This is a genomic window from Streptomyces sp. NPDC001714 (assembly GCF_042892755.1).
Classification (GTDB): domain Bacteria; phylum Actinomycetota; class Actinomycetes; order Streptomycetales; family Streptomycetaceae; genus Streptomyces.
Genome location: NZ_JBIAUL010000001.1, coordinates 55509 through 166458 on the forward strand (window position 1 = coordinate 55509; position 110950 = coordinate 166458).

Genomic DNA, 110950 nt, shown 5'->3' on the forward strand with positions numbered 1-110950 from the left:
CAGACCACGTCGGCACAGTACGACGAGCGCAACCGCCTCACCCGCACCGCCGTCTCCGGTGGCGACACCACCACCTACGACTGGACGACGCGCGGAACTCTGGCCAAGACCACCACGGCCACGGCGAGCGGCTCGACGTCGAGCGCGGCATCGGTCTTCGACTCCTTCGACCGCCTGGTCGGCGACGGACAGCACACCTACTCCTACGACAGCCTGGACCGCCTCCTGTCGGTCTCCGACGGCACGACCACCCGTCAACTCGGCTACGGCGGACTGTCGAAGGAGCCGGACGGCGACGGCAGCTGGACCTACGCCCGCACCGCGGACGGCACCCTGCTGTCCGGCAAGCCGGCCGGCGGCATCGCCATGCCCCTGGTCCAGGACGTGCACGGCAACGTCGTGGCCTCGCTGGACACGACCTTCGGCGACGTGTTCGCCTCCCGCGCCTACGACCCCTTCGGCAAGGTCACCGCCCAGTCCAACGCGGCGACCATGACCGCCGGCTTCCAGGGCAGCTGGACCGACTCGACCACGGGCCGGGTCTCCGCCGAGTCCCGCTGGTACGACCCGGGCAGCGGCACCTTCGCCTCGGCGGACACCGCCTCGGTCCCGGTCACCGGCGCCACCTCCACCAACGACTACCTGTACGCGAACGCCAACCCCACCAGCCGGCTCGACCCCGACGGCCACATGTCGCTCTTGGGCCTCGCCAACCGCGCGCTGGACTGGAGCCAGTCCGCGATCGACGAGGAGTTCGCGAACATCACCCGGGGCCTCGGTTCCGCGGCCGCCGAGACCACGGGCGCCCTGGCCGAGGGAGCGGGCGCCGTCGTGGAGGGCGCGGAGGTGGTGGCCGGGGCCGCCGCGGCCGTGGGCGCCGGCGAGGTGCTGCTCGTGGTCGGCGGTGTCGTGGTGGTCGTCGCCGCGTCCGCCGTCCTCTACGACGCCGCCACCGGGACCGCGACCTTCGACGCGTCCGCCATCCGCACGCCCGCGGTGCCACCGCCCCCGACCGCCACGGTGCAGCCGCAGCCGTCGCATCCGACGAAGCCTGTCGTCATCGGCACCAGGCAGCACACCAGCACCACCAGCTGGCAGACCACCAGCAAGTGGCTCGACGACACCTACCTCTACACACGCACCGACTACTACAGCTACACCACCACCCAGCAGTGGACGTACTACGACAACGGCACCACCTCCTACCACTGGTGGCGCAGCCCGACGAGCCACCGCTGGACCATCGACCGCCGACCGCTGATCGACCTCAACAACCCGATCAAGATCCCCACCACTGCCCCCGGCAAACCCACCGCCCCGACCATCACGGCCGCCGCCGACGACAACGCCACCTGCGGCACCCAGGGCTCCAGCACCAACAGCTGCATCGCGGCCACCCGCGACGGCGGTCTGCCACCGGGTACCGGGGACGGTGGCGGCGGGTTCTGCGTCGGCGGTCTGCTCGGCTTCAGCTGCTCGGCCGGCGGCAACCTCCTCGACATGGTCACCGGCGCCGTGGCCTGCGGTCTCGGCGACGCGGTCCTGGGATCGGTGTGCCAGGGCGGCACGGGCACGGACGGCCAGACGGCGGGCCAGTGCAGCTTCCGCGCCGATACGCCGGTCTTGATGGCGGACGGCAAGACCAAGCCGATCGGTGAGGTGAAGCCGGGCGACGAGGTGGAGGCCGCCGACCCGGGCACCGGCAAGCACCGCGGCACCCGCGAGGTCACGGCCCTCCACCGCAACCTCGACAACGACCTGGTCGACGTGACCGTCCACACCCCGGACGGCCACACCGAGACCCTCCACACCACGTCGAAACACCCGTTCTGGGACGAGACCGACCACACCTGGGTCCCGGCGGCCGACCTCAAGCCCCACGACGCCCTCGCCACCGCGGACGGCCAGAAGGCCTACGTCGTCACCGTCCACACCACCCCCGGTGCCGGTGAAAGGTACAACCTCAGCGTCGCTCAACTGCACACGTTCTACGTGCTGGCCGGCAGGACGCCTGTCCTGGTACACAATTCCGGACCTGGGCCTGAAAGTTGTTTCCGGGGTGCCAGGGAAGGTGAGTCACCGAGCTTTGTTCCTCGTCCGAACGACTTCAAGGTCGACCCCACCACGGGGTTCGTGAAAGAAACACACGGCCTTTCTGTCTTCGACAATCCGGAAAGCGTTGAAGGAAAGGGATTCGTTCCGCATGGCATAGACATGGGAAGCGTGCCCGAATCTCTTCGCGTCATTCAGCGAGGGAAAGACCCCAGGCACTTCGAGATCGTGCCGGCGCCAGGTGCTAATCTGACTCCTGGGCAGTATGCTGACGCGCTGTCTCAGATAAGAACATCGGGTAACTGAGAGGCGGCCAGTTGATTCCATACGACCTGAGGTTCCCCGAATACTTGGATGGCTATGAGGTCGAGACCGAAGCCAAAGGTTACCTGGTCGGTCTGACGGTTTCGACAAAGGGCGCGAGATTTGATCTGACTGTCTATGACCCCGCTCGACTGGCTCAAGAAATTTTGGACGAGGTGTCCACGGCCGGATTTTTCGCAATGGCGAATGTTCTCGTGGTTTCGGCGGTCACCAGGGCCGAGATCTTGCGAGCGGTCGAACATCTTGCCAGGGCCGGCTTTCACGGGCTGGATCCTCGGCCCGTCGAATAGGTGATTGATGGCTCTTTCAAGGTGAAATGGCCCCTCCGGGAAAGAACTCTCCGAGGGGCCCTTCGTCGCATCCGTGGTCACTGCAGGCGCACTGTATGGCTCGTGCGGGGTGGATTGAGTCAGCTCCCCCAGGGAACCGTGAGAAACCCCTCCGCCCGTGCGCTCGCCAACCCGATCCTCGGGATGTCGCTGCTTCTCGCGAAGAGCAGGTAGCGGGGCTCCCACACCGGGCGGTACTTCGCGTTCGCGCGGTACAGGGACTCGATCTGCCACCAGCGGGAGAAGAACGTGAGGGTGGTGTGCCACAGGCGCAGGACCGGGCCCGCGCCAAGGCGGGAGCCGCGTTCGAAGACCGAGCGGAACATGGCGAAGTTGAGGGAGACACGGTCGACCTTCAACTCGGAGGCGCGGAGGAGGAGTTCGACGACCATGAACTCCATCAGGCCGTTCTCGCAGCCGCGGTCGCGGCGCATCAGGTCCAGGGAGAGGCCCCGCTCGCCCCAGGGGACGAAGCTGAGGAGGGCGCGGGGGGTGTCGTTCGCGTCCCGGCATTCCAGCATCACGCAGCGGCCGTCCGCCGGGTCGCCGAGGCGGCCGAGGGCCATGGAGAAGCCGCGTTCGGTGGCGCCGTCGCGCCAGCTGTCGGCCCGTTCGATCAGGGTCGCCATCTCGTCGGCCGGGATGTCCTCGTGGCGGCGGATGCGGACCGTGTAACCGGCGCGGCGGACCCGGTTGTGGGCCTGGCGGACGACGCGCATGGGGCGGCCCTCCAGGGTGAAGTCGGCGATGTCGACGATCGCCTCGTCGCCCAGTTCCAGGGCGTCCAGACCGTGCCGGGCGTAGACGGTGCCCGCCTCCTCGCTCGCGCCCATGACGGCCGGCGTCCACGCGTGGCGCCGCGCCTCCGTCAGCCACGCGTCGATCGCGCCGGGCCAGGCCTCCGGGTCACCGATCGGGTCGCCCGAGGCGAGGCTGACGCCGCCGACGACGCGGTAGGTGACCGCCGACTTGCCGGTGGGGGAGAAGATCGCCATCTTGTCGCGGCGCAGCGCGAAGTAGCCGAGGGAGTCGCGGGCGCCGTGCCTGTCCAGCAGGCCGCGCAGCCGTGACTCGTCCTCGGGGCTGAGCAGACGGCGGCCGCGCGGGGAGCGGAAGCCCGCGTAGAGGACCAGGCAGAACGCGGCGGCGAGGAGAATGTTGATGAGGATGTCGGCCCAGCGGGGGGCGTGGACCGCGGTGACGTGGTCGGCGAGCGGGCCGACGCTGACGCCCCTCAGGAGGGTGTAGGCGATCTCGTCGGGCAGGGTGGCGCCGGGGAGCTTGTTCGTCGCGTGCACGAGGAGGGTGCCCAGGCCGCCGGTGACCAGCACGCCGGCGGCCCCCACCGCCAGCGCCGTCTTCGGGTTCGACGGGTCGCCGACCGCGCTGAACTCCCGGCGGCTGATCAGCAGTGCGGCCACGAAGAGGCCGGTGAGAGCGGCCGAGACCCAGTTGAAGGCGTGGGCGCGGTACTCGTGCTGGGTGAGGGCGAGGACGTAGAGGGCGAAGAGCGGGGCGGACAGGAGTAGGTTGACCACCCAGGCCGCGCGCTTGCGGCGGCGCATCACCAGGACGAAGAAGATGGCGAGGGCGGCCGAGACCAGGCCCGCCGTGGCCAGGTACGGGGTGAAGAACTGGCCGGAGTGGTGCGCGTGCTGCCGGTGGAGGTGCAGAGTGAGACGGCCGTTGTTGTGCTCGTCGACCTCCTGGCGGAAGGGGAGCGACATCACCGCCACTATGTTCAGTACGGCGATCACGCGCAGGTACCAGACGGTGAAATCGGCGGCCCGCCTGCGCAGGGTGCCGCCGGACGCGCCGGTGGGGGCGCGGAGAGCGGCGGAGACGCGGGGCGGGATCAGGGTCGACAGCTGTGCGGGCATGGGACCGGTCACCTTGGGGACGGGGAGCGGGTTGACGGAGGGCTGACCCTACAGTCTGTAGGGTAACGGTGGGAGGCGGGGGAGTGATCCGCCGTCGTACGGAATACGGTGTGAAAGGCCCTTCTGCCTCTTACGGACGAGCCGGAGCCTGTGCCCGTTCCCGCTCCGCCCGCCGCCGGGCCGCCAGCATCCACGCCAGGTTCCCGATCGCCGCCCCCGCCAGCACCGCCGCGACGATCACCCCGCCGGTCGCCAGCCCGTCGCTGAACAGGTGCGGGCGCCGGTCGAGACTGTGCAGGCCGAAGCCGGACAGCTCGTACACACCCACCGCCGCGACCAGCAGGCTGGCCACCAGCACCGCCACCGTGGGGGCGAGGCTGCGCCGCGCCTCCTGTGTGTCCGTGCCCTGCATGAGGTACCCCCGTGAGCTGACGAGCCGCCGTGGCCGATGGGGAACCTACAATACGTAGGGTCCGGATAGCCTCAGGACGTGCGTATTTTCATCAGCGTGGACATGGAAGGCATCACCGGGCTGGTCGACCGGGACGATGTGCAGCCGGGCGGGCGGGACTACGAGCGCGGCCGGTCGATGATGGCCGAGGACGTGAACGCGGCGATCCGCGGGGCGGTGGCCACAGGCGCGACCGAGGTGCTGGTCAACGACGCCCACGGGCCGATGCGGAACCTGCTCCCCGAACACCTGCATCCCGCCGCCCGCCTGGTGCGCGGCAAGCCGAAGAAGATGCTCATGCTGGAGGGGCTCACGGCGGAGTACGACGCGGCGATATGTGTCGGTTACCACTCCCGGGCCGGCGCCCTCGGTGTGCTGAGTCACAGCTTCATGGGCCACGAGATCGAGGACATCTGGCTGGACGGGAGGCCCGCCGGGGAGATCGGGCTCGCGCACGCCACCGCCGCGGCCTTCGGCGTGCCGGTCGTGGCCCTCACGGGTGACGACGCGGCGTGCGCCGAGATGACGGCCTGGGACGAGTCGGTGGTCACCGTGCCCGTGAAGTACGCCCGGGACCGGTTCGCCGCCGAGCTGCGCCCGGCGGAGGAGGCCCGCCGGGCGATCGAGGAGGCGGTCGTGGCGGCCCTGACGCCCGTGCCGAAGCGGCCCGCCGCGCCCGAGGGCGAGTCGGCCCTCGCCGTGCGCTGGCAGTCCGCCTCCGTCCCCGCCGTCCTCCTCGGCATCCCCGGGGTGACGGCCCTGGACAGCCGTACCGTCCAGGCCCGGGGTCCGCTGCCCGCCCTCTACCGCCAGTTCGGCGTCTGGATGCGGGTCGCCTCCTCGCTCACCAACCAGCCGCCGTACTGCTGACCCCCTGTAGCGGGCTCAGCCGAACCGGCCGGCCACGTAGTCGGCCGTGCGCTGGTCCTGCGGGGAGTTGAAGACGGCCTCCGTGTCGCCGTGCTCCACGATGCCGCCCGGGGTGCCCTGCTCCGCCAGGAAGAACGCGCACTGCTGGGAGACGCGCGCCGCCTGCTGCATGTTGTGGGTGACGATCACGATCGTCACCTGGCCGGCCAGGTCCTGGATGGTCTCCTCGACGCGGCGCGTGGAGGTGGGGTCCAGGGCCGAGCACGGCTCGTCCATGAGGAGGACCCGGGGACGGACCGCGAGGGCCCGCGCGATGCACAGGCGCTGCTGCTGGCCGCCGGACAGGGCGCCGCCGGGCTGACGGAGCCGGTCGCGGACCTCCTTCCACAGGCCGGCGCGGGTCAGGGACTCCTCGACCAGCACGTCCTTCTCCCGGCGGTTCGCCTTCGTGCCGGTCAGCTTCAGGCCCGCCACCACGTTGTCGTAGATCGACATCGCCGGGAACGGGTTCGGCTTCTGGAAGACCATGCCGATCCTGCGGCGGGCGTCGGTCAGCCGCCAGGACGGGTCGTAGATGTCCTCGCCCTCGAAGAGCACCTCGCCGCCGAACTGCGCCGACGGGATCAGCTCGTGCATCCGGTTGAGGGTGCGCAGGAACGTCGACTTGCCGCAGCCGGACGGGCCGATCAGCGCGGTCACCTCGCCCGCGGGCATGGTCAGCGACACCTGGCTGAGCACCTGGTGGGAGCCGAACCAGGCGGATACGGCACGGGCTTCGAGCGTGGCGGGTGCGGGGCCGTCCACCACGGCGGTGGCGGTGGCGGTGGGAAGTACGGCGGTGTCGGTCATCTCGGCGGTCACGGCTGTCTCGGCTGTCTCGGTCGTTTCAAACGCTTGGGTTGCTTGGGTCACTTCGGTTGCTTCAGACACTTCACTCACCTCGGTCACAGCAGGTTCGGCAGCAGTTCGGTGGTCCGCGTCGCGACCTGGAGGCCGAGCACCGCGACGACCGGGGCGAAGACGATCCACGTCTGGTGGCGGCCCCAGCGGTGCCAGGTCCAGACGGCGGCCACGGCGGTGAGGAGCAGCGCCTGCAGCCACATCACCAGCGGCCACGGCACCCCGGAGGGGCGGGCCAGCGGCTCCTCGGAGCTCGGCAGGGTGCCGGCCCGGATCACGGCCGACGGGGTCTGGAACGGCGCGGAGACCAGGTCGGCGTCGACGCGCAGGACCCCGGAGGGCATGTACCTGGCACCGGTGGCGGTGATGAGGACGATCCGGCTCTTGCCCGGGGCCAGCGCCGTCGGCGCCGGGTCGCCGGCCCGTCGCACGTCGATGACCTGGAACTTCGCCTTGCCCTGGCCGGTGGTGACGGTGAAGGTGTCACCGGTGGCGAGCTGGGAGAGCTTGCCGAACGGGCCGCCGTACGCCGCCGCCCGGCCCATCAGCACGCTGGTGCCGGCCTGGCCGGGCATCGGGGTGTCCCGGCGGTGACCGGGGCCGTCGGTCATGACGGAGGAGTCGGTGCCCTCCAGGACGACCTGGCTCAGGCCCAGCTTGGGTATGTCGACGAGCGCGACCGGCGTGCCGGGCGCCAGCAGCTTGCCGTCCTGCCCGGTCTGCGCCACCGGAGCGGTGCCGAGGGCGAGTTGCTCGCGCAGCTGGTCGAAGTCGGCGTGCTGGGCGGAGTGTTCCTGGGCGCCGCTGAACACCAGCAGCTGGGCGGTGATGCCGAGCAGCAGGGCGGCGAGGCTGAGCAGTCCGCCGCGCGAGAGGTGGCGGACGAAGGTGAGGCTGCGGACGGGCCTGCGGGGCACGGCCGGAGCCAGGGTTTTCGGTGTCGGTACGGCGACGGTCATGGCGGCCCGCCTCCTTCGAGGAATCGGTGAGGGGCCGCCGGAAGCCGTAGGAGGCTTCCGGCGGGCCCGTCAGACGGTCACTTGCTGGTGATGGTGAAGTTGGCGCCGGCCTTCGAGTTCACGGTCGAGGAACCGACGTAGAAGGCGTGCAGGGTGTGCCTGCCCTTGGCCAGCTTCGGCAGGGTGACGACGACCTTGCCGCTGCTCAGGGTGCCGGTCGCGATGACCTTGGAGCCCTGGTAGATGCGGACGGTGCCGGTCGGGGTGGTGCCGGACGTGGTGACCTTGACGGTGACCTTGGCCCTGGCGGTGTGGCTCACCGAGGTCGGGGCGGAGGTGGAGACCGACGCCGAGGCCTTGGTGATCTTCAGGGAGACGGTCGTCGAGGACGCGTTCAGGCTGGAGCTGCCCGCGTAGGAGACCGACAGGGAGTGCGTGGCGACCTTGAGGTGGTTCGACAGGCCGATGGTGACCTTGCCGGACGCGTCGAGGGTGCCGGTGCCGACGACGGTGGTGCCGTCCTTGACGGTGACCTTGCCGGTCGGCGTGACACCGTGCGAGTCGGTGACGGTGACGGCGACCTTGGGGGTCTTGCCGTAGGCGGTGGTGGCGGCGGTGGCGGCCGTCTTGCTGGTGTACTTGACCGCGCCGGTCGAGGTGGCCTCGGCGCCGGTGCCGCTGAGGTTGTTGGCGGTGACGGTGGCGGTGTAGGTGCCGTTGGCCAGGCCGGTGAAGGAGTACGACGTGGTGGAGGCCGCGAGGTCCTTGGAGGCGACGACGGCGCCGTCCGCGTCCTTCAGCGTGACGCGGTAGTCGGTGACCGGCAGGGCCGGGACGATGGTGCTCGGGGTCCAGCTCAGCTTCAGGCTCGCGTCACCCGCGGTGGTCTTCAGGGTGGGCGCGGCGGGCACGCTCGTGTCGATGCCCGACCCTTCCAGGCCACCCTGCTTGACGTGCTTGTTGGCGAGGCTGATGAAGCCGTTGTAGGGCTCGTTGACGAAGCCGAAGGAGGCGATGACCTTCTCGGCGTCGTCGGAGGCCAGCGCGGCGGTGTGGCTGCCGCTGGTGACGAAGATGTCGTACAGGTCCTGGTCGAAGAAGATGCTGGTGGTGTCCAGCTCGCGGGTCGGGACGACGTTGTAGACGTCGCGGCCGAAGGTGGCGTTCTCGTAGTAGTCGGTGACGGGCTTGAGCTTGCCGTTGACCGTCGTCACCGGGCTGGTGCCGCCGGTGTCGCCGTCGAACTGGATCGCGGCCAGGTGACCGCCGTTGGTCACGGAGGCCTTGGTGTAGTCGGGGGCGACGCCGTTGTTCTGGGCGATCCAGCTGCCGACCGAGAACGGGGCGAGGGCGCCGTCCTCGGTGAGCGCGGCGTTGCCCTGGTTCTCCTGGACGACCTGGACGCTCGAGGTGAGCTGGTCGTCCGTCAGGCCGATCGCGTTGAGGAAGAAGTTGCGGGTGCCCGAGTTCTTCTGCGGGATCTTCGGGTGCACGGTCTGGCCGTTCACCGTGGTGAGCGTGCCGTTGTAGATGTCGTGCAGCTGCTTCACCGTCAGCGTGTCCAGCCCCGAGCCGCGCACCGCCACGCCGATGGCGTCCCGCGCCATGGGGATGAAGGTGAGCGCGGTGCCCGAGACGGAGGGGGCGCCGGAGGAGCGGCCGAAGTCGATCTGGTTCGTGATGGCGACACCGGTGCTGTCCGGCCACGACTCGCCGGTCAGCGACTTGGTCAGGGCCTTGCGGCCGGCGCCGGAGCCGTTCGGGCGCGCGAAGGAGGGGCCACCCGTGCGGGTGGTGATCTTCGACGTCGTGGAGCCGGTGCCGGGCTCGATCGCGTCGTAGGAGGCGATGCGGGCACCGGAGGTCGCCTGTACGGCGGTGGTGGCGTAGCTGATGCCGTTGACGGTGTCGCCGGCGAGGGCGTTGAGGACGTCCTGGGTGGTGTCCGAGCCGACGCCGACCAGCTGGCGGAAGGCACCGGCGTCCGGGTCGGCGACCGCCGGGGTGGCGAGGGCGAGGCCGCCGGCCACCACGGCCGCGGCGACGAACGCCGCCGAAGAGCGCAGATTGCGCATCGAGAGTCTCCTGACGAGAGCTAGCTAGCTGGGTGTTGCCAGAGGATCTGGCAGGGTGGTGCTGGCCGTCCGCCCCGACTGCCTTTCGGGGCGGGCGGCCGTCTGTGGGAGCACCGGGTGGTGCTCCGGTCTGTGGGGAGCGCCGGGGCGCCCGGGGATTACGGGAGCAGTCGCCGCAGTCGGCGCGACAGCTCCGGCAGTTCGGGTACGACGGTCACGCTCCGCCCGCCGGGCAGCGGGAGGCGCAGCGGCAGCCGCAGCCGGTTGCCGCCCGCGAAGGGCGCACCCACCCCGGCGACCGCCCCGAGCGCGGCCCCGACCGGAACGGCGTACCGCAGCGGATTCGCCGGGTCGGCCGGGGTGTTGCCGGCCGCGGTGGTCTGCAGGGCCTTGCCGCCGTCGAACGACGCCGACGCGCTGGGCGAGGCGCTCGCGCCGGCGCCTCCGGCGCCCGTACCGGCGCCGCCACTCGTGCCGCCGTCGGCCCCGGTGGCGCCGGAGGGGCCGCCGCCCGAGGTGTCGGTGCCGCCGCCGTCGGCCGAGCCACCGGAGGCGTCGGCGGTCGGCCCGGTGTAGTGGAGCAGCGCCTGGACCGCCTTGAGGGTCTGGGTACGGAGCTTCTTGGACAGCGGCGCGTAACCGGCCGGCAGGCGGCCCGGGTCGGCGCCGCTGACCTGCCCGGTGCCGGCCGCGTACTGCAGCAGGGCCGCGTAGTCCTTGCGGGCGGCGGACTTGATCTTGGCCGGCCGGACGGCCGCGTAGACCAGCTGGGCCAGCGGGTAGGCGTCCTTCGCCGTGGCGCCGGACGGGCTGATCTCGGCGACGTTCTTGCCGGCGGCGCTGTTCGCGGCGGCGGTCAGGGAGGCGGTGGTCGGCGCCACGAACTTGCCCGCGGCGTTGCGGAGACTGGCCGTCTGCAGGCCGTAGCGGGCCGCCGAGGCCGCGTCCGCGATCGTGATGACGAAGCGGGAACCGACCGTCTGCGGGCCGGTGCTCTTGTAGGCCGGCGGGCTGGCGAGCGAGTCCCAGCTCGACTTCCACAGGGTGTCGGCACGCCGGGCGTGCAGGGCGCCGGCGTGCATGTCCTCGACGTACGGGTGGAAGTCGGTCATGCACTGCTTCTGCGTGGCGCCGCTGCCGGGCGGGATCGTGCACCACGGGTCGCTCTTCGGGTACTCGTCGAGGTTCGACGGGTCGAAGGCGAAGCCCGTCGGGTTCAGGTCGGCGTTGGTGCTGTAGTACGGGTTGACCCGCATCCCGTCGTCGTCGGGGACGCCGGCGAGGAACTGCCGGGCGTCCTTGTCGGCGAAGATCCACTGCCAGACGGCGCGGGCGGTGTCGGAGTGGCCGAGCGCGGTCATCAGATCCGTGTCGGTGGACGGCGTCTCGGAGACCGAGAAGTACGCGAACTCGGGGTTGAGCGCGACGAACTCGGGGTCGCTCGCCAGACCCGCCGGGTTGTTCCTCGCCCAGCCGTAGCCCTTGGCGGCGGTGCCGCCGATCACGGCTCCCCAGGGTGAGCTGCGGTACGACTCGGTGAGCAGCTTGGCGACCAGGCGGGGTGTCAGCCTGATCGACCCGACCTTGGTGCCGGCGAGTCTGTCGACCGACTCCGGTGCGCCGGCCTTCGGTCTGCGCTCGATGGTGAAGCCGATCACGGCACCGGAGAGGGCGACCGGCGCGTACGTCGTGGTGTCCGAGGGGGCGGCCGAGCTCGCGTCGGCCCCCAGCGCGCGGGTGGTGAAGGCGAGTCCGGAGGAGCCGTCGTTGCTGAGCCGGGACCGGGCGTCGGGCTCGCCGAGCTCGGTGTAGCCGAAGACCTTGCCGGACGAGCACAGCCGGGCCTGCCAGCTGGTCATCGCGTCGGCGACCAGCTCGCTGCCGGTGGTGGGACGTTCGTCGGCACCGAGGGCGCAGTTGGTGCCCACGCTGTTGAAGTCCAGCTTGATCGCGACCCGGTTCGCCCAGTTGGTGGAGGAGACCGGGGAGCCCGCGTTGACCTGGCTCTGGTCCGCGTACGGCTTGCCGTCCAGGTCCAGGTGGCCCTGCGGGACGATCACCAGCCAGCATGAGCGGGGCTTGGTGACGCCGCCGGTGGTGACGGGCTCGCCGCAGCCGAGGTGGGGTGCCTCGTTGGCGGTCTGCACCTCGAAGTACTCCTGGCCCGTGCCGTTGGCGCTGGTGCGGGCGAAATCGATCTCGTTGGTGGTGTTGTAGTTGAAGAACTGGTTGTTCTGGGTGTGGGTGGTGACGGTGGTGCCGTCGACCGACTTGAAGGGGACCTCGCCCGGCGCGTTCGGGTTGGCCGCGCCGTACCGGTTGTCCTGGCCGTAGTTGGTGGGGTCGGCGCTGTAGAAGACCTGGCGGGTGTCGTCGTAGGCGTTGCCGGGCCAGCTCGTGCGGTCGGTGGTCGGGGAGCCGCCGTACTGGCACTGGGTGCGCGCCGGGCCCGGGTTGGACGGGACCGTGCCGTCGTCGTCGCCCCAGCACTGCATGATCTGCACGAAGTCGGTGTTGAACTGGGTGCCCGCGAACCTGGTCGGGGTGCCGCCGGTCCAGCTGACCGTGACGGCCTGGCTGGTGAGGTCCCTGGTCTGCGAGACCGTGAACTTCATGTCCTTGAACTCACCGCGCCCGGAGACGGTCACGGCGGAGTCGGTGGCCGCCGCGGCCGTGGGAGCGGTCTGGGCGACCGCGAGTCCGGCGAGGGCCCCGACCGTGGCGCCCGCGAGCAGGCGTATCAGCGCGTTGCGTACACGGGTGCGTCTCATCGCGAACTCCCGTCCTCGGAGCGGCCGTTGCCGTTGCTGTTTCCGTTGCCGTCGGCCCTGCTGCCGACCAGGCGGGAGATCACCGAGGGCAGCAGGAGCAGGCCGAAGACCAGGACCGCGGCCAGCAGCATCAGCGTCTGGGTGCCGGTCCAGCCGTGTGCGGTGGCCACGGCGACGGGCTGGGCCAGGGCCACCGTGCCGTCGGCGCCCGCGCTGGTGCCGCCGGAGGCCGAACCGCTGGTGCCGCCGGGGGAGATGGTCTGACCGGTGTCGGGATCGACGGAGGGCTGGCCGCTGTTGCCGCCGGCCGGGCCGGAGCCGCCGCCGGTGGAGCCGCCGGCGGTGCCGGTGCCGGTGGCGCCGGTCGATCCGCCGGAGGAACCGCCGCTGCCGTTGCCGGAGCCGGTGGTCGCGCCGCCGGTGCCGGTGGTGCAGGGGGCCGCACCCTTCTTGTCACAGGCGGCCGGATAGGGCGCGGTCTGCGCGAGTCTGTTCTGGCCGGTGGTGGTGAAGGTCGGGTTGTTGCAGTTCTTGATGTTGATGTTCTGCGCATGCACGCCCGGGATCCGGCGGATCTGGTCGAAGCCGGCCTGGACGAGGTTGATCGGGAGCGGCGAGTAGCCGAGGCCCGGCGCCTGTTGCTGGCCCTGGCACATGAAGTAGTAAGAGAACGCGCCGAGCGTCTTGCCCTTGGCCTCGGTGAAGGTGCCCTGCACCTTCAGCGGCAGGATCATGTACGAGTAGCTGGACAGCGGGTAGTTGCGCTTGTCGGAGTCGTTGTAGACGCCGTCGAGCTGTTGGGTGAGGTAGTCAGCCGAGTTCTTGTCGGTGTTGATCCTCGCCTTGAGAAGGGAGACCGCCACGTTCTGCGGGGTCGGCTCGGTGTAGTAGCCCGCGTGGTTCAGGACCTTGGCGACCGGGTAGTGCGCGTTGCGCGCGTACGAGTAGTTGACGTACCCGATCGCGCCCTCGCCGTAGTTCTGGGCGACGTAGCCGGCGACACCGAGGTCACCGGACTGGGCGATCATGCCGGAGACGGTGGGGTAGTACGACGTCTGCCCGCAGGATCCCGCACGGCCGACCTTGGCGCAGTAGGCGTTCCACAGGGCCCGGTGCTGGTTCACCATCCACATCGTGAACTGGGCGGTGGAGCCGGAGCCGTCGGAGCGGACGACGGGGACGATGGTGCGGTGGGGGAGCTGCAACCCCGGGTTGTCGGCCTTGATGACCGGGTCGTCCCAGGTCTTGACGACCCCGGTGAAGATCTTGGTGACCACGTCGCCGGAGAGGCGGAGGTTGGTGACCCTCTTGCCGTTGACCGTCAGGTGGTACATGAACACCGTGCCGCCGGCCACGATCGGCATGTAGGCGTACGAGCCCTTCGCGGGGCGTTCGGCCGCGCTGCCGTCCGTGGGGTGCGTCTGGAACGGGATGTCGGAGACGGCGAAGTCGACGGTGCCGGAGAGGAACTGGCGACGGCCGTCCGACGAACCGCCACCGGCGTAGCTGATGCGCATGCCGTTCTTGTTGACGTCGCGCCGCCACTGGTCGATGGCGTTCTCGGCCCAGGTGGAGCCGGCGCCGGCGATGGGGGTGTAGCTGTCGGCGACGGCGGGGGTACCGGCGAGGGTGCCGAGGATGCCTGTCAGTGCGGCCAGGATGCCCAGCCGTCTCAGGGCGTTGATGACAAGGCTGGACATCAGTGTGCGTCTCCTGTAGCAGGGTCTGAGTTCCCACCCGCACCACCCGTGCGAGTTTCGTTGTCAGGTGCGGGTGGCCCCTGTGGGGCGGGATCGCCGTCGGCGGCCGCGGGTGCGTTGTCTTCGGGGGACCGCTCGCCGTTGCCGGCTGCCGGTGCGTCGTGGCTGGGCGCGCTCCGCGGCGGAGCCGCTGATTGATGCAGCCCCGCGCCCCTTTCGGGGCGCTCGGTGTGGCCGTTGCCTTCAGAAGAACCGGTCTCGAACAACTCCAGTCCCGGCGTGTGGAGTTCCGCGAACCGCGTCACGTCCCGGCGGGAGGCGCGGGCCGCCCGCCTCGCCTGGCGCTTGTTCTGGTGGCCGGGGCCGCGGCCGCCGATCACGCGGGCGATCACGAAGAGGATCAGGACCAGCGCCATCAGGACGGCCGCCGCGCCGAAGCCGCGGGCGATCATCGTGGGCTCGGGGGACTTGACGAAGTTGAAGACGGCCAGCGGAAGGGAGATCATCGGGTCGTTCGTCGGGTCGGTGTTGAGCGCTGCCGTGAAGCCCGCCGTGAGCAGGACCGGGGAGGTCTCGCCGATGCCGCGGGCGGTGCCGAGGATGACGGCGGTGGCGAGGCCCGAGCGGGCGGTGGGCAGGACCACGTGCCAGACCGTCCGCCAGCGCGGGGCGCCGAGCGCCTCGGACGCCTCCGTGAGGGTGCCGGGGACCAGGCGCAGTACGACGTCCGCGGCGCGGATCACGATCGGCAGCATCATCACGCTGATCGCGAAGCCCGCCGCCAGACCCGACTTCTGCATCCCGAGGTTGAGGATCCAGACGGCGTAGACCATCAGGCCGGCCACGATGGACGGCAGCGCCGTCATCGCCTCGACGATCGTGCGGACGAACCGCGAGAAGCTGCCGGGAATCTGGTTGAGGTACACCGCGCAGGCCAGGCCCAGCGGCACCGTGATCGCCAGGGCGATGGTGATCATCTCGAGCGTGCCGAGCATGGCGTGCGCGATGCCGCCGTCGGTCAGCGGGTCGAGCGGGCCGGCCGCCTGCATGTCCTGGGTGAAGAAGTTGGCGTGCGGCAGGGCCTCCCGGCCGCGCCACGCGGTGAAGCCCACGACCATGGTGAGCGCGGCGAACATCAGGCCGCCCGCCGACCACAGGACGACGGTCATCACCCGGTCCCGTACCGCCTGCCCGTTCTCCTCAAGCCCTGTCAACACCGCGTAGATACCGAGGAAAGAAAGGTACGCGGTGACGAAGAACCCCAGTGCGCCGGAGAACGGCGCGAGCTCGCCGAAGAGGAGGACGGCGACGCACAGCCCGGAGGCGGCGGCGCCGAACACCGACAGCACACCGGAGCGGGTGACCCCGCCGATCCGGCGCGGCACGTCGGGAAGCACGGCGACCGCGGTGTCCGGGGCGGTGACCGCGCCGGTGCCCTCGGCGGCCTTCCCGGGGGCGTCCTGCGGGGCGTCCTGGGGAGCGCCCTTCTCAAGGTCTACGACGGTCATCGTCAGGCCTCGCTCTGTGCGCCGGACCGTGACCGCGCCACGATCGAGGAAGCGGTGAAGTTGACCGCCAGGGTGAGCAGGAACAGCGCCAGGCCCGCCGCCATCAGCGCCGACATGCCGAAGGTCGAGGCATCGCCGTAGTGCAGGGCGATGAGGGAGGAGACGGAGTTCGAGCCCGTCTGCAGGATGTGCGGCTGGATGGTGAAGACCGGGGAGATGATCAGGTAGACCGCGATGGTCTCGCCGAGCGCCCGGCCCAGGCCCAGCATGGTGCCGCCGATGATCCCGCCCATGCCGTAGGGCAGCACGACCGCGCGGATCATGCCCCAGCGGGTGGCGCCGAGCGCGTAGGCACCCTCCCGTTCACCCGCCGGCGCCTGCGCGAACACCTCGCGCATCACCGAGCACTGGATCGGCGCGACCATCAGGGCCACGACGATGCCGGCCACGAAGGTGGAGGCGGTGTAGACGCTCTGGGTGGCCAGCGGTTCGCCCGGCTGGGTTCCGTCGACGTGCAGGAACGGGATCCACCCGAACCAGTCCGACAGCCACCGGGACAGCCCGATCACATGCTGCTGGAGGAAGAACAGTCCCCACAGGCCGTAGACCACGGACGGCACGGCGGCCATCAGGTCGACCATGGAGACGAGCGTGCGGCGCAGCGGGCGGGGCGCGATGTACGAGATGAACAGAGCGGTCCCGAGGGCCAGCGGCACGCTGATCGTGACGGCCACGGCGGCGATGAGCAGCGTGCCGGTGAGCACGGCCGCGATGCCGAAGCGGTGGACGTCCGGCTGCCATTCGGCGGTGGTGAGGAAGTCCCAGACCCCTCTGGTTCGCAGCGCCTGTCCGGCCCGGAGCAGCAGGAACAGCCCTACGGCAGCCATGATGGCGAGGACGATGACGCCGGAGGCCGTCAACTGGACCCGGAAGATCCGGTCCCCGAGCCCCCGGGCGGCCGACAGCTGCCTGGGCACGGGTCTTTCGGATTCCGCCCCTGCGGAACCCTTGAGCGCGGACACCACTGTGCCCCCCCTATACGGAAACGAATGGCCCCCTACACGGCTCCACCGGGTCGCCGCGCGGGTCGAGTCAATGGCCGGTTCCTTGCGCACCAACGCGTCGAAGATGGAGAGCAGGTGAACTGTTCATGCCATTTCGGTGGGGGAGATGTGGGTACCTGTGTACTGGAGGGTCAGGCGGTACGAGTTCCGCGCGACACCCGCCCCGCTCAGGAGGCGGGCGGGCAGGGCGAGTTCGGCCAGGTCGCGGTCGGGGGACGGGGTTCAGCCGCGGGCCGCGCGGTCCAGGGCGCTCTTGACGGCCTGCTCGTCCTGTCCCAGCAGCGCCTTCTCCAGGCTGTGGTCCTTGCGCCGGGAGAAGCGCTCGCCCTCGGCGATGTCCTCCTTGCTCAGCACGCGTCCGCACCACTCGCCCTGGTCGCCGGTGTGGTCGTCGAAGGGCACGGCCCCGCCCTCGCCGAGGACCGCCCAGCCGCCCTCGTGCCAGCGCAGGGCGAGCAGATAGGTGTGGCCGACCTGGAGGCGGGGCGCGTCGGTGGCCATAACGGCGACGCGGGTGCCGCTGGACCGGTAGACCTCCCAGCCGGGGGCGACCATGTCGAAGGCGGACCCGAGGCCGTGCCGGGGCGAGGTGCGCGACCACGGCGTGCTGTCGGTCCGGAAGCTCACCAGCCGGTCCATCGCGTACGCCACGGCCCCCTTGGCGTACGTCCGCCGGTTCGTCTCCCGCTCCCCGGTCGGGCTGGCGACCACGACGTGATCGGCGTACGACACCCAGTCCTTCGCGGTCTGCGACGGATACAGGTCCCCCGAGGTCCCGCACCCCGCCACCGTCTCCAGCCCCGACCGGCCGACCAGCACCCCGGCGACGACGCCGACGGCCGCCAGGAACGCGGCGACGGGCCGCGTGGGCACGCGCCGAGGCATGGCGAATCGTTCCCGCATGATGACAAGGCCCCCCGTGTCTCCGTCTCCCCTGCGCGGCGGCGGAGTTGGTCAAGATCCGCAAGCCGCGTTGATCACTTTAAGCACGGCCGAACGAAACTGAACACGGAGCACCGTGGCCCGGCACAGAACTGTGACGCAGGGCGGTGGCAGGGCCGTGGGCGGGCGGCTCAGCAGCCCTCGCGGGTCGGGACGAACTCCAGCCGGGCGCGGTCGCCCGCGGTCCGGGCGTCGTCGTAGACCGAGCTGCCGACCTGGTACCAGACGTCGTCCCGCCGCTTGTCGCCGTTCACGTCGTCCAGCTCCACGCACCACTTCTCGGTGCGGACGGTCCTCCGGTAGGACTCGGTACCGCGGCGGACCTCGGTGCAGGACCGGGACCGCTCGGTCGTGTACCAGGTACGGGTCGTCCGCCTGCCGCCCGTCCCGCTGCTGGAGGTGTGCCGGACCCGGTGCGTCGTGGTGGAGCACTTCTTGACCAGGCGGGGCCGGGTGGCCCGGGTGGTCTTCGCGGTGACGTGCCGGACGGAGTCCTTCAGGCCGTGGACGGTGCCGGGCTGGGCGGACGCGGTGCCGCCGGAGCCGGAGCCGGAGCCGGTCCCGGTGCTCGTGTCGTCCTGTCCGTAGCTGACGCCGTTGTCGACCCCGCTCCCGTTCCCGGAGCACGCTCCGAGCGTGCCGATCAGAATCGCAATGGCTGCGCTCACTATGAGCTGCTTTCCGAACATGAATCCCCCATCTTGAGAACCGTGCCGACCACCGCCCGGTGATCGCGCCGATTCTGCACGAGCCCCGATGCCGGGGCGGGGCAGGCCGGGTATAGCGTCGCGCAGTGGACCTGACCTGACCCGTTTCGTCCCCGACCGAAGGAGGGTGAGCCGGATGGCCGAGCTGACCGTGGGCCGGCTGCTGACGTCGTGGCAGCTGGACGTGCCGGCGCTGCTGCTGGTCGTGGCCCTGGGCGGGCTGTACGGCTGGGGCGTGCGGCGCCTGCGCGGCAGGGGCGGGACGTGGCCGCGGGCCCGGTCCGCCGCCTTCGCGGTGCTGGGCCTGGGTGCCCTGGTCGTCGCGACGATGTCGGGCCTCGCCGTCTACGACCACGTGCTGTTCTGGCCCGCGGCCGTGCAGAACATCCTGCTCGACCTGGTGGCCCCGCTCGGCCTGGCCCTGGGCGACCCGCTGCGGCTGGCGGTGGAGGCGCTGCCGCAGGGCGCGGCGGCGCGGGTCCGCCGCGCGATGACCGGCCGCGTGGTCCGCCTGCTGACCTTCCCGCTGGTCAGCACGGCCCTCGTCCTCGCCACCGAGCTGACGGTCTACTTCACCCCGTACTTCGCCACCGCGCTGCGCGTGGGCTGGCTGCACGAGCTGATGTACCTGCACCTGCTGGTGGCGGGCTGCCTGTTCGTCGTACCGGTCCTGACCCGCGAGGAGACCCTGCCGGCCTGGTGCACCCATCCGGTGCGGGCGGCCCTGGTGTTCCTGGACGGTGTGATCGACGCGGTTCCCGGGGTCGTCGTGATGACGCACGGCACGCTGATCGCCGGCGCGTGGTACCTGCACCACCACCCGTCCTGGGCCCCCGACGTCCGGCACGACCAGCAGATCGGCGGCGGCGCGATGCTGAGCATCGCCGAGCTGGTCGCCCTGCCGTTCCTGCTGGCGCTCCTGTTCCAGTGGGCGCGGGCGGAGCGGGTCCAGACGGCGGCCCTCGACCGCCACCTGGACGAGCAACTCGCCGTGGTCCCCGCGGCCTCCCCCGCACCAACGGCTGTCACGGCCGCCCCCGCCGCCGACCGGGTCCGCCCCTGGTGGGAGACGGAGGAGAACGAGGTGGCCGCGAGGATCCGCAGGCAGCACGGCGAGAAGTGACCGGCGGCGCAGCAGCCGCCTGGGGGCGCTGGGGGTGCCCCGGCCGAAGAGTGGGGGAGGAACCGCGCGACCGGCCCCGACGGCGCCGCGGACGGCCGACGGCGCATCGCGGCCGTTCCAGCGGAGCGCCTAGCGCTGGTCGGCGCGGAAGGCGCCTGGAGTGCGGCCCGTCTCGCGGGTGAAGAACTTGCCGAAGTTGGTGGGTTCGGTGAAGCCGAGCCGGTGGCTGACGGCGGCGACGGGCAGGTCGGTGTGGGCCAGCAGCCGCTTGGCCTCCAGGGTGACCCGGGCGTCGATGAGCTGCTTGGCGGTGTGACCGGTGGCGCGTTGGCAGGCGCGGTTGAGGGTCTTGAGGGAGTAGCCGAGCCGGGCGGCGTAGTCGTGGGCCTGGCGCAGGGTGGTGAAGGAACGCTCCAGTTCGTGCTGGAAGAGACGGTACGGCTCCTGCGCGGCCGGCGGCGCCTGGGCGGAGCCGTCGGGGCCGTAGGTGCTGCCGGGCAGGCGGGCCATGCGCAGCAGCACGCCGGCGAGGAGCTGGCGGAGCAGCTCTCGGGTGATCTCGGAGTATTCGTCGTCCGCCGGGTACGCGCCGTACTCCTGGGCCAGTTCGGCGAACGCACGGCCGAGCCGGTCCTGGTCGGCGGGGCGGAGCTGCCAGGCGGCCGGGCCGAACGGGTCGTCGGTGACGCGGGCGGTCGCCGGGAGCCGGGGCGGGAAGTCGGGGGTGAACAGGACGAGGGTGGCGTCGAGGTCGGCGGGGGTGCCGTCGGCCGCCGTGGGCAGGCGCTGCACCTGGCCGGGGCGGATGTGCAGCAGGGTGCCCGGCCGGCAGGGGCGGTCGACGAAGTCGACCATGGCGGTGCCGTGGCCGCGGCGGACCAGGGTGAGGTGGTGGAAGTCGGGCCGGTGGACCCGCCGGTACTCGTCACCGGGCAGCCGGCGGTGCAGGTCGGCGAAGGGCAGCAGCTCCAGACCGAGACCGGGCCTGGTGGGGTTGCGATATCCCCGTTCGAGTACCAGCGGCCCCGAAGGTTGTCCCGTTTCGACCATGGCCATGCCTGACTCTACCGTGCGCGGAGCCCGGCCCGCCGGGACAGTGGAGGACGTGCCGACGGACCGGCACCGACGAGAGTTACCAGATCGGAGACATGGTCATGAGCAGCAAGGACATCGTCCTCAAGGCGGCCGGCGAGTTGTTCGGGGACCGCGACCCGAGTGCGGTGGACCGCTGGGTGGCCGCTGACTACCGTCAGCACAGCAGCCTGGCGGCGGACGGCCCGGAGGCGCTGCGCGCTCTGGTGGCCGGCCTGCCCGGGGACTTCCGCTACGAGGGGGCGCGGGTGATCGCCGACGGTGACCTGGTGGCGCTGCACGGCACGTACCACGGCTTCGGCCCCGCACCGCTGGTCGCGTTCGACCTGTTCCGGGTCGACGCGGACGGCCGGCTGGCCGAGCACTGGGACGCGCTGACGCCGGTGGTCGCGGACACCGCCTCGGGCCGCTCCCAGACGGACGGCCCGAGCGCGCCGTCCGACCCGGACCGCACGGAGGCCAACCGGGCGCTGGTGGCCGAGTTCGCGCAGAAGGTGCTCGTCGGCGCCGACTACTCGGTCCTGACCGACTACATCTCCACCGACACCTACCGCCAGCACAACCCGGAGGCCGCCGACGGCCTGGACGGCTTCGGCGCGGCGGCCGCCAGGTGGGCGGAGCAGGGCAAGAACCTCGTCTACAGGACGGTCCACCGGGTCGTCGCCGAGGGCGACCTGGTCCTGCTCCAGTCCGAGGGCGAGTTCGGCGTCCCGGTCGCCTACTGGGACCTGTTCCGGGTGGCGGGCGGCAGGATCGTCGAGCACTGGGACGTCATCGCCCCGGTTCCGGCCGAACTCCCGCACTCCAACGGGCTGTTCTGACCAGTTGTCCCGACCTGACCGGTCGTTCAGAACGGTGCGGGGTCAGGCGGTCGCGAGGGACACCTCGGTCGCCTTGATCAGCGCCACGACCGGCGCACCGGCCGTCAGGCCGAGATCGCCGACCGCGTCCCTGGTGATCGCCGCGGTGAGAGCCTGACCTCCGTCCACGGCGACCTTGACCGTGGCCATCGCCTCGCCCGTGGCCACGTCGCTGACCGTGCCGGGCAGCTGGTTGCGGATGGACACGCCCGGCACCCGGCCGGTGGCGAGCGCGACCTCGGTGGACTTCACCATCGCGCGCACGGCCGAACCCTCGGTGAGCCCCAGCTCCCGGACCGCCTCCAGGGTGATCGCCGCGGTCAGCTGCTGGCCGCCGTCGAGACGGACCTTCACGGTCGCCATCACCTCGCCCGGGGTGACGGCGGTGACGGTGCCGGGGATCTGGTTGCGGATGCTCAGGCTCATGAGGGGCCGCCTAACAGGGAGGGAAAAGGGGCGGATTGCCAGGCTTCGTCCTGACGCCGACTCCACAAGTTAGCCGGTCTGGCGCCGCGCGCCCGTCAGGAACCGCCTCCGGTCTGTTCCGTCGTACCCTGCCGGTCCGCCTCGTCCCTGAGCAGCATCGTCAGCAGGGAGGCCACGGTCAGGCCGGCTCCGGCCTCGGCCGGGTGGCGGAGCACCTTGTCCGGGTCGATGCGGTACTGGTTGGCGCGGCCCTTGCGGGTGTGGGAGAGGTAGCCGTCCTGTTCCAGGTCCGAGATGATCTTCTGGACGGCGCGTTCGGTGAGCCGGCAGCGTGCCGCGATGTCACGGATCCGGGTGTTGTGGTCGTCGGCGATGCTGGCCAGGACGCGCGCATGACTCGTCAGGAACGTCCAGCCGGTGTGCTGCTCGGGAACTCCGTCGACTCCCACCATGGCCCACATCGTACGACCGCATGTTCCCGTTCACAAAAACACGAAATAATATTCGCGTATGTCTTGACGGGTCGCGGAGGGGTGTACGAGTCTGAGGTGGACGCCGTGGAGGAGGCGAGGCGGAGGAGGCGACCATGCTGGAGACGTCCCCCGAGGAGCAGTTCGCCGGCAAGGACGGCGACGACGGCCCGCTCCCGTCGACCGCCGGAAGCCTGTCGGTCCGGGTCGGCGCGGACGACGACCGGGTGGCCGTCGCCGTGAGCGGGGAGTTCTGTCTGGACAACAGCCAGTACCTCCGGCACGCCCTGCACGAGGCCCTCGCGAGGTCCGCGGCCGGAGTGGACCTGGATCTCGGCGGACTCGGGTTCACGGACTGCTCCGCGCTCAACGTCCTGCTGGCCGTGCGCGGCCAGGCGCTGGGGGCCGGAAAGACGGTGGTGATCACAGCCGCCAGCCCCGCCGTGCAGCGGCTGCTGTCCTTCACCGACACCCGCACCCTCTTCTCGGCCCCGGCCAGCTCGGACCAAGCCGCTTCGGACCAAGCCTGCTCGGACCAGGCCTCCTCGGCCCCGGCCGACGACGGGCTGCTCCAGACCGAGGTCGTCCAGCTCCGGCGCGCCCTGCGGACCCGGCCGGACATCGACCTGGCCCGCGGCATCCTCATGGCGTCCTTCGGCCTGAGCCCCGACGAGGCGTGGGACGTGCTGGTCATGGCTTCCCAGAACACCAACACCAAGCTGCACCGCCTGGCCCAGGACGTGGTGACCACGGTGCGGGGGGTGCCGCTGCCGGATCAGGTCCAGAGGCAGCTCACGGCAGCCGTCGCCGACGCCCGGGGGAGCGGGGACCGTCCGTAGGGAGGCCACCGTGCTGCGCACACCCCCGCGCGCGCCCTCGCACCCACCGCCGCGCACGCACCGCATCACCCCGGCTGCGCTGGGTACGTGAAGCCCATGAGAGTTGGCCTGGTGGACGCGGGGTCGAACACGGTCCGGCTGGTGGTGACCGACGCGACGGACGGGGTGCCGCTGCCGGTGCACACCGCCAAGTGGAAGCTCCGCCTGTCCGAACAGGTGGGAGCCGATGGGCATTTCGGGGAGGAGGCCACCGAGCAGCTGGTCACGGCGCTGCGCAAGGCCACCGAGATCGCCCGCCGGTGGGGCGCCCCGGAGCCCATGGCGTTCGCCACCGCCGTCGTACGCAACGCACCCGACCGCGCGGCCGTCCTGCGGGCCGTGGCCCAGGGCACCGGGGTACGGCTGTGCGTACTGCCCGGCGAGGTGGAGGCCGAGCTCACCTTTCTCGGCGTCCGGCGCTGGATGGGCTGGCGGGCCGGGCCGCTGGCCGTCTTCGACATCGGGGGCGGCTCCTTCGAAGTGGCCTTCGGGCGGGGCCGGATGCCGGACTTCGCGGTCTCACTGCCGCTCGGGGCACGCCGGCTGACCGGCGAGTTCTTCGGCCACGACGGCCCGCCGACGGCGGCCGAACTGCTCGCCCTGCGCCGCCGGGTCCGCCATCAGCTGCGCGACGCCACCGCCCGCATCCGCTGGGAGCACCCGCACACCGTCGTCGCCACCTCCCGCACCTTCCAGCAGCTGGCCCGGCTGTGCGGCGCGGCACCGGGACGGCACGGCCCGTTCGCCGAGCGGATCCTGTGCCGGGGCGACCTGCGCCGCGCGATCGACCGGCTGGCCGCCCTGCCGGTGACCGAGCGCTCCGACCTGCCCGGCATCTCCGCGCCGCGGGCCCGGCAGAGCCTCGCGGGCGCGGTCGTCGGCCACACCGCGATGAAACTGAGCGGCGTGAAGGCCCTCGCGATCTGCCCCTGGGCGCTGCGCGAGGGCATCCTGCTGCGCTACCTGGAGGACGGCGCCGCCTGGTGGGCCGACGTCGAGGCGGCGAACGGCGAACACCGGGACGGAGACCGGGACCCGGCCGGGGACGGCGACGGGCACGGCGGCCGCCAGGGTGTGGACGGGGACCGGGGCCGTGACGGGAGCCGCCTGGGTCTGGACGGGGACCGGGGCCGTGACGGGAGCCGCCTGGGTGTGGACGGGCAGCGGGACCGGCCGGTTCCGACGGCTGTCAGTCTGCTGCCGCTCCGGACCACCCCCCCGACCTCGACCGCCTGACGACCCGTCGAGGCGAGGCTCTCCCCGATGCCCGATGCCCGATGCCCGATGCCCGATGCCCGATCCCTACGCCGCGGCACAGCGGGCGGCCTGACCGGCGGTTCTCCCTGCCCAACTCGGCTCAGCGGCGCAGCCCCAGTTCCTCGGCGCCCGCGTAGCGGGCCTGGAAGCCCAGCTCCTGTTCGATCCGGACGAGTTGGTTGTACTTGGCGGTGCGGTCGGCGCGGGACAGCGAGCCGGTCTTGATCTGGCCGCAGCCGGTGGCGACGGCGAGGTCGGCGAAGGTGGTGTCCTCGGTCTCGCCGGAGCGGTGGGACATGACGACCGTGTAGCCGGCGCGGTGGGCCGCGGCTCTGCGGCTGCCGGTCTTCCGGGGCGGGGGCCGGCTGTGGCACAAGCGCCTGATCCTGGTCGTCGACGCCGAACGGACCGTACGGCACACGCTCTTCCCGGTCACCGACATCCCGCACGCCGTCGAGGAGAGCCTGCTGCTGGCCACGGCCCTGCGGAACCCCGTTGCCGGGGACGACCGGGGCTGGCTAGGTTCGGCCCATGGCGGATGACGAACCCACGCGCGCGGCGCGCCTGCTCGAAGCCCAGGACAAGGCCGTACGGCTGTTCGCGGAGATCGAGGAGCGCGGGCTCGTCGCGCCCGGCGAGGGGGAGCGGGCGGTCAGCGACCGGATCCGGGACCTGGCGAACGAGATGTTCGGCACGACCCGGCACTGGCACAAGCGGATCGTGCGCTCCGGGCCGAACACCGTGCTGCCGTACCGGGAGAACCCGCCGGACCGGGTGATCGGCGCCGACGACATCGTCTTCGCCGACTTCGGGCCGATCTTCGAGGAGTACGAGGCCGACTTCGGCCGTACCTTCGTCCTCGGCGACGACCCGGTCAAGCACCGGCTCCGCGCCGACCTTCCCCGGGTGTTCGCCGCCGGCCGGCGGTTCTTCGACGCCGCCCCGGAGATCACCGGCGCTCAGCTGTACGCCGAGGTCGAGCGGCTCGCCGAGGACGCGGGCTGGGAGCTGGGCGGCTGGCACGCCGGGCACCTGGTCGGCGAGTTCCCGCACGAGACGATCGACGGCGCCGACGTCGAGTCGTACATCACGCCCGGCAACGACACCCCGCTGCGCCGCACCGACAAGGCGGGCCGCACCTGCCACTGGATCCTGGAGATCCATCTCCTCACCCCGGAGCGGCGGTTCGGCGGCTTCCACGAGGAACTGCTCACCCTCTGAGGGGTCCCAGCCACCCCGTGAGCTCAAGTCGCCCCGTGCACAAGGCAGATGAGACGCCCGAGTACGATCACCACGACCTCGGTCCCTCACCGTCTCTCCCGGCGCGATGGAGTTGCCATGACGACCAACCCACAGCCGTCCCCGCCGATAGACACCAGCAGGGCGCACCCCGCGCGGGTCTACGACTGGCTGCTCGGCGGCAAGGACAACTACCCGGTGGACGAGGCGGTCGGTGAGAAGCTGCCGCCCGAGGCGAAGGACGCCGCCCGGCAGAACCGTCAGTTCATGCACCGGGCGGCCGCGTGGCTCGCCCGGCAGGGCATCGACCAGTTCCTGGACATCGGCACCGGGATCCCCACCGAGCCGAACCTCCACCAGATCGTGCAGAACGTCGTGCCGTCGGCCAAGGTCGTCTACACCGACAACGACCCGATCGTCCTGCGGCACGCCGAGGCACTGCTGATCAGCCGCCCCGAGGGGGCGACCGACTACATCCAGGCCGACGTGCGCGATCCGGAGGCGATCGTCCGGCACGCCCGGCACGTCCTGGACTTCGACCGCCCGGTCGCGCTCTCCCTCATCGCTCTGATGCACTTCATCAGCGACGAGCAGGGCGCCCACGGCATCGTCCGCGCCCTGGTCGACACCCTCCCGTCGGGCAGCTACCTGATCCTCTCGCACGCCGCGTCCGACCTGTACCCGGAACTCGTCGAGCAGGTCGTCGCCGAGTACGCCAGGGGCGGCATCCGGCTCGCCTTCCGCACCCGCCCCGAAGTGGAGCGCTTCTTCGACGGCCTGGACCTCGTCCGCCCCGGCCTGGTCACGGCGACGGAGTGGTTCGCCGGCACCCCCGCCCCGGAACCGGAGGGCAGCGGCATCTACTCGGGAGTGGCCCGCATCCGCTGACCCGCCCTCCGGGTCGGCGCGGCCGGCATGCCGGCTCGCGGAAGGGGTTCAGTTCACCTCGGCCACGGTGTGCGCCGTGACCGGGGTGTCGCGCAGGCCCAGGCGCAGGTGCTCGACGTGGTAGAGGGCCTGCTCCAGGAGTTCGGCGACGTGGTTGTCGTAGAGGGCGTAGATCACCGAGCGGCCCCGGCGCTCGGTGGTGACCAGGCCGAGGTTGCGCAGCAGCCGCAACTGGTGGGAGCAGGCGCTCTGTTCCATGCCGACGGCGTCGGCGAGTTCGGTGGCCGCGCACGGGCCCTCCTGGAGGCGGGCCAGGATGCGCAGGCGGGACGGGGTGGCCAGCGCCTGGAGCGTGGCCGCCACGTCGCCGGCGCCGACGGTCTCCAGGCGCTCGCGTGCGGTGGCGGTGGTGGTCCGTCCGTCAGCTCCATGGCCCATGGGCTTCATCCTACGGAGAACCATTCATGAACGTATGAATGGTTCTTCATGTGGTCCTGTACGGTGGAGGGCGCGGAGCCGGGTTCCCGGTGCCCGCAGATCCGTCATGCCCTCGTGAAGGACCCCACCGATGACCTCCACCCTCGTCACACCGCCGGTCCCGGCCGACCGGGCCGCCGACGCGCGCGCGGCCGCGGTGCCCCGGCGTCGTACCCGGGTCCTCGCACTGCCCGAGGCGCGGTGGGCGGCGGTGGCCCTGGTGCTGTTCCTGGTGGCACTGCCCCTCCGGCTGACCGGCGCCCCGGCCTGGACCTGGGGCCCGCTGTTCGCGCTGACCTACGCGGCCGGCGGCTGGGAACCGGGCTGGGCCGGGCTCCGGGCCCTGACGGCGAAGACCCTCGACGTCGACCTGCTGATGGTCGTCGCGGCGCTCGGTGCCGCGGCGATCGGGCAGGTGACGGACGGCGCGCTGCTCATCGTCATCTTCGCCACGTCCGGCGCCCTGGAGGCGCTGGCCACCGCCCGCACCGCCGACTCGGTGTGCGGCCTGCTGGATCTGGCTCCGGCCACCGCCACCCGGCTCGCGGACGACGGCACCGAGGCCGCCGTGGCCGTGGCGGAGCTGCGGGTCGGCGACACGGTCCTGGTGCGGCCCGGCGAGCGCATCGGGGCCGACGGCCGGGTGGTGGACGGGACCGGCGACGTCGACCAGGCGACCATCACCGGCGAACCGCTGCCGGTGGCCAAGCAGCCCGGCGACGAGGTCTTCGCCGGGACCCTCAACGGCACCGGTGCGCTGCGCGTCCGGGTCGGGCGCGACGCCTCCGACTCGGTGATCGCCAGGATCGTGCGGATGGTCGAGGAGGCCTCGGAGACCAAGGCGCCCACCCAGCTGTTCATCGAGAAGGTCGAACAGCGCTACTCGCTCGGCATGGTGGCCGCGACCCTCGCCGTCTTCCTCCTGCCGCTCGCCTTCGGCGCCGCGCTGACCGGCTCCCTGCTGCGGGCCATGACCTTCATGATCGTCGCCTCGCCGTGCGCGGTCGTCCTGGCCACCATGCCGCCGCTGCTGTCGGCGATCGCCAACGCGGGACGGCACGGCGTGCTGGTCAAATCGGCGGTGGTCATGGAGCGGCTCGGAGAGGTCGACGCGGTCGCACTCGACAAGACCGGCACGCTGACCGAGGGCACCCCGCGCGTCACCGACGTCCGGCCACTGCCGGGCTCCGGCCTGGACGAGGGCGCACTGCTCACCCTGGCCGCCGCGGCCGAGCACCTCAGCGAACACCCGCTGGCCCGCGCCGTCGTGGACGCGGCACGGGAGAAGGGCCTGGTTCTGCCGGCGGCCGAGGGCTTCGGTTCGGCGCCCGGCGTGGGAGTCCGGGCCACCGTCGGCGGGCGCGCGGTCGTGGTCGGGGCTCCCGCGCGGCTGCTCGCCGGTGCCGGGGACGCCGGCTCGGCGCGTGCGTCGGTCGTCGCCGCCGAACTGGAGGACGGCGGCCGGACCGCCGTACTGGTCATGGCGGACGGCGAGCCGCTCGGTGTCCTCGGGATCGCCGACCGTCTTCGCCCGGACGGCATCGCCGCCGTCGCCTCCCTCACGGCTCTGACCGGAACGGCGCCGCTCCTGCTGACCGGCGACAACCCACGCGCCGCGGCCCTGCTGGCCGCCGAGGTCGGCATCGAGGACGTGCGCGCCGGGCTGCTCCCCGAGCACAAGGTGCGGGCGGTCCGGGAACTGGAGGCATCCGGCCGCAAGGTGATGGCCGTCGGCGACGGCGTCAACGACGCGCCCGCGCTGGCCGCCGCCCACACCGGTGTCGCGATGGGCCGGGCGGGCTCGGACCTGGCGCTGGAGACCGCCGACGCGGTCGTCGTCCGGGACGAACTCGCCACCGTCCCGGCCGTGATCTCGCTGTCCCGGCGGGCTCGCGGGCTCGTCGTCCAGAACCTGGTGATCGCGGGGGTGTTCATCGCCGCCCTGGTCGTCTGGGACCTGGCCGGGACCCTCCCGCTGCCGCTCGGCGTGGCGGGCCACGAGGGTTCCACCGTCGTCGTCGGCCTCAACGGACTCCGCCTGCTGCGCGAGGCCGCCTGGAAGCGGGCCGCCCGATGAGCCGCCGCAGAACGCCTGCCGCGCCACCGGCGCCACGGTGCACGGTCACCGTGTGCCGAGGCTGCTGCTGCGGAACGGCCAAGGTGCCCGGTGTGGATCACGCCGCCCAACTCGCCACGCTCAGGTCCGAGTTGGCGGGCGTGGCGCAGGTCCGGGTGGTGGACTGCCTGGACGCCTGCGAACAGGCCGACGTCGTCGTCGTGCAGCCGTCCCCGGCCGGGCGCGCGGCGGGCGGCCGGCCGGTGTGGCTCGGTCTGGTCAACGACCCTGACGCGACGGCCGACATCGCCACCTGGGTCCGCGCCGGGGGCCCGGGGCTGAGCGAGCCGCCGGAGATCCTGGACCTGTACGGGTTCAGCCCGTCGCGGCGGGTACGGCGCGGCGTCGAGGGCTGAGCCGCGGTACGACGTCAGCGGGCGCGCGTCGCCCTTTAGGGTCGGCGGCATGACGACATCCCTTGCCGGCAGTGCCTTCGACTCGCTCCGCCTCGACGCCGTGCCCGACCAGGAGACGTTGCGCCGGGTCTACGCACTCCCCGGCGACGCGGCCGTGCGCAAGCAGATGACCGAACTCACCGAGCAGACCCGGCGGTTGATCGGCTGCTCGTCGCTGGTCCTGGTCGCCAGCGCGGACGCGGAGGGCAACTGCGACGTCTCGCCGCGGGGCGGCCCCGCCGGGTTCGTCGCCGTCCTGGACGCACGGACGGTCGCGATACCGGACGCGACCGGCAACAAGCGTCTGGACACCCTCCAGAACGTCGTCGCCACGGGGCGGGCCGGGCTGCTGTTCGTCATCCCGGGCCGCACCACGACGCTCAGGGTGAACGGCCGGGCCTGCGTCTCCACCCGCCCCGAGCTGCTGTCGCAGCTGACCGCCGTGGGCAAGCCGCCGGCCAGTGCGCTGGTGCTGGGGATCGAGGAGGTCTACCCCCACTGCCCCAAGTCGCTCCTGCGCAGCGGGGCCTGGAAGCCGGAGCAGTGGCTGCCGGCGGACGCCCAGCCGACCTCGGCCGAGGTCACGCTGGCCCAGCTGCGGATGCCGGAGCTGACGATCGCCGACATCGAGCGGACGGAGGCGGATTCGCTGAAGTACCGGTACGAGTGACGGGCGGCCGAGCCACCAGCCGCGCAGCATCGAGGGCATCCGAAAGGGCCGGCAGGGATGAGCCGGGGAGTGTCGGTGCCGGAGCACGAGCAGCGCCAGATCACCGACGAGCAGTTCCACGACGCGGCACTGATCTGGAACTACCTCCGGACGGGACACGAGCCGCGGCCCTGCTCGGCGGCGATCGGCCTCGGCAGCAGGGACCTGGGCGTGGCGACCACGGCCGCTGACCTCTACCGTGCCGGTCACTTCCCCGTCGCCGTCGTGGTGTTCAGCGGCGGCAACAGTCCCACCACCCGGGCCCGTTTCCCGCGCGGTGATGCGGTGCACCACCGAGAGCAAGGTGCGGCTCGACCGGGATCGCCTCGTCGGGCACCCCAGGCTCGGGGCGTGACGACCTGCCCAGCAGCTTTGGCTCGCCCTCCCCACCCACCTGCCCCACGGTCGCCCGACGCTGATCAGCGAGGCCCGGCTCGCGGAGCCTCGTCGCTCACGGCGCATGGTCGAGCTGCTGGTCCGGCAGTTGGTCACGATCACGACCAGAACCGCGCCCATGGCCCAGGACATCCACTCCAGGACATCCACTCCAGGACGTCCACTCCGGGGCGGACAGCGGCGCGCCGGCCGGGCCCAGGTGCACGGCCACGCCCCACCGTACGCGGGCACCGAACCCGTGCCCCGGTCAGCAGGGCAGGGCGAGGACGACGCGGACCCCACGCTCGGTGTTCTCCGCGTGCGCGGTGCCGCCGTGGGCGGTCGCCACCGCCTGGACGAAGGCGAGTCCCAGACCGGATCCCTCGCCGGTGCGGCTGGCCTCTGCGCGGGCGAAGCGGTCGAACGCCCGGGGCAGGAACTCCGGTGGGAAGCCGCTCCCCTCGTCCGTGACGCACAGCCGCAGCCCGCCCTTGTCGACGCTGGCCGTGAGGCGGACGGTCCCGGTGCCGTGCCGGAGGGCGTTGTCGAGCAGATTGCCGATGGCGGGCCGCAGCCACCGGCCGTCGACGTCGACGATCGCGCGGACGGCGTCCACGGTCACGGCCCGTCCCTCCCGCTCGGCGGTGCGCAGATGAGGCGCGGCGGCCGCGCCGACGAGGTCGGCGAGATCGACGGGAGCCCGGCTGAGGTGCTGGGCGGTGCCGAGCTCCTCCAGGTCCAGCAGGGCGTTGGAGAGCTCGATCAGGCGCTGGACCTCGGTGTCCACCGACCGGAGGGTCTCGGTGAGTTCGCCGGCGGAGCGGGGGCGGTGCAGGGCGACGTCGAGTTCGGCGCGGATCAGGGTGAGCGGGGTGCGCAGTTCGTGGCTGGCGTCGGCGACGAACCGGCGCTCGCGTTCGGCGGACGCCGCCAGGCGGTCGAGCATGTGGTTGAGGGTGTGGCCGAGCCGGGTGATCTCGTCGTCGCGGTCGGCGGGCACGTCCAGGCGCAGGTTCTGGGCGCCGTCCGCCAGACCCGCGGCACCGCCGCGGTAGCGCTCGACGGGACGCAGGGCGGCGCGCGCGGTGCGGTAGCCGACGTAGGAGGCGGCGATCAGGGTCAGGCCGGAGGCGAGGGCCAGCTGGGCGAGGAGTTCGCGGAGCGCCTCGTCGCGGTGGCCGCGCCGGACCGCGGCGATCACGATCCGGGTCCTCCCGTCCGCCGTGACGCGCCTGGCCTGGAGACGCAGGGTGTTCGAGGTGATCGGCAGGAGGGAGCCGACGTCACGCCGTACGGCGGCGCCGTGGGCGGCGGCGCCCAGCTCGGCCGGGGTCAGCAGTGACCGGTCGTGGAGACCGTCGCTGGAGACGATGACCCGGCCCTGTGCGTCGAGGACCTGGCGAAGGCTGCCGCTGGGGCCCGGCGGGAGCTGCCCTCCGGTCCGTACAGCCCGGTCGAGGCTGTGTTGGTACGTGGTCAGGTCGTCGTTCAGCTGCCGGTCCAGGGCAGCCTGGACCCGCCAGTAGACCAGGCCCGCCGCGCCCGCCAGCACCAGGGACATGGTGACGGCGACGGCCAGCACCAGGCGGGCGACGACGGGCAGCCGCCGGAACCGAGGCCACGGCCGCGACTGCCCGCGGAGACGGTTCACGGGGTGGTCTCCAGGCGGTAGCCGCGTCCGCGCAGGGTCGTGATCGTCGTACGGCCGAAGGCCCGGTCGGCCTTGGCGCGCACCTTGGAGACGTGCACGTCGATGGCGTTGCTGCGCAGGTCGGTCTCGCCGTCCCAGACCTCGTCGAGCAGCTGGAGGCGGGTGACCACGCACCCGGCGTTCTCCATGAGCACCCGCAGCACGTCGAACTCCCGCCGGGACAGCTCCAGTTCGGTGTCCGCCCGCCAGGCCCGCTGCTGCTCGGGGTCGAGGACGAGGTCACCGACCGTCAGGCGCCCGGAGGGCTCGGGGCGCCGCCGGGATATCGCCCGCAGCCGGGCCAGCAGCTCCTCCATGGCGAACGGCTTGACCACGTAGTCGTCGGCACCGGCGTCCAGCCCGGCCACCCGCTCGCTGATCGCACCACGCGCGGTGAGCAGGATCACGGGAACGTCGATGCCCTCACCGCGCAGCGTCCGGCACACCTCGACGCCGTCCATGCCCGGCAGCATCACGTCCAGCAGGACGGCGTCCACCCGCGGATCGCGGGCGGCGACGAGGCCGGACGGCCCGTCGTAGCAGCCTTCGGCGGTGTGACCGGACTCGGTCAGGTAGCGGACGACCAGATCGGTCAGGCGGGTCTCGTCGTCGACGACCAGGCAGTGCATGCCGGCCAGGCTAACCGCGTGCCGGGCACACCAGGGTCACCGGGAAGGCTTCATGGTCTGTTCATGTGACATCCCTACCGTCCTTCAGGTCGCGGTGTTCCGCGGACCGCGACCGGTCCCCGTCCGACGTGCCGTGACGGAAGGGACCTTCCATGCACGCCTCGGTGCTCGCCGCCAAGGGCATCACGGACCACCTCACGGTCACCGATCTGATGACCCGCGGCGGTCTCGACGTCATCGCCCTGCTGCTCCTGGTCGGCTGGCTCTACCGACGCCGGCCCAGCGTGCCCGCGATGCCGCTGGTGCTGGCCGCGCTGAACATCGGGCTGTTCGCCGCGATGAGCACGATCAGCGCCGGCAAGTTCCCGGCCGGCGTGGGCTTCGGGCTGTTCGGGATCCTCTCCCTGGTCCGGCTGCGCAGCGCGGCGTTCACCTTGCGGGACGTCGCCTACACGTTCGTCAGCCTGGTGATCGCCCTGTGCGCGGGGCTGCCGCAGCGGCAGACCTGGCTGGTGGTCGCGCTGGACGTGGTGGTGCTCGTCGCCGTCCTCGTGGTCGACGACCCCACGTCGTACGAGCCGCCGACCCGGACGGTGAAGCTCATCCTCGACCGGATCTACCCGGACCCCGCCGTGATCGCCGCCGACGTCGCGTTCCGCTTCGGGCAGGCACCGCTGTCGGTGGTCGTGGACGAGGTGGACTACGTCCGCGAGACCACCCGGGTCTCCGCCCGTTACCCGGCCGAGCTTCGGGAGTCCGCCGTCGCCGCGGACCCGGAGACGCGGGAACCGGTGATGGCGCCATGACCGCCGCCCCGCCTGCTGTTGCCCTGCTGGGCCTGGCGGAACTGCGCGGGGCGACCCTCGCCGAGGTGGACGCGGCGGCGGCGCTCCAGCACCGGGTCGACCGCAAGTACCTGGTCCCGCTCGACCGGGCCCGCCGCCTCGTCGCCCGCCTCGCCGACAGCCACCACGTCCTCGACCTGGGGGAAGGCCGTCGTACGACGAGCTACCTCAGCACGTACTTCGACACCCCGGAGCTGGGCTCCTGGCGCGCCCACGTACAGCGGCGGCGGCGGCGCTGGAAGGTCCGCACCCGCCTGTACGCCGAGGACGGACTGTGCCGGGTGGAGGTGAAGACGAAGGACGGCCGCGGCGCCACGGTCAAGCACGCCCTGCGGGTCCCGGCCGACAAGTACGGCGAACTGACCGCCGCCGCGGCCGCGTTCGTCGACGAGCTGCTGGAGCGGGCCGACGTCCCCGTCACGGCCGGGGCCCTGTCCGCCGCCGTCGAGGTCCGCTACGTCCGCGTGGCCCTCGCCGACCTCCGTCACGGCAGCCGCGTCACCCTCGACTCCGCCCTCAGCTGCCGTCGGGACGGCCGGGCGGCCGCGCTCGACCCCGGGCACGTCCTGATCGAGACCAAGGGCGGGGCACGCCCTGCCCCCGCCGACCGCCTGCTGCTCGGGATGGGGGTCCGGCCGGTCTCGCTCAGCAAGTACGTCATCGGCCAGTCCCTGCTCACCCCGGGACTGCCCGACAACGACGTACGGCGCCTCGCCCGCGCCCACTTCACCACCGAGCCACACACGGCACCGTCCCCGGCACAGCTTCCGGTATCGCTCCCCGAAAGGACTCCTGCCGCATGAACGTCCTGCGCGGCGTCAAATGGCGCTATCCCCTGATCGCCCTGCTCGCCGTCGCGGCCGTGGCCGTCAGCACCCTGCGACCGCAGCTGGTCACGGCCGTCACCGCCGCGGTGAAGAACCCCAGCGCGACGGACCTGATCAAGCAGGACCCGCCACCCACGCTCTTCACCGACGCCGAGATCGCGGCGATCGGCAAGGCGGCCGACGCCCAGCGCGCCAAGGCCGACAGCCTCTTCGCCCAATGGCGGACGGCCCACGGCACCACCCGCGACGACAAGGCGTTCACCGCCTGGGCGGCACAGCAGATCCCGGCCCCGCCGTCGGCGAAGGAGCGCACCGCCGAACTCCGCCAGGACCAGGCCCTCGCCAAGGCCCGCACGGCGGCCGGGAAGAAGGCCGCGACCTGGCTGGAGCTGCACGGCAAGAAGGACGTCTGGAAGCTCTACCTCCACGACCAGCGGGAACTGATCCCCGCCGCGCGCGGCAGGACCGAGAAGGCCGAGCTCAAGACGGCCCTGAAACTGGCCAAGACGATCAGCGACCAGCTGGCGGCAAAGGACAAGCAGCCGGCCCCGTTCGTCCTCGACCCGGCCCTGCGCCCCGACAAGCACATCGCGCCCGGCGCCAAGGGCCCGTACTCCTACCCCTCCCGGCACGCGACCCGCTCCGCCGCGGCCGTCACCTTCCTCAGCGTCCTCTCCCCGCACCGCGCCGCGGACTACCGGTGGATGCAGGACGAAGTCCTCTACTCCCGCCTCTACATGGCAGGCCACGTCACCAGCGACCTCACCGCCGGCACGCTCCTCGGCGACCTGATCGGCGACTACGAACTCGCCGTCAGCGGGCACTGACCTGGCGCAGGTGCGTCGCCCCGGGAAGACTCCTCTCCTGGTTCTCCCGGGTCAACGCCGTTCCCAGGTCCACGTGCCCCGGATGCGCCCTCGCGGTTGCCTTGCTCCGGCACCAAAAAGGGCGAGGCCCGAAGACCCCGCCCGAAACCACCGAACCCCAGGTCAGGGCCACACCAAGCAGTACGGCTGATGCCCCGCCTCATGCAGGCGGTGGCTGAAGTCCTGCCACTCGTGCAGCAGCTGGTACACGTTGAACGCGTCCCTCGGGCCGCCCCGGTCCGGGACCGTCGACCAGATGAAGGCCGCCGCGCCGACCGCTTCCTCGCCTATGCCGCGCAGGGGATCGACCACCGTCATGGGCAGCTTGACCACCGCGTAGTCGGGGTGCAGGACGACCAGCTCCAGCGGCGGCACCTTGTGCAGAGGCACGCCTTCGATGCCCGTCAGCACCATCGCGGCCATCGTCTCCGGCTTGATCTTCGTGAACATGCCGTTCATGCCGAGCTCGTCGCCGCCGAGTTCCTCGGGGCGCATCGAGATCGGGACCCGGGCCGCGGTCGCGCCGTCCGGTGCGCCGAAGTATTTGTACGTCACCCCCACCCGACCACCATTCCTGCTACCGGTCTGCAGACGGTCGATCCGCCGATCGCTCCGCTGGCCACGATCCCTCTGATCGCGGTCCCGCTGATCGATACGTCGGTCGCGCCGCTCCGACTCACTCGGTACGCCCTGTTCCTGCCGTGCTGCTTCGGTCGATTCCTCCGCGTCGCGCCGGTGCCTTCCCCGTTGGGCACGTCGAGGACCCAGGTCATCGGTCCCCTCGCCCACTCCGCCACCGCGATGCATATCTCCACCCGACTGCTTTTCTAGGACGCGTGGCCCCCGCCGCGCAACCCGATCATCGTGTCAGTGACCTCCCCCACGGCCGCCCGCCGAAACGTGCGTCGAAACATCAGTCCGCAGGATCTTTACAGCCTCCGGCCGCCTGCGTACCGGATGAGCTGGGTGTATCGGGTCACAGTCTCGCAGATGCCCCGGGCCCCGCGTGGGGACCGGCCGCCCTCCACTGCGAGGAGACGGCTGTCCTCCGCCTACCCTGAGGAGGTCACCCAGCATCCGGAGTCCGAGAAGTCGGAGAAGTCGCACGTCATGAGTGCCCAGAGCGAAACGCCCTATCCCTACGACGCGCCCGTCTCGCAGGCGCTCTTCGACCGCGCCTCCGCCGTCACGCCCGGCGGCGTGAACTCGCCGGTGCGCGCCTTCCGCGCCGTCGGCGGCACCCCCCGTTTCATGGTCTCCGGCAAGGGGCCCTACCTCACGGACGCGGACGGCCGCGAGTACGTCGACCTGGTCTGCTCCTGGGGGCCCATGATCCTCGGGCACTCGCACCCCGAGGTCATCGCCGCCGTCCAGGAAGCCGTCTCCCGCGGTACCTCCTTCGGTACCCCCGGTGAGGGCGAGGTCGCCCTCGCGGAGGAGATGGTCGCCCGGATCGACCCCCTGGAGCAGGTCCGGCTGGTCAGCAGCGGGACGGAGGCGACCATGTCCGCCATCCGGCTCGCCCGCGGGTTCACCCGGCGCACCAAGGTGATCAAGTTCGCCGGGTGCTACCACGGGCACGTCGACAGCCTCCTGGCCGCCGCCGGGTCCGGCGTCGCCACCTTCGCGCTGCCCGACACCCCCGGTGTCACCGGTGCGCAGGCCGGGGACACGATCGTGCTGCCGTACAACGATCTGGAGGCGGTGCAGGAGGCCTTCCACCGGCACCCGGGGGAGATCGCCTGCGTGATCACCGAGGCGTCGCCGGGCAACATGGGTGTCGTGCCGCCCGGGCCCGGGTTCAACCAGGGGCTGAAGAACGCCTGCCGCGAGAACGGCGCCCTGTACATCTCCGACGAGGTCATGACCGGGTTCCGGACGAGTCGGGCCGGGTGGTTCGGGATCGACGGGGTCGTGCCCGACCTGATGACCTTCGGGAAGGTCATGGGGGGCGGCTTCCCGGCCGCCGCCTTCGGCGGGCGGGCGGACGTCATGGCGCACCTCGCCCCGGCCGGGCCCGTCTACCAGGCCGGCACGCTCTCCGGCAACCCCGTCGCCACCGCCGCCGGGCTCGCCCAGCTGCGGCTGCTCGACGACGCGGCGTACGACAAGGTCAACGCCGTGTCGGAGCAGATCCGGGGGCTCGTCAGCGAGGCGCTGAACAAGGAGGGCGTCGCGCACCAGGTGCAGACCGCCTCCAACATGTTCTCCGTCTTCTTCACCAACCGTCCGGTGCGCAACTACGAGGACGCGCGGGGCCAGGAGTCCTTCCGGTTCACCGCCTTCTTCCACTCCCTCCTCTCCGACGGCGTCTACCTGCCGCCGTCGTCCTTCGAGTCCTGGTTCGTCTCCACGGCCCACGACGAGCGTGCCGTCCAGAAGATCGCCGACGCCCTCCCGGCGGCGGCCCGAGCGGCCGCGGAGGCCACGGCAGCATGAGCGAGCAGCAGAACATCACCGTCGTCCACGTGATGCGGCACGGGGAGGTGGCCAACCCGGACGGGGTCCTGTACGGCAGACTCCCCGGCTACCACCTCTCCGAACTCGGGCGGCAGATGGCCGACCGGGTCGCCGAGCACCTCTCCGGCAGGGACGTGACGTACGTCGTCGCCTCGCCGCTGGAGCGCGCGCAGGAGACCGCGACCCCCGTCGCCAAGGCGCACGGGCTCGACCTCGCCACCGACGAGCGGCTCATCGAGGCCGAGAACATCTTCCAGGGCAAGACCTTCGGCGTCGGCGACGGGGCGCTGAAGAATCCCGCCAACTGGAAGTACCTCGTCAACCCGTTCCGGCCGTCCTGGGGCGAACCGTACGTCGACCAGGTCGTGCGGATGAAGGGCGCGCTGGACACGGCCAAGGACCGCGCGCGCGGGCACGAGGCGGTGCTGGTCAGCCATCAGCTGCCGATCTGGATCCTGCGGTCGTACGTCGAGAACCGCCGGCTCTGGCACGACCCGCGCAAGCGGCAGTGCACCCTCGCCTCCCTGACGACTTTCACGTACGAGGGCGACAGGATCGTTTCCGTGGGTTACTCCGAGCCCGCTATCGACCTCGTCCCGGCCCACCTCCGCGCCGGCGCCAAGCCGGTGAAGGGGAAGGGGAAGGCCTTCGGGGCGTGAACTCCGGGCCCCTCGAACCGGGTTCAACCGGCTTCATGAGATTAGTCTGAAAATATATGGTTCCTTCTGGAACCTTCCTGTTCGTCCCGCCCTCTGAGTGGGTGACCACCAGAGGACGTGACGAATCGGGGAACCATGCGGACCTTCACCCGAAGGGGAATGCTCGGCGTCGGGGCGGGTGCCGCGGCCGGACTGGGCCTCGCCGGCTGCGGGACTCACACATCGTCGGACGGTGCCGACCACGCCGCCGGTTCCACCAAGGAGCCGTCGAAGAAGCCCTCGAAGACGCCCAGCGCCCGCCCCCTCGGCGACGGCTCCACCGCCAACACCGGCAAGCAGCCCCACCAGCCCGCCGCCCCCGAGCCGCTGGAGCCCGGCGGGACCCCGCCCCAGTTCGTGATCTTCTCCTGGGACGGCGCCGGCGAGGTCGGCACCGGCCTCTTCCCGCGCTTCCTCGACCTGGCCAGGGAGCACGGCGCGTCGATGACCTTCTTCCTCTCGGGGCTGTACCTGCTCCCCGAGTCGAAGAAGCGGCTCTACGACCCGCCGAACAACCCCCGCGGCGCCTCCGACATCGGCTACCTCACCGACGAGCACATCAAGGCGACGCTCGCCAACGTCCGCCGGGCCTGGCTCGAAGGCCACGAGATAGGCACCCACTTCAACGGCCACTTCTGCGGCGGCTACGGCACCGTCGGCAACTGGACGCCCAAGCAGTGGCGCAGCGAGATAGACCAGGCCAAGGCGTTCGTGAAGGAGTGGCGGACCAACTCCGGCTGGACCGACCTGCCCCCGCTCCCCTTCGACTACGACAAGGAACTGGTCGGCGGCCGCACCCCCTGCCTCCTCGGCCAGAACAACCTGCTGCCCACCGCCCGCGAGCTCGGCTGGCGCTACGACGCCTCCTCGCCCGGCGGCCGCCAGGTCTGGCCGGAGAAGAAGCTGGGCATCTGGGACCTGCCGTTGCAGCAGATACCGTTCCCGGGCCGCTCCTTCGAGGTCCTCTCCATGGACTACAACATGCTCGCCAACCAGTCGGTCAACTCGACCAAGGCCCCCGCCTACAACTACCCGCGCTGGCGGACCCAGTCGGCCCAGGCGTACATAGCGGGATTCCAGCGGGCGTACACGACAAACCGGGCACCGTTCTTCATAGGCAACCACTTCGAGCAGTGGAACGGCGGCATCTACATGGACGCCGTCGAGCAGGCCTTCAAGCACATCGCCCGGGAGAAGGAGAAGGGCGCCGACGTGCGCCTGGTCTCCTTCCGGCAGTTCGTGGACTGGATGGACGTACAGAAGCCGGAGGTGCTGGCGAAGCTGCGCACCCTGGACGTGGGGCAGCGGCCGGCCGAGGGCTGGAAGACCTTCCTCAAGCAGGGGGCGGCGGCCTGAAACGGGGCGGATCCCGGACCCAGGGGGGTGCGCAAGATCCTCAGAACGGGCATGCGAAACTTTTCACATGAGTACCCGTAGCCGCGCCCTCCTGCTCGGCGCCACGGCCGCCGCGGCAGCCCTGACCCTGTCCGCGTGCGGCAACGGCGGCACTTCCGGCGGAGGCGGCAACACCAACTTCGTCACCGGCAAGGACGGCATCGACACGGTCGCTCAGGGCCACCGCGCGGCGGCCCCCGACCTGTCCGGCAAGACCATCGACGGCAGCACCCTGGACGTCGCCGACTACAAGGGCAAGGTCGTCGTCATCAACGTCTGGGGCTCCTGGTGCAGTCCCTGCCGGGCCGAGGCGCCCAACTTCGCCGCCGTCTCCAAGGAGTACGCGAGCAAGGGCGTCCAGTTCGTCGGCATCAACACCCGCGACACCAGCACCGGTTCCGCGGTCGCCTTCGAGAAGCAGAACGGCATCGACTACCCGAGCCTGTACGACCCGACGGGCAAGCTGATGCTCCGCTTCAAGAAGGGCACGCTCAACCCGCAGGCCATCCCCTCCACCCTGGTACTCGACCGGCAGGGGAAGATCGCGGCGCGCTCGCTGGCGGCGCTCAGCGAGGAGAGCCTGCTGAAGATGGTCAAGCCGGTCGTCGCGGAGAAGTGACGTGAGCGCACTCGTCACCCTCGCGGGCGCGACCGACGGACCGAACACGACCGTCATGAGCGGCGCCCTGCTGCTCGCCCTGCCGATCGCCTTGCTCGGCGGACTCGTCTCCTTCTTCTCGCCCTGCGTGCTGCCCCTCGTCCCCGGCTACCTCTCGTACGTCACGGGGGTCGCCGGCACCGATCTCGCCGAGGCCCGGCGGGGGCGGATGGCCACCGGCGCCGCGCTCTTCGTGCTCGGCTTCACCGCCGTGTTCGTGTCGGGCGGGGCCCTGTTCGGCTACTTCGGCCAGGACCTTCAGGAACAGTCCGGCATTCTCGGCAAAGTGCTCGGCGTGCTGATGATCGCCATGGGTGTGTTCTTCATGGGCCTGATGCCCTGGTTCACCCAGCGCGAGTTCCGCTTCCACAGGCGGCCGGTGGCCGGTCTGATAGGGGCACCGCTGCTCGGCGCGCTGTTCGGCATCGGCTGGACCCCGTGCATCGGCCCGACGCTCTCCGCCGTGCTGAGCCTCTCCGCCCAGCAGGGCAGCGCCGGCCGCGGCGCCATACTGACCGTCGCCTACTGCCTGGGCCTCGGTGTCCCCTTCGTGCTCACCGCGGTCGCCTTCCGCAAGGCACTCGGCGCCTTCGGCTGGGTCAAGCGCCACTATGTCTGGGTGATGCGCATCGGCGGCACGATGATGATCGTGACCGGTGTGCTGTTGCTGACCGGGGCCTGGGACAGCCTCGTGCAGGAGATGCAGGGCTGGTCCGACGGCTTCACTGTGGGGATCTGATCGATGAGCAAGACCGAAACCGACAACAGCGAGCCGGACCTCGGCGCGGCGGGCTCCCAGCTCTCCACCGCCCCGGCCGAGCCGCCGGTCGCCCCCGGCCTCGGGGTCGTCGGCTGGGCCCGCTGGTTCTGGCGTCAGCTCACCTCGATGCGGGTCGCGCTGCTGCTGCTCCTGCTGCTGTCGCTGGGCGCGATCCCCGGCTCGCTGATCCCGCAGTCCGGCGCCGACATCAACAAGGTCGCCGAGTTCCAGAAGTCCCACAAGACGCTCGCGCCGATCTACGACAAGCTCGGCCTGTTCCACGTCTACAGCTCGGTGTGGTTCTCGGCGATCTACATCCTGCTGTTCGTCTCGCTCGTCGGCTGCATCATCCCGCGCGCCTGGCAGTTCGTGGGCCAGCTGCGCGGCCGTCCGCCGGGCGCCCCCAAGCGGCTGGACCGGCTCCCGGCGTACACGACCTGGCGGACCGCGGCCGAGCCGGACGAGGTCCGTGCGGCGGCCCTCAAGCTGCTGAAGAAGCGGCACTTCCGCGCGCACCTCGCCGGGGACGCGGTCGCCGCCGAGAAGGGCTACGTCCGCGAGTTCGGCAACCTGGTCTTCCACATCGCGCTGATCGTGCTGCTGATCGCCTTCGCCTCCGGCCAGATGTACAAGTCGGACGGCACCAAACTGGTCGTCGAGGGCGACGGGTTCGCCAACTCGATCCTCCAGTACGACGACTTCAAGTCCGGGTCCATGTTCAGCACCGACGACCTGGTGCCGTTCAGCTTCGACCTGAAGAACTTCCACGCCACGTACCAGACCAGCGGCCCCAGCAAGGGCACGGCGGTCTCCTTCGCCGCGGACGTCGACTACAGCGTGGGCGCCTACGGCAAGCCGAAGCGGACCACCATCAAGGTGAACGAGCCGCTGCACATCGACGACGCCAAGGTCTACCTCGTCAGCCACGGCTACGCGCCCGTCATCACGGTCCGCGACGGCAAGGGCGACGTCGTCTACCACGACGCCGTCCCGCTGCTCCCGCTCGACAGCAACGTCACCTCCCAGGGTGTGGTGAAGGTGATGGACGGCTACCAGGACGCCAAGGGTGTCAGCGAGCAGCTCGGCATCTCGCTGTTCTTCCTGCCGACGTACGCCGGCGGCCCCTCGGTGCTCTCCAGCTTCCCGGCGCTGGACAACCCGGTGCTGAACCTGACGCCGTACCACGGTGACCTCGGCGTCAACTCGGGCATCCCGCAGAGCGTGTACCAGCTCGACAAGACCCACATGAAGGAGTTCAAGGACTCCAAGGGCGCGCAGTTCCGGGACAACCTCAAGCCGGGCCAGACCATGCAGCTGCCGAACGGCGCCGGGTCCGTGACGTTCGAGAAGGACGTCAAGGAATGGGCCGGCTTCGAGATCGTCCAGGAGCCCGGCAGCGGCTGGGCGCTGGGCGGCGCGCTCGCCGCGATCTTCGGCCTGGCCGCCTCGCTGTTCATCCAGCGCCGCCGCGTGTGGGTGCGCGCGGTGCAGGGCCCCGACGGTGTCACGGTGGTCGAGATGGCCGGGCTGGGCCGCAGCGAGTCCGCGAAGGTGCCCGAGGAACTGGGCGACCTCGCGGGCATCCTCTACGACCAGGCGCCGGGCGCCCCCGACCCCGACGACACCACTGACGACGACCCCGCAGAATCCCCCGACCCCGAAGTCGTACCTGCCGAAGGGGCTGAGAAGCGATGACTTCCGCCGCCGCAACCGCGCTCGACGCAACCACCCTCGCCGCGACCAACGAGCATCTGGCGAGCATGAGCAACACGCTCGTCTACTCCTCGATGGCCGTCTACACGCTGGCGTTCTTCGCCTACATCTTCGAGTGGCTGCTCGGCAGCCGCAGCCGGGTGGCGCGCACCGCCAACGCGCTCACCACCAAGGCTGAGGCGAAGAAGGCGCCCGCCGTCACGGTCAAGAAGGCCGGCGGCACCGCCGTACTGGAGCGACCGCAGGTCGTGGTCCGCTCCGCGGCGGGCTCCCGGGACGTGCCCGACGGCCCCGGCGCCCACGGCGGCGACGAGCAGGGCGACCTCTACGGCCGGATCGCGATCTCCCTCACGGTGCTCGCCTTCCTCGTGGAGCTGGCGGGCGTGGTCACCCGCGCGGCCTCCGTGCAGCGGGCGCCGTGGGGCAACATGTACGAGTTCAACATCACGTTCTCCACGGTCGCGGTCGCCGTCTACCTGACGCTCCTCGCCCTGAAGAAGAACGTCCGCTGGCTCGGCCTCTTCCTGATCACCACGGTCCTGCTCGACCTCGGCCTCGCGGTCACCGTCCTCTACACGGCGAGCGAGCCGCTGGTCCCGGCCCTGCACTCGTACTGGCTGTACATCCACGTCTCGACGGCGATCTTCTGCGGCGCGGTCTTCTACGTCGGCGCGGTGGCCACGATCCTGTACCTCTTCAAGGACGCGTACGAGAGCAAGCTGGAGAACGGCGGCAAGCCCGGCAGCTTCGCCACCTCGGTCCTGGAGCGCCTGCCCGCCTCGGCGTCCCTCGACAAGTTCGCCTACCGCGTGAACGCGGCGGTCTTCCCGCTGTGGACCTTCACGATCATCGCGGGCGCGATCTGGGCGGGCAGCGCCTGGGGCCGCTACTGGAACTGGGACCCCAAGGAGACCTGGTCCTTCATCACCTGGGTCGCCTACGCCTGCTACCTGCACGCCCGCGCCACCGCCGGCTGGAAGGGCCGCAAGGCCGCCTACCTGGCGATGATCGCCTTCGGCTGCTGGCTCTTCAACTACTACGGCGTCAACATCTTCGTGACCGGCAAGCACTCCTACGCGGGCGTCTGACCCCGCCGGGGGCGACACTGGTGTCATGACCGGTTCCATAGAACAGGGCACCAGTCAGACCCACGGGAGAACGCACATCCTCCACTTCCTGGTACGACTGCCGAAGCCGCCGGACCAGGTCTGGCCGAGCCTCTCCACCCCGGAGGGCCTGGCCGCCTGGTTCACCCCGGTCGACGTCCTGCAACCGAGACTGGGCGGCACGGTCACCCTGGGTGACCTGGGCACGGGCACGGTGACCGCCTGGGACGTCGACCGCATCGCGGAGTACACGGTGGAGGGCGGCGGCAGAGTCCGCTTCCACCTGGAGCGCGACGGGGAATCCGGCAGCGCCCTGCGCTTCACGCACGAGTTCAAGGGCGAGGGCGAGACGGAACAACGCTGGCGCACCAGGTTCCAACGGTTGATCGACTCCATAGGGTGAAAGTGAGGCGCGAAGCTTTCAGGGGCGCGGGGCTGTATCACCATGCGGCTCCGCCGCGTGGGCGCGACCAGCCCCCACCGGGCCCGCGGCTCACGACGGCGGCAGACACTCCCCACTCGGCGGCTTCCCCTCCGGCCACGCAATGGTCACGAACCGTGACCCACCCTCGGCACGCAGCTCCACGATCGGCACCGCCTTGTCGTACGGGTTCCCGTGCGCGTCCAGGCAGATCCACCCGCTCGCCCCGTCCACCCGCAGCGACCCCTTCACCTGCGGCCACTGCAACCCCACGTCGGCCAGCGCCGGCACGGACCTCCCCGCCGGCACCGCCTCGCGAATGCCGTGCACCGCGAGCCGCATCGCGTCGTAGGCGATGATCAGCTGGCCGTCCTCCAGGGCGACCGGCCCGACCGGCCCGACCGGTGCCTTCTCCGCGCTCTTCAGCAGCCCGGCCAGCGTCGCCATGTCCGCCGCCGAACCGCCCGTCCTCGGGCTCCCCCTGCCCCACGCGTCGGGATGGGCGAGGGCGGTGTAGCGGACGGAGAGGTTGTGCCGCAGGGCACTGCGGTCCAGCTTCGTCTCGCCGGTCAGGTACGACCCCTCGTCCCCCGTCAGCACCGTGAACCTCCGGTCCTGGCACCCCCGTCCGCCCAGCGCGTTGATGAACTGCCGCAGCTGGGTGTGGCGGCCGGCGAAGAGGATCGTGTCGGTCGACCGCGAGGTGTCGCAGACCAGGTTGGTGATCTGCCGGAAGGTGTTCGCGGTGGTCCCCTCCCGGCTGCGGTCGGCCGGCGGCGTGAACGGCTGCGGCTCGTACGGCGACCCCTTGATCAGCGCCGCGAACGACGTCTGGAGCGTCCGCGTGTACGGGTCGCCCGGCTTGTCGTAGACGAGCAGCGCCCGGCCCGCGCTGACCTTCGCGAAGGAGGCGAGGGCGCGGGCCTCGTCGGTGTTGGTGGGGGAGACCCGGGCAAGGCCGGGGTAGGGGTCCTTGCCGCCCTGCCCGTTGGCGAGGTCGTCGGCGGTGATCGAGGACCCGACCACCGGGATGCCCAGCCTGGTCAGCTCCTTGACGGCCTTCTTGTTGTCGTCGGTGCTCTGCCCGACCCCGGCGACCGCCCGCAGCCGGTCCGTGCCGCCGGTCATGCCCGCCAGCTGCGTGACCATCCGCTGCCAGTACTGGCTGGTCGCCCCGGGATTGGCCAGTACCAGCCGGATCGCCGGGGACTGCCCGTTGGAGTCGTGGTTGGCCTGGTACTGGGCCAGGTAGGCGCCCTGGAGCTCGTGCTGGATGTCGGCGAGGCTGGCCGCCGCCGTCGCGGTGTACGGCAGCATCACCGCGACCGTCACATAACGCCCGGGCTGCAGGCGGGAGTTCTCCCGGGCGATCGCCTGCACGGTGCTCCGCAGCTGCGGATGCCCGAAGTCGTACGCGGTCGTCGCCACGCCCACGCACTCGTCGCTTCCCTCGGGGCGGGCCACCCCCGGCGCGCAGGACCGGTCGTCGTGGACGACCACCCGCACCCCGACGACCAGCCCGGCGATCACCGCGGCCGCGACCAGCAGGGCCAGATAGCGGCGCAGCGGAATCTCCCAGACGTGCTCACGCAACCACGCGCCCACACCCCGCCCCGCCATCAGGCCACCCCGCTCCGCTCGTCGTCGCCCGCGTCACCCTCGTCGTCGTCCCCGTCCTCCGCGGGCGGGCGGCCCGCCAGGGCGGCCGCAGGCCAGTCCCGGGAGGCCCGCCACAGCAGCGCGTTGCCGGCCGGCCGCAGGTTGGACAACTGCTCCAGCTCGAACCGCAGCCGGTCGCCGACCTTCGGGTCGGGCAGCACCAGCGGGTCGGTCAGCAGCCACACCGCGTGCAGCAACCGCCGTATCCGCAGGTGCAGTACGCCGTCCACGCCGTCCGGCACCCGCTGCTGGGCGTCCGTGCGGCCGAGCGCCACCGCCGCCCGCCGGTCGCCGTGGCCGCCGAAGTCGCGGCCCTCGGCGTCATGGGCGTGGAAGTAGGGCGCGGCGGCGATGAACCGCAGGGTGTGCAGCCAGCTGCGGGTGTCCAGGACCGGGAAGCTGTCGCGCAGGTGGGCGACCGCCGGTCCGGTCTGACCCAGGGCCAGTTGGTGGTGGAGCCGGAAGCGGGCCTGCCCGTCCGGCCGGTCCTCGGTGTAGTACGCGATCAGCGTCTCGTGGGCGGTGCGCCAGCCGCTGTGGTCGGCGTCCCGCAGGTGCAGCCGGAGCAGCAGCAGGGTCCGCACGAAGGGGTCCCCGACGAACTGGCCGGGCTCGGCGGGCAGCCCCTCCCGGGCGAGCCGGTTCTGCAGCGCGCGTACGTCGGCCGGGCCGAAGTCGTCCGGGAGCAGCGCGGCGGCCAGGGCGCACGCCGAGTCGTGGTCGTGGGCGGCGGCGAGGACGGTCAGCTCGTCGAGGCGGTCGGCGGGGACCAGCCGGTCCAGGAGCTGGAGGTAGGCGGGCGCGGCGGGGCCGTCCTCGACGGGCCGTACGTCGGCGGTCAGCAGGTCGCCCAGCGATCCCGCCCGCTCCGGATGCTGTGCCGCGGACTCGGCGAGCAGGGCGATGCCCAGCGGATTGCCGCCGGTCAGCCGGTGTACGGCGTGCGGGAGCTGGGGCGCGGCCGGGGCGCCGACCAGGTGCAGGGTGTCGTCGGGGGTCAGCGGCGGGAGCGCGACCAGCAGCGCGCGCGAGGAGGGCACGGCCGGGTCCGGGGTCCACCCGGTGCGCCGGGCGACCCCGGCCAGCTCCCGCCGTACCCCGCCGCGCAGCAGCTCGCGGCCGTCGCCGCGCAGTCCGGTGACGAAGGCCACCTGGTCGGCGATGCCCTCGGCGCGGTCCCTGAGCACGGCCTCCACCAGGCCGGGTCCCGGCCCGGTCTGGACGTTGTCGAGGAGCACCAGCGGCCGGCCGAGCCGCTGCATCCGCGGCAGCACGCCCGCGTACGCCTCGGCCAGGTCGGCGAGCAGCGCCCGCACGAGGTACCGCTCGGCGTGCTCGCGGGAGGTGCCGCCCGCGCGGAAGTGCCCGGAGAGCAGGATCAGCCCGCGCTGGGCGTGCCCGCCCGCGTTGGGGTACGTGCGGTACCAGACCGACGCCTTCTGGTGGCGGCGGCTGGCGAAGCCCTCGGCGATCGACTCCAGGGTCGCCTCGATGGCGCCGGAGACCAGCGGCCCGGTCCCGGTCGCGGCGGCGACCACCTTCGCCGCCACCTTCCCGGCCCACCGCCCGGCGAAGCCGCTGATCCACGAGCCGCTCTCGTTCAGCAGCAGGATCCGCTCCACCTCGCGCCGGATCCGCTCCGAGTCCGCGTCGCCCCAGCCGCCGGCGGCCACCGCGACCAGGCCCGACATCAGCCGCGGGAACGTGATCCGGCCGGCACCGGTGACCGGTTCGGCGAGCTGCTCGGCGACGACCAGCAGCGCCTGCGCGACCGGCGACCAGGACTCGGCGGGCCGCTCCGGCGGCGGGCCCGCGAACTGCGCCTCCGTGCAGTCGACCAGCGCGACCGGGGTGTGCCCCTTGTACGCGTCCCGCAACTCGCCGAGCACCGCGCTCTTGCCGAGCCCCCGCGCCCCGGTCAGCACGACGAACGGCAGCTCACCGGGGTGTTCGAGAGGAAGGGCACGATGGTGGTACGGCCGTAACCCGACGATTCTCGGCACGAGCCCGGCCGGCTCGACGTCGAACAGCGCCCCACGACCGTGCAACCGTCTGTGCAAGGCAGTCCCCCCTCAACGCAAGTGTAGGAAGGGGGAGTTGCTTCAGGCCAGATCAGGTGATGACTGTTGGGTTACGAATCTTGACGCTGTGGGGTCAGCCGACGGTGATGGAGTCCAGCTTCTCCCGCAGGTAGACGTGCGAGTCGACCGGCGGGTACGCGACCCGGCCGACCGGCGCCGGGACGGACTCGACGGTCGTGCCCGGGGTGCACTCGCCGAAGTAGACGAGGGACATCAGTTCCTCGGCGGGCGCGTCGGTGGGCGGCGGCAGCACCCGGTGCCGTCCCGACCGCCACCGGTCGCCGGTCCAACGGGCCATCAGGTCACCGATGTTGATGGTGAAGGCGGCCGGGTCGAAGGGCGCGTCCTCCCAGCCGCCCTCGTCCGTGTACACCTGCAGCCCGCCCTTGCCGGCCTGCCGGTCCAGGATGGTCACCGTCCCGAAGTCGGTGTGCGGCCCGATCCGGAACTGGCCCGGCGCGGGCTCGCCGAGCACCTCGGTGCCCGGATACCAGTTGATGTTGAAGCCGTACGTCGGGTGGTCCATGTGCCGGGAGAAGAAGTCCCGTTCGAGTCCGAGCGCGTACCCGAGGAGGGACAGCAGCTCCTTCTCGAGGCCGGCCATCCGGTCCAGGTACTCCGCGCAGAGCGTGCGCAGTTCCGGCACCTCGGCCGGCCACACGTTGGGCGCGTACCACTCCGCGTTGACGACCGGGTCGTCGAACGGTTCGTGGGTCGCGAAGGTCAGCGACTCCTTCAGGTCGGGCGGGGTCTCGGTGCCCTCCGAGTAGCCGTTGGCCTCCGCGCCGGGCCCGAGCCAGCCGCGCCCGCCGACCTTCACCTCGTACGCCTGCTTGACCTCGGTGGGGAGGGCGAAGAAACGGCGCGCGGCCTCCCGTACGGCGGTGCGCAGCTCCTGCTCGACCCCGTGCCCGGTGACGAGCAGGAAGCCGGCGGTCTGCAGGGCACTGTCGACGGTCCGGGCGAGGTCCTCGCGGGCCGTCGGGTCGCCGTCCAGCCAGGGACGCAGATCGATGGTGGGGATACGGGGCCTCAGCTCATTCACCGATGTCCTCATTCCACAGAGCCGGGTTGTTCTCGATGAAGTCGTGCATCAGGGCGACGCACTCGGCGTCCTCCAGCAGGACGATCTCCACGCCGTGTTCGGCGAGCCAGTCATGGCCGCCGTGGAAGGTGGCCGCCTCGCCGATCACGACCCGGGAGATGCCGAACTGGCGGACCAGACCGGAGCAGTACCAGCAGGGCGACAGCGTCGTCACCATGGTGGTGCCCCGGTACGACCGCTGCCGGCCCGCCGCGCGGAAGGCGGCCGTCTCCGCGTGCATGGACGGGTCGTCGTCCTGCACCCGCCGGTTGTGCCCGCGGCCGAGCAGTGCGCCGTCGGCGCCGTAGAGCGCGGCACCGATCGGGATGCCCCCCTCGGCGAGCCCCGCACGGGCCTCGGCGACGGCGGTGGCGAGCCAGGTACGGGCGGTACGGGCTTGCAGATGATCCATGACGTCACTCTCCCGTGGCCGAAACACGAGGGCAACGTGCGGAAAGTACCCTCCGGGCAACCCCCGGCCGGACGAAATGTCAGCGGCCGTGCCCGTCCCCTGGAGGTCACCGTGCCCGCACTCACCCTCCGCGAAGTCCTGGCCCTCGACCCCGTGCGGGCGGCCCGCCCCGAACTCCTCGCCGGGGAGGGTGCCCTGGACCGCCCCGTGCGCTGGGTGCACTCCAGCGAGGTCTACGAGGGCGCCAACTTCCTCGACGGCGGCGAACTCCTCCTCACCAACGGCTTCGGGCTGACCGACGCCGGCAACGAGGTCCGCCGCCGGTACGTGCGGGAGCTGGCGGCACGCGGTGCGGCCGGGCTCGCGGTGGAGGTCGGGCGCGCCCTGCCCGGCATGCCGCCCGAGGTGACCGACGAGGCCTGCCGGCTCGGCCTGCCGCTGCTCGCCCTGCACCGGGTGGTGCCCTTCGTCCGGATCACCGAGGCCGCCAACCGGGCGATCGTGGCCCGGGGCCTGTCCGGCCGCCGTACGGTCGTCCGGCCCTGGGGCGACGACCACGCGGCGGCGCTCCTCGCCGACCTGGCCGACGGGCAGGCCCTCAACCAGCCCGAGGTGGAGGCGCGGGCGGCCCTCGCCGGGTTCCACCCCGGGCCCGGCGCCCGGCTCCTCGGCGTCTCGCTGCACGGCAGCCGGGGCGTGGGGGCGGTCGACCGGGCGGCCCGGGCGCTGGGCGGGGCCGGAGCGCTGCGGGCCGCGTTCCCGGGGGACGTCCTGGCGCTGCTCGCCGTACCGGCGGCCGTCCCCGGCGATCCCGTGCGGTCCGTGCAGGAGGCGTTCCGGGGCGCCGCCGAGGCGGGGGCCACGGTCGCCGTCGGCCACGCGGTCGGTTCCGGCGGCTGGCTGCACTGGAGCGAGACGCTGCGCGCGGCCCGGACCACCCTCGAACTCGCGCTGACCGTGCCGCCCGCCGAACCGGCCGTGCCCGAGGGCCCGTCGGTGACCTCGGCCCGCGCCCTCGCCCTGGAACGCGAGCTGACCCGGGGTGGCATCGCCGCCAACCGCGACCGCCTCGCCGCGCTCGTCCAGCACACCCTCGGTCCGCTGCTGGCCTGGGAGGCGGCCCACCCCAGCGACCTGGTCCGCACCCTGGAGGTGCACCTGCGGCACGGCTGCTCCCCGACCCGCACGGCCGCCCTCCTGCACATCGGCCGGCAGTCCCTCTACCAGCGCCTGGAACGGATCGAGTCCCTGCTCGGCCTGGAGATCGACGACCCGGACCTGCTGGGCGAACTCCTGACGGCGGTCTGCGCGCACCGGGTGGTGCGGGGGACGGCGGCGGTCCGGTCGCCGGGGCTGCGCACGGTGGCGTAGCGGGGGCCGCCGTCTCGCCCGGACGGCCCGCACCTGGTCGGCGACAGCGGGTGCGCGCACCGCGGGCCGCCCGCAGGCTGGGAGCGTGGGCGACGGGATCAGCGGTGAGGGCGATGATCGTAACGATGGTGTCGGTGCCGGACGGGGGCACGACGACGGTCTCCGTGCCGGAGGCACGCCGGCGACTCGCCACGGATCCGTTCCTGCTCCTCGGTGTCGAACTGCCCGAGGAGGAGGGCCCGGCCCAGGAGCCGGTGGTCCGGCAGCTCGGGCTGGACGACGAGGACCTGGAGTGGTTCGGCCGGCCGGAGGGATCCCCGCGGGCCGAGTTCCTGGGCGACACCGCCGGGTTCGTCGTGCCGGTGGTCCGGGCCGGCCAGGTCCACCATGTGCACGCCCTGGCCTCCGAGAGCTTCCTGGTGGTCGTCCACTGGGGCCGCCGGGCGGGCCTGGCGGGGGACATCAGGGCGCTGGTGCGGCGGGAGCGGCCGCACGACGCGGTGGCCGCGCTGTTCCTGCTGCTCCAGGAGGCGCTCTCGACGTTCCGCCGGGCCGCGGTGGAGGCGCTGCTCCAGGTGGAGGAGCTGGAGGACGACATGTTCGAGGAGCGGCGCCCCGAGCAGATCTACCGGCTGTCCCAGCTGCGCCGCCACTCCGCCGTCCTGCACCACGCGTTGCTGCCCTACCTCCAGGGGGTCGACGAGGTGATCACCCGCAGGATGCTGAGCCCTGACTTCCCGGTGGAGCGGCAGCGGCTCGCCCAGGAGCTCCAGCGGGCGGCACGCCTGGTCCTCGCGGACATCGAGTCCCTCCAGGACGCCAGCCGCCGGGCCTTCGCCAGCTACGGCTCGCTGGTTGCGGGCGAGCAGAACGGCGTGATCAACCGGCTGGCGATCGTGTCGGTGATCTTCCTGCCGCTGTCGTTCCTGACCGGGTTCTTCGGCATGAACTTCGAGTTCCTGACGAACCGGCTGGAAACCAGGGACGAGTTCTGGCTGCTCGCCGTGGGGCTCCAGCTGGTCGCCGTGGTCGGCTCGCTGTTCCTGCTGCACCGCAGCCGGATCTGGCGCAGACTGCGGGACGACGACTAGGACGACTGACCGACCCCGGCGGCGGGCCGGCGAGGTCAGAATCCGTTGACCGCCACGACGGCCGCCGCGAAACCCGTCGGGTCCTCCTGCGGGACGTTGTGTCCCACGTCCAGGGTCCGGTGCTCGTACGGGCCTCCGAATTTTTCGCGGTAGGCCGTTCCGTTTCCCGGGGGCGTGAACGGATCGTGCTTTCCGTCGATGGTGATCGTCGGCACCTTGATGACCGGTGCCGCGGCCAGGCGCTTCTCGAGGTCGTCGTACTGGCGCTCGCCTTTCGCGAGACCGAGCCGCCACCGGTAGTTGTCGATCACGATGGCGACGTAGTCCACATTGTCGAAAGCCGCTGCCGTGCGATCGAACGTCGCGTCGTCGAACCGCCACGTCGGAGAGTTGAACCTCCAGACCAGTTCGGCCAGGTCGCGTCGGTACTTGTCGAGGCCGCGGACGCCCCGGTCGGTGGCGAAGTAGTACTGGTACCACCAGGCCCATTCACTCTTCGGGGGCGACGGCATCTGGTTGGCCTCGACGTTCGCTATCAGATATCCGGTCACGGAGACCAGCGCCTTGCAGCGTTCCGGCCAGAGCGCCGCGATGATGTCGCCGGTCCGCGATCCCCAGTCGTATCCGGCGAGGATGGGTCTCTCCGTCTTGAGGGCGTCCATCAGGGCGATGATGTCGACGGCGAACGCCGACTGCTGGGCGTTCCTCGGTGTCTTCTCGGAGCGGAACCGCGTGCTGCCGTGGCCGCGCAGATAGGGGACGACCACCCGGTACCCCTTCGCCGCGAGCAGTGGCGTGACCGCTTCGTAGCTGTGGATGTCGTAGGGCCAGCCGTGCATGAGGATGACCGGCTGTCCGTTCGCAGGTCCGGCTTCGACGTACCCCACGTTCAGATCCCCGGCGTCGATCTGCTTCACCGGACCGAACGAGGGCGGGGGCGCGGAACCGGCCGCGCTGTGAGCTTCCGCTCGGTCACGTCCCGTCATGCCGTAGCGGCCCGCCACGGCAGCTGTGGCGGCGGCACCGAGGAACTGACGACGACTGTGCATGGGCCCGTGTACGTCCATCGGTGAGTCTCCCTGTTCCGAGGTGGCACCGGCAGAACACGGATGGCGCTACGCGGAGGCGCGCAGGCGCCTCTCCTCTGTCATGCAACACCCGTCGGCGGACCCCCGCAACAGGGGTCGAGCGCCCCCTTTCGCGCTGTTTCGCGGGAAAAGGGGCGAAGACCTCCGGTGCGGAACCCCTAGGCGGTCCGGGGGCGCCGCCGCAGGGCCGCGTACAGCAGGGCGCTCACCGCGAAGCCGACCACCGGCGTGATGTCGCCGAAGGCGGGGTGGTGCTCGGGGACCCAGCCGACGTAGTCCTCCTGGTTGGAGAAGAGCGGGACGGAGACCGCGACGCCGATCAACAGCGCGGCGAGACCGGGCCAGTTGGTGAAGGAGCGGTCGGCGAGGCGGGCGGACAGCTCCTCGTCGGTCGCGGTACGGCGCTGGAGCCACCGCTCGACCAGTACGACCCCCAGCCAGGGCGCCACCCAGTACGCGATGACCAGCAGGAACGCCTCGTAGGCCGAGCCCGCGTCGTCCAGCGAGGCCCAGGCCGCCGCCGTACCGGCGATGCCCGACACCACGACCAGGGCGCTGCGGCTCAGCCAGGTGGGGAGCTTCAGGCCGAAGGAGGCGATGGAGATCGCGCCGGAGTACACGTTGAGGGCGTTCGCCGAGACCCCGCCCAGCATGATGGCGAGCAGGACGAGGTCACCGAGCCAGCCGGGGAGGTGCCCGGTGAAGGCGGCCGTCGGGGTGGCGTCCTTCGGGGCGACGATCGTCGCCGAGGCCGCGCCGATCACGGCGACGATCGAGACCGACACGAACAGGCCGACGGCCGGCCACAGGACGGTCTTCGCCTTGTTCGCGGTGCGCGGCAGGTAGCGGGAGTAGTCGGTGGCGTACGGGTTCCAGCCGGCCGCGTAGCCCCAGGCCGCGCTGAACGCGAGCAGGAAGCCGCCGACGCCGCCGCCCGAGCCGCCCCCGCCGAGGTCCGCGTCCTTGAAGGTCCACACCCCGGCCAGCAGGAAGATCACCGCGAGCGCCGGGAACGCGTACTTCTCGAAGGTGTGCACGAAGTTGTGGCCGATGAAGCCGATGAGGATCTCGGCGACCACGACGAGGAGAAGGGAGGGGAGGGGGCGCAGGCCGGTCAGTGTGTTCAGGGCGAAGGCCGCGCTCACGCTGTTCACGGCGAACCAGCCGACGCCCGCGAGCAGGCCGTTGGCGGCGGAGGGCAGGATGTTGCCGAGGAAGCCGAACGAGAAGCGGCCGATCACCATCTGCGGGACGCCGAACCGCGGGCCGTCCAGCGACAGCACGCCCTGGGTGACCGCGCCGATCGCGGTGCCCAGCAGGATCGCGGCGGTCGCCGACCAGAAGTCCAGGCCGAAGAAGAGGACCGCGATCACGCCGATGTAGACGGTCGCGAACTCGATGTTGGGGGACGCCCACGTCCACAGCAACTGGAGGGGGCTGCCGTGGCGTTCGGCGTCGGGGATCGGTTCCGAGCCCGCCGCCTCCACGGCGATGACCCGGTCGCCGTACTCGGGCGCGATGCTGGTGGTGGAACCGGCGGGAGCAGTCGTCATACGAGGTAAGTGTCGGGATCCCTCCCGGCCCGGCCCAGGGGCGCACTGTCCGCTTCGGGCGGCTCACCGGCGTACAACCTGCACGCATGCGAGGACTTCCGCAGGCGCGGTGCCTCCGGAAGTCCTCGGACGATACCTGCGGCGCGGCCCGGGTCAGCCGCTGGTGCAGGTGTTGGCGGCCGCCGGGTTCAGCAGGCCGATGACGTCGATGCTGTCACCGCACACGTTCACCGGGATGTCGACCGGGACCTCGATGACGTTGCCCGACACCACACCCGGGCTGTTGGACGCGGTACCGGTCGCCTCGGCGCCGTTGTCGGCGAACGCGGCGGTGCCGCCGGCGAGGGCGAGGGTGGCGGCGAGTGCGCCGGTGACGGCGAGGGAACGGATGCGCATGACGGCCTCCAAGGTGTCGGGATGTCAGAACGCGTCCATCACAACCGCCCGCCACCGGAGCCGCATGTGCTGCTGGGCCGATCGGCGCAACCGGCCCCGGGCCAGGGGCCGCTGCGTACGTTACGCGGCGAGGCGGTCCGCCAGCTCCTTCGCCTTGCTGGCCGCGTCCTGGAGGGCGCGGTCGCGGGAGGCCTCGTAGAGCGGCACGAGCTCGGCCATCGCCGGGTTCTGCGGGGCCATGGTCAGCTCCGGCACGATGAAGTCGACGTCCAGGCCGAGACCGTCGGACAGCAGCGCGGTCAGGTAGTTCTGGACGTACTCGAACGGCTCCCGCGGGGTGCCCGGCGCGTACGAGCCGCCGCGGCTGGCCACCACGGTGACCGGGGTGCCCTTGGCGGAGGGGTTCTCCCCCATCGTGCGGTTGAACAGGACCACGTTGTCCAGCCACGCCTTGAGCGTCGAGGGGATCGTGAAGTTGTACATCGGGGCGCCTATGAGCACGGCGTCCGCCTGCTCCAGCTCCTCGATCAGCCGCACCCGGGCCGCGAAGGCGTCCGCCTGCTCGGGGGTGTGGGTGGCGGGGTCGGCGAAACCGGCGGTGTGGGCGGCCGCGTTCAGGTGCGGTACGGGGTCCGCCGCCAGGTCGCGGTAGATCACCGTGCCCTCGGGGTGCTGCGCGAGCCAGGCCGTACGGAAGGCGTCGGTGACGGCACGGGAGGAGGAGGCCCCGCCGGGGAGGAGGGACGAGTCGATGTGGAGAAGGGTGGCCATGAGAGGTCTCCGGATACACGGGCCCAGGGCAGGGCCGCAGGGCTGAGAATTCGTACTCAGCTATAGATAACACAGGTGCTTACTTTTTTTCAGCCCCTTCCTTCGAGTGGGGCTGTACCCTGATGTCATGGCGGTGGAGCAGGCCCATGACCCGGAAGCGTGCAAAGGCGTGGATGTCGGCATCACGCGTGTCTTCCAAGTGCTCGGCAAGCGCTGGAACGGCCCGATCCTGTCCGTCCTGATGGATCAGCCCACGCACTTCGCCAGCCTGCGCCGCGCCATCCCCGGCATCAGCGAACGCATGCTCTCCGACCGGCTCGCCGAACTCGGTACGGCGGGTCTCGTGGTCCGCGAGGTCGACGAGGGGCCGCCGCTGCGGGTCTCGTACCGGCTGACGGCTGCGGGCGCGGCGCTGGAGCCGTCACTGAAGACGCTGGGGGAGTGGGCGCGGGACCACCTTCCCGACTCGCCCTGTTAGGCGCTCTGTTCAGTCGTCCTCGACCGGCCGTGCCGGGGACGCCCTCACCTCGGCCCGAGCGGTGACGGGCAGGCCCGGATCGCGGACCTCACCGATCTGCCGTGCGGCATGCGCGCGCACGCTCACACCGGCGGCGCGCTCTGACGTCCCGGCGCGTCAGTCGGTGCGCGGATCGTCCGGCTTCAGGGACCTCAGGAACTCCGGGTTGTCGTCCGGGGCGACCCATCGCTCGCGCGGCTGCCGGGACTTGCCCGCCACCAGCCAGGCCACCGGACCGACCAGGACCTCCCCGAAGAGCAGGATGACGAACACCCAGGCCAGCTTCGGCAGGGCGCGGACCTCGTCCTCAGGGGTGTTCAGGCAGTCCACGAAGGCGTAGATCCACAGCGCGAGGACCAGCAAGTAGGGCAGATACCTGAGCATGGCGGCCAGACTAGCGGGTGACCGAGGCCGCGCATCGGCACCCGGGCATCATGGTTCCGCACGGACAGGAGGGGGGACAGGAGGGGGAGCGGTGGGGGTGCGCGGGTGGTCTCGCAGGAGCCGGGTGGCGGCCGGTGCGGTCGTGGTGGGGCTGGGCGTCGGGGGCGGGCTGGTCGCCGGTGAGCTGGACTCGCCGGTGTTCGGGCTGGCGCAGGGGCCGTTCGCGACGGACCCGGCGTGTGCGCGGCTCGCCGACCGGTACCCGGACCGGCTCGGGGGCGACACGCGGGACCGGGTGTCCTTCGAGGGGCTCGCGGTCTGGGGGCACGGGACGGTGGAGCTGCGGTGCGGTGTGAACCCGCCCGCCCCGACCACCGACGCGTGCGTCAGCGTGGACGGTGTCGACTGGGTGTGGCGGGAGACGGCGGGGGACGGCCGCAAGATGCTGGTCACCTACGGCCGTAGCCCCGCCGTGGAGGTCTCGGTCGCCGACTCCGTGACGGGGCTGGACGCGGTGCTGGTGGAGCTGAGCCGCCTGGTGGCGCCGATCCGGGAGGGCGACAAGTGCCTTGCCGGCGGCGGGAGCTGAGGCCGCGGTCGCGCGCTACTCCGCCAGCAGCGGCCGGGTGATGGCGCGGACGTCGGCCTCCGTCAGCTCGCTCAGGTACTTCGCGGCGATCTTCCCGTGCCGGTCGATGAAGAGGGTGTACGGCAGCGACTGCGGCAGGTACCCCTTCGGCAGCCGGACGAGCTTGCGGCTGCCGGGGTCGTGCAGGCTCGGGTACACCAGGTCGTGCTCGTCCTGGAACGCCCGCCCGCTGTCCCGCCGGGCGTCCGTGTCCACCCCGAGCACCTGGACCCCCTTCGCCGCCAGCGCCCGCTGCGCCCTGGACAGTTCGGGAGCCTCGGCCCGGCAGGGCCCGCACCAGGACGCCCAGACGTTCAGCACGACGACCTTGCCGCGGTAGTCGGCGAGGCTCACCGTCCTGCCGTCGAGGCTGCTGCCGGTGAGATCGGGGGCGGCCTTCCGGTCGGCGGCCGGCACCCGGGTCAGCGGGGAGACGGGTGAGCCGCCTGCCTCTCGCGCCGGCGCACAGGCGGCGGCGAGCACGAGGAGCGGGGCGAGGAGCGGAGCGAGCAGCGGTAACCGGCGATGACGTCTCACGCCCGACGAGTATGCAGGGGGCGGTGACCGGGCCCGGACCCCGGGTGGCCGATACTGGGACACATGGCTTACGACGATCTTCGCTCCCTGCTCCGGGCACTGGAGCGCGAGGGAGACCTCAAGCGTGTCAAGGCCGAGGTCGACCCGTATCTGGAGGTCGGGGAGATCGTCGACCGGGTGCAGAAGTCCGGTGGACCGGCCCTGCTCTTCGAGAACGTGAAGGGGTCGAGCATGCCCCTCGCGATGAACGTGTTCGGCACCGACCGGCGGCTGCTGAAGGCCCTGGACCTGAAGTCGTACGGCGAGATCTCCGAGAAGATCGGCGGGCTGCTGCGCCCCGAACTGCCGCACGGCTTCGTCGGCGTGCGCGAGGCGTTCGGCAAGCTCGGCGCGATGACGCACGTACCGCCGAAGAAGGTCAAAGAGGCTCCGGTGCAAGAGACCGTCCTGACCGGCGACGACGTCGACCTCGACCAGCTGCCGGCCCTGTTCACCTGGCCCCAGGACGGCGGCTCCTTCTTCAACCTGGGACTGACCCACACGAAGGACCCCGAGACCGGCATCCGGAACCTGGGGCTCTATCGCCTCCAGCGCCATGACCGGCGCACCATCGGCATGCACTGGCAGATCCACAAGGACAGCCGCAACCACTACCAGGTGGCGGCCCGGCGCGGGGAACGCCTCCCGGTCGCGATCGCCTTCGGCTGCCCCCCGGCCGTCACCTACGCCTCCACGGCCCCGCTCCCCGGTGACATCGACGAGTACCTCTTCGCCGGGTTCATCGCGGGCAGGCGGATCGAGATGGTCGACTGCAAGACGGTCCCGCTGCAGGTACCGGCCAACGCCGAGGTCGTCCTGGAGGGCTGGCTGGAGCCGGGCGAGATGCTCCCCGAGGGCCCGTTCGGCGACCACACCGGCTTCTACACCCCGCAGGAGCCGTTCCCGGCCCTGACCATCGACTGCGTGACGATGCGCAAGCGCCCGCTGCTCCAGTCGATCGTCGTCGGCCGCCCGCCGACGGAGGACGGCCCCCTCGGCCGCGCCACGGAACGCTTCTTCCTCCCCCTCCTGAAGATCATCGTCCCGGACATCGTGGACTACCACCTCCCCGAGGCCGGCGGCTTCCACAACTGTGCGATCGTCTCGATCGACAAGAAGTACCCGAAGCACGCGCAGAAGGTCATGCACGCGATCTGGGGGGCGCACATGATGTCGCTGACCAAGCTGATCGTGGTCGTCGACTCCGACTGCGACGTCCACGACCTGCACGAGGTCGCCTGGCGGGCCCTCGGCAACACCGACTACGCCCGTGACCTCACGGTCGTGGAAGGTCCCGTCGACCACCTCGACCACGCCTCCTACCAGCAGTTCTGGGGCGGCAAGGCGGGCATCGACGCGACGAGGAAGTGGCCCGAGGAGGGCTACACACGGGACGGGGGCTGGCCGGACATGGTCCTGTCGGACCCGGATACGGCGGCTCTCGTGGACCGCCGCTGGAAGGAGTACGGGCTGTGAGCTCCGCTTCCGCAGCACTCCCGCAGCCGGGACGCACGAAAGCCTTCCTCCGCCTGGTGATGATCGAGCACTCGGTCTTCGCCCTGCCCTTCGCGTACATCGCCGCGCTGACCGCGATGTTCGAGCTGGACCGGAACATCCACTGGGGCCGGCTGCTCCTGGTCACGATCTGCATGGTCGGCCTGCGCACCTTCGCCATGGCGGTGAACCGGATCATCGACCGCGAGATCGACGCCCGGAACCCGCGCACCGCCCACCGCGAGCTGGTCACCGGCGCGATGAGCGTCAAGCACGCCTGGACGGGCGCGCTGATCGCGGTCGCGGTGTTCCTGGGCTCGGCGGCCCTGCTGAACCCCCTCTGCCTGGCTCTCGCGCCCGTCGCCGTGATCCCGATGGTGGTCTACCCCTACGGGAAGCGGTTCACGAACTTCCCGCAGGCCATCCTCGGCCTCGCCCAGGCCATGGGCCCGATCGGCGGCTGGCTGGCGATCACCGGCGAGTGGTCCTGGGACGCGGTGATCCTCGGCCTCGCCGTCGGCATCTGGATCGGCGGCTTCGACCTGATCTACGCCTGCCAGGACGTCGAGACCGACCGCGAGATCGGCGTCATGTCGGTCCCGGCCCGCTTCGGCATCCCGGCGGCGATCTGGGGCGCCCGGGTCTGCCACGCGGTGACGACCGGCCTGTTCGTCTGGTACGCGGTCGTCACCCACGCCGGCGCGTTCTTCTGGCTGGGCCTGGCGGTCGTGGCGGGCGCGTTCGTGTACGAGCACAACATCGTCCGCCCGCACGACCTCTCCCGCCTCAACCGCGCCTTCTTCAGCGTCAACGGGTTCATCGGGATTGCCCTCTTCGTGTGCGCGCTGCTGGACCTGCTGGTCCGGGGCCTGAGCGTCTGAGTACCGTCGGTCACCGCGGACCCGTCCTGAACTCGCCGGGTCGCGCCGGTACGCTCAAGGTGTGAACGCAGGAGAAACGCAGCGCGTGCCTTGGATCGTGGGGGTGTCCGGGGCGTCCGGAACGCCGTATGCCGCTGCTGTGCTGCGTGCCCTGCTGGACGGCGGGGAGAGCGTCGACCTGGTGGTCAGCCGGGCCTCGCGGCTCACCCTCCTTGACGAGACCGGGATCTCCTTCCGGGACGCGCACTGGCGGGACGACCTGGGGGAATGGCTGGCCCGGGGGGCCGACGGCAAGCCGGGTACCTTCCGGGTGGACCTGACGCGGGTGCGGTACTGGAGCGCCGGGGACCTGGCCGCGGGGCCGTCCTCCGGGTCGTACCCGGCGAAGGGCATGCTGATCGTGCCGGCGTCCACCGCCGCCGTCGCCGGGGTCGCGCTCGGCCTGTCCAAGGACCTGCTCCAGCGGGCGGCCGGTGTCACCCTGAAAGAGCGCCGGCCGCTCGTCGTCGCCGTCCGCGAGACCCCGCTGAACGGCCAGACCCTGCGCCACCTGGTCACCCTGGACGACCTCGGGGCGGTCGTCGTCCCCACCTCCCCCGCCTTCTACGCGGGCGCGACCCACATCCAGGACCTGGTGGACTTCGTCGCCGGGCGGGTGCTGGACGCGGCGGGCGTCGGGCACCGGCTCTACCGCCGCTGGGAGGGCGACCTCGGCGGCGGAAGCAAGTAGCTGTACCTCTGCACCACCTCTCATCTACTTCGGGAATCTTCAGCGGAAGGCTTCGATCGCATGGACGCCGTGGACAGGCAGCTCATCCAGGCCCTGAGGGAGAACGGCCGGGCCTCGTACGCTGAGCTGGGCCGCCTCGTCGGACTGTCGGGACCCAGCGTCACCGACCGCATCAACCGGCTGGAGGCGGCCGGGGTCATCACCGGCTACCGCGCCACCGTCGACGCGGCCTCGCTCGGCCTCGGCGTCATCGCCCTCATCGGCATCTCCCTCTCCGACGCGGCCGACCACGAGGACGTGGCGCAGCGCCTGCGGGACCTGCCGGAGATCGAGGACTGCTGGTTCATCGCCGGCGACGACTCCTTCATGCTCAAGGTGCGCTCCACCGACGTGGACGGCCTGGAGAAGACCATCCGGCGGCTCTCCGGGACGAAGGGCGTCTCCCGGACCCGTACCACGATCGTGCTGTCCACGAAGTGGGAGAACCGGGTCGGGGAACTGCCCGAAGAGGTCTAGGGATACCGTTGGTCGGGCTGTCGTAGAAAGGGTGAGGCATGGACGTCGGGCTCAAGCGTGAGCTGGAGGAGAAGGTCCGCTCCGGTGAGCGGCTGTCCCGCGAGGACGGCATCGCGCTGTACGAGTCGGACGACCTGGCCTGGCTGGGCGGCCTCGCCCACGAGGTGCGCACGCGCAAGAACGGCGACGTGGTCCACTTCAACGTCAACCGCCACCTCAACATGACGAACGTGTGCACCGCGTCCTGCGCCTACTGCTCGTTCCAGCGCAAGCCGGGCGAGAAGGACGCGTACACGATGCGCATCGAGGAGGCGGTGAAGCTCGCCAAGGCGATGGAGGGCGAGAACCTCACCGAGCTGCACATCGTCAACGGCCTGCACCCGAACCTGCCGTGGCGCTACTACCCGCGCTCGCTGCGCGAACTGAAGGCGGCCCTGCCGAACGTCTCGCTGAAGGCCTTCACGGCCACGGAGATCCACCACTTCGAGACGATCTCCGGTCTGTCGGCCTCCGAGATCCTCGACGAGCTGATCGACGCGGGGCTCGAGTCCCTCACCGGCGGCGGCGCGGAGATCTTCGACTGGGAGGTCCGGCAGCACATCGTGGACCACCGCACCCACTGGGAGGACTGGTCCCGGATCCACCGCCTGGCGCACGAGAAGGGTCTCAAGACCCCGTGCACCATGCTGTACGGCCACATCGAGGAGCCGAGGCACCGGGTGGACCACGTCCTCCGCCTCCGCGAACTGCAGGACGAGACGAACGGCTTCCAGGTCTTCATCCCGCTCCGCTACCAGCACGACTTCGTGGACGTGAAGGACGGCAAGGTCAGGAACCGGCTCCAGGCCCGGACCCAGATGGCGACCGGCGCGGAGGCCCTGAAGACCTTCGCGGTCTCCCGTCTCCTCTTCGACAACGTCCCGCACGTGAAGGTCTTCTGGGTCATGCACGGCGTGCAGACGGCGCAGCTGGCGCTGCAGCACGGCGCGGACGACATGGACGGGTCGGTGGTCGAGTACAAGATCACGCACGACGCGGACAACTACGGCACGCCGAACAAGCTGACCCGCGAGGACCTGCTGGACCTCATCCGCGACGCGGGCTTCCGTCCGGTGGAGCGGAACACGCGCTACGAGATCATCCGCGAGTACGACGGCCCGGACCCGGCGCGCAGGGAGTCCCCGCAGCCGATGCGGGTGTGAGGGCGTCGACGGTGCGTTGTCGGGTGCGGGCGCGTCGTGGCTGATCGCGCAGTTCCCCGCGCCCCCAAGGGGGCGCACTGCGGCGCCCCTGCTTTTAGGGGCGCGGGGAACTGCGCGACAAGCCCCCACTCACCCGCGGGCGGAGACGAATCCGCATTCCCACGGCGGGTACCCGGACCTCATGTCCACCACCAGCGCTCCGGAGGACGCGTACACCGCCACCCCCTTCCTCCCGGACCGGCTCAACCTCGCTGCCCTCCGGCGGGCCGCCGCCGGCTGTCGTGGGTGCCCGCTGCACCGGGACGCCACTCAGACCGTCTTCGGGAAGGGCAAGGCGCATGCCCGGGTCATGCTCGTCGGTGAGCAGCCCGGCGACCAGGAGGACCGGCAGGGCGAGCCCTTCGTCGGGCCCGCCGGGCGGCTGCTCGGCAAGGCGCTGGCGGAGGCAGGCCTCGACCCGGCCGACGCCTACGTGACCAACGCCGTCAAGCACTTCAATTTCACCTGGGCCGCAACCCGTAAGCGCCGCATCCACAAGCCACCCACCCTGCGCGAGATGTCGGCCTGCGGCCCCTGGCTCGCGGCCGAGCTGAGCGTCGTGCAGCCGGAGCTGATCGTCGTGCTCGGTGCCACCGCGGGAAAGGCGCTGCTCGGATCGTCGTTCCGGGTGGGCGAGGCGCGCGGGACCATGCTGGAGGAGGAGATCCATGGGCGGCCGGAGCGGCTCGTGCCCACCGTGCATCCCTCCTCCGTACTGCGATCGGACGACCGGGAGCAGGCCTACCAGGGCCTCGTCGCCGACCTGAAAGTGGCTGCACAAGCACTGCAGTAATAGATACGATCCCGCTATGCCCCTTACCTTCACCCTCGACCCCGCCATCACCCCCGCCCTCCGCGACGGCATCCTCGACCTGTGGACGGACGTGTCCAACGCCGGCGGAGCCGTCGGCTTCGTGGCGCCGGTCACGGCGGAGGAGATCCGGCCAGAGCTGGTCCGGCACCTCGTCGCGATGGCCGAGGGCCGCCACCGCCTCCTCGTCGGGCACGACGAGGCCGGCGAGGTCGCCGCCACCGCGTTCTTCTCCTTCAACACGCACCGGCTGATGACGCACTGGGTGTGGCTGTACACGGTGATGGTGCACCCGAGGCACCAGGGGCAGGGCTACGGCCGCGACCTCCTCGCGGCCGCCGCCGACGCGGCCCGCGGCTTCGACGGCATCGACGCCATACGGCTCAGCTGCCGCGGCGGCCTCGGCCTGGAGAACTTCTACGGCTCCTGCGGATACAAGGAGGTCGGCCGGGTCCCCGCCGCGGTCCGCGTCGCACCCGGCGACGACCGCGACGACATCACCATGCTGCTCCCGCTGACCTGACCCGGCCCGACCCGACCCCGGTGCAAGATCGGCCCCACGGCGTGCTTCACTGGACGGTGCCCCTTTTCGTCATCGGAAGACTGGATTGAGATGCTCCGCTACACGCTGATGCGCCTCGGTATCTTCGCGGGCTGCCTCCTCGTCGTCTGGGGCCTCGTCTACGCCGGCGCGTTCCCGCGTGGCTTCGGCGACTCCAACCTTCTGTGGGTCCTGCTGCTCTCCCTCGTCCTGTCGGCGCCGATCAGCTTCGTCGTGCTGCGCAAGGAGCGGGACCGCGCCTCCGTCCAGGTCTCGCAGCGGGTCGACCGGATGAAGGCCAACATCGAGGCCAACCGCAGCCAGGAGGACGAGGCGGTCGACGAGGCGGCGCAGGCCCGGACCCAGACCTCTTCCTGAGCGACTCCCGCGCCCCGGGTCCCAACTAGGCTTTGTCCCATGGGGACCGTCAAGACCAAGCGGATGCCGCGCGCGGTACGTGAGCAGCAGATGCTGGACGCCGCCGTGCGGACCTTCGGCCAGCGGGGCTACATGGCCGCGTCGATGGACGAGATCGCCGAACTCGCCGGTGTCTCCAAGCCGTTGGTGTACCTGTACCTGAATTCGAAGGAAGACCTGTTCGCGGCGTGCATCCGCCGCGAGGCCAGAGCCCTGACCGAGGCGGTCCGGGCCGGCGTCGACCGCGAACTGCCCGCCGACCGGCAGCTCTGGGACGGCCTCGGGGCGTTCTTCACTTACACCGCGGAACACCCCGACGGCTGGTCGGTGCTGCACATCCAGGCCCGTACCCACGGCGAGCGGTTCGCCTCCGAGGTCGCGGCGATGCGCGAGGAGATCGTCGCGTTCGTGACCCAGCTCATCGTCGCCGCCGCCCGTGCCGCGCACCGCGACCCCGATCTGGGGGAGGGCGAGGTGGCGGGCCTCGCCGAGGCGCTGGTGGGGGCGGCCGAGTCCCTGGCGGCCTGGGCGAACGCCACGCCGGGAGTGACGGCACGTCAGTCGGCGGCGACCCTGATGAACTTCGCCTGGGCGGGCCTGGGCAACCTGATGGAGGGACGGCCGTGGTCCCCGCCGTGACCGGCCCGCTCCGTCACACGGCACCCCAGCGGCGCAGGGCGGGCGCGAGCCGCTGGTGACCCACGCGGTACAGCGTCTTGGCACCCCGCCCGGCGACCCTCCGCACGGCCCTCTTCACCCGCCCCCGGCCCCCGGCGCCCGGCGGTACGGGCAGCGGGCGGCCCTGCTCGTCGAAGCCGTTGTTCCGGAGGATGCCGCCGAGGTAGGTGCCGGCGCTCTGCGGCGTGTAGTACGGGCGCAGCGGCTGCAACGGGCCGGCGGCGCGCAGCGCGGCGACGCGGGCCCGGGCCGCGGCGTACGGATCGCTCTTGCCGATGCCCTGGGCCGCCGCCCACTCCGGGTCGGGCTGCGGAAGCGCGCCCGCGTCGATGTCGTCCCAGGAGACGAGGCAGCCGGAGTGCACGAAGTAGTGGTTGCCGTGGGCCTCGCGGACACCGAAGTCGGTGAGGATCGCGGTGGGTATCCGCCGGTGCATCGACTCCAGGGCGGCCGTCGAACTCACCGTGACCAGCAGGTCGGTGCGGTCAAGGACGTCGGCCATGTTGCCGTAGACCAGCTGGAGGTTGGCGGGCGCGGGCTCGGCGAGGGTCTCGACCAGTTCCTGGTACGGGTCGGACTCCACGTGGGTGGTCTGCTCGCCGGGCAGGCTGCGCAGCTTGACCAGCACGAGCCGCTCCGGATACAGGCGGGCGTGGGCGGCGGCGCGCTCCAGGAGCCGGAACCGGGACGCGCGGTCCCTGGGCACGGACGGCTGGGCCGCGAAGCTGACGGTGAACGGCCGGTCGGGGGAGGGCCGGTAGGGGGCGCCGCCCAGGAAGGGCAGCGCGCACTCGACCACCGAGCCGGGGTCGACGCCGACGCTCGCGAAGACGGAGCGGAAACGGCGGGTGTCGTGGTCGGAGTTGGCGAGCACGAGGTCCGTGCCGGCCCGGGTCATGAGACCGTCGACCATCTTCTCGTAGACCACGCCGACGTACCCGCTGACCGTGACCGGCCGGTGCAGCCGGCCCTCCCAGGCGCGCCCCAGGCTGTGCACGAGCGCCAGGACCGTGCCGCCGACGACCGCCAGCACGACGATGTCGGCCGTCGCCAGCTCCTCGTCGTCGACCAGTGCGGCGGCGGGCACCTCGCGCCGGCTGTCGGGCTCGATGCCGATCTCGGCGAGTTGCCGTTCGGTGGGTGTGGACCGGCCCCGCAGGAAATACGCGTCCAGCGCGCAGTCGGGGGCGAGCTGCCGGGCCACCGACGCCCCCCATTTCCAGCGGGTGTCGGAGTCGGCGATTACTGCGACGCGTCTGGGAGGCATGCTCAGCGCCCTTCGTGCAATGGATCACAAAAGTGAGCCGAGATTAAGGACGCATTCTGAGCGCAGCATGGGGGATTCCTTCACGGAGCCTTGGGCAGGCTGGGTGTCCCGTGTGAAAAGGGCTTCGGGCAACTCTGTGACCTGCGGGTTCGCCACGACATGACAGGAGTTGCACAGAAAGGCGAAACACACTCTTTGTGCAGGGTTGGCAGATCAAAGGGCAACGCGTGGGCGCACGCTGCCCGCCACGTGCACCCGGTCGCCGCTCCGCAATTGAAAGCGACCGCCCTCGGCGGCGTATTCGACCGTGCCCGGCAGCAGCACCGGCGCCCGGAACTCCGCCCGCACGTCGGCCGCCGTCGGCACCCCGTGCGCGGCCAGACACCGGGCCACGGTCCACATGCCGTGCGCGATGGCCCGGGGGAAGCCGAAGAGGCGGGCCGTGAGCGGGTGCAGGTGAATGGGGTTGCGGTCCCCGGAGGCGGCCCCGTACCGGCGGCCGACGTCCCCGGCGATCCGCCACTCCTCGAGGACGGGCAGCGGGCTGCCGGGCTCGTCCCGGGCCGGCCCGCCGGAGTGCCGCGTCCGATGCCGCGCCAGATACGTGCTCCGCGACTCCCATACGACGTCCTCGCCGGCCCGCACCCCGGTCACGACGGTGGCCTCGGTGCCCCGCCGATGCGGACTCAGTTTCTCGACGTGGACGGCTATGTCGTACGTCCCGTCCCCCGGGAGTTCGGCATACCGCTCGATCTCGATGGAGGTGTGCACCAGCCCCAGCAACGGCAACGGGAACTCCCGCGCACTCATGAGCCGCATCGCCAGCGGAAACCCGAGCACGTGCGGGTAGGTGACCGGCAGCCCGTCGTCACCGGTGGCGAACCCGCAGACGCGCTCGTAGGCGGCGAGTCTCCCGAGGTCGGGGCGGACGCCGGGCAGTACGAGGTGGGTGCGGGGGAACGAAGCGTCGGCGCCCGGCTTCTTGAAGGGCGACCGCAGCGCACCGAGGGCGAGCAGAGGGCCGAGAGAGGGGGTGCGGTCAAGGACGATCACGGAGTTTCCCTTTCGATGCCGGTGACGGACCCGCTCCACGACCGCCACGCCGCCCATATGGCCCAATTCCTGACTCTGGAGTAAGGTTACCGTAGGTAAGCCTATGTCACACCTGTCAACTACCGGGAAACGGGCCGAACGTGAAGGACCCTCACGTAACCTCCGGGATTGCACAGGCCCGTCCCCGGACAACCCCCGAAAACCCACAAGCCCGCCACAGCGGCCCCGTACGATCTCCAGCCTGAACCGCCGGTAACCCCTTTCCGAGGGCCGGTGCCGGTGAACGCCTCGGTGCGCGAGGCACGTACGTCATGCAGCAAGCAGTTCACCGCTGCACGCCCGAGGAGCCGCCCCGTGTCCACGTCCTCTTATCCGAACGCCGCGCCCGTCTCCACCGGTGCGGCGATCCAGGCCACGGACTACGACGGGAACCCGATCCTGGTCGAGCCCCTCGTGCAGCGGCTGGACGGGGTGGTCCGGGAGGCGTACGTACCGCCGTTCGCGCCGCCGGTGCGGCACGGCTCGCTCGCCGACCTGCCGTTCGAGAACGCGGAGGCGGAACCGGGTGCCGTGGTCCTCAGCCGCAAGTCGGCCGGGGGCGAGGGCCCTTGGGAGCACGTGACGGCCGCTCAGTTCGCCGCGCAGGTGCTGGCGGTGGCGAAGGGCCTGATCGCCGAGGGGCTGATGCCGGGCGACCGGATCGCGATCATGTCCCGGACGACGTACGAGTGGACGCTCCTCGACTTCGGCGCCTGGGCGGCCGGCCTGGTGACGGTGCCGATCTACCCGACCTCCTCGGTCTTCCAGACCCGCTGGATCATGCACGACTCGGGTGCCGTCGCCCTGGTCACCGAGACCTCCGCGCAGGCCGCCGCGCTCGGCCCCGAGCTCGACCGGCTGCCCGACCTCAGGCACCTGTGGGTGGTGGAGAAGGGGCACGTGGACCGGCTCGCGGAGGCCGGTGCGCAGGTGCCGGACGGCGAGGTGGGCGTCCGGCGGGGCATGCTGGGCCCCGACACCCTCGCCACCCTGATCTACACCTCCGGCACCACCGGCCGCCCCAAGGGCTGCGCCCTCTCGCACGGCAACTTCTTCGCCGAGGTCGACAACGCGATCGAACTCCTCTACCCGATCTTCAAGGCGCGCAACGACGAGGAGGTCTCCATCCTCCTCTTCCTCCCCATGTCCCACGTCTTCGGCCGCATGGTGGCGATCGCCTGCGTCCGCGCCGGGGTCCGCCTCGGCCACGCCCCCAGCCTCAAGGCCGAGGACCTGCTCCCGGACCTGGCCGGCTTCAAACCGACCTGTCTGCTCACCATCCCGTACATGCTGGAGAAGGTCTTCAACACGGCGCGGGCGAAAGCGGAGGCGGGCGGCCGGGTCTCGGTCTTCGACCGGGCCACGGGGGTCGCCCAGCGCTACGGCGAGGCGCTCGAGGCGAAACAGACCGGCACCGGCAGCGGGCCCGGCCGGGCCCTGAAGACCGCCCGCACCTTCTACGACCCGCTCGTCTACCGCCGTATCCGAACCGCCATGGGCGGTCGCGTCCGCCACATCATCTGCGGCGGCTCCCCGCTGGGCCGCCGCCTCGCCGCGTTCTACGCCGGGGCCGGCATCGAGATCTACGAGGGCTACGGCCTGACCGAGACCACGGCCGCCACCACCTGCACCCCGCCCCTCAAGCCCCGCCTCGGCACGGTGGGCTGGCCGATGCCCGGCACCAAGGTCCGGATCGCCGCCGACGGCGAGATCCTGGTCGCCGGCGACCACGTCCTGCGCGGCTACTGGGACCCGGCGGCCGGCGGGGTCGTCCCGGCGACCCGGGACGGCTGGCTGGCCACCGGTGACCTCGGCGAACTCGACGACGAGGGCTACCTCACCATCACCGGCCGCAAGAAGGAGATGCTGATCACGGCCGGCGGCAAGTCGGTGGCCCCGGCCCCGCTGGAGAACTGGCTCCGCTCGCACCCCCTCATCTCCCAGGTGATGCTGGTCGGCGACGGGCTGCCGTACGTGAGCGCCCTCATCACCCTCGACCGGGACGGCCTCACCCACTGGCGCCAGATGAACGGCAAGCACCCGGTGCCGCCGGAGCTCCTGCTGGACGACGTCGAATTGCGGGCCGTCCTGCAACGCGCCGTGGACGAGGCCAACAAACTCGTCTCCCGACCCGAGTCCATCCGCCGCTTCGAGATGCTCCCCGTCGACTTCACCGAGGAGGCCGGGCATCTGACCCCCTCGATGAAGCTGCGCCGTGAAGCGGTCATGAAGGACTTCGCGGCGGAGATCGAGGGCCTGTACACGAAGTGACCGGCGGCCGGCCCGGGCGGCGGTCCGCGGCCCCGGTGTCCGGTGGTTTGCGTTGGGCCACCTGGCCCACCTGGCGCGATGGCATCACGGGGACCGTCCATCGCCCGTGATTCCATCGCGCCAGGAGGTACACCATGGCCGACGACCGGCAGCAGGACACCCTTTCCCGACCGTTCACCACCCGGCGCCGTGTGCTTGCCGCGGGCGCTGTGGCCCCCGTCCTCGCAGGCGCAGCGACGCCGGCGGCCCGGGCGCTCTCCCACGACCGCCCGCGCACCCTGGCCGAACCCGAGATGACCGACCTCGCCTACTGGGCCGACGTGGCCAAGGCGCTGGGACGGCCGGGTGACATGAAGCGGTACATGTACCACACCGGCCTGCCCCGCCGGGACCTCAAGGTGGTCTCCCGGGGCGTGCGGATCGAGACCTCGCTGGCCCTCGGCACCCACGTCGCCTTCGTCCGCTACAAGGACGGCGCCCACCTGCTGATGGGAGACGCCGTGGTCACCGAGCACGAACTGGACGGCTTCACCGACGCCGTCCTGGAACACGGCATCGCGATCAATGCCGTACACAAGCACCTGCTCGCCCACCAGCCCGCCCTGTGGTGGCTGCATCTGCACGCCCACGCCCACGACCCGGTACCCGTCGCCCAGGGGCTGCGTGCGGCCTTCGACCGCACCGGCACCCCGCCCGACCGGCCGCCCGTCACGCCGACCCTCGACCTGGACACCAAGGGCATCGACGGCGCGTTCGGCAACAAGGGCGTCCAGGACGAGGGCATCTACAAGAGCGTCTGGGCACGTGCGGAGCGGATCGTGGACGGCGACATGATCCTGCCGCCCGGTCTCGGCTCCACGACCACCGTCAACTTCCAGCCGCTGGGCAGGGGGAGGGCCGCGGTCAACGGTGACTTCGTGATGACCGCGGGCGAGGTCCAGCCGATCCTGAAGATCCTGCGCAAGGGCGGGATCGGCCTGGTGGAGCTCCACCACCACAACCTCAACGACGAGCCGCGCCTGTTCTTCCTCCACTACTGGGCGGTCGGCGACGCCCTGCGGCTCGCGAAGGATCTGAGCGCCGCCGTCCACGCCACCAACGTGGTGCCGTTCCCGTGAGCGACCGACCGATGAAGGAGACGAACGTGCAGGCGGTCAACTGCCCCTTCAATTTCAGCAAGTCCCTCGACTTCGACCCGGCCCTGGCCGGCTTGATGGCGCGTGAGTCCCTCGGCACCATCCGGCTGCCGTACGGCGAGTCGGACGCCTGGCTGGTCACCAGGTTCGAGTCGGTGCAGCAGGTGACCACGGACCCCCGGTTCAGCCGGGCCGGGATCATCGAGCACGACTATCCGCGCATGACGGCCGAGCCGATCGTCTCCCCCGAGTCGATCAACGTGATGGACCCGCCGCACAGCAGCCGGATCCGGCATATGGCCACCCAGGCCTTCACCGAGCGCCATGTGGACCGCATGCGGGGCCGCATCACCCTGCTCGCGGACCGGCTGCTGGACGAGATGGAGGCCGAGGGCCCGCCGGCCGACCTGGTCCGGCACCTGTCCAACACTCTTCCGCAGCACACCATCCTGGATCTGCTGGGCATCGAGCGCGCCGAGTGGCCCCGGATGCAGGAGTTGGTCCGCCGGCTCCTGGTGGTCGGCGCGGGCAACCGGGACGTCGCCCGCGCGGCCAAGGAGGACCTGACGGCCTACTTCACCGAGCTCGTCGCCGAACGCCGGAAAAACCCCGGCACGGACATCATCAGCGTGCTCGCCGAGGTGCGGGACGGCGAGGACCAGCTCGACGACCGGGAACTGGCCGTCCTGGCCCTGACCTTCACACTCAGCGGCCAGGACACGGCGACCTGCCAGATCAGCAACATCGCGTATCTGCTGCTGACCCGTCCGGAGCTGGCGGAGTACGCCCACGAGCACCGGAAGGACCTGACGGACTTCCTCCACGAACTGCTCCGGTACATCCCCTTCCGCAAGGGCGTGGGCATTCCCCGGGTGGCGCTGGAGGACGTCGAGATGGACGGGGTGGTCATCCGGCGCGGCGACTTCGTCCACGTCTCGTACCTGGCGGCCAACCGCGACCCGGACCGCTATCCGGATCCGCACGAGATCGTGCCCGACCGTCCCGTCGCTCCCCACATGACCTTCGGCTGGGGCGGCCACCGGTGTGTCGCGGTCCCCCTGGCGATGGCCGAACTGGAGGTCGCCGTGGACCGCCTCCTGGACCGCTTCCCCACGCTCCGTCTGGCGGTGCGCCCGGAGGAGGTCCGCTGGGACACCGAGACCATCCGCCGGTTCCCGCTGGAGCTGCCGGTGGCCTGGTAGGCCGTACGACATCGCCGCGCCCGCCGCTTCGAGTGGCGGGCGCGGCGATGTCGTACGGACCGGGGCCGGGGCCGGCGTGTCCGGGCGGGAGAGTTGGTCTGTCGTATCCAGTACAGAACCGAACACTCCGGGGCAGCATCTGGGGAGAACGGATGGTGCAGGCTTCTCCCGGATCGGAGCACCCCTGGATGAGAAGTGTCCACGACATCGTCGTGAACCTGGTCGCCGCGGCACTGGCCTTCGTCTTCGGCAGGTTCTACGACCGGCTGCGCGCCCTGTGGCGGTTCCGCAGTGTCCGGGCCTTCTGGAAGCCGTTCGTCACCGACGACCTCAAGGTCGTCACGTCGATCTTCATCCAGGAGGAGCACTACATCTGGGAACGGTCCGGCCTCGTGGGAGTCGGGGACGTGATGGCGTTGAACGAACTGCGCCAGCAGCTCCAGCGGGCGAGCGTGGAGTCGCTGCCGCTGACCTCCAGTCACCAACTGACCGGGATGGAACGGCGCGGCAACCTCATACTGGTCGGCGGCCCGCACTCCAACCAGGTGACCGCCGAGGTCATGCAACGACTCCCGCTCACCTTCCGCTTCGGTTCGGTCGACGTGCACGACGCGAACATCTACGACGCCTCGACGGGTGAGGTCATGCGGTGTGCCGTCGACGGCAGGGACCAACTCCTCGTCGACCAGGGCATCGTGATCCGGGCGGTCAATCCGTTCAATCCGGCACGACGCGTCGTCATCCTCGCCGGCAGCTTCGGCTTCGGCACCAGCGCGGCGGCCCAACTGCTGGCCCTGCCGGACCTGTTGGGGCACCCTCTCGTGGCGGCGGACCAGGCCTTCGAAGCGACCTTCTCGGTCGAGATAGCAGGCGGAACACCCCAGCGGATCGAACTGAGAACCGTGCGAGGTCTCGACTCCAGGCTGCTCCCGGCCGGTGCGGGGTGACACGTCCGGGAACGTGACGCCGGGGCGTGGGACGCGCGGCGGTGTCTCAGGAGTCGGTGGCCAGGCGATCCAGCCACTCGCTCATGAGGTGCTGTTCGGCTCGGCTGAGGGTGGTCTGGTCGGGGAGGGAGGCGCGCAGGGCGCGGGCGGCGCCGGCGGGGCCGGTGGCGCGTACGGCGGGCTTCTCGGTGGTGACGGCCGTGACCATCGCCTCGCGGAGGGTCGTCAGCAGGGCCGGGTCGCGGTCGGCCTCCGGCATGGACAGCCAGGTGAGGACGGCACCGCGGGCCGTCGCGTGGATGACGTTGGCCGCGAGGGCCTCGCCGACGCGCAGCCGGCCGCCGACGGCCAGCCGCCGGACCCGGCCCTTGAGGATCTCCAGCCCCGTCCGGAAGGCGGGCGAGTCGCTGCGCGCGACGTCGCCGTACATGAGCGAGTACAGCGCGGGGTTCTCCAGGCCGAACCGGACCGCCAGGTCCCAGCTGTCCCGCAGGTCCTGGATCGGGTCCTCGGGGTCCGGGACGACGCGCTTGCTCGCGAGGAACGTGGCGAAGCCGTGCTCGGCCACCGCCTCCAGCAGCCCCTCCTTGTCGCCGAACAGCCGGTAGATGGCCGGGGGCTGGAGCCCCGCGGCGACGGCGACCGCGCGGGTGGTGACGGCGTCCCGCCCCTCACGCTCCAGCAGCCCGATGGCGGCGTCGATGACGCGCTGCCGGGTGTCGGGTGCGGAGCCGGTGGCGGCGGCGGTCGTGTCACGTGATCCCGAGGGCATGTATCAACGATATCGCGCACTTGCTTCCAACGTTAGTATCAGTGTTATCGTCTAAGCGTTTCCATTGATAGCAACGTCGTCGTTGGAGGGCATCGTGATCATCGTGACCGGAGCCACCGGGCAGCTCGGCAGCCAGATCGTGGAGCGGCTGCTCGCCCGCGTACCCGCGGACCGGGTCGGCGTCAGCGTCCGCGAGCCGAGGAAGGCGCAGGCTCTCGCGGACCGGGGTGTGCGGGTACGGCAGGGCAGCTTCACCGATCCGGCCGGTCTGGCGCACGCCTTCGAGGGCGCGTCCCAGATCCTGATCGTCTCCGTCGACCGGATGGGCGAGGAGACCGTACGGCAGCACCGCACCGCCATCGACGCGGCCGTCGCGGCCGGCGCCCGCCGCGTCGTCTACACCGCGCAGATGGGCGCGAGCCCCACCTCCCGCTTCCAGGCCTGCCGCGACCACGCGGCCACGGAGGAGGCCCTCGCCGCCTCGGGCGTCCCCTGGACCTCCCTCCGCAACGGCTTCCACGCGGCCAGCGGCCTCGACTTCCTCGCCCCGGGCCTGGCATCCGGGGAGGTGGCCCTGCCCGCCGACGGCCCGGTCTGCTGGACGGCACACGCCGACCTGGCGGAGGCGGCGGCGGTGATCCTGGCGGACGAGGGCCGCTTCGAGGGGCCGACGCCCTCACTGACGGGCTCCGAGGCGCTCACCTTCGCCGACCTCGCCTCGCTCGCGACCGAACTCACGGGCCGCCCGTGCACCAGGACCACCGCGCCCGACGACACGTTCCGCGCGCACCTGGTGGACGGCGGCGTCCCCGCCGAGACGGCCGGCCAACTCCTGACCATCTTCACCGCCGCCCGCGAGGGCGAGTTCGCGACCCCCGACCCCACCCTGGCGAAGCTGATCGGCCGCGAACCCACCTCCCTGCGCACGCTGTTGCGTGAGCACCTCGCCCGGCGGGGCGGATCCGTCCGAGCCGTCCCGGGAGCCGACCGGTCCCAGCCGGCGCGGCCGTGACCGGCCTCGGTGTCGGCGAAGAGAATGAGAGGACTTCTCTTCTGGCGGCGGCTCTTCCCTTCCGGAGGCGGCAGTTGATCAGGCGGTGGCGATCAGATACGCCTGCGGACTCGTCTCCCCCAGTCCCGCGTCCGCTTCCCGCACCGTGCGGGAGTGGAGCCGGAAGCCGGCCTCGGTCAGCAGCCGCGTCATCTCCTCCGGCCGCCGCCGCTGGAAGTCCAGTGCCACCGGATGCCCCCACGGGTCCTCGAACCGGCGTGTCGCGTCCCCCACCTGGAAGGCGAGGAGCAGATGGCCTCCCGGCCTCAGTACCCTCATGAACTCCGCGAACAGCGACGGCAGATGGTCGTCCGGGGTGTGGATGGACGAGTACCAGCACACCACCCCGTCCAAGGCGGCGTCCGCCACGGCCAGTTCCAGCATCGAGCCCTGGACGAAGCGGAGGCCGGGGTTCTCGCGGCGGGCGACGGCGAGCATCGAGGTGGAGAGGTCGAGGCCGAAGACGCGGAGGCCGAGCCCGGCCAGCCGGCCCGTGACGCGGCCGGGTCCGCAGCCGAGGTCGGCCACCGTGCCGCCTGGGCCGACGAGTTCGGCGTAGGCGGCCAACAGAGCGCGGTCCAGGGGTCGGTTGGCGACGTCTTCGCGGAAGTGGTCGGCGTAGTCTTCGGCGATCGCGTCGTAGAACGTACGTGTGGCGGTGAGGAATTCGGCGGTCATGGCCGCGGACCCTAGCGGGCGGCACTGACATCAGCGTCCCGACCGGGCGCTGGGGGTATCCCCGGCCGAAGGCCGGCGCAGGAACCGCGCGACCAGCCGCAAGGGCGCCGCGGTCGAGCGGCGACGCCTCACGGCCCTTCCGGCGGAGCGCTCAGCCGACTCCGGCCACCCGCAGCAGCGCCGTCACCGCCGCGGCCCCCAGGACCACGACCACGAACGGCGCCCTGAACCAGGCCAGTACGCCCGCCGCCAGCACCCCGGCCGGGCGGGCGAAGCCCGCGAAGCCGCCGTCCTCGGTCAGCGCGCCGGTGGCCAGCAGGGCCACCAGGAGCACCACCGCCCCCGCCGACGCCAGCTCCTGGACCCGCGCCGGGATCTCCACCCGGCCGTGCAGCGCCGGGCCCACCAGGCGGAAGGCGTACGTGCCGAGGGAGAGGGCCAGGATCATGACCACGGTCGCGTTCATCGTCGTACCCCCGGACGTGTGAACAGGCCCAGAAGGGCGAGGAGGACCGGGATCCCGGCGGGGACGGCGGGGGTCACCGCGAGGGCGATCGCCGCGCCGAGCAGGGCGGCGCGGCGTACGCCCGGGTCCGCGCGGAGGGCGGGCAGGACCAGGGCGGCCAGCACCGCCGGGAACGCCGCGTCCAGGCCGTAGCGGTCGGTGTCGCCGAGGGCGCTGCCCGCGAGGGCGCCGGCGAGCACCCCCACGTTCCAGGCGGCGAACAGGCCGAGGCCCGAGACCCAGAACGCGGCGCGGCGGCGGGCCGGGTCCGGCTGGGCCAGCGCGAAGGCGACCGTCTCGTCGGTGACCAGGTGGGCGCCGAGCAGGCGGGTGGCCCGGCCGGGGCCGAGCAGGCCGGCGACGGCGAGGCTGAAGGCCGCCGCCCGGGTGTTGAGGAGCAGGCCGGTGGCCGCGGCCGCCAGCGGGCCGCCGCCGGCGAGCAGCACGCCGACGGCGCTGAACTGGGCCGAGCCCGCGTAGACGACGAGGGACATCAGGACCGGGACCCACACGGGCAGGCCGCCGGCGACGCTGACCGCGCCGAAGGAGACGCCGACGATCCCGCCGGCCAGCCAGACGAGTGAACTGTCCCGGACCAGGGAGGCCGTCCTCCGCGGCCGGGTCGCTCGTCGAGCGATTCGGGTTGTTCGGTTTGGCGAACGCATGTTCTTTACAGTGAACGAGTAGAGTGTGTTCGTCAAGGCGAACGGTCGTACCGATGGAGCGAACGAACGAGATGTCCGAGGCAACCAGCCGGCCGGACCGGCTTCCCATGGAGTGGATCGCCGGGTCGCTGAAGCGTGAGCGGGCCCGGGCCGGGCTCTCCCTGTCCGAGCTGGCCAAACGGGCCGGTGTCGCGAAGTCGACGCTGTCCCAGCTGGAGGCGGGCGGCGGGAACCCGAGCGTGGAGACGCTGTGGTCGCTGGGGGTGGCGCTGGGCGTGCCGTTCAGCGCGCTGGTCGAGCCGCCGGTGTCCGGCGTTCAGGTGATCCGGGCGGGGGAGGGGCCCACGGTTACGTCGGAGCGGGCCGACTTCGCCGCCACCCTGCTGTCCTCCTGCCCGCCCGGCGTCCGTCGCGACATCTACCACCTGCGGATGGAGCCGGGCGTGGCGCGGGAGTCCGAACCGCACATTCCGGGAACCGTCGAGCATCTCGTCCTATGCGGCGGGCAGGTTAAGGCGGGGCCACGCGGAGAAGCCGTCGAATTGAACCCCGGGGATTATCTGACCTATCGCGGCGATGTTCCGCATGTGTACGAGGCGCTGGTGCCCGGCACCACGTTCGTGCTGGTGATGCAGCACGTGTAAGCGGGGTCCGGAAAAGGCAGGAGCCCCGTCGCCTGTCGGCGCGGGGCTCCTTGGGTACTGCACTCAGTCTGCGATCAGACTTGGTTTGTCTGGGATCAGACGGGGGTGACGTTCTCCGCCTGCGGACCCTTCGGGCCCTGCGTGACGTCGAAGCTCACCTGCTGGTTCTCCTCCAGGGAGCGGAACCCGCTGGCGTTGATCGCGGAGTAGTGGACGAAGACGTCGGGGCCGCCGCCTTCCTGGGCGATGAAACCAAAGCCCTTTTCGGCGTTGAACCACTTCACGGTTCCGGTAGCCATAAGCCCTCCTTGGGCCCAAAGGGTCGCCCTGCTCCAGAACCTGCAAGTGTGAAAACAAACTAAGTGCCGCACAACTGCATATGTCTGAAAACTACGAGAGCCCGCGGTTACATGCTCCGCAGGCTCTGTACTGCAAGGGAAACCAAACTGCAACTTGCGGCGAGCCTAGCATGTAGGCAGCCGAAAGCAACAGAGGCCAAGATCACGTCACCCGGACGTTTGAATGCCCCCGGGAGTGGGTTGACCGTGGGGATGGCCGGGACACCAGGGGTGGGGGCGGTCCCAGCACCGTACCCCATGGGGTCTAGTCTCGCGATGTGGACAATTCTCGCACCCGGCCGCGCGTCGGCCACATCCAGTTCCTGAACTGCCTGCCCCTCTACTGGGGGCTCGCGAGAACCGGCACCCTCCTCGACTTCGAGCTGACCAAGGACACCCCTGAGAAGCTCAGCGAGCAGCTGGTGCGCGGCGACCTCGACATCGGGCCCATCACCCTCGTCGAGTTCCTGCGCAACGCCGACGACCTGGTCGCCTTCCCGGACATCGCCGTCGGCTGCGACGGCCCGGTGATGTCCTGCGTGATCGTCTCGCAGGTGCCGCTGGACCGACTGGACGGCCGCCGGGTCGCCCTCGGCTCCACCTCGCGCACCTCGGTCCGCCTCGCCCAGCTGCTGCTCGCCGACCGTTACGGCGTCCAGCCCGACTACTACACCTGCCCGCCCGACCTCAGCCTGATGATGCAGGAGGCGGACGCGGCGGTGCTGATCGGCGACGCCGCCCTGCGCGCCAACCTGCTGGACGGCCCGCGCTACGGCCTCCAGGTCCACGACCTCGGCGCGCTGTGGAAGGAGTGGACGGGCCTGCCGTTCGTCTTCGCGGTGTGGGCGGCGCGCCGTGACTACCTGGAGCGCGAACCGCACATCACCCGTGAGGTGCACGGCGCCTTCCTCGAATCCCGCAACCTCTCCCTGGAGGAGGTCGCCAAGGTCGCCGAACAGGCCGCCCGCTGGGAGGCCTTCGACGAGGCGACCCTCGCCCAGTACTTCACCACCCTCGACTTCAGCTTCGGCACGGCACAGCTGGCGGCGGTGGCGGAGTTCGCCCGCCGGGTGGGCCCGACGACCGGGTTCGCGGCGGACGTGAGGGTCGATCTGCTGAGCGCCCCGTAGGGGCGCCGGGGGTACCCCCGGCCGAAGGCCGGGGGAGGAACTGCGCGATCAACCCCCACCGGCCCGCGGCAAAGGAACCGCCCAACCCGCGGAGCCAATAGGCTGCTGTCGAACTCTCTGGGGGTGAGGGCGCATGCAGCCGCTCGCGGGCGACGAACCCACGGCCGTCGGGCCGTACCGGCTGCTCGGCCGGCTCGGCTCCGGCGGCATGGGCCGCGTCTACCTGGGCCGTTCGGCCGGCGGCCGCTCCGTCGCCGTCAAGATCGTGCACCCGCACTTCGCGCTGGACGAGGAGTTCCGCGCCCGCTTCCGCCGCGAGGTGCAGGCCGCGCGGCGGGTCGGCGGCGCCTGGACGGCCTCCGTCCTGGACGCCGACCCGGACGCGCCCGTGCCCTGGGTCGCCACGGCCTACGCGGCCGGTCCCTCCCTGACGGCTGCCGTGACCGACGGCGGCCCGCTGCCCGCGCACACGGTACGGGCGCTGGGCGCAGGGCTCGCCGAAGCGCTGACCGCGGTGCACGAACTGGGCCTCGTGCACCGGGACGTGAAGCCGTCGAACGTGCTCCTGACCCTCGACGGGCCGCTCCTCATCGACTTCGGCATCGCCCGCGCCACGGACGGCACGGCGTCCCTGACGTCGTCGGGGGTGTCGATCGGCTCGCCCGGATACATGTCCCCGGAGCAGATCCTCGGCAAGGGCGCCACGGGCGCCGCGGACGTCTTCTCCCTCGGCGCGGTGCTGGCGTACGCGGCGAACGGGGCACCGCCCTTCCCCGGGGACTCCTCGGCCGCTCTGCTCTACAGGGTCGTCCACGAGGAGCCCGAACTCGGCTCGCTCGGCGGTGAGCTGCGGGAGGTGGCCGAGGCCTGCCTCGCGAAGGAGCCGGGGCGGCGGCCGGCCCCGGCGGAGGTGGCCCGGCGGCTGGCTCCGGAGGGGGCCGCACAGCTGGTGGCGGGCGGATGGCTGCCGGGGGCGCTGGTGGAGCGGGTGAGCCGGAGTGCCGTGGAGGTGCTGAACCTGGAGGCGGCGGAGGCCGTGCCGGCCGCGGCACCGGCGTCCGGGCCGGTGGAGTTCAGCACCCCGTTCGTGGCCGGGGAGTTCGGGCCGCCGCCGACGGTGCCGCCCGCGGTCGTACCCGCCGTCGTACCGGAGCCGCGGGATGCCGCGCCCACGTCGCAGGGGACGCCCGGGAAGCCCGGCAAGGTGTCCGTGAGCGTCGCCGCGACCGCCGTACCCGGGGAGGGCGGGCGTGGCCGCCGGGTGAGCTGTACGGTCGCGCTCGCGGTGGCCGGCGCGCTGGCGGTGGCCACCGTCGGGGTGGGATTCCTGGTGAAGCCGTTCCTCGGGACCGACGGAGATGACGCGAGCAGCGGCACGGGTGCCGCCGCCAAGCCGCCCTCGACGTCCGCGTCGTCCCCCTCCGGCGGCGGAAGGATCCCGGCCGCCTACCTCGGCACCTGGCAGGGCTCGGCCACCGCCCTGTCCGGCAACCTGCCCATCGGCACCTTCCGGGTCACCGTCGAACAGGCGGCGGTCGGCGAGGAGCTGGGCCGCCTGCGGCAGACCGACCAGCTGGGCGGGGTCTGCACCGACATCCTGACCCTGAAGTCGGTGACGGCGGCCAGGCTCGTCGCCTCCTCGACCGGCGCCGAGGGCAACCACGACGGCTGCGACCCCGGCACGAACACCGTCTACCTGACCCCGAGCCACGGCGACCTGGTCTACACGTCGGACAGCTCCGCGGAGGGGAACCCGGTGGCGGTGATGTCGAAGGCGGGGGACTGAAGGAACTCGGGGACCCCCGCCGTTCGACCGCTCACGGCTACTGCGGGGTCGTCACCGTGACGTGCTCCCCGCTGCCCAGGTGCAGCATGCCCTTGCCGGGCTGGATCGGGCCGCCCACCATGGCCCGGGTGGTCCGGATGCCGATCAGCTCGCCGGAACCGGACTCCTGCGGGGAGAGCAGGATGCCCCGGCGGGCCTTCTTGGCGTCGACCTGCCAGCCGGAGAAGCCGTCGCAGATCTCGTCCTCGTCACCGGCGATGACGACGGCGAGCCCCTCCTCGGTGCCGCGCTCCACGATCCGCTTGAAGACGTCCTCGGCGTCGCAGTCGTCCAGCACCTCGGCGTCGTCGACCAGCACGACGATCGGCTCGGCCGGGGACGCCGACGCGAGTACCTCCGTCAGCTCGTCCTCGTCCACGTCCCGTCCGGTGAAGACCTTCAACACGCCTTCCCGGCCCTCCAGTTCACGCAGCGGCGACTGGCGGGGCGCGGCCACGACGATCCGTACGCCGTTCGCGAGGTACGAGCGGGCGAAGCCCAACAGGGTCGTGGAGCGGCCCGACTTGGCGGGCCCGCCGATCACGAACGCGGGAACGCCCTGGGCCAGGTCCGGGCCGAAGGCGGTGAGTTCGTCGCCGCCGACACCGACCAGGGCCCACAGCGGGGAGGCCGCCGCGGCCGGGGTGCGCATCGCCCAGGCGTCCTCGAAGGAGATCCGGCTGGGCAGCACGTCCACCCGGAACGGCCGCCGGGAGCGCTCCACCTGGGCGTCGCGGGCCTCGGCCGCCTCGCCGATCGCGACGATCGCCGCGTTCTGGCCCTGACCGGTGGTGTCCGCGGAGAGCAGCGCGAACTGCGTCTCGGCGGCCGTCTCGCTGCGGAAGGCGCGGCCGGGCGGGATCTCCTCCGGAACCTTGCGGGAGTTGATGTCCAGCATCGAGAAGTCGGCGCGGTCGGCGAGCCGCAGACCGTACTTGTCCTCGGTGAGGGAGGAGATCCGGCCGGCCAGGATCTGCCGGTCACCGGTGAGGACGAGATGGATGCCGACGCTCGCGCCCTCCCGCATCATCACCATGATCTGGTCGGTGAGGTCACCGTGGTTGAGCTCGCCGAGGGTGGGCAGCCAGCCCTCCCAGCGGTCCAGCAGCAGCACGATGTGCGGCAGCCGCTCCGCCTCCGGTACGGCGGCCCGCTGCTCCCCGATGTCCGCGAACCCCCGGTCCGCGAGCAGCTCCTGACGGCGACTCAGCTCGCCGGAGAGGCGGGCCATGAGCCGTTCCACCCGCTCGGTCTGGTTGCGGCCGACGACGGCACCGCAGTGCGGCAGCCGGGTCAGCGCGTTCAGCGCGCCGTTGCCGCAGTCGATGCCGTACAGGTGCACGTCGGCACAGGAGTTGGTGCGGGCCAGCGAACCGGCGATGGTGCGCAGCACCTGCGAGCGTCCGGTGCGCGGGGCACCGGCGATGATGAGGTGCCCGAAGGTCGCGAAGTCGACGGCGACCGCACGGCGCGCCTGGTCGGCGGGCAGGTCCTCGACGCCGTACGGGGCGGCGGGCAGCGCGCCCTGCGCCTGCACGGCCGGCACGTCGTCGAGCAGCAGCATGTCGTCGAGGGCGGGCAGCCACGGCGAGTGCTGGGCCGGGATCCGCAGAGCGGTGTTGGCCTCGCGCACGGCGTCGACGAGCACCTTCAGGTCGGTGATCTCGTCGTCCTCCTTCGCCTCGGACTTCGGCTTGCGCAGCGCGGCCCGCCCGAGGTCCTGCCAGGACAGCGCCCCGGCCCAGGGCGCGAGCGTGGCCGGGTCCGCGGCCCCCGGCCGCCGTCCGCCGACCCGTCCCGACTGGAAGGGGACCAGCGAGGCGTGCCCGAGGCGGACGTACGCCCGTCCCGGCGTGCTCTTCGCGATGTGCCCGGCGTCGGGCGCGTCGATGACGTCGGTCGACTCGCCGGCGTCGGTCACGCGCAGCGCGATCCGGAGGTTGGTGTTGGCGCGGATCTCGGGCGACACGACACCGGAGGGCCGCTGGGTGGCGAGCAGCAGGTGGATCCCGAGCGACCGCCCTCGCTGGGCGATGTTCACAAGTCCCGTGACGAAGTCGGGCAGATCACGCACCATGGACGCGAACTCGTCGATGACGATGAGCAGTCGGGGGACGGGGGAGCGGGAGGGGTCCCTTCGGACGAGGTCCTGGTAGTCCTCGATGTCCTTGGCGTCGGCGGCGGCGAGGATGTGCTCGCGCCGCTTCAGCTCCGCCCCCAGCGACTCCAGGGCCCGCTCCACGAGGTGGGCGTCGAGGTCGGTGACCATGCCGACGGTGTGCGGCAGCTTCACGCAGTCCTTGAACGCCGAGCCACCCTTGTAGTCGACGAGCACGAAGGTCATGTTCTCGGGGGTGTTGGCGACGGCCAGCGCGGCCACGATGGTCTGCAGCAGCTCGGACTTGCCGGAACCGGTGGTACCGGCGATGAGCCCGTGCGGCCCGTCGCGCCGCAGGTCGATGCCGAACGGCCCGTCGTACGACTCCCCGATGACGGCCATCGTCGACTGCCCGCCCATCCGCCAGCGCGCGGCGATCGCGTCCCGCGTGGGCGGCTCCAGCTGGAGCACGTCGAGCAGCCGGCTGGCGGCGGGCAGGGCGGAGTCCTCGCTCTCGCCGCTGATGTCGCGGAGCGGGGAGAGCGAGCGGGCGAGCCGCGCGCACCAGGCGGCGGAGACGAAGTCGGGCCGCACGTTCCGCTTGCGCAGCGCCCCGCTCTGCTCGACGCGCAGCCGCAACTCCAGGTCCTGCGGCGCCTGTTCCTCGCCGCCGCCACTCTGCGGATGCCAGGCCTGGAAGGACGGGAACCCGCCGACGGCCTGCTGCGCCACGGGCGCCGCTTGAACGGTTTCCTTACCGGCTCGCGGCTCGGCGACCACGACCCCCTGGCACTCCCCGGGCAGGAACCGCTCCTCCTCGTCGAGGCAGATGGACCGGATGGCGACGCCCGGCCCCTCCTTCAGCAGCCGTACGACACCGGGCATGGACCGCAGCCGCCGTGACCCGTCCCACACCACCACGATGTCGGGATCCGAGAACGCCGGGCCGTCCGTCTTGCTCCGCCCGCCCTTCTGCAGGGCCTTCTGCCGGCCGTCGAGCAGCTGGGTGAGCTCGCCGACACGGGCGCCGACGGTCTCGGAGTCGGTGCCGATGAGGACGTTCACGTCCTGCCCGCCGCCCGGTCGGACATGCGGCAGCCAGCGCACCCAGTCCCACCGGTCACCGGCGTCGTGGTCGGTGAGGACGTAGAACTGCACGTCCATGGGGCTGTGCAGGACGGCGGTCTGGGCGACGGCCCAACGCCCCAGCGCATGCGCCGAATCCCCGGGCCCGGCGACCCCGATCACCCCGAGGTCGCGCAGCGAAAGACCGACCGGGGCGTCCTCGATGTACCAGCGGACCTTGCGCTTGTGCTCGTCCTGCTCAGGGTCGTCGAGCTCGACCTCGGAGGGCACGCGTCCGGTGCCGAACCGGATCAGCAGATGGTCGGCGTCGGTGCGCCGCCGCTCCCACAGCCGCGTCCGCGGCCCGGTGCCGTACGTCAGCACGGCGGCCGGATCCGGCACCGCGGCCCGCCGCTCCGACCGCTCCGCGACCAGCGCCTCCTGCGCCTCCCCCTCGATCCGCGCCTTGTGCTCCTTGTACTCCTTGAGCTGCTTGGCGTGGGACTTCCTGCCGTGCTTCTTGTCCATGAAGTAGTTGCCGAAGAGCATGAGGGGGCTCATCAGCGCCATGATCAGGTAGTACCAGCGCCCGAACATCATCACGGAGACGACGGCACCGACGAGCGGCAGCAGCGCCATCAGCCAGGGCAGCGGCCGGGCCTCGTAGTCGCCGAGCGGGTTGGGCAGCGAGAAGTGCGTCTGCCGTTCGGCGGGGCGCAGCCGCGGGGGCCGGTTGTAGTCGAGCCCGGCACCGTCGTCGGACCACTTGAGGGCGGCGTTGGGCGGGGTGTATCCGGCGATCTCGAGGAGGGTGTTGCCGAGGGCGAGTTGGGAGTTGAGGGGCCAGTCGTCGCCGCTGTGGAGTTCTTCCCCGTCGAGTCTGGCCTCTTCCACGTGTGTCTGCACTTTGCAGGTGCCGTCGATGGCGATGGTGAGGGTGGCGGCGCGGGCGGGCAGCTCGGGGTCCTCGACGCGGAGATGGGAGGCGGGCCCGCTGCCGATGTCGTACCGCCCGACCCCGAGCCGGTGCACGGCGCCGGCGGCCGGACCGCCGGCGACCCGGAACTCGACGATGCCGGTGGGCTCACCGAGCAGACACCCGGCGGGATCGTGGAGACTGACGACGACACCGTCACGCAGCGGCGAGCCGACGACGGTCGCGGCGGGGTCGAGGGCGTACCCGTCGACGTAGGCGAGCGGCCCGGAGACGTGGACGGCGGCGGCCTGTTGGCGGCCCGCGCCGATGGGTATGACCTGGGCGCCGCCCTCTCCGGGGTCCGGATACCCCAGACCGACCTGCCGGGCCAGCTCCCTTGCGACGTCACCGACGGTCGACTCGGGATCCGCGTCGAGCACCACGTCGGCGGTGGCACCGCCGACCGGGTCGACGACGGTCAGACTCAGGCGCACGTTCCGTCCCCCAACACACCGAGAGCACCCAACACAGTGGAAGTGACCTTAGCCGTCCGCTCTTTCCCGGGTGCAACGGGATGTGGACGGTTCACGATTCCGCCGCACAAGGACCGTGCGGTCCCACGCGTCACCCCCGTAGGATCTTTGCTCGTGCGGACGGCCATGCCATGGCCAAGGATCCGCGCGAACGGTGCCACGGGGGAAGGCCCTGAGGCCACACGAACGGGAGGGAGCCGTCATGGCCGGCAAAGACACGGATCTTACATATGCCGAGATGGAGAAGGTCGCGGGCGACCTGATCAAGGACATGCACGAGCTTGAGGACAAGATCAAGAACGTCGAGAAGCGCGTCTCCGCCCTGGTGGAGAACGGCTTCACCACCCAGAAGGCCTCGGGAGCGTACGACGACTCCATGAAGGACTTCACGAAGGGCGCGACGAAGACGATCCAGGGCCTGCACGGGCTGTCCGACTTCCTGAAGAAGGCCAAGGAAGCGTACGAGCAGCTGGACGACTCGCTGGCGAAGCAGGCCAAGGGCTAGTAAAGTCCGAGGTCATCGAACGACTGGGTGCGACGGAGCATGTGCTGTGCTCCGTCGCTCCCGGCTGTCAGGCCTCGGTGACTCTGGCCTCGCCCGGCTGCTGTTGGCGCGCCAGGTACGTGTGCAGTTCGCTGCGCCACTCCTCGGTCGTCAGCGTGAGCCATGAGCCGTCCTTGAACCGCAGGAGCAGCCTGTCGTTCTCGAACTCGGGGAGCGGGTCCGTGAGGACGGCGTCCCCGGCCGGAATCTCGGCGACGACCTGCGTGAGGGCGTCACGGCGGATGGACACGCGCTGGGGCGGAGCGGCCAGCAGGATGCGGTTCCCGGCAAGCGCGACCAGGCGTTGGTGGTGGGAGGAATGGCTGTACCACTGCAGGAGGAAGCGGCCGGCGGCTCCGTTCCAGTCGCCGTCGAAGGTCTTGTCCAGGCCGAGTTCGACGACGGCCGCGTCCCGCCGCTTCCTGTCGAGCTGCGCGGCGCGGTGGCGCTCTTGTTCTCCCGTGGTCGACAGCATGCGCTTGACGGCCTCCTCGGCCGCGCCGATGAGACCCAGCAACTTCCCGATGTACAGCAGGGGGGTCCCCAGAGCGACACCGAGCATGCCGAGCGGTGGCATGGAGGCAGGGCGCAACGGCCCCGATCCGGCTGCCCGCTGGACCTCGGTGGGTGGTTCGGGAATCTTGCCGATCGTGCACCAGGCTGCTGCGTCCGGTGTGACGCCGAGTCGGTCCCGTATGGTGCGGTCGGTGCTCGTGGACAAAACCCGTCCCACCTTCCAAGTCGTTTGCCGATGGCCGACAGAATCAGGTACGACCTTGACATGATCAAGGGGTGCTCGCGGACCTGGGTAAGCTCCACAACGAGTTCGATCAGCACGGGAACTCTGCGGATGGCTGTGAGGGCGAACTGGGGCACGGTGGCCTGAAGGACGCTTTCGACGAGTTCAGTGCCACCTGGAAGAAGACGCGCAAGAAACGGTCGAAGGAACTCAACAAGCTGGCCTACTGCATTGGAACTGCAGCCCAGAAGTACGAAGAGATCGACCACAAGTTGGCGAAGGCCATTGCCGAGTGAGTGGACAGTGAAGGCCGAGCAGCGGACCACGGAGGAGCTGCCGGGCAGGCAGAACGTCATGGTGCGGCCCAGACGTATGCGCCCGCACAATGCCGAAGTCGTGCGCCGGGCTCGTCTCTACGCGGACGGCAGGACCCTCGTCCTACGCGACCGGCGCCCACGAGAGCGCCGCTATCCGGTCGGTCCGGGAGGCATCCGTCGAGCCGTGCTCGTCCCGCCGCCCTCCGACGCGTGGGAGACCGTCACCAAGCGGCCTGCGGAGCGTTGGGGTGTACTCGTCTTCCAGAACGAGGACGGGCATGACGTCCTGTGCGTTCCGCTCGCCGATTGGCTGCCGGAAGCCGGAGTCGTGGGGATCCTGGAACTCAAACCCGCGAAGTGCCTGAACCGGACCGGGCTGCCGGAGCTGGCAGCGGCCCTCGGCATCCCGGTGGAGGAGCAGCCACGTTCGAAGACCGGTGAACGTGAGCTGCCGGCAACGGGCTCGGGACACGCTCCGAACCACGCGGTTCATCGCGAACTGCCCCGCTGGCACAGCTGGATCAGAGGGCTCGGCCTCTTCGGCTGGCTCGTCGGCCTCGTCGTCGCCTTCGCGGGTGATGTCGACTGGTGTCTGCCGGTCGCCGCAGGCGCTCTGTTCGCGGTACCGGCGGCCGACAGCGTGGTCCGTGTCGGCGCGTGGTGGCGCAACCGGCGGGACGCAGGCCGGTACTTCGCCGAGGCGGTGGTGATCACGCCCGATCCGGTGCCAGGGGAGGGCGCCACGCCCAGGTTCCGCCGTACGACGTCCGTACGTGTGCTGCCCGCTGATGTCGTGCTGACCGACACCGTCGGCCGAGAGCGCTGGCTCGGACGCGACGGCGCGCACGGGGTCACGCGGCTTGTGCGCCTCGTATCTGCGGGGGACCGGCAGCCGCTTGGCGTCGAGTTCAGGGACCGCAGTGGCGAGGTCCGGGCGCTGTTGCCGTGGCGGTACTGGTTCGCCGGTCCGCAGGGCCGCAGTCGCTGGGAGGAAACGGTCTCGGCGCTCTCGGTTTCCGTGGCGGAGGAGGAGATGCGAAGCAGCAGGCAGCCCACAGGGGCAATGAAGCTCTGGTGGGACGGCCACCCCCTCGCCGCGGACGCCCGGGTGATGTCGCCTCTGCCCGCCAAGGAGGCCCGGGACGAGACGAGTTGGCACAGCTCCGTGGTTGGCGGAAACGAGCTGCTGCTGGTTCCTCTCTTCAGCCTCGTGCTGCTCGCCGGACTTTACGGCGACACCGGCACAGCGCGCCTGGCCGGTCTGTTCTCGGCTCTGACCATCGTGGCCGAATGGGGCCCGGCCGCGATGAGGTCGGTGTTCAGCCGCTTCTATTACGACAAGCCGGAAGAGTGACGGGGAACGTCGGCAGCGCCCGTACACCCACCTCCCCCGAAGCGCCGACGAGATGTGGCCCTCGGTAACGGCGGACTACCAACTCCAGCGCCGGGAACCGCGGCGCACCTCGCACGGCCGCTGCCTTGGCTTTGCGGTCCGCCAGGGCGATCAGCATGCCCAGTCGAAGACCGGGACGCGCACGGTCATGCCTGCCCGGGGCGGGCTGTCTTGCGGTCGTTGGCGTACACGAGGTTCAGCGCGGCTTCGACGTCCCGCCGCTCCTGCTCGGTCAGCTCCTGTGGCGTCTCCTCGGCTTCGGCCGACACCACCTCAGCTTCGGCCTCCGCCCGCGATCAAGGCATCGACTCCTGAGAACTGCTCCTCTACGGCCTCGGTCTCCGCCATCTGCCGCGTAGCGGAGCGCACCAGGTAGGCCGAGATGTCCATCCCGGCCCGGGATGCATGCTGTCTGATCCGCTCGGCCTGCTCCAGGTCGAGACGGATGCTGATCCTGACCTTGCCCACACTGAGAGCGTATGACGCGTATTACGGGAAGTGCAGCTGCTCAGAACGGTGGCACTCCCTAGCGTGAAGTCGGTGCCTCCAGAGAACTGCGAGTCATTGACCCGGGACAGGCCCACGTCCGTGGCCCCGCACGCCTGGTGCGCCAGGTATGCGGGGCCGAGGCCGCAGCCGGAGGGGAACGTGGCTCCGGTCGTTCTGCCCTGCGCGTCTAATCCCTGGGGCGTCGGGCGCGACATTTCACCCGCCGCAATGAGGGAGCCGTTTGGTCCTACAAGCGCCTTTGGCGCACGGTGTTCGTCAGCGCGTGCAAGGGGTGGGGAGCCCACCGGCGGACGCCTGCGCGGGGCACGCTCACGCCTATGGTCCCCCCGCATTCCGCGGGGCTTTCACGCCATCCCTGTCCCCTCGGCCTCCGGTGCCGGCAGGCGCATGCCCCGGGACTCGGCGACGCGCAGCGCGTCGGTGAGGCATTCGGCGAGGCGGATGCCGGCGTAGCGGACCTCGGTGTACGGCGACATCGGGTCGTTCAGCACCTGGTGGGCGCGGCCGAGGACGTCGGTGCCGGTGGCGAGCTGGGCGGCCTCCAGGTCGTCGGCGAGGCGGGAGAGGTACCCGCCGTTGTTGTCCGTCACCAGATAGCAGGGCTTGCCTTCGGGGTTGGGCCAGGGGAGGAGGCGGGGAGAGGCCGGGGCGTGCGCGCGGCTGTCTGCCTGTTCCATTACGCAGCCACCTCCGGCGCGCCGATCACGTGCTGGTCGAGGTCGATCCCGAAGTCGGCGGCGAGGGCGAGGCGGCGGCGCTGCTGGAGGGCGGCCTCGCGCTCGCGCGCGACGAGATAGGGGCGGACCAGGGCGGAGTCGGCGCCATCAAGAAAGGTGCCCAGGCCGTACGGCGACCGGTGGCCGGGGAGGCGTGGAGGCTCGGTGGTGAGGGGGCAGCGTACGAGGGCGAGGTGAAGGTGGGGGAACGGCGGACGGTGAGGGCGGCGGCGCCGTTTCCCGGTGCCGGGGGCGAAGAGGAGGCGCAGCCATTGGAGGGCGCGGGGGATAAGGTCATGCATGTCGACGCTCCTGGTAAGCGTTGGCCATGCCCCGGGAGGTCTAGCCACCTCGCCGGGGTCCTGTCATTTCGACCATACCGGCAACTGCGTCCCTCTGCACCCCACAGATATATTCCGCGTCCCGACGCGGCGGGACGCGTTCTGCTCCTGCGATGTGCGTAGGACTGCGGCACGGTGGAGATATGACCGAGCTTCCGCGTTATGAGTACGTGAAACTCGCCGATGCCATCGCGGCGGACATCGCCTCTGGAAAGCTGCCGCAGGGGGCCGCGTTGCCCGGCGAGCGTGCCATGACGGATCTGTACCGCGTGAGTATCGGCACCGTGCGCCGCGCCATCGTGGAACTCCGAAAGCGAGGACTGGTCGCGACGCTGCCCGCGAAGGGGACGTACGTCATCGGTATGCCTGAGTCAGACGGCGACGCCCGTGAAGGGGACGGATCGAACGTCTGAATGAGCTGCGCATTACGCTGCGTGATCCCTGCCGCCCCTGTTGACCACCTGCAGCAGCCCGCCGCCCGCGCTGCTTCTTCTCGCGCGCCGACGCCGGGCATGCCGGTCCGTGGGCGCTCAGTTCTCCAAGGCCGACTCGTCGGTCGTGCCGTCGCCTTGTCCTGACGAGCCCGTGTTGTTTTCAGAGGCGGGGAAGGACACGGTCCGTAGGATCGCCACCGTTCCGTCGCAGAACTCACCCCAGTATTCGGTGGATGCCGTATGAAGGGTGAAGACGGCGGTGTACGGGCCGGTCGGGAATGGAACGTGGACCTCGATCTGACCGGTCAGCAGCTTCTTGGGCTGGCCGTCTGCCGTGATCGCCGGGTTGAGGCTCAGTTCGCGCAGGGTGACGCACGAGACGGCAGGGCCACAAGGCAGGTCCATCCAGCGGGCGTCGTTCAAGGGATCACTACTCAGTGCGGCGAGGATGCCCTGCGCCGCGATCTCCGGATCCGTCTGATCTGTCTGGACGGCGGCCACAGTGAAGGCGCATTGGACGACACCACCGTCGTCCGTGGAGAACAGGCCCAGCGCGGAGTACGCGAGACCGCTGTCCGACAGATATTCGGCGATGGCCTCGAAGTAAGGAGCTGCGGGGGCCCAGATGGTCTCGTCGCCCCGAGAGTACAGCTCCCGCACGAAGGCGTGGGCGAGTTCGGCGCGTTCCTCAGAGGTGCTGGCGAGGGGGAGCGCGAAGAAGCCGTCCGGGGCGACGAACGTCATTGGTGGGACGGGACTGTCATCGGTGCCAGGGGCGGACGGAGTGATATCTGTCGGGGTGGCCATGGGGTGCTGTCCTGAAGTCGTGATCGGTCAGAAGGCGTAGTCACCGGGCTCGGGCTTCACTTCTTCGCCGTCAGGGCCCATCAGACGGATTACGGCGATGCGCTGCCCGACCGGCGGATCCTCTGGGCCCAGCTGTTCGGCGAGGAAGTTGCCGCTCGGTCGGCGGCTGACCACGGGGGGAGCGGAAAAGCCGCTCTCTGCGACCATGTCCTCGACTGTGCGGCGCTGACCGGGGGTGAGGGCGTCGAGGGGGATCAGCTCGTTCGGGGTGGTCAGATAGCGGAACCACTCGCCGGTGTGTACGTGAAGTCGGCACCAAGAGCCGTCGCCGAAGCGGATGACGGTGTCCCCCTTGTCCCTGCTGTACGCCTTCCTCTCCACAGCCGCGATGTCATGGCGGTCGCACTCCCACAGGACCTCGGTCTCGCTGCTGCGGCCACCCTGGCACCCGATGAGGACGATTCGTTGGTCGGTGGCGAACGCTTTGGTCTGATAGGAGGCATGCCTACGGCCCCGATCGAGCTGCCAGGGCAGCGTGCGGGCGAGAGTATCCGGTGCAGCCCACATGACCGGGAAGTCCTCGACCTCGTTCTCGGGATCCTCCGGTGGCGTTTTGACAGGGCCGGAGGGTCCCTTGATGGTGCTGCCGGACCCGGCCAGGCTTTCCAGGCCACCCACGACCACTGCAAAGAGTCCGATCAGGCCGGACCGGCCGGCGGAGCGAGCCCGGCCACGATTCTCGCTCCGCGGGGTGTACGTCGGCCCCTCGGGCCAGCCGGGGAGGGCCCCTTGGATGTCGTTTCGCTCCGTGTCGCGGAACCAGCGCATGCCGGAGACCTTGGGTGCGATACCAGTGGCAAAGGTGACAAGGCACCGGGTGAGCAGTAGTTCTCCGGGACGAGGTTGCCAGATAGTCATGCAGCGGGCCTTCGGTCGTCAGTGGGCGGTTGCGGCTTGGTTGAGGCGATCACCCGCGGTGAAGTGATCATGCGCGGCAGTGACGATACTGACCGCCTTCGGGCCTATCTTGAACGCTCCGTCGATGCCTCGGCCCAGTCTGCTGAACGGGTCGACAGCCATTTTCTCCGGCGACAGTAGATTCCAGGTTTTCGTGCCGAGCGTCTGCCCCTGCCGATAACCCGCGTTCATGACGCCGGCCAGACGGTTGAGCTTCGTGCTGTCGCTCCCCACCAGCCGCATCGGACTCTTGCCCCAGAGCGCTACGGTCTTCCCGAACGCTTCCAGGCGTTTTCCGCCCATCACTTCCTCGGCCTTCTCACCGAAGGAGACGAAGTTCCGGGAGGCTGCCGGACCCAGATCCCTGAACCCGGCACCAAAGATCGTCTCTGCCGACTCCGCCACCCCCTTCTCGACCACGACGCCCTCCTTGCCGAAGGCGCCGATGCCGGGCAGCAGACCGAGCGCGTCCGTCCCGAGTTCCATCCAGGTGACGTCTGCTCCTGCCGCCATGGCAATCGAGTGGGACAACAGGGCCAGCCCACTGGTGAGGATCGCTGCCGCACCGAAGATCGCTCCCAAGGGCTCGAAGGGGAGCGTGATGATGGCCAGCAGACCAAGCACTGCCGTGAGATCGCTCAGAACGTCGCCGACCATCTTGATCAGGTCCGCATGGTCTTCCAGCCACTTCCCCGCGGCGTTCCACCCATCCGCGATGCCATGACCCAGCTTGTCCCAGAAACCCGGCTCGTCCGGAGCGATGTCGCCTGCCCTGTCCAACTCCTTGCCGACCTGGCGGGCGGCTGCCCGGTAGTCCTCCTCCAGTTCGTGGACCTTCTGAATGACCCCGTCCACCGCACTGGACGCCTTGCCCAGTTCCATGCTGCCGTCGCTGCCGGCCTTGGCCTGGGCATCAGCCTTGGCGTCGAGCTTTTCCCCCGCGCTCTTCTCGAGCCGGTCCGCCCGGACCTGGAACTCATGGAGTTCGTCCGCCCAGCGGTGCAGGGCGCGTGAGGCCTTGTCGAAGGAGTCGTGGCTCTTGCGGATGAGCGGGGTGACGTCCTTGCCGATGTAGTCGGTGAACGCGATCGCGGTCTTGCCCTTCCAGGCCCCGCACTCGATGCGCTCCAGTTCGGACAGCGCCGTCCCCAGTTCGCCGGCCAGCTTGCCCAGCTGCTTGGCGAGGTCCCGAGTGTCCTCCACGCTCCCTGGCGTGGGGTCCCAGCCTATGTGGGGGAAGGCAGGCCGTTGCCCAGCCACGTCACTTGCCCTTCTGCTTCGGAGACTTGAGGGACTCGGCGAGGTCCAGGTCGAGCTTGTCGAAGCTCTCGCCGATCTTGTTGATCATCTTCACGGCGCCCTGGGTGTGCTTGCCGAGCTGTTTGATGCCGTAGCTCCAGTCGTCGGCGAAGTCCTGGACGTCCTCGACGAGCTGCTTCTCGCCGACGGCCGAGGCGTCCGCACTGCGCAGGGTGCGGCGGGTGTTCTCCATGCGGTCGCTGATGGACGAGAAGGTCTTCTTCAGGTCCTGGAAGATCGTGTCTTCGAGGCGCAGGTCACTCATGTCGGATTCCGGTCTCCTGGAGCGGCCCGAGCCGGAACTCGGCGGGCAGCTCACGTCTCGTCAGCGGTTGACCGCCTGGATTTCCTTCACGGTCACGTTCTGCTCGTACGTCGAAAGGCCGTCGGGCAGGCCCGGCTGTCGTGCGGGTCCGTCGGGGTCGGCCGAGTCCGTCCAGGTCACCTTCCAGGTGATCGACGCCTTGAAGGGGTAGGTGCCGGTTCCGGACGAGCGTTGGTAGGTGACGTTGCAGGCCGCGTCCTTGCTGTCGACCGTGTAGCCGCTGTCGCCTTTCACCAGGTCGTACGTGCAGGTCTGCGGATCGGCGTCCGACGTGCCCGCGTCGACTCTGAGGGCCACGGGAGTTGCGACGGTCGTCGCGGCCATCTCGACGCCCTTGTAGTTGATGCTGGCAGTCGTCCAGACCCGGTCGAAGTTCCCCTCGAACTTCACCCGCGTGCCGAGGTTCACCTTGAGCCGGTCGGGGCTCGGGTTCAGCACCACGGGCGGCTTCGGCAACTTGGTCGAGTTGTAGGCGAGTTCGGAGAGGATCTCGGGGGTCAGCTGATTGGGATCCGCCTTCGGCTGGGCGGGCGGGACCCAGATCTCCCAGTTGGCTGGGGTCACGGGACAGGCGTCGGTGTAGTTGTCGTTGCGGAACTGCACCTGCCACCAGAGGCCCTTGTCGCCCTTGTGGTAGTCCTCGTCGGCGCGCTTCTTCGCGTAGCTCGCGGCCGGTTCCTGGGCGCCCTTGTACGAGGACTTGATGAAGTTCTCGTACTCGTCCGGCGAGTACATGGGTTCGTACCAGCAGACGGGGGGCTTCCAGTTGGCGTTCGAGGAGGTGGTGGTCGCGGTGGAGGTGGACGAGCCGGGCGTCTTCTGGTTGATGCGGATGTGGGCGCCGATGGTGCCCGAGCCGGCATCCCCGCCGGACTCGCCGCCTTTATCCGACTGGTCCGGTGGAGCAGCGGTTCCCGTACCACTACCGTCGCCTCGGATATCGTCCGCGTGAGCCGGTAGCGGTGTCCAAAGGACCAGAACGAGACCTGTTGCGGCGACCACCCGTGCTGCGGGACGAACTGTCCTTGCGCCTACCCCTGCACGCACGAAGCGGCCCCCTTCTTCCAGTTCTGCTGTGTCACCTGCCAGTCGCCGGCTGCGTCTTTCTGAGCCTGGAGTGTGTAGAGGACGAAGCTCTTGTCGCTGGCCTTGGTGCGCAGCACCTTCCCCGACTTGATCTCCTTGCCGAACGCCTTGCTTTGGTCTTCGCAGTAGCGGGCCGCCGCAGCCTTCCCGTCGACGACATCCGTGACTTGGAAGTTGTAGTACCGGTAGTCGCCGGTGACGGTGAGTCCGTCCTTCTTGACCGTCTCGACCCGTTTGGCCCAGTAGGTGAGAGCAGCTGCCGCAAAGTAGCGGTTCATGTTGGGGGTCTGGCCGACCCCCTTGGCGAAGGCTTCGATGTTGGCCTGGGTCGAGTAGGCCACATCCCGCAGGATCGAGTCCTTTGTGGTGTCCCCGGTCGACTCCCGATCCACTGTCACCTTGATGTCTGACGGGAAGTCGAAACTCGGCGCGTTCTTGTCGGCCGAGGCCGAGGCGGACGGTGAAGGGGAAGCCGATTCTTCCGTACCGGCCCCCGCGATCTTGTTGTTGTCCTTGGAGCTGTCGTCCCCGCCTCCGCATGCCGTCAGCAGCAGAGCTGCGGTCGCGGCGAGCGCGGCGGCAACGGGCAAGGTGCGGCGCTTCACTGTGGACTCCCCCGTGAGAATAAAGTTCGGTAAGAGTGCAAACGGTATCTGTGGGATCCCGGGTTTCGCCACCGCGAACTTCGCTGTAAATGCGGTGAATGATGACATTCGTGGTGTCCTCCAGGGTGAGGTGGCCCTGTGGTGATGGCGTGGCACGGCCCGACCCAGGTCGGTCGCACGGGCATTGTGAAGATTGCGCGGGCATGGCGTGGGCGCCTGTACGGCCTGCTGGGCGCCATCCCCGTCCTTTGATCTCCCTTTGCGGCCCGTTGGTTGTAGCCCCCGAAACCCTCGACACACAGTGACCCTGGTCCTCTGCGTCTCGCGGGGCGGCCGGTAGGCAGGTGTTCACGGGGGTAGTAGTGGCGGATCACGTCAAGGTGTCCACGAGCGAGTTGCGGGAGATCAGCAGATCTGTCGCGAAGTTGAAGTCCAACTTTGAACATGCGAAGGATCTCGTCGACTCGTACGGCTCCGAGATCGGGTCCGGGGAGGTGGCCGATGCCCTCGGTGACTTCGCGGACGACTGGAAGAAGAAGCGCAAGGAGCTCTGCGACGGGCTGGAGTTTCTCGGGAAGACCGCGGGCGAGGCGGCCAAGGCCTACGACGGGATCGACCAGCATCTGGCCGACGCGCTGGTCAAGGCTCAGCCGGGGGACAAGTGAGCGATCACGACTTCTCCGGCGTCGACTGGCAGACGGCCCGGTACGACGACAAGGAGTTCACGCCGGGGGATCCGTACGAGGTGGCCCGGCTCGGGAAGCGGATCTCCGACACCGCCAGGCTGATCGAGGAGCAGGCCGGCAAGCTCAACAACCTCGTCGACGGGAACGGGTGGGACTCCGACGCGGGGAAGGAGTTCGCCAAGAAGACCGGCGACACCGTCAAACTGCTGAGCCAGTCGCACCAGCGGTATGCGGCGGCGGGGGCGGCGCTCGGTTCCTCCGTGCCGTACGAGCCCATCGCCGACGGCGTGCGGGAGAACTGGGCCACCGCCCTCAACCACGCGCAGAACAGGGTGCGGGCCGCGCTGAAGAAGGCTGCCGCGGCCGACGCCGACAGCAGTAACTACCAGAAGCAGATCGATCAGCATCCGTCCGGTGACGACAACCACCCGGACAAGCAGAAGCTCAAGCGGCAGAAAGAGGCCTCGGACGGGGAGCTCGACGCCGCGAAGCGTGAGCTTCGCGCGGCGCTCGAGTACCGGGACACGCAGGCCGGGTACGCCGCCAAGGCGATACGGGACGCCGTCGACCACGACGGGCTGAAGGATCCCAAGCACCACTGGTGGGACAACTGGAAGGACTGGGTCGCCACCATCGGCCACTGGGCGGGAGCGATCGCCGGAGTGCTCTGCCTCTTGGCCCTGTGCCTGAGCTGGGTCCCCATCCTCGGCGAGGTGCTCGGGGCGCTGGCTCTCATCGCCTCCGTGGTCGCTCTCGTCTGCGACACCGTCTCCGCGCTGGACGGCAAGGGCACCTGGCTGGACGTCGCCATCGACGTGGTCGGCGTGCTGTCCTTCGGCGCCGGCCGGGTCCTCGGGACGACCTTCAAAGAAGCGGCCACGGCCGCCCGGGGATCGTCGGCGCTCAGGGAGTTCCTGAACCTGCGTGGACTGGGCGTGGGCGAGAAGCTGGCCGGCGAAATCGCCCAGGCGAACTCGGGGGTCAAGGCGGGCAAGATCGCCGAAGCCCTGGCGAAGGGACCGGACAGCGTCCTGCCCAGGATGAAGTCGATCGTCAAGGAGTCCGTCAACTTCAAGGCGTACTTCGGCGACATCCGCACGGCCGTCGCCGAGCGAGGAGCCGAGGACCCGATCCTCACCAAGGACCTGCCCAAGTGGCGTGGTCTCTCCGACTCGGTGTTCAAGGGCAAGGCTTGGTCGGCCGGCGGACTGTACGCCGCGAGCCAGGTGCTGCCGCTGGGCGTGGGCATCGTGAACCTGGCGCCCTCGGCGGGCTGGGAGCCGACCTCCGTCGAGCGCAACCAATTCGACGGCATCAAGCACACCGCACCCCTCGGGGCGAACGGCATTCCCTTCTACAACTGGAACTGGAAGGTCGCCGGCGGCTGAACGCGTCCGCCGGGACCGACACGGATCATGGCGAGGCCCGCAAGGGCGAGGAGAGAACGAGGAAAGTGGCACCTGGAGACGGTCAGACCGTCGACGAGCAGTTCGCCCGGCTACCGAGAAGCAGACAGCGCGAACTCGAGGAGAAAGGGCTCGGTCTGCCGCGCCTGCGCGAGATCGCCCTCGAGGAGGGCGGTGAGGCGGCCGTGCAGCACGTCCTCGCGGAACACTCCCGCCCCTCCAGCCGATGGGATTTCGACGGCCATCGGGGCACCGACGAGGGCAGAACGGTGTGGCCGTGGATACGGCTGCTCCTGGTCGCCGTCGCCGGCGTGGTCCTGTGCCTGCTGTCCACGTATGTCCTCAACTCCTCGGCGCTCTTCGTCGGTGCGGCCTGTGGTGTGGCCGTGGCCTGGGCGGGGTTCAGGACCCGCAGGTCCCTCGGAGGGCTCGTGGCCTGCGGCCTCGTCGCGGTCGCCTATGTCGCGCTGATCTGGGTGGGCTCGTACGCCGCCGACGAGTGGTACCTGCACCTGCGCGGACAGGAGACGACGGTCACCTACGCGAAGCCCCTGCACGAGCAGGCCTCGCACGGCGTGCGTGTCACGTACTGCCGTGTCACTCTCCCGGACGGAACGGTCCGCAGGGTGTTCGAGAACGACAACCGCTGTACGGACGAGACCAGGGTCGGCGCCAGGACTCGTGCGGTGATCGACCCGTCGGATCACTACCGGCCGGTCCTCGGAGGCAAGTCCGCCATCGGCGGGATCGCGGCCGCGTACGGCTGCCTCGGTGCCGCCGCCGTCCTCGTCCTCGCTCCCTTGGCCGCTGCCGTGATGAGCCGGTCGAACGAGCGGCGCGGCCGACAGGGCGAGCCGGACGGCCGGGCGAGCGGAACGGGCGCATGACGGACCGCGCGGAATCCCCTGTTGCGGCAGCCCCCGTCCCACCCCCCTCCGACTACCGCCTGGCCGTCCCCGACGGCTGGGAGCGGATCGTGCTGGACGGTCCGGAGCGCTGGACCCACCGCATCGACAAGCTGGTCAAGCGGGGGCTGCGGCGGACGCAGGCCACCCCGCAGCTGGAGGCGGCGCTCGCGGAGCGGATGCGGGCGCAGGCCGAGGCCGCACACGCCAACGGCGGTGTGGAGATGTACGTCGTCAACCAGGTCCTCGGCCAGGTCCCCGTCTCCGCAGGTCTGGTCGTGACGGTGCTGCGGCCGTCGCCCGGCACCGAACCCGGCGACCTCGGCGACATCGCCCGCTCCCTCGCCCTTCGTGCCGATTCCGGTGACCCCGGCGTCGACGACGTCACCCTCGTCGACCTCCCCGCCGGCCCGGCCGTACGCCACCGCTACCTCCGCCGGCCCGCCGCCGACGACCCCGACGGCAACAAGCTCGCCGTCGCCCACCTGGACGTCTACCTCGCCGTCCCGCAGAGCGGCCAGCGACTGCTGCTCTCCTTCTCGACGCCGACGGCACCGCCGCTGGAGCCGCTGGTGGAGGCCCTGGTCACGCTGTTCGACTCCGTCGCCCGCACTCTGCAATGGATGGCCTGATGCCCGAGTTCGCCGCGTCCACGGTGCGCATGAAGGTGCCCGAGGACGCCGTGTCCCTGCCGGTGCGCGTGGCGGGGGTCGACCTGGCCGCGTGGGCCGCGGAGGCGGCCGCGCGCCGTGTCGGCCCGGACGACCGCGAACCCAAGCTGCTCGCCGCCCTCGCCGCCGAACTCCGCGAGGCCGCCGCAGACTCCCGTGAACGCGGTCCCGTCACCGCGCTGTCGTACGTCCCCGAGCCGCGGCTCGGGGAGCTCGCCCGGATCGAGTTGTCGGCGCTGGTCGCCGATGAGACGTACCCGGCCCTGACCGTCGAGCTCCTCCAGCGTTTTCTCGCCGCCCCGACCGCCGACTCCTACCGGCCGCCCGAGGCCGAGCTCCGTACGCTGCCCGCCGGGCCCGCGGTGCGGGTCCGGCACGCGTACGTCCGGGACGTCGGCCGGGACGGGCTGGGGACCGTGATGGAGACATGCGCGTACGGCATCAGGGCCGACGAGACGTGGGGGCTCGTGCTGCTGACGTCCTGGCAGGCGCTGGCCCACACGGACGCCCTGTGCGAGCTGACCGACGAACTGGCCCGGACCGTCCGGGTCACGGCCTAGTCGGACGATCAGGCCGCCGTCAGGTGGCCGACGAGGGGCTCGCCCTCCAGGGACGTCAGGCGGCACCAGGAGCCGTCCGTGAAGGTGATCCTGAAGTCCCGTCCGCCGACGCTGAACGGGCGTCGCTCGACCGTGGCGACCGTGCTCAGGTCCGTCTCCCAGAGGACTTCCTCCCAGGGTTCCCTGGGGTCCTGGAGTCCGCCGAGGACCAGCAGGCGGCGGTCGGTCAGGACGAGGTGCGTGACGTCCGTGTCGGGGCGGCGGGATGGGTCGAGTTCCCAGGGGAGGGTACGGGCGATCGTGCCGGGGGCGGCCCACAGCACCGGGAAGTCCGTCTCCTCGTTCTCCGGGTCCTCGCTCCTGCCCAGCGAGCCGGAGCCGCGGGGGCCGCTGCCGGAGGGCACGTTGCCCCCGGAGACCACGGCCAGCGCGAGCACGCCGAGCAGGAACACGGCCGTCAGCACGGCCCGCACGACGGGGCCGACCCTCGATCTGAGCCGGTATGTCGGGCCGGTCGGCCAATCCGGCAACTCGGCTTGTATGTCGCGCCGTTCGGGGTCGCGGAACCAGCGCCGGCCCTGGACGCGGTCCGCCGCGCCGGTTGCGAAGGACACCGGGGCGCGGGCCACGAGCGCCTCGCCCTCCGGGGGTTGCCAGGAGTGGCGCTGGGGCACGGTCACGGTCCGGCATCCTCATGGTCGTCGTCATCACGGTCGTGCACGGCGGCGAACCGTTCGGCCGGCCGGGTGATCCGCGGTCAGTGATCTTACTCAGGCCGCCGTCCCGACCCGGCCGCCGGCGTGAGCACTTCGTGCAGGCCTCATGGGTGCGGGGTGAGGGCACCGAGGGCGGACCGGCCGCGAGCAGGGTGTGGTGGATTCGCCGGCGCACAGTTCGGCATCCCTTGGTGCGTCCGTAGTCCCAACCGGCGCACAGGTCACCGTCGTTGCAGATCGCAACGACGATTTCAGTGAGGTCAAGGAGTCCGGGCGCGCCTTGAGGGGCTTATGTGCGGCTGATACGGTGCGTTCGCTTGACACTCGTCGCGACGCCGAGTATTCGCCCGGATCGGGCACTTGGTGTCGAGTGTCCGCTTTTATGGCGTTGACGGAGTGTTCGGCGGACAGTTTTTCTTGGCTGTAACGGGGAGCGGTTGCGTGAAGATCCAAGAGCGTACGGGGGCGGGTGCCGGTCGTTCGGCCGGTCCGGCTCAGCCTTCGGCCGGTGACCGGCTTCCCACCGCGCCGCGCGAGCGCAAGCCCGCGCTGGCCGCGCTCGCGGTGCTGCTGATCCTGCTGGGCGCGCTGGGCGCGACGACGCTGGTCCTGCAGGCCGGCAAGCGCATCGAGGTCATCAAGATCACGCAGGAGATTCCGGCCGGCTCGTCCGTGACCGGGAGCAACGTGACCTCCGTCATGGTCGCCGACGACTCCAGCATCCACTACGTCAGGTGGTCCCAGCTGGAGAGCCTGAAGAAGCTGAAGGCCATGAGCACCATCCCGGCCGGTGCCGTCGCCGTCGGCGAGATGTTCGGCAGCGGCAGCAAGCTTCCGGCCGGCAAGTCCACCGTCGGCCTGGCTCTGAAGGAGGGTCAGTACCCGAGCGGTATCGAGGTGGGCGACACCGTCGCCGCCTACCGCGTCAGCGGTTCCTCCACCGGCGGTTCCTCCTCCGGTGGTTCGTCCTCCTCCTCCGGCAGCGACTCGCTGATCACGGGTGACGCCAGGGTCAGTGCCGTACCGGACGACAAGAGCAGCAGCGAACTCGTCAGCAGCACCAGCTACGCCATCACGCTCACCGTCGACAGCGCCAAGGCCGCCGAACTGGCCGACGCCGCGTCCAACGGCGAGGTCGCCCTCGTCCTTGTCCCCGGCGTGTCCGGCACCGGCAACTAGAAGGCGGCTCCCACCCCATGGCGCTCATCGCAATCGCCGCCGACAAGGGTTCCCCCGGCGTCACCACCGCGGCCGTCGCGCTGGCCGCGGTCTGGCCGCGCCGGGTCCTGCTCGCCGAGGCCGACCCGGCCGGCGGCGACCTCGTCTACCGCAGTGCCGCCGCGCACGGCGGACCGCTCAACCCCAACACCGGCATGCTGTCCATCGCCGCCACCGCCCGGCGCGGGCTCGTTCCCGACCAACTCTGGGATCACGTACAGCCGTTGAGCGGAGGGCTGGAGGTGCTGGTCGGGCTGGGCATCGCCGAGCAGGCGGCCGGGCTCGCCGGGCTGTGGCCCACCCTCGGGCACGCCTTCGCCTCCCTCGCCGACTCCCCGAACGCCCCGGCCGACGTCATCGCCGACTGCGGACGGATCAGCGGCGACACCCCGGCCGTGGAGATGTTCCCGCACGCGGCGCTCGTGCTCCTCGTCTCGCGGACCGAGCCGGAGGCGCTCGCCCGGGTCCGGGACCGGGCCGCCGCCCTCGCGCAGAAGCTGCACGGCGGTCCGCGCGGTGCCGCGGCCCTCGCCACCCCGCTGATCGGCGTGGTCCTGGTCGCCGACCCGTCGAGCTCCGGCAAGCTGGTCAACCAGGTCAACGACATGCTCGTACACGCCCAGACCGGCGCCCGGGTGGTCGGCACCATCGCCGACGACCCGGCCGGCGCCGACCAGCTGGCCGGCCGCAAGCGCGGGCGCCTCGACAAGTCCCTGCTCATCCGCTCGGCCCGCAAGGTCACCGCCGACCTCCACCAGCAGTACGGCGCCGCCTGGTCCGTACCGACGCAGGCGCCGCACGCGGGGGCCGGCCGATGACCGCTGTCGACCACCAGTTGGTCAAGCGGTTCCGGCAGGACGCCGGCGACCGGATCGCCGAGCAGCGCCGCCAGGACCAGGCGTCCGGCGTCACCCCGATGTCCACCGAGGACGAACGGCAGTACGCCCGCGCGGTCATAGCCCAGATCCTGGAGGAGTACGCCCGCGCGGAGATCAACGCCGGGCGCACCCCGCTGGACGCGGAGACCGAGGAACAGTACGCGGCCGCCGTGCACGCCGCGCTGTTCGGCGTCGGACGGCTGCAGCCGCTGCTCGACGACCCGGACGTCGAGAACATCGACATCAACGGGTGCGACCAGGTCTTCGTCGGGTACAGCGACGGACGGGAGGCCATCGGGGACCCCGTCGCGGAGACGGACGAGGAACTCATCGAGCTGATCCAGGTGCTCGGTGCCTACTCGGGTCTGTCGTCCCGGCCCTTCGACTCCGCCAACCCGCAGCTCGACCTGCGGCTGCCCGACGGCTCCCGGCTCTCCGCCGTCATGGACGTGGCCCGGCGGCCCGCGCTGTCCATCCGCCGCGCCCGCATGGGCAAGGTGTTCATCTCCGACCTGGTCGGGAACGGCACCGTGACGCCCGAGGTCGCGCACTTCATGGCCTGCGCGGTCCGCGCCCGCAAGAACATCATGATCGCGGGTGCGACCAACGCCGGGAAGACGACCCTGCTGCGTGCCCTCGCCAACGAGATCCCGCCGCACGAGCGGCTGATCACCGTCGAGCGCGCGCTGGAACTCGGTCTCGACACCTTCCCCGACCTGCACCCCAACGTGGTGGCGTTCGAGGAGCGGCTGCCCAACTCCGAAGGGCAGGGGGCCATTTCCATGGCCGAACTCGTCCGCCGGTCGCTGCGTATGAACCCGTCCCGGGTGATCGTCGGTGAGGTCCTCGGCGACGAGATCGTGACCATGCTCAACGCGATGTCCCAGGGCAACGACGGGTCGCTGTCCACGATCCACGCCAACAGCTCCAGCGAGGTCTTCAACCGCATCTCGACCTACGCGCTCCAGGCCGCCGAGCGGCTGCCCATCGAGGCCAGCCAGATGCTGATCGCGGGCGCGGTGAACTTCGTCGTCTTCATCCAGCGGCGCAACAACTACCAGACCGGCGGCCGCCTCCAGCGCATGGTCACCTCGGTCCGTGAGGTCAACGGCGTGGACGGCAGGGTGCTGTCCAGCGAGGTGTTCGCGGAGGCCCACGACGGCCGGGTCGTACCGCACGCGCCCATAGCCTGCCTGGAGGACCTGATGGCCTACGGCTACCAGCCGCACGGGGCCTGGGGGTGACGTGACATGAACCTCAACCCCTTCGCCTCCCTGGGCTCCATGGGCGGGCTGTTCTCCACCACGGTCCTCTACGCCCTCGGCAGCGGTGTCGCCGCCGGCGGCGGGCTCGCGCTGCTGATCCTCGCGATCCGCGGGCTGCCCGCCAAGCCCCACCACGAGAAGCAGAAGGCGAACGAACGGGCCGCCGAACTCATCCGGTTCGCCGGACAGCGCGGTTCGCTGGCCGCCATCATCGGGCTCGCCGTGCTGCTGATGACCCGCTGGGCGGTGGCCGGCATCGCCGCCGGCGTCCTGGTCTTCTTCTGGGACAAGCTGTTCGGCGGCGCCGCCGAGGAACGCGCCGCGATGAAACGGGTGGAGGCCCTCGCCTCCTGGACCGAGTCGCTGCGCGACACCATCGCCGGCGCGGTCGGCCTGGAGCAGGCCATCCCGGCCTCCGCCCGGGCCGCCGCACCGATCCTGCGGCCGCACCTCGACGCCCTCGTCGACCGGCTGCGCGCCCGCACCCCGCTGCCCGACGCGCTCCAGCACCTCGCCGACGAGATCGACGACGCCTCCGCCGACATCATCGTGGCGGCGCTCATCCTCAACGCCCGCCTCCGCGGCCCCGGTCTGCGCCAAGTCCTCGGCGCCCTGGCCAAGTCGGCACGCGAGGAGGTCGACATGCGCCAGCGCGTGATGGCCCAGCGGGCGTCGACCCGGCGCTCGGTGCAGATCGTCGTCGCGGTGTCGGTCGCGTTCGTCCTCGGCCTCGCCGTCTTCAACCGCGACTTCGTCTCGCCGTACGGCACCGCCGTCGGCCAGCTCGTCCTCGCCCTGGTCTGCGGGCTGTTCGCGCTCGGCTTCTGGTGGCTGCGCAAGCTCTCCACCATCGAGACCCCGGAACGGTTCCTGGTCCGCGACCAGTCCTCGGTCCAGTTCGTACGACCGCCCCGCACCGCACCCGGCCAGACCGGGCACCCGGGCCAGCCCGGTCAGCAGACGCTGCCCACCGAGGAAGGAGTACGCCGGTGAACCTCACGATGCCGATCGTCGTCGGCGTGACCCTCGGACTGGGCGTCTACGCCCTGATCCGTGCCCTGATGCCGTCCAAGCGCAGCGCGGTCGCACAGGTCGCCCGGATCGACGCGATGCGGGCGCGAGGCGCGGCGTACGAGTCCGCGCGGCCGGCGCAGGACGCCGGCCGGTTGGGCTCCCTGCGCGCCGAAGTCGGCGTCCGCGTCGCCGAGTTCTACCGGGAGCAGGGCTGGGAGCAGCGTTCGCTCCGCGCCGACCTCGCCGTCCTCGACCGCAGCTGGGAGAAGTTCCTGGCGACCAAGGCGCTGCTCGCCGCCGCCGGACTGATCTTCGGCCCGTTCCTGTTCGCCGTCGTCTACACGATGGGCTTCGGGCACAGCCCGGTCATTCCGGTCTGGCTCTCCCTGGCCTGCGCGGCCCTGTTCTTCTTCCTGCCCGACCTGGAGGTACGACGGGACGCGGCCGAGAAGCGCCGGGACCTCAGGCGGGTCATCGGCGCGTACCTCGACCTGGTCTCGATGAGCCTCGCCGGCGGCCGCGGCCTGCCCGAGGCCTTGATGGCGGCCGCCGAGGTCTCCGACGGCTGGGCCAACCAGCGCATCCGCAACGCCCTCGCCGACGCCCGCATCACCGGCGTCAGCCAGTGGCAGGCCCTCGGCGCGCTCGGTGAGGAACTCGGGGTGGAGGAGCTCAAGGACCTCTCCGCCTCCCTCGCCCTGGTCGCGGACGACGGCGCCAAGGTCCGCGAGTCCCTCGCCTCCCGCGCCGAGACCATGCGCCACCGCGAACTCGCCGAGATCGAGGGCAGCGCGGGCGAGAAGTCCCAGTCGATGCTCGTCGCCCAGCTGCTGCTGTGCGCCGGCTTCCTGGTTTTCCTGATCTTCCCGGCGGCGATGCGGGTGTTCCAGGTGTGAGCCGACCCGAGCTGACCCGAGCTTCGTAGAGAACCTTCGCCAACTGCTGTTTCGAGAGGACAAGTCATGATGAACACACGGAACTTCAGCACCGGGATCCCGGCGGTGGACTTCCTGGTCACCTTCCTCCAGGGCCGGGTGCAGCGCGCCCGCTCCGGCGAACTCGACCGCGGTGCCTCCGCCGTCGAGTGGGTCATCATCTCGGCGGTCGTCGTGGCGATCGTCGGCGTCGTGGCCGCCATCATCAACGCCGCGCTGAGCGACGGTGCCAAGAAGGTCGGCGACTGCATCAAGGGCGCCAACGCCAGCGGAACCTGCTGAGCGGGCGGGCGCGACCACGACGGGGATGACGGGGTGACGGGGGTGACGGGGATGTCCGTGGGCGTGAGCAGAGGCCTGCGCGGATGGGTGCGCCGCCGCGCGGCGGCCGCGCGCGGCGACTCGGGCATGACCGCGATCGAGTTCGTGTTCCTCACCCCGGTCCTGTTCTTCATGATCTTCGCGACGGTGCAGTTCGCGCTGTACTTCTTCGCCGACCACGTGGCCCAGGCCGCGGCCCAGGCCGGCGCCCGCAAGGCCCGCGCCACCGCCGACGCGGAGCCCGGCGCCTGGCGCGGCGAGGCCCAGGACGTGGTCGACTCCTACATCCGCCAGCTCGGCCCGCAGCTGGTCCTGTCGCCCGATGTGAAGATGCTCCAGCCGGAGCAGACCACGGTCGGCGTCGAGATCACGGCCCGCATCCCGACGGTGTTCCCGGGCCTGGACCTGACGGTGCACGCACGGTCCGCGGGACCGGTGGAGCGGTTCGTGGAGGACAAGAACTAGATGTCCTCCGTGGAGAAAAGAGCGATGGGCGGCGACCGGGGGCTGTCGACCGTCGAGGTCGTCATCCTCGCCCCGGTCATGATCCTGTTCATCCTCGTCCTGGTGGCCTTCGGCCAGCTCGTCGACGGGCGGGGCGCGGTCGACGGCGCGGCCCGGGACGCGGCCCGCGCCGGGTCCATCCAGAAGGACCACGTCACGGCCATGTCGGAGGCGAAGAAGGCCGCCGAGGCCGACCTGTCGGACGTCTGCTCCGGCCCGGTCTCGGTCGTCCAGACCAGCGCGGGCTTCGAGCCCGACTCCATCTTCACGGTCGAGGTGAGCTGCGAGGTGCGGGGCCTGGCCATGCTCGGCCTGGACATCCCGACGAGGCTCACCGCGAGCTTCTCGTCACCGCTGGACCCGTTCCGGAGGGCAGCATGAGCCTTGCGGTGCTGCGCAGTTGGTGGACCGCCCGCCGGCTCCGTCTCGACGACCGGGGCTCGGGCGCGGGCGCGGTCATCATCTTCGCCCTGGTCTTCCTCACCCTGTCCGCGTTCGTCATCGACGGCGGCCTGTCCATCTCCAAGCGCGAACGGGCCGCCGACATCGCGGAACAGGCGGCCCGTTACGCGGCCCAGGACATCGACCTGGACAAGCTGTACGAGAACCAGGGCGACGCGCCGATCAACTTCCAGGACTGCGACGCCCGGGTGAAGACCTTCGCCCGCGAGATGGACATGTCCACCGCCGACGTCGCGGCCACCCACTGCGTCGCCGCCGACGCCCAACAGGTCCAGGTCGAGGTCCAGTTGACCTACGAACCGGTCTTCACGGGCATGTTCTACGGCGGCGCGATCGTGGTGCACGGCGAGGCGACGGCCGAGAACGAGGTCGGTTAGGCGGCCCCCTCAGGCCTCAGGCCTCAGGGTCCGAGGTGGTGCGGCTGCCGCGGCCCGCGCTGTCGTGGTCGCCCTTGTCGCCGTGGGGGCGGCCGCCGTTGCCGTTGCCGTTGCCGTGGTGGGGCGGGCAGTTGTCGTCGGGCGGACTGACCGGGTCCGGGTCGGCCGGGGCCGGGTCGGGGTCCGTGACGGGCGGGGGCTCCACGGGAGCCGGGTCCGCCGGGGGAGCGGGATCGGTCGGCCCGGCCGGTGGCGTCGGCTCGGCCGGGGGAGTGGGGGCCGGGTCCGTGGGCGCGCCGGGCGGGGCCGGCTGCGTCGGCGCGGGCGGAGTGCTGCCCCCGTCGTCACCCCCGCCGCCGGTGCTGCCGGGGGTGCTCCCGCCGGGATCCGGATCCGCCGTCGAGCCGCCGCCGCTGCTGCTGCCCGACGGCGGCTGCGCCGCGGGCTCGGGCGAGGACGCGGCCGCCGTGGAACCGCCCGCACCGCCGTCGTCCCCGGCCTGCGGCCGCACCGCCTCCCCATCGCCCTGACCCGGTGTCACCGTCGGCCGCACGGTGGGCGCGTCCGTCGGAACCGCCGGCTGTTCGGCCACCGGCACCTGTGCCACCGGTGCGTCGGCGACCGGTGTCCGCCGGGCGGGGACGGAGGCGGACTGGCCGGGGCCGAGTATCAGCACCAGGGCGGCCGCACCGGCCGCCATCGCGCCCGCCGCGACCATCACCGGCGCCTTCGTGCCGCCCACGCCGGCGGCCTGCCGTACACCCTGCAGCAGCCCGCTGCCGCCTCCGCCCGCGTGGCCGCCCGTCGAGGCCCCGGCGGCGGTCAGGGTCAGCAGGAGCTTGCCGGCCGTGCCGCCCACCGCGAACACCAGCAGGGCCGGGCCGACGAGGGCGGGCAGCCGGTCGTTGGCGCTCATCAGGGCGGCGAGCCGGGTCCGGCAGTCCTCGCAGGCGTCCACGTGGCCGAGCAGCCGGTCGGACTGGCGTTCCGTCGCGGCGCCGCGCACGTACGCGGGCATCCGGCTCCAGTGGACCTGGCAGGCGGGGTCCTCCGGGGCCCCGGTCTGGGTGCGCAGGAAGGCCTGCCGCATCCCCTCGCGGGCGCGGTGCAGGAGTACGGCGGTGGCGCCCTCCTTGGTGCCCAGTTGCGGCCCGATCTGCGCCAGCGGCTGGCCCTCCGCCTCGGCCAGCCAGAGGGCCTTGACCCAGCGTTCGGGCAACTGGGCCAGGACGCGCACGAGCAGGTCGACCGAGGAGACGTGCTCGGCGGGGTCCTCGCCGTGCCGGCCGGACTCGGCCTGCTCGTCGTCGTGCGGGTCGCGGGGCGTCTCGCGCGCGGCACCGTTCGCGGCGTACGCGAGATGCCGGACGGTCGTCGTCAGGTACGCCGACACGTTGTCGATCTCGTGCCCCTCGGCCAGCCGCCGCCAGACCCGGAAGTGCGCCTCGGCGACCAGGTCTTCGGCGACCCAGGCGTTGCGGGTGAGGGAGCGGGCGTACGCGACGAGCCGCGGCTGCTGTTCCTCGTAGATCCGGGCATAGGCGGTGGTGCTGATCACTGCAGAGGAACCGTCGTGCATGGCGGAACGCTCCAGTTGCCGGCTCAGGGGCGGGAGAAGGTTTGTCAGCGTAGATGACGAAACTTTCAAGCAAAGTTTCAAGCGCATCAAGAAGTGACGCATGTCACTCAACTTCCTTGCGTTTCCGGCGTAATCAACCCGGGGCCGGGCGCTCTCACTTGTACGACGGCCCACCACGAACCCCCGGAGACGATCCGTGCCCATCACGCTCGAGCAGCCCACCGGCGCCCGCCTGCTCACCGCCGACGAGCAGGAGGTGGCGGTCCCCGCGACCCTCCGCTACACCTCGGCCGACCCGCAGGCCGTGCACTTCGTCTTCCCGCCGTGGATCTCCCTGGACGGCGAGGAGGTCACCTGGACCTTCGCGCGGGCCCTGCTGGAGGAGGGTTTGGCGGCCCCGGCCGTGCTCGGCAACGTGCACGTACGCCCGTACGGCGACTCCCGCACGGTCGTCGAACTCCGCGCGGAGGAGGGTGTGGCGGCGGTCAGCTTCCCGACCTCCGCCCTCACCCGCTTCCTGCTGTCCTCGCTGCGGGTCGGCGGCTGACGGGCTGTGCGGGATGTGTGGAGGGGGTGTGTGCGGGACGGGGGGCGGTAACTCCGGCCAATGGGGAACGGGTTGCCGAAAGCGGATGAGTCGGGCGGTGGTTGGTCGTTCTACCCCTTCGACGCTGTCGGTGCCAGTCAATAGGATCGTCAAGGGGACCTCGGCAGGCTCGATGTGCCCCCGGTCCACTCCTTCCACACGACCACGGGGCACTCGTCATGGCGCGACGCAGCACATCAAGCTCGACGGGAAGGCCGACGGGCACCGGTCCGTCGGGTCCGCGGAACCGGACCCCGCAGCCGGTGAGGCTGCGTCGGCGCACGTTCGGGGACGTCGTCAAGGCGTTCCTCGCCTTCGTGGTGCTGCTCGTCCTCGTCGTCGGCATCCCCGGCGCCCTCGCCATGAAGGTCGGCTGGCCGCTGCCGCGCAGCGCGCCCAGCATGGACTGGCTGTCCCAGCCGATCGACGTACAGACGTTCCTGAACGCGCTGACGGTCGTCGTCTGGCTGGCCTGGGCCCAGTTCACGGCCTGCGTGCTCGTCGAGGTCAAGGCCGCCGTCTCCGGTGTCGGCCTGCCCGGCCGGGTCCCCGGCGCCGGCCCGAGCCAGCTGCTCGCCCGGCAACTCGTCGCCGCGCTGCTGCTGGTCGGCGCCACCGCCGCCAGCTTCACCCCGGGCCTCTCCCAGCTGGGCCACAGCCTGGAGGGCAACCAGAAGGGCACGGTGGCCACCGCCCAGGCGACCCCGGGCATCCTCGCCCAGCAGCAGGAGCAGGCGAAGAGCACCGCCGCCGCCCTCGCCGAGCAGGCCGGCCATGCCGCGGCCCAGGCCGAACAGGGCGGCTCCACCGCCACGCACGGGGCGACGAAGTACT

112 protein-coding genes and 3 pseudogenes (2 of these 115 only partly in view) are annotated in these 110950 nt (G+C 71.1%); 65 read left to right on the plus strand and 50 right to left on the minus strand.

Features of this window, described 5'->3' with window-relative positions; all coding sequences use genetic code 11:
* Nucleotides 1–2358 carry the 3' portion of an RHS repeat-associated core domain-containing protein gene (locus ACFY0P_RS00270; protein ID WP_388905576.1) on the plus strand. Its footprint begins 5556 nt before the window's first position, so the window shows 2358 of its 7914 coding nt (coding positions 5557–7914); its start codon lies beyond the left edge, outside the window; it ends in the stop codon at nt 2356–2358.
* Between the two features lie 44 nt (nt 2359–2402).
* Nucleotides 2403–2666, plus strand: a complete 264-nt coding sequence (locus ACFY0P_RS00275) for a hypothetical protein (RefSeq protein WP_388905578.1) — start codon at nt 2403–2405, stop codon at nt 2664–2666.
* A gap of 119 nt (nt 2667–2785) precedes the next feature.
* Here ACFY0P_RS00275 and ACFY0P_RS00280 read toward each other — a convergent pair whose 3' ends face one another.
* Nucleotides 2786–4585, minus strand: a complete 1800-nt coding sequence (locus ACFY0P_RS00280; protein ID WP_388905580.1) for a phosphatidylglycerol lysyltransferase domain-containing protein — start codon at nt 4583–4585, stop codon at nt 2786–2788.
* Nucleotides 4586–4715: 130 nt separating this feature from the next.
* On the minus strand, nt 4716–4997 hold the full coding sequence (locus ACFY0P_RS00285; protein WP_388905583.1) for a hypothetical protein: 282 nt from the start codon (nt 4995–4997) through the stop codon (nt 4716–4718).
* A gap of 78 nt (nt 4998–5075) precedes the next feature.
* On the opposite strand from ACFY0P_RS00285, the gene ACFY0P_RS00290 reads away from it, so the two are divergent.
* Complete coding sequence (locus ACFY0P_RS00290) at nt 5076–5906, plus strand: M55 family metallopeptidase (RefSeq protein ID WP_388905585.1); 831 nt, start codon at nt 5076–5078, stop codon at nt 5904–5906.
* A 15-nt stretch (nt 5907–5921) separates the two neighbouring features.
* Here ACFY0P_RS00290 and pstB read toward each other — a convergent pair whose 3' ends face one another.
* The 9 genes from pstB to ACFY0P_RS00335 all read right to left on the minus strand — a co-directional run bounded on the left by pstB (nt 5922) and on the right by ACFY0P_RS00335 (nt 18493).
* On the minus strand, nt 5922–6755 hold the full coding sequence (gene pstB, locus ACFY0P_RS00295; RefSeq protein WP_388907245.1) for a phosphate ABC transporter ATP-binding protein PstB: 834 nt from the start codon (nt 6753–6755) through the stop codon (nt 5922–5924).
* A 95-nt stretch (nt 6756–6850) separates the two neighbouring features.
* Complete coding sequence (locus ACFY0P_RS00300) at nt 6851–7765, minus strand: sortase (protein ID WP_388905587.1); 915 nt, start codon at nt 7763–7765, stop codon at nt 6851–6853.
* Between the two features lie 77 nt (nt 7766–7842).
* The gene (locus tag ACFY0P_RS00305; protein WP_388905590.1) at nt 7843–9840 is read right to left on the minus strand and encodes an Ig-like domain repeat protein; all 1998 of its coding nucleotides are present in this window, start codon (nt 9838–9840) and stop codon (nt 7843–7845) included.
* 158 nt (nt 9841–9998) lie between these two features.
* Entirely contained in the window at nt 9999–12611 is a 2613-nt protein-coding gene (locus tag ACFY0P_RS00310; RefSeq protein ID WP_388905593.1) for a hypothetical protein, read from the minus strand.
* On the minus strand, nt 12608–14311 hold the full coding sequence (gene pstS / locus ACFY0P_RS00315) for a phosphate ABC transporter substrate-binding protein PstS (protein ID WP_388905595.1): 1704 nt from the start codon (nt 14309–14311) through the stop codon (nt 12608–12610). The genes ACFY0P_RS00310 and pstS overlap by 4 nt, the downstream gene beginning before the upstream one ends.
* On the minus strand, nt 14311–15819 hold the full coding sequence (gene pstA, locus ACFY0P_RS00320; protein ID WP_388905597.1) for a phosphate ABC transporter permease PstA: 1509 nt from the start codon (nt 15817–15819) through the stop codon (nt 14311–14313). Before pstA ends, pstS begins: the two co-directional genes overlap by 1 nt.
* A 2-nt stretch (nt 15820–15821) precedes the next feature.
* Nucleotides 15822–16796, minus strand: coding sequence for a phosphate ABC transporter permease subunit PstC (gene pstC, locus ACFY0P_RS00325; RefSeq protein ID WP_388905599.1), 975 nt, complete (start codon nt 16794–16796; stop codon nt 15822–15824).
* Nucleotides 16797–17105: 309 nt separating this feature from the next.
* Nucleotides 17106–17756, minus strand: coding sequence for a hypothetical protein (locus ACFY0P_RS00330; protein WP_388905601.1), 651 nt, complete (start codon nt 17754–17756; stop codon nt 17106–17108).
* A gap of 200 nt (nt 17757–17956) precedes the next feature.
* Entirely contained in the window at nt 17957–18493 is a 537-nt protein-coding gene (locus ACFY0P_RS00335; protein WP_388905603.1) for a hypothetical protein, read from the minus strand.
* Nucleotides 18494–18668: 175 nt separating this feature from the next.
* Here ACFY0P_RS00335 and ACFY0P_RS00340 point away from each other — a divergent pair, with 175 nt between their 5' ends.
* Nucleotides 18669–19655 (plus strand): cytochrome c oxidase assembly protein, encoded by a 987-nt coding sequence (locus ACFY0P_RS00340; protein ID WP_388905605.1) that lies wholly within the window; start codon nt 18669–18671, stop codon nt 19653–19655.
* 129 nt (nt 19656–19784) lie between these two features.
* Here the strand turns inward: ACFY0P_RS00340 and ACFY0P_RS00345 are convergent, their stop codons facing one another.
* Nucleotides 19785–20711, minus strand: a complete 927-nt coding sequence (locus tag ACFY0P_RS00345; RefSeq protein WP_388905608.1) for an AraC family transcriptional regulator — start codon at nt 20709–20711, stop codon at nt 19785–19787.
* 98 nt (nt 20712–20809) lie between these two features.
* On the opposite strand from ACFY0P_RS00345, the gene ACFY0P_RS00350 reads away from it, so the two are divergent.
* Nucleotides 20810–21568, plus strand: coding sequence for a nuclear transport factor 2 family protein (locus ACFY0P_RS00350; RefSeq protein WP_388905610.1), 759 nt, complete (start codon nt 20810–20812; stop codon nt 21566–21568).
* A gap of 42 nt (nt 21569–21610) precedes the next feature.
* Here ACFY0P_RS00350 and ACFY0P_RS00355 read toward each other — a convergent pair whose 3' ends face one another.
* Together ACFY0P_RS00355 and ACFY0P_RS00360 are read right to left on the minus strand one after the other, a co-directional pair.
* On the minus strand, nt 21611–22033 hold the full coding sequence (locus ACFY0P_RS00355; RefSeq protein ID WP_388905612.1) for a molybdopterin-binding protein: 423 nt from the start codon (nt 22031–22033) through the stop codon (nt 21611–21613).
* Nucleotides 22034–22128: 95 nt separating this feature from the next.
* Complete coding sequence (locus ACFY0P_RS00360; RefSeq protein ID WP_388905614.1) at nt 22129–22485, minus strand: winged helix-turn-helix transcriptional regulator; 357 nt, start codon at nt 22483–22485, stop codon at nt 22129–22131.
* A gap of 134 nt (nt 22486–22619) precedes the next feature.
* On the opposite strand from ACFY0P_RS00360, the gene ACFY0P_RS00365 reads away from it, so the two are divergent.
* Nucleotides 22620–23342 (plus strand): ANTAR domain-containing protein, encoded by a 723-nt coding sequence (locus tag ACFY0P_RS00365; protein WP_388905616.1) that lies wholly within the window; start codon nt 22620–22622, stop codon nt 23340–23342.
* 96 nt (nt 23343–23438) lie between these two features.
* Nucleotides 23439–24395 (plus strand): annotated as a pseudogene (locus ACFY0P_RS00370) (Ppx/GppA family phosphatase); the annotation flags it as partial.
* A gap of 343 nt (nt 24396–24738) precedes the next feature.
* On the opposite strand, the pseudogene eno reads toward ACFY0P_RS00370, so the two are convergent.
* Nucleotides 24739–24969 (minus strand): annotated as a pseudogene (gene eno / locus ACFY0P_RS00375) (phosphopyruvate hydratase); the annotation flags it as partial.
* 200 nt (nt 24970–25169) lie between these two features.
* On the opposite strand from eno, the gene ACFY0P_RS00380 reads away from it, so the two are divergent.
* Both ACFY0P_RS00380 and ACFY0P_RS00385 read left to right on the plus strand, forming a co-directional pair.
* Nucleotides 25170–25859 (plus strand): M24 family metallopeptidase, encoded by a 690-nt coding sequence (locus tag ACFY0P_RS00380; RefSeq protein WP_388905618.1) that lies wholly within the window; start codon nt 25170–25172, stop codon nt 25857–25859.
* Between the two features lie 117 nt (nt 25860–25976).
* Complete coding sequence (locus ACFY0P_RS00385; RefSeq protein ID WP_388905621.1) at nt 25977–26765, plus strand: SAM-dependent methyltransferase; 789 nt, start codon at nt 25977–25979, stop codon at nt 26763–26765.
* 48 nt (nt 26766–26813) lie between these two features.
* Here ACFY0P_RS00385 and ACFY0P_RS00390 read toward each other — a convergent pair whose 3' ends face one another.
* Nucleotides 26814–27203 carry an ArsR/SmtB family transcription factor gene (locus ACFY0P_RS00390; RefSeq protein WP_388905624.1) on the minus strand — a complete coding sequence of 130 codons (390 nt, stop codon included), beginning with the start codon at nt 27201–27203 and terminating at the stop codon, nt 26814–26816.
* Between the two features lie 130 nt (nt 27204–27333).
* On the opposite strand from ACFY0P_RS00390, the gene ACFY0P_RS00395 reads away from it, so the two are divergent.
* The 4 genes and pseudogenes from ACFY0P_RS00395 to ACFY0P_RS00410 all read left to right on the plus strand — a co-directional run.
* Nucleotides 27334–29319: a heavy metal translocating P-type ATPase gene (locus ACFY0P_RS00395; protein WP_388905626.1), complete on the plus strand. Its 1986-nt coding sequence runs from the start codon at nt 27334–27336 to the stop codon at nt 29317–29319.
* Nucleotides 29316–29714: a (2Fe-2S) ferredoxin domain-containing protein gene (locus ACFY0P_RS00400; RefSeq protein ID WP_388905629.1), complete on the plus strand. Its 399-nt coding sequence runs from the start codon at nt 29316–29318 to the stop codon at nt 29712–29714. The genes ACFY0P_RS00395 and ACFY0P_RS00400 overlap by 4 nt, the downstream gene beginning before the upstream one ends.
* 49 nt (nt 29715–29763) lie before the next feature.
* Nucleotides 29764–30423 (plus strand): MSMEG_1061 family FMN-dependent PPOX-type flavoprotein, encoded by a 660-nt coding sequence (locus ACFY0P_RS00405; RefSeq protein ID WP_388905632.1) that lies wholly within the window; start codon nt 29764–29766, stop codon nt 30421–30423.
* Nucleotides 30424–30480: 57 nt separating this feature from the next.
* Nucleotides 30481–30774: pseudogene (locus ACFY0P_RS00410) on the plus strand (YdcF family protein); the annotation flags it as partial.
* A 331-nt stretch (nt 30775–31105) separates the two neighbouring features.
* Here ACFY0P_RS00410 and ACFY0P_RS00415 read toward each other — a convergent pair.
* Both ACFY0P_RS00415 and ACFY0P_RS00420 read right to left on the minus strand, forming a co-directional pair.
* Nucleotides 31106–32488 carry an ATP-binding protein gene (locus tag ACFY0P_RS00415; RefSeq protein ID WP_388905635.1) on the minus strand — a complete coding sequence of 461 codons (1383 nt, stop codon included), beginning with the start codon at nt 32486–32488 and terminating at the stop codon, nt 31106–31108.
* Nucleotides 32485–33156 carry a response regulator transcription factor gene (locus ACFY0P_RS00420; protein WP_388905637.1) on the minus strand — a complete coding sequence of 224 codons (672 nt, stop codon included), beginning with the start codon at nt 33154–33156 and terminating at the stop codon, nt 32485–32487. The genes ACFY0P_RS00415 and ACFY0P_RS00420 overlap by 4 nt, the downstream gene beginning before the upstream one ends.
* Before the next feature lie 152 nt (nt 33157–33308).
* Between ACFY0P_RS00420 and ACFY0P_RS00425 the strand changes: the two genes are divergently transcribed.
* From ACFY0P_RS00425 to ACFY0P_RS00435, 3 genes are read left to right on the plus strand one after another with little or no spacing between them, the layout of a single operon-like run.
* Complete coding sequence (locus ACFY0P_RS00425) at nt 33309–33962, plus strand: DUF4956 domain-containing protein (protein WP_388905640.1); 654 nt, start codon at nt 33309–33311, stop codon at nt 33960–33962.
* Complete coding sequence (locus ACFY0P_RS00430; protein WP_388905643.1) at nt 33959–34804, plus strand: polyphosphate polymerase domain-containing protein; 846 nt, start codon at nt 33959–33961, stop codon at nt 34802–34804. Before ACFY0P_RS00425 ends, ACFY0P_RS00430 begins: the two co-directional genes overlap by 4 nt.
* Complete coding sequence (locus tag ACFY0P_RS00435) at nt 34801–35655, plus strand: phosphatase PAP2 family protein (RefSeq protein WP_388905646.1); 855 nt, start codon at nt 34801–34803, stop codon at nt 35653–35655. Before ACFY0P_RS00430 ends, ACFY0P_RS00435 begins: the two co-directional genes overlap by 4 nt.
* Before the next feature lie 162 nt (nt 35656–35817).
* On the opposite strand, the gene ACFY0P_RS00440 is transcribed toward ACFY0P_RS00435, so the two are convergent.
* Nucleotides 35818–36501: a hypothetical protein gene (locus ACFY0P_RS00440; protein ID WP_388905648.1), complete on the minus strand. Its 684-nt coding sequence runs from the start codon at nt 36499–36501 to the stop codon at nt 35818–35820.
* A gap of 303 nt (nt 36502–36804) precedes the next feature.
* Between ACFY0P_RS00440 and hemL the strand changes: the two genes are divergently transcribed.
* The 8 genes from hemL to ACFY0P_RS00480 all read left to right on the plus strand — a co-directional run bounded on the left by hemL (nt 36805) and on the right by ACFY0P_RS00480 (nt 44887).
* Nucleotides 36805–38133 carry a glutamate-1-semialdehyde 2,1-aminomutase gene (gene hemL / locus ACFY0P_RS00445; protein ID WP_388905651.1) on the plus strand — a complete coding sequence of 443 codons (1329 nt, stop codon included), beginning with the start codon at nt 36805–36807 and terminating at the stop codon, nt 38131–38133.
* Complete coding sequence (locus ACFY0P_RS00450; protein ID WP_388905654.1) at nt 38130–38813, plus strand: histidine phosphatase family protein; 684 nt, start codon at nt 38130–38132, stop codon at nt 38811–38813. The genes hemL and ACFY0P_RS00450 overlap by 4 nt, the downstream gene beginning before the upstream one ends.
* A gap of 135 nt (nt 38814–38948) precedes the next feature.
* Nucleotides 38949–40208 carry a hypothetical protein gene (locus ACFY0P_RS00455; RefSeq protein ID WP_388905656.1) on the plus strand — a complete coding sequence of 420 codons (1260 nt, stop codon included), beginning with the start codon at nt 38949–38951 and terminating at the stop codon, nt 40206–40208.
* Nucleotides 40209–40275: 67 nt separating this feature from the next.
* Nucleotides 40276–40866, plus strand: a complete 591-nt coding sequence (locus ACFY0P_RS00460; RefSeq protein WP_388905658.1) for a TlpA family protein disulfide reductase — start codon at nt 40276–40278, stop codon at nt 40864–40866.
* A gap of 1 nt (nt 40867) precedes the next feature.
* Entirely contained in the window at nt 40868–41644 is a 777-nt protein-coding gene (locus tag ACFY0P_RS00465) for a cytochrome c biogenesis CcdA family protein (protein ID WP_388905660.1), read from the plus strand.
* A gap of 3 nt (nt 41645–41647) precedes the next feature.
* Complete coding sequence (locus ACFY0P_RS00470; RefSeq protein WP_388905662.1) at nt 41648–43360, plus strand: cytochrome c biogenesis protein ResB; 1713 nt, start codon at nt 41648–41650, stop codon at nt 43358–43360.
* Nucleotides 43357–44466: a c-type cytochrome biogenesis protein CcsB gene (ccsB, locus tag ACFY0P_RS00475; protein WP_388905664.1), complete on the plus strand. Its 1110-nt coding sequence runs from the start codon at nt 43357–43359 to the stop codon at nt 44464–44466. Before ACFY0P_RS00470 ends, ccsB begins: the two co-directional genes overlap by 4 nt.
* Before the next feature lie 25 nt (nt 44467–44491).
* Entirely contained in the window at nt 44492–44887 is a 396-nt protein-coding gene (locus ACFY0P_RS00480; RefSeq protein WP_388905667.1) for an SRPBCC family protein, read from the plus strand.
* Nucleotides 44888–44977: 90 nt separating this feature from the next.
* Here ACFY0P_RS00480 and ACFY0P_RS00485 read toward each other — a convergent pair whose 3' ends face one another.
* From ACFY0P_RS00485 to ACFY0P_RS00500, 4 genes are all read right to left on the minus strand, one after another.
* The gene (locus ACFY0P_RS00485; RefSeq protein WP_388905669.1) at nt 44978–46525 is read right to left on the minus strand and encodes a hypothetical protein; all 1548 of its coding nucleotides are present in this window, start codon (nt 46523–46525) and stop codon (nt 44978–44980) included.
* Nucleotides 46525–48624, minus strand: a complete 2100-nt coding sequence (locus ACFY0P_RS00490; protein WP_388905672.1) for a hypothetical protein — start codon at nt 48622–48624, stop codon at nt 46525–46527. The genes ACFY0P_RS00485 and ACFY0P_RS00490 overlap by 1 nt, the downstream gene beginning before the upstream one ends.
* Nucleotides 48625–48718: 94 nt before the next feature.
* A complete protein-coding gene (locus ACFY0P_RS00495; protein ID WP_388905675.1) occupies nt 48719–49690 on the minus strand; it encodes an isopenicillin N synthase family dioxygenase in 972 nt (323 codons plus the stop codon).
* A complete protein-coding gene (locus ACFY0P_RS00500) occupies nt 49683–50141 on the minus strand; it encodes a nucleoside deaminase (RefSeq protein ID WP_388905677.1) in 459 nt (152 codons plus the stop codon). Before ACFY0P_RS00500 ends, ACFY0P_RS00495 begins: the two co-directional genes overlap by 8 nt.
* A gap of 111 nt (nt 50142–50252) precedes the next feature.
* Between ACFY0P_RS00500 and ACFY0P_RS00505 the strand changes: the two genes are divergently transcribed.
* Together ACFY0P_RS00505 and ACFY0P_RS00510 are read left to right on the plus strand one after the other, a co-directional pair.
* On the plus strand, nt 50253–51512 hold the full coding sequence (locus tag ACFY0P_RS00505) for a PucR family transcriptional regulator (RefSeq protein ID WP_388905680.1): 1260 nt from the start codon (nt 50253–50255) through the stop codon (nt 51510–51512).
* A gap of 113 nt (nt 51513–51625) precedes the next feature.
* Complete coding sequence (locus ACFY0P_RS00510) at nt 51626–52603, plus strand: CorA family divalent cation transporter (protein ID WP_388905682.1); 978 nt, start codon at nt 51626–51628, stop codon at nt 52601–52603.
* 35 nt (nt 52604–52638) lie between these two features.
* On the opposite strand, the gene ACFY0P_RS00515 is transcribed toward ACFY0P_RS00510, so the two are convergent.
* The 4 genes from ACFY0P_RS00515 to ACFY0P_RS00530 all read right to left on the minus strand — a co-directional run bounded on the left by ACFY0P_RS00515 (nt 52639) and on the right by ACFY0P_RS00530 (nt 56411).
* Complete coding sequence (locus ACFY0P_RS00515; protein ID WP_388905684.1) at nt 52639–53670, minus strand: alpha/beta fold hydrolase; 1032 nt, start codon at nt 53668–53670, stop codon at nt 52639–52641.
* Between the two features lie 179 nt (nt 53671–53849).
* Nucleotides 53850–55244, minus strand: a complete 1395-nt coding sequence (locus ACFY0P_RS00520) for a purine-cytosine permease family protein (protein ID WP_388905686.1) — start codon at nt 55242–55244, stop codon at nt 53850–53852.
* Between the two features lie 153 nt (nt 55245–55397).
* On the minus strand, nt 55398–55640 hold the full coding sequence (locus tag ACFY0P_RS00525; RefSeq protein WP_388905689.1) for a chaplin: 243 nt from the start codon (nt 55638–55640) through the stop codon (nt 55398–55400).
* Nucleotides 55641–55760: 120 nt separating this feature from the next.
* Nucleotides 55761–56411 (minus strand): FMN-dependent NADH-azoreductase, encoded by a 651-nt coding sequence (locus ACFY0P_RS00530; protein ID WP_388905692.1) that lies wholly within the window; start codon nt 56409–56411, stop codon nt 55761–55763.
* 127 nt (nt 56412–56538) lie between these two features.
* On the opposite strand from ACFY0P_RS00530, the gene ACFY0P_RS00535 reads away from it, so the two are divergent.
* The gene (locus ACFY0P_RS00535) at nt 56539–56889 is read left to right on the plus strand and encodes a winged helix-turn-helix transcriptional regulator (protein WP_388905694.1); all 351 of its coding nucleotides are present in this window, start codon (nt 56539–56541) and stop codon (nt 56887–56889) included.
* Between the two features lie 156 nt (nt 56890–57045).
* Here the strand turns inward: ACFY0P_RS00535 and ACFY0P_RS00540 are convergent, their stop codons facing one another.
* Nucleotides 57046–57312, minus strand: a complete 267-nt coding sequence (locus tag ACFY0P_RS00540) for a PLD nuclease N-terminal domain-containing protein (RefSeq protein WP_388905696.1) — start codon at nt 57310–57312, stop codon at nt 57046–57048.
* Nucleotides 57313–57436: 124 nt separating this feature from the next.
* Here ACFY0P_RS00540 and ACFY0P_RS00545 point away from each other — a divergent pair, with 124 nt between their 5' ends.
* Entirely contained in the window at nt 57437–57901 is a 465-nt protein-coding gene (locus tag ACFY0P_RS00545; RefSeq protein ID WP_388905699.1) for a DUF3515 family protein, read from the plus strand.
* 15 nt (nt 57902–57916) lie between these two features.
* Here ACFY0P_RS00545 and ACFY0P_RS00550 read toward each other — a convergent pair whose 3' ends face one another.
* Nucleotides 57917–58477, minus strand: a complete 561-nt coding sequence (locus tag ACFY0P_RS00550; protein WP_388905701.1) for a TlpA family protein disulfide reductase — start codon at nt 58475–58477, stop codon at nt 57917–57919.
* A gap of 63 nt (nt 58478–58540) precedes the next feature.
* On the opposite strand from ACFY0P_RS00550, the gene ACFY0P_RS00555 reads away from it, so the two are divergent.
* The 9 genes from ACFY0P_RS00555 to ACFY0P_RS00595 all read left to right on the plus strand — a co-directional run bounded on the left by ACFY0P_RS00555 (nt 58541) and on the right by ACFY0P_RS00595 (nt 65786).
* Nucleotides 58541–59992 (plus strand): menaquinone biosynthesis decarboxylase, encoded by a 1452-nt coding sequence (locus tag ACFY0P_RS00555; RefSeq protein WP_388905704.1) that lies wholly within the window; start codon nt 58541–58543, stop codon nt 59990–59992.
* Nucleotides 59989–60891 (plus strand): menaquinone biosynthesis prenyltransferase MqnP, encoded by a 903-nt coding sequence (mqnP, locus tag ACFY0P_RS00560; RefSeq protein ID WP_388905706.1) that lies wholly within the window; start codon nt 59989–59991, stop codon nt 60889–60891. The genes ACFY0P_RS00555 and mqnP overlap by 4 nt, the downstream gene beginning before the upstream one ends.
* Before the next feature lie 85 nt (nt 60892–60976).
* The gene (locus ACFY0P_RS00565; protein WP_388905709.1) at nt 60977–61621 is read left to right on the plus strand and encodes a UbiX family flavin prenyltransferase; all 645 of its coding nucleotides are present in this window, start codon (nt 60977–60979) and stop codon (nt 61619–61621) included.
* Between the two features lie 60 nt (nt 61622–61681).
* A complete protein-coding gene (locus ACFY0P_RS00570) occupies nt 61682–62137 on the plus strand; it encodes an Lrp/AsnC family transcriptional regulator (protein ID WP_132787112.1) in 456 nt (151 codons plus the stop codon).
* A gap of 38 nt (nt 62138–62175) precedes the next feature.
* Nucleotides 62176–63339: an aminofutalosine synthase MqnE gene (gene mqnE / locus ACFY0P_RS00575; protein WP_388905713.1), complete on the plus strand. Its 1164-nt coding sequence runs from the start codon at nt 62176–62178 to the stop codon at nt 63337–63339.
* 181 nt (nt 63340–63520) lie between these two features.
* Nucleotides 63521–64171 carry a UdgX family uracil-DNA binding protein gene (locus ACFY0P_RS00580; RefSeq protein ID WP_388905715.1) on the plus strand — a complete coding sequence of 217 codons (651 nt, stop codon included), beginning with the start codon at nt 63521–63523 and terminating at the stop codon, nt 64169–64171.
* Between the two features lie 16 nt (nt 64172–64187).
* Nucleotides 64188–64712, plus strand: a complete 525-nt coding sequence (locus tag ACFY0P_RS00585) for a GNAT family N-acetyltransferase (protein ID WP_388905718.1) — start codon at nt 64188–64190, stop codon at nt 64710–64712.
* 90 nt (nt 64713–64802) lie between these two features.
* Nucleotides 64803–65108, plus strand: coding sequence for a DUF4229 domain-containing protein (locus ACFY0P_RS00590; protein ID WP_388905721.1), 306 nt, complete (start codon nt 64803–64805; stop codon nt 65106–65108).
* A gap of 39 nt (nt 65109–65147) precedes the next feature.
* The gene (locus tag ACFY0P_RS00595) at nt 65148–65786 is read left to right on the plus strand and encodes a TetR/AcrR family transcriptional regulator (RefSeq protein WP_388905724.1); all 639 of its coding nucleotides are present in this window, start codon (nt 65148–65150) and stop codon (nt 65784–65786) included.
* Between the two features lie 13 nt (nt 65787–65799).
* Here ACFY0P_RS00595 and ACFY0P_RS00600 read toward each other — a convergent pair whose 3' ends face one another.
* Both ACFY0P_RS00600 and ACFY0P_RS00605 read right to left on the minus strand, forming a co-directional pair.
* A complete protein-coding gene (locus ACFY0P_RS00600) occupies nt 65800–67092 on the minus strand; it encodes a DUF6716 putative glycosyltransferase (protein WP_388905727.1) in 1293 nt (430 codons plus the stop codon).
* A 213-nt stretch (nt 67093–67305) separates the two neighbouring features.
* Nucleotides 67306–68145 carry a MaoC family dehydratase gene (locus ACFY0P_RS00605; RefSeq protein ID WP_388905729.1) on the minus strand — a complete coding sequence of 280 codons (840 nt, stop codon included), beginning with the start codon at nt 68143–68145 and terminating at the stop codon, nt 67306–67308.
* 405 nt (nt 68146–68550) lie between these two features.
* Between ACFY0P_RS00605 and ACFY0P_RS00610 the strand changes: the two genes are divergently transcribed.
* From ACFY0P_RS00610 to ACFY0P_RS00625, 4 genes are all read left to right on the plus strand, one after another.
* Nucleotides 68551–70455 carry an AMP-dependent synthetase/ligase gene (locus ACFY0P_RS00610; protein ID WP_388907246.1) on the plus strand — a complete coding sequence of 635 codons (1905 nt, stop codon included), beginning with the start codon at nt 68551–68553 and terminating at the stop codon, nt 70453–70455.
* Between the two features lie 134 nt (nt 70456–70589).
* Nucleotides 70590–71573: a DUF1259 domain-containing protein gene (locus ACFY0P_RS00615; protein ID WP_388905732.1), complete on the plus strand. Its 984-nt coding sequence runs from the start codon at nt 70590–70592 to the stop codon at nt 71571–71573.
* An 11-nt stretch (nt 71574–71584) separates the two neighbouring features.
* A complete protein-coding gene (locus ACFY0P_RS00620) occupies nt 71585–72793 on the plus strand; it encodes a cytochrome P450 (RefSeq protein WP_388907249.1) in 1209 nt (402 codons plus the stop codon).
* Nucleotides 72794–72981: 188 nt separating this feature from the next.
* A complete protein-coding gene (locus ACFY0P_RS00625; protein WP_388905734.1) occupies nt 72982–73740 on the plus strand; it encodes a hypothetical protein in 759 nt (252 codons plus the stop codon).
* Between the two features lie 46 nt (nt 73741–73786).
* Here ACFY0P_RS00625 and ACFY0P_RS00630 read toward each other — a convergent pair whose 3' ends face one another.
* Nucleotides 73787–74512 (minus strand): TetR/AcrR family transcriptional regulator, encoded by a 726-nt coding sequence (locus ACFY0P_RS00630; RefSeq protein ID WP_388905736.1) that lies wholly within the window; start codon nt 74510–74512, stop codon nt 73787–73789.
* A 94-nt stretch (nt 74513–74606) separates the two neighbouring features.
* Here ACFY0P_RS00630 and ACFY0P_RS00635 point away from each other — a divergent pair, with 94 nt between their 5' ends.
* On the plus strand, nt 74607–75524 hold the full coding sequence (locus ACFY0P_RS00635) for an NAD(P)H-binding protein (RefSeq protein ID WP_388905738.1): 918 nt from the start codon (nt 74607–74609) through the stop codon (nt 75522–75524).
* Between the two features lie 78 nt (nt 75525–75602).
* Here the strand turns inward: ACFY0P_RS00635 and ACFY0P_RS00640 are convergent, their stop codons facing one another.
* The 3 genes from ACFY0P_RS00640 to ACFY0P_RS00650 form a co-directional block, all read right to left on the minus strand.
* Nucleotides 75603–76241 (minus strand): class I SAM-dependent DNA methyltransferase, encoded by a 639-nt coding sequence (locus ACFY0P_RS00640; RefSeq protein ID WP_388905740.1) that lies wholly within the window; start codon nt 76239–76241, stop codon nt 75603–75605.
* A 151-nt stretch (nt 76242–76392) separates the two neighbouring features.
* Complete coding sequence (locus ACFY0P_RS00645; protein ID WP_388905742.1) at nt 76393–76707, minus strand: AzlD domain-containing protein; 315 nt, start codon at nt 76705–76707, stop codon at nt 76393–76395.
* On the minus strand, nt 76704–77411 hold the full coding sequence (locus ACFY0P_RS00650; RefSeq protein ID WP_388905745.1) for an AzlC family ABC transporter permease: 708 nt from the start codon (nt 77409–77411) through the stop codon (nt 76704–76706). The genes ACFY0P_RS00645 and ACFY0P_RS00650 overlap by 4 nt, the downstream gene beginning before the upstream one ends.
* Before the next feature lie 71 nt (nt 77412–77482).
* Here ACFY0P_RS00650 and ACFY0P_RS00655 point away from each other — a divergent pair, with 71 nt between their 5' ends.
* Complete coding sequence (locus ACFY0P_RS00655; RefSeq protein WP_388905747.1) at nt 77483–78055, plus strand: helix-turn-helix domain-containing protein; 573 nt, start codon at nt 77483–77485, stop codon at nt 78053–78055.
* A gap of 95 nt (nt 78056–78150) precedes the next feature.
* On the opposite strand, the gene ACFY0P_RS00660 is transcribed toward ACFY0P_RS00655, so the two are convergent.
* Nucleotides 78151–78354 (minus strand): cold-shock protein, encoded by a 204-nt coding sequence (locus tag ACFY0P_RS00660; RefSeq protein ID WP_003992177.1) that lies wholly within the window; start codon nt 78352–78354, stop codon nt 78151–78153.
* Between the two features lie 317 nt (nt 78355–78671).
* Between ACFY0P_RS00660 and ACFY0P_RS00665 the strand changes: the two genes are divergently transcribed.
* Both ACFY0P_RS00665 and ACFY0P_RS00670 read left to right on the plus strand, forming a co-directional pair.
* The gene (locus ACFY0P_RS00665; RefSeq protein ID WP_388905749.1) at nt 78672–79523 is read left to right on the plus strand and encodes a menaquinone biosynthetic enzyme MqnA/MqnD family protein; all 852 of its coding nucleotides are present in this window, start codon (nt 78672–78674) and stop codon (nt 79521–79523) included.
* A 133-nt stretch (nt 79524–79656) separates the two neighbouring features.
* Nucleotides 79657–81309 carry a serine/threonine-protein kinase gene (locus tag ACFY0P_RS00670; RefSeq protein ID WP_388905752.1) on the plus strand — a complete coding sequence of 551 codons (1653 nt, stop codon included), beginning with the start codon at nt 79657–79659 and terminating at the stop codon, nt 81307–81309.
* Nucleotides 81310–81346: 37 nt separating this feature from the next.
* On the opposite strand, the gene ACFY0P_RS00675 is transcribed toward ACFY0P_RS00670, so the two are convergent.
* Nucleotides 81347–85921, minus strand: a complete 4575-nt coding sequence (locus ACFY0P_RS00675; RefSeq protein WP_388905755.1) for an FtsK/SpoIIIE domain-containing protein — start codon at nt 85919–85921, stop codon at nt 81347–81349.
* Between the two features lie 241 nt (nt 85922–86162).
* Here ACFY0P_RS00675 and ACFY0P_RS00680 point away from each other — a divergent pair, with 241 nt between their 5' ends.
* Nucleotides 86163–86465, plus strand: coding sequence for a WXG100 family type VII secretion target (locus tag ACFY0P_RS00680; protein WP_093499785.1), 303 nt, complete (start codon nt 86163–86165; stop codon nt 86463–86465).
* Between the two features lie 67 nt (nt 86466–86532).
* Here the strand turns inward: ACFY0P_RS00680 and ACFY0P_RS00685 are convergent, their stop codons facing one another.
* A complete protein-coding gene (locus ACFY0P_RS00685; RefSeq protein WP_388905758.1) occupies nt 86533–87225 on the minus strand; it encodes a hypothetical protein in 693 nt (230 codons plus the stop codon).
* 71 nt (nt 87226–87296) lie between these two features.
* On the opposite strand from ACFY0P_RS00685, the gene ACFY0P_RS00690 reads away from it, so the two are divergent.
* Both ACFY0P_RS00690 and ACFY0P_RS00695 read left to right on the plus strand, forming a co-directional pair.
* Complete coding sequence (locus tag ACFY0P_RS00690; RefSeq protein ID WP_388905761.1) at nt 87297–87539, plus strand: hypothetical protein; 243 nt, start codon at nt 87297–87299, stop codon at nt 87537–87539.
* Between the two features lie 7 nt (nt 87540–87546).
* Complete coding sequence (locus ACFY0P_RS00695; RefSeq protein ID WP_388905763.1) at nt 87547–88914, plus strand: hypothetical protein; 1368 nt, start codon at nt 87547–87549, stop codon at nt 88912–88914.
* A gap of 185 nt (nt 88915–89099) precedes the next feature.
* Here ACFY0P_RS00695 and ACFY0P_RS00700 read toward each other — a convergent pair whose 3' ends face one another.
* From ACFY0P_RS00700 to ACFY0P_RS00715, 4 genes are all read right to left on the minus strand, one after another.
* Nucleotides 89100–89222 carry a hypothetical protein gene (locus ACFY0P_RS00700; RefSeq protein ID WP_388905766.1) on the minus strand — a complete coding sequence of 41 codons (123 nt, stop codon included), beginning with the start codon at nt 89220–89222 and terminating at the stop codon, nt 89100–89102.
* 4 nt (nt 89223–89226) lie between these two features.
* Complete coding sequence (locus tag ACFY0P_RS00705) at nt 89227–89421, minus strand: plasmid mobilization protein (RefSeq protein WP_388905769.1); 195 nt, start codon at nt 89419–89421, stop codon at nt 89227–89229.
* Between the two features lie 386 nt (nt 89422–89807).
* A complete protein-coding gene (locus tag ACFY0P_RS00710) occupies nt 89808–90140 on the minus strand; it encodes a hypothetical protein (RefSeq protein ID WP_388905771.1) in 333 nt (110 codons plus the stop codon).
* Nucleotides 90140–90481, minus strand: coding sequence for a hypothetical protein (locus ACFY0P_RS00715; protein WP_388905774.1), 342 nt, complete (start codon nt 90479–90481; stop codon nt 90140–90142). Before ACFY0P_RS00715 ends, ACFY0P_RS00710 begins: the two co-directional genes overlap by 1 nt.
* Before the next feature lie 182 nt (nt 90482–90663).
* Here ACFY0P_RS00715 and ACFY0P_RS00720 point away from each other — a divergent pair, with 182 nt between their 5' ends.
* Nucleotides 90664–90933 (plus strand): GntR family transcriptional regulator, encoded by a 270-nt coding sequence (locus tag ACFY0P_RS00720; RefSeq protein WP_388905777.1) that lies wholly within the window; start codon nt 90664–90666, stop codon nt 90931–90933.
* Nucleotides 90934–91050: 117 nt separating this feature from the next.
* Here the strand turns inward: ACFY0P_RS00720 and ACFY0P_RS00725 are convergent, their stop codons facing one another.
* The 6 genes from ACFY0P_RS00725 to ACFY0P_RS00750 form a co-directional block, all read right to left on the minus strand.
* Entirely contained in the window at nt 91051–91698 is a 648-nt protein-coding gene (locus tag ACFY0P_RS00725) for a hypothetical protein (protein ID WP_388905779.1), read from the minus strand.
* A 90-nt stretch (nt 91699–91788) separates the two neighbouring features.
* Nucleotides 91789–92589 carry a hypothetical protein gene (locus tag ACFY0P_RS00730; RefSeq protein ID WP_388905782.1) on the minus strand — a complete coding sequence of 267 codons (801 nt, stop codon included), beginning with the start codon at nt 92587–92589 and terminating at the stop codon, nt 91789–91791.
* A 108-nt stretch (nt 92590–92697) separates the two neighbouring features.
* Complete coding sequence (locus ACFY0P_RS00735; protein WP_388905785.1) at nt 92698–93921, minus strand: enoyl-CoA hydratase/isomerase family protein; 1224 nt, start codon at nt 93919–93921, stop codon at nt 92698–92700.
* Nucleotides 93922–93979: 58 nt separating this feature from the next.
* The gene (locus tag ACFY0P_RS00740; protein WP_388905787.1) at nt 93980–94282 is read right to left on the minus strand and encodes a hypothetical protein; all 303 of its coding nucleotides are present in this window, start codon (nt 94280–94282) and stop codon (nt 93980–93982) included.
* Nucleotides 94283–94342: 60 nt separating this feature from the next.
* Nucleotides 94343–95077, minus strand: coding sequence for a hypothetical protein (locus tag ACFY0P_RS00745; protein ID WP_388905790.1), 735 nt, complete (start codon nt 95075–95077; stop codon nt 94343–94345).
* Between the two features lie 296 nt (nt 95078–95373).
* On the minus strand, nt 95374–96033 hold the full coding sequence (locus ACFY0P_RS00750) for a hypothetical protein (RefSeq protein WP_388905792.1): 660 nt from the start codon (nt 96031–96033) through the stop codon (nt 95374–95376).
* A gap of 362 nt (nt 96034–96395) precedes the next feature.
* On the opposite strand from ACFY0P_RS00750, the gene ACFY0P_RS00755 reads away from it, so the two are divergent.
* From ACFY0P_RS00755 to ACFY0P_RS00775, 5 genes are all read left to right on the plus strand, one after another.
* On the plus strand, nt 96396–96698 hold the full coding sequence (locus ACFY0P_RS00755; RefSeq protein ID WP_351487450.1) for a hypothetical protein: 303 nt from the start codon (nt 96396–96398) through the stop codon (nt 96696–96698).
* Nucleotides 96695–98107 carry a hypothetical protein gene (locus ACFY0P_RS00760; RefSeq protein ID WP_388905796.1) on the plus strand — a complete coding sequence of 471 codons (1413 nt, stop codon included), beginning with the start codon at nt 96695–96697 and terminating at the stop codon, nt 98105–98107. Before ACFY0P_RS00755 ends, ACFY0P_RS00760 begins: the two co-directional genes overlap by 4 nt.
* A 65-nt stretch (nt 98108–98172) precedes the next feature.
* Nucleotides 98173–99012, plus strand: coding sequence for a hypothetical protein (locus ACFY0P_RS00765; RefSeq protein ID WP_388905798.1), 840 nt, complete (start codon nt 98173–98175; stop codon nt 99010–99012).
* Nucleotides 99009–99662: a hypothetical protein gene (locus tag ACFY0P_RS00770; RefSeq protein ID WP_388905801.1), complete on the plus strand. Its 654-nt coding sequence runs from the start codon at nt 99009–99011 to the stop codon at nt 99660–99662. Before ACFY0P_RS00765 ends, ACFY0P_RS00770 begins: the two co-directional genes overlap by 4 nt.
* On the plus strand, nt 99662–100261 hold the full coding sequence (locus ACFY0P_RS00775) for a hypothetical protein (protein WP_388905803.1): 600 nt from the start codon (nt 99662–99664) through the stop codon (nt 100259–100261). The genes ACFY0P_RS00770 and ACFY0P_RS00775 overlap by 1 nt, the downstream gene beginning before the upstream one ends.
* 8 nt (nt 100262–100269) lie before the next feature.
* Here ACFY0P_RS00775 and ACFY0P_RS00780 read toward each other — a convergent pair whose 3' ends face one another.
* Nucleotides 100270–100941: a hypothetical protein gene (locus tag ACFY0P_RS00780; RefSeq protein ID WP_388905805.1), complete on the minus strand. Its 672-nt coding sequence runs from the start codon at nt 100939–100941 to the stop codon at nt 100270–100272.
* A 477-nt stretch (nt 100942–101418) separates the two neighbouring features.
* Between ACFY0P_RS00780 and ACFY0P_RS00785 the strand changes: the two genes are divergently transcribed.
* The 9 genes from ACFY0P_RS00785 to ACFY0P_RS00825 all read left to right on the plus strand — a co-directional run bounded on the left by ACFY0P_RS00785 (nt 101419) and on the right by ACFY0P_RS00825 (nt 107951).
* Nucleotides 101419–102156, plus strand: coding sequence for a hypothetical protein (locus tag ACFY0P_RS00785; RefSeq protein ID WP_388905807.1), 738 nt, complete (start codon nt 101419–101421; stop codon nt 102154–102156).
* Nucleotides 102157–102173: 17 nt separating this feature from the next.
* On the plus strand, nt 102174–103013 hold the full coding sequence (locus ACFY0P_RS00790; protein WP_388905809.1) for a hypothetical protein: 840 nt from the start codon (nt 102174–102176) through the stop codon (nt 103011–103013).
* A complete protein-coding gene (locus ACFY0P_RS00795; protein WP_388905811.1) occupies nt 103010–104317 on the plus strand; it encodes a CpaF family protein in 1308 nt (435 codons plus the stop codon). The genes ACFY0P_RS00790 and ACFY0P_RS00795 overlap by 4 nt, the downstream gene beginning before the upstream one ends.
* A gap of 39 nt (nt 104318–104356) precedes the next feature.
* Nucleotides 104357–105331 carry a type II secretion system F family protein gene (locus ACFY0P_RS00800; RefSeq protein ID WP_388907251.1) on the plus strand — a complete coding sequence of 325 codons (975 nt, stop codon included), beginning with the start codon at nt 104357–104359 and terminating at the stop codon, nt 105329–105331.
* Nucleotides 105328–106248, plus strand: coding sequence for a type II secretion system F family protein (locus tag ACFY0P_RS00805; protein ID WP_388905814.1), 921 nt, complete (start codon nt 105328–105330; stop codon nt 106246–106248). The genes ACFY0P_RS00800 and ACFY0P_RS00805 overlap by 4 nt, the downstream gene beginning before the upstream one ends.
* A 69-nt stretch (nt 106249–106317) precedes the next feature.
* Nucleotides 106318–106569 (plus strand): hypothetical protein, encoded by a 252-nt coding sequence (locus tag ACFY0P_RS00810; RefSeq protein WP_189266468.1) that lies wholly within the window; start codon nt 106318–106320, stop codon nt 106567–106569.
* A gap of 51 nt (nt 106570–106620) precedes the next feature.
* Nucleotides 106621–107073, plus strand: coding sequence for a TadE family protein (locus tag ACFY0P_RS00815; RefSeq protein WP_388905816.1), 453 nt, complete (start codon nt 106621–106623; stop codon nt 107071–107073).
* Nucleotides 107074–107493: a TadE/TadG family type IV pilus assembly protein gene (locus ACFY0P_RS00820; RefSeq protein ID WP_388905818.1), complete on the plus strand. Its 420-nt coding sequence runs from the start codon at nt 107074–107076 to the stop codon at nt 107491–107493. It abuts the gene before it with no gap.
* Nucleotides 107490–107951 carry a TadE/TadG family type IV pilus assembly protein gene (locus ACFY0P_RS00825; protein WP_388905820.1) on the plus strand — a complete coding sequence of 154 codons (462 nt, stop codon included), beginning with the start codon at nt 107490–107492 and terminating at the stop codon, nt 107949–107951. The genes ACFY0P_RS00820 and ACFY0P_RS00825 overlap by 4 nt, the downstream gene beginning before the upstream one ends.
* 16 nt (nt 107952–107967) lie before the next feature.
* Here ACFY0P_RS00825 and ACFY0P_RS00830 read toward each other — a convergent pair whose 3' ends face one another.
* Nucleotides 107968–109530: a sigma-70 family RNA polymerase sigma factor gene (locus ACFY0P_RS00830; RefSeq protein ID WP_388905823.1), complete on the minus strand. Its 1563-nt coding sequence runs from the start codon at nt 109528–109530 to the stop codon at nt 107968–107970.
* A gap of 196 nt (nt 109531–109726) precedes the next feature.
* Between ACFY0P_RS00830 and ACFY0P_RS00835 the strand changes: the two genes are divergently transcribed.
* Nucleotides 109727–110077 carry an SsgA family sporulation/cell division regulator gene (locus tag ACFY0P_RS00835; protein ID WP_388905825.1) on the plus strand — a complete coding sequence of 117 codons (351 nt, stop codon included), beginning with the start codon at nt 109727–109729 and terminating at the stop codon, nt 110075–110077.
* A gap of 218 nt (nt 110078–110295) precedes the next feature.
* Nucleotides 110296–110950: the start of a BTAD domain-containing putative transcriptional regulator gene (locus ACFY0P_RS00840; protein WP_388905827.1), read on the plus strand. It continues 2309 nt past the right edge of the window; only the first 655 of its 2964 coding nucleotides appear in the window; the start codon lies at nt 110296–110298; its stop codon lies off the right edge, out of view.

Coding starts and splice junctions, on each gene's coding strand:
- ACFY0P_RS00280 (WP_388905580.1), bottom strand. CDS start 4,585: ATGCCCGCACAGCTGTCGACCCTGATCCCGCCCCGCGTCTCCGCCGCT.
- ACFY0P_RS00285 (WP_388905583.1), bottom strand. CDS start 4,997: ATGCAGGGCACGGACACACAGGAGGCGCGGCGCAGCCTCGCCCCCACG.
- pstB (WP_388907245.1), bottom strand. CDS start 6,755: ATGACCGACACCGCCGTACTTCCCACCGCCACCGCCACCGCCGTGGTG.
- ACFY0P_RS00300 (WP_388905587.1), bottom strand. CDS start 7,765: ATGACCGTCGCCGTACCGACACCGAAAACCCTGGCTCCGGCCGTGCCC.
- ACFY0P_RS00305 (WP_388905590.1), bottom strand. CDS start 9,840: ATGCGCAATCTGCGCTCTTCGGCGGCGTTCGTCGCCGCGGCCGTGGTG.
- ACFY0P_RS00310 (WP_388905593.1), bottom strand. CDS start 12,611: ATGAGACGCACCCGTGTACGCAACGCGCTGATACGCCTGCTCGCGGGC.
- pstS (WP_388905595.1), bottom strand. CDS start 14,311: ATGTCCAGCCTTGTCATCAACGCCCTGAGACGGCTGGGCATCCTGGCC.
- pstA (WP_388905597.1), bottom strand. CDS start 15,819: ATGACCGTCGTAGACCTTGAGAAGGGCGCTCCCCAGGACGCCCCGCAG.
- ACFY0P_RS00340 (WP_388905605.1), top strand. CDS start 18,669: ATGGCCGAGCTGACCGTGGGCCGGCTGCTGACGTCGTGGCAGCTGGAC.
- ACFY0P_RS00345 (WP_388905608.1), bottom strand. CDS start 20,711: ATGGCCATGGTCGAAACGGGACAACCTTCGGGGCCGCTGGTACTCGAA.
- ACFY0P_RS00350 (WP_388905610.1), top strand. CDS start 20,810: ATGAGCAGCAAGGACATCGTCCTCAAGGCGGCCGGCGAGTTGTTCGGG.
- ACFY0P_RS00355 (WP_388905612.1), bottom strand. CDS start 22,033: ATGAGCCTGAGCATCCGCAACCAGATCCCCGGCACCGTCACCGCCGTC.
- ACFY0P_RS00360 (WP_388905614.1), bottom strand. CDS start 22,485: ATGGTGGGAGTCGACGGAGTTCCCGAGCAGCACACCGGCTGGACGTTC.
- ACFY0P_RS00365 (WP_388905616.1), top strand. CDS start 22,620: ATGCTGGAGACGTCCCCCGAGGAGCAGTTCGCCGGCAAGGACGGCGAC.
- ACFY0P_RS00380 (WP_388905618.1), top strand. CDS start 25,170: ATGGCGGATGACGAACCCACGCGCGCGGCGCGCCTGCTCGAAGCCCAG.
- ACFY0P_RS00385 (WP_388905621.1), top strand. CDS start 25,977: ATGACGACCAACCCACAGCCGTCCCCGCCGATAGACACCAGCAGGGCG.
- ACFY0P_RS00390 (WP_388905624.1), bottom strand. CDS start 27,203: ATGGGCCATGGAGCTGACGGACGGACCACCACCGCCACCGCACGCGAG.
- ACFY0P_RS00395 (WP_388905626.1), top strand. CDS start 27,334: ATGACCTCCACCCTCGTCACACCGCCGGTCCCGGCCGACCGGGCCGCC.
- ACFY0P_RS00400 (WP_388905629.1), top strand. CDS start 29,316: ATGAGCCGCCGCAGAACGCCTGCCGCGCCACCGGCGCCACGGTGCACG.
- ACFY0P_RS00405 (WP_388905632.1), top strand. CDS start 29,764: ATGACGACATCCCTTGCCGGCAGTGCCTTCGACTCGCTCCGCCTCGAC.
- ACFY0P_RS00420 (WP_388905637.1), bottom strand. CDS start 33,156: ATGCACTGCCTGGTCGTCGACGACGAGACCCGCCTGACCGATCTGGTC.
- ACFY0P_RS00425 (WP_388905640.1), top strand. CDS start 33,309: ATGCACGCCTCGGTGCTCGCCGCCAAGGGCATCACGGACCACCTCACG.
- ACFY0P_RS00430 (WP_388905643.1), top strand. CDS start 33,959: ATGACCGCCGCCCCGCCTGCTGTTGCCCTGCTGGGCCTGGCGGAACTG.
- ACFY0P_RS00435 (WP_388905646.1), top strand. CDS start 34,801: ATGAACGTCCTGCGCGGCGTCAAATGGCGCTATCCCCTGATCGCCCTG.
- ACFY0P_RS00440 (WP_388905648.1), bottom strand. CDS start 36,501: ATGCATCGCGGTGGCGGAGTGGGCGAGGGGACCGATGACCTGGGTCCT.
- hemL (WP_388905651.1), top strand. CDS start 36,805: ATGAGTGCCCAGAGCGAAACGCCCTATCCCTACGACGCGCCCGTCTCG.
- ACFY0P_RS00450 (WP_388905654.1), top strand. CDS start 38,130: ATGAGCGAGCAGCAGAACATCACCGTCGTCCACGTGATGCGGCACGGG.
- ACFY0P_RS00455 (WP_388905656.1), top strand. CDS start 38,949: ATGCGGACCTTCACCCGAAGGGGAATGCTCGGCGTCGGGGCGGGTGCC.
- ACFY0P_RS00460 (WP_388905658.1), top strand. CDS start 40,276: ATGAGTACCCGTAGCCGCGCCCTCCTGCTCGGCGCCACGGCCGCCGCG.
- ACFY0P_RS00470 (WP_388905662.1), top strand. CDS start 41,648: ATGAGCAAGACCGAAACCGACAACAGCGAGCCGGACCTCGGCGCGGCG.
- ccsB (WP_388905664.1), top strand. CDS start 43,357: ATGACTTCCGCCGCCGCAACCGCGCTCGACGCAACCACCCTCGCCGCG.
- ACFY0P_RS00480 (WP_388905667.1), top strand. CDS start 44,492: ATGACCGGTTCCATAGAACAGGGCACCAGTCAGACCCACGGGAGAACG.
- ACFY0P_RS00485 (WP_388905669.1), bottom strand. CDS start 46,525: ATGGCGGGGCGGGGTGTGGGCGCGTGGTTGCGTGAGCACGTCTGGGAG.
- ACFY0P_RS00500 (WP_388905677.1), bottom strand. CDS start 50,141: ATGGATCATCTGCAAGCCCGTACCGCCCGTACCTGGCTCGCCACCGCC.
- ACFY0P_RS00510 (WP_388905682.1), top strand. CDS start 51,626: ATGATCGTAACGATGGTGTCGGTGCCGGACGGGGGCACGACGACGGTC.
- ACFY0P_RS00515 (WP_388905684.1), bottom strand. CDS start 53,670: ATGGACGTACACGGGCCCATGCACAGTCGTCGTCAGTTCCTCGGTGCC.
- ACFY0P_RS00520 (WP_388905686.1), bottom strand. CDS start 55,244: ATGACGACTGCTCCCGCCGGTTCCACCACCAGCATCGCGCCCGAGTAC.
- ACFY0P_RS00525 (WP_388905689.1), bottom strand. CDS start 55,640: ATGCGCATCCGTTCCCTCGCCGTCACCGGCGCACTCGCCGCCACCCTC.
- ACFY0P_RS00530 (WP_388905692.1), bottom strand. CDS start 56,411: ATGGCCACCCTTCTCCACATCGACTCGTCCCTCCTCCCCGGCGGGGCC.
- ACFY0P_RS00535 (WP_388905694.1), top strand. CDS start 56,539: ATGGCGGTGGAGCAGGCCCATGACCCGGAAGCGTGCAAAGGCGTGGAT.
- ACFY0P_RS00540 (WP_388905696.1), bottom strand. CDS start 57,312: ATGCTCAGGTATCTGCCCTACTTGCTGGTCCTCGCGCTGTGGATCTAC.
- ACFY0P_RS00555 (WP_388905704.1), top strand. CDS start 58,541: ATGGCTTACGACGATCTTCGCTCCCTGCTCCGGGCACTGGAGCGCGAG.
- ACFY0P_RS00570 (WP_132787112.1), top strand. CDS start 61,682: ATGGACGCCGTGGACAGGCAGCTCATCCAGGCCCTGAGGGAGAACGGC.
- mqnE (WP_388905713.1), top strand. CDS start 62,176: ATGGACGTCGGGCTCAAGCGTGAGCTGGAGGAGAAGGTCCGCTCCGGT.
- ACFY0P_RS00580 (WP_388905715.1), top strand. CDS start 63,521: ATGTCCACCACCAGCGCTCCGGAGGACGCGTACACCGCCACCCCCTTC.
- ACFY0P_RS00585 (WP_388905718.1), top strand. CDS start 64,188: ATGCCCCTTACCTTCACCCTCGACCCCGCCATCACCCCCGCCCTCCGC.
- ACFY0P_RS00590 (WP_388905721.1), top strand. CDS start 64,803: ATGCTCCGCTACACGCTGATGCGCCTCGGTATCTTCGCGGGCTGCCTC.
- ACFY0P_RS00595 (WP_388905724.1), top strand. CDS start 65,148: ATGGGGACCGTCAAGACCAAGCGGATGCCGCGCGCGGTACGTGAGCAG.
- ACFY0P_RS00600 (WP_388905727.1), bottom strand. CDS start 67,092: ATGCCTCCCAGACGCGTCGCAGTAATCGCCGACTCCGACACCCGCTGG.
- ACFY0P_RS00615 (WP_388905732.1), top strand. CDS start 70,590: ATGGCCGACGACCGGCAGCAGGACACCCTTTCCCGACCGTTCACCACC.
- ACFY0P_RS00620 (WP_388907249.1), top strand. CDS start 71,585: ATGAAGGAGACGAACGTGCAGGCGGTCAACTGCCCCTTCAATTTCAGC.
- ACFY0P_RS00625 (WP_388905734.1), top strand. CDS start 72,982: ATGAGAAGTGTCCACGACATCGTCGTGAACCTGGTCGCCGCGGCACTG.
- ACFY0P_RS00630 (WP_388905736.1), bottom strand. CDS start 74,512: ATGCCCTCGGGATCACGTGACACGACCGCCGCCGCCACCGGCTCCGCA.
- ACFY0P_RS00640 (WP_388905740.1), bottom strand. CDS start 76,241: ATGACCGCCGAATTCCTCACCGCCACACGTACGTTCTACGACGCGATC.
- ACFY0P_RS00645 (WP_388905742.1), bottom strand. CDS start 76,707: ATGAACGCGACCGTGGTCATGATCCTGGCCCTCTCCCTCGGCACGTAC.
- ACFY0P_RS00650 (WP_388905745.1), bottom strand. CDS start 77,411: ATGCGTTCGCCAAACCGAACAACCCGAATCGCTCGACGAGCGACCCGG.
- ACFY0P_RS00655 (WP_388905747.1), top strand. CDS start 77,483: ATGTCCGAGGCAACCAGCCGGCCGGACCGGCTTCCCATGGAGTGGATC.
- ACFY0P_RS00660 (WP_003992177.1), bottom strand. CDS start 78,354: ATGGCTACCGGAACCGTGAAGTGGTTCAACGCCGAAAAGGGCTTTGGT.
- ACFY0P_RS00670 (WP_388905752.1), top strand. CDS start 79,657: ATGCAGCCGCTCGCGGGCGACGAACCCACGGCCGTCGGGCCGTACCGG.
- ACFY0P_RS00680 (WP_093499785.1), top strand. CDS start 86,163: ATGGCCGGCAAAGACACGGATCTTACATATGCCGAGATGGAGAAGGTC.
- ACFY0P_RS00710 (WP_388905771.1), bottom strand. CDS start 90,140: ATGGAACAGGCAGACAGCCGCGCGCACGCCCCGGCCTCTCCCCGCCTC.
- ACFY0P_RS00715 (WP_388905774.1), bottom strand. CDS start 90,481: ATGCATGACCTTATCCCCCGCGCCCTCCAATGGCTGCGCCTCCTCTTC.
- ACFY0P_RS00720 (WP_388905777.1), top strand. CDS start 90,664: ATGACCGAGCTTCCGCGTTATGAGTACGTGAAACTCGCCGATGCCATC.
- ACFY0P_RS00725 (WP_388905779.1), bottom strand. CDS start 91,698: ATGACGTTCGTCGCCCCGGACGGCTTCTTCGCGCTCCCCCTCGCCAGC.
- ACFY0P_RS00730 (WP_388905782.1), bottom strand. CDS start 92,589: ATGCGCTGGTTCCGCGACACGGAGCGAAACGACATCCAAGGGGCCCTC.
- ACFY0P_RS00740 (WP_388905787.1), bottom strand. CDS start 94,282: ATGAGTGACCTGCGCCTCGAAGACACGATCTTCCAGGACCTGAAGAAG.
- ACFY0P_RS00745 (WP_388905790.1), bottom strand. CDS start 95,077: ATGTACTCGCCGGACGAGTACGAGAACTTCATCAAGTCCTCGTACAAG.
- ACFY0P_RS00770 (WP_388905801.1), top strand. CDS start 99,009: ATGACGGACCGCGCGGAATCCCCTGTTGCGGCAGCCCCCGTCCCACCC.
- ACFY0P_RS00775 (WP_388905803.1), top strand. CDS start 99,662: ATGCCCGAGTTCGCCGCGTCCACGGTGCGCATGAAGGTGCCCGAGGAC.
- ACFY0P_RS00790 (WP_388905809.1), top strand. CDS start 102,174: ATGGCGCTCATCGCAATCGCCGCCGACAAGGGTTCCCCCGGCGTCACC.
- ACFY0P_RS00795 (WP_388905811.1), top strand. CDS start 103,010: ATGACCGCTGTCGACCACCAGTTGGTCAAGCGGTTCCGGCAGGACGCC.
- ACFY0P_RS00800 (WP_388907251.1), top strand. CDS start 104,357: ATGGGCGGGCTGTTCTCCACCACGGTCCTCTACGCCCTCGGCAGCGGT.
- ACFY0P_RS00810 (WP_189266468.1), top strand. CDS start 106,318: ATGAACACACGGAACTTCAGCACCGGGATCCCGGCGGTGGACTTCCTG.
- ACFY0P_RS00815 (WP_388905816.1), top strand. CDS start 106,621: ATGTCCGTGGGCGTGAGCAGAGGCCTGCGCGGATGGGTGCGCCGCCGC.
- ACFY0P_RS00820 (WP_388905818.1), top strand. CDS start 107,074: ATGTCCTCCGTGGAGAAAAGAGCGATGGGCGGCGACCGGGGGCTGTCG.
- ACFY0P_RS00825 (WP_388905820.1), top strand. CDS start 107,490: ATGAGCCTTGCGGTGCTGCGCAGTTGGTGGACCGCCCGCCGGCTCCGT.
- ACFY0P_RS00830 (WP_388905823.1), bottom strand. CDS start 109,530: ATGCACGACGGTTCCTCTGCAGTGATCAGCACCACCGCCTATGCCCGG.